108 protein-coding genes, 2 tRNA genes, 2 rRNA genes, 1 pseudogene, 2 riboswitches and 1 other annotated feature are annotated in these 115,343 nt (G+C 36.1%); of the genes and pseudogenes, 27 read left to right on the top strand and 86 right to left on the bottom strand.

The annotated features are described in order from the left end of the window. Positions 1–191 precede the first annotated feature (191 nt). The 12 genes from ACFPM4_RS05060 to ACFPM4_RS05005 form a co-directional block, all read right to left on the bottom strand. The gene (locus ACFPM4_RS05060; protein ID WP_382348501.1) at positions 192–2,057 is read right to left on the bottom strand and encodes a glycoside hydrolase family 66 protein; all 1,866 of its coding nucleotides are present in this window, start codon (positions 2,055–2,057) and stop codon (positions 192–194) included. A 194-nt stretch (positions 2,058–2,251) separates the two neighbouring features. After that, the gene (locus tag ACFPM4_RS05055; RefSeq protein WP_382348498.1) at positions 2,252–3,928 is read right to left on the bottom strand and encodes a glycoside hydrolase family 13 protein; all 1,677 of its coding nucleotides are present in this window, start codon (positions 3,926–3,928) and stop codon (positions 2,252–2,254) included. A 59-nt stretch (positions 3,929–3,987) separates the two neighbouring features. After that, positions 3,988–5,046 carry a Gfo/Idh/MocA family protein gene (locus ACFPM4_RS05050; RefSeq protein ID WP_382348495.1) on the bottom strand — a complete coding sequence of 353 codons (1,059 nt, stop codon included), beginning with the start codon at positions 5,044–5,046 and terminating at the stop codon, positions 3,988–3,990. Positions 5,047–5,224: 178 nt separating this feature from the next. Then, positions 5,225–5,956 (bottom strand): ThuA domain-containing protein, encoded by a 732-nt coding sequence (locus ACFPM4_RS05045; RefSeq protein WP_382348492.1) that lies wholly within the window; start codon positions 5,954–5,956, stop codon positions 5,225–5,227. Between the two features lie 49 nt (positions 5,957–6,005). Continuing rightward, positions 6,006–6,992 (bottom strand): carbohydrate ABC transporter permease, encoded by a 987-nt coding sequence (locus tag ACFPM4_RS05040; RefSeq protein ID WP_382348489.1) that lies wholly within the window; start codon positions 6,990–6,992, stop codon positions 6,006–6,008. Positions 6,993–6,995: 3 nt separating this feature from the next. Further along, positions 6,996–7,856, bottom strand: coding sequence for a carbohydrate ABC transporter permease (locus ACFPM4_RS05035; RefSeq protein ID WP_382348486.1), 861 nt, complete (start codon positions 7,854–7,856; stop codon positions 6,996–6,998). Beyond that, positions 7,853–10,123 (bottom strand): DUF5696 domain-containing protein, encoded by a 2,271-nt coding sequence (locus tag ACFPM4_RS05030; RefSeq protein WP_382348483.1) that lies wholly within the window; start codon positions 10,121–10,123, stop codon positions 7,853–7,855. The genes ACFPM4_RS05035 and ACFPM4_RS05030 overlap by 4 nt, the downstream gene beginning before the upstream one ends. Then, the gene (locus ACFPM4_RS05025; protein ID WP_382348480.1) at positions 10,117–12,078 is read right to left on the bottom strand and encodes a hypothetical protein; all 1,962 of its coding nucleotides are present in this window, start codon (positions 12,076–12,078) and stop codon (positions 10,117–10,119) included. Before ACFPM4_RS05025 ends, ACFPM4_RS05030 begins: the two co-directional genes overlap by 7 nt. 67 nt (positions 12,079–12,145) lie before the next feature. Then, entirely contained in the window at positions 12,146–13,027 is an 882-nt protein-coding gene (locus ACFPM4_RS05020; RefSeq protein WP_382348477.1) for a carbohydrate ABC transporter permease, read from the bottom strand. An 18-nt stretch (positions 13,028–13,045) separates the two neighbouring features. Further along, positions 13,046–14,005 carry a carbohydrate ABC transporter permease gene (locus ACFPM4_RS05015; protein WP_382348474.1) on the bottom strand — a complete coding sequence of 320 codons (960 nt, stop codon included), beginning with the start codon at positions 14,003–14,005 and terminating at the stop codon, positions 13,046–13,048. Further along, the gene (locus ACFPM4_RS05010) at positions 13,995–17,009 is read right to left on the bottom strand and encodes an extracellular solute-binding protein (protein ID WP_382348471.1); all 3,015 of its coding nucleotides are present in this window, start codon (positions 17,007–17,009) and stop codon (positions 13,995–13,997) included. The genes ACFPM4_RS05015 and ACFPM4_RS05010 overlap by 11 nt, the downstream gene beginning before the upstream one ends. A gap of 183 nt (positions 17,010–17,192) precedes the next feature. Next, on the bottom strand, positions 17,193–18,737 hold the full coding sequence (locus tag ACFPM4_RS05005; protein WP_382348468.1) for an ABC transporter substrate-binding protein: 1,545 nt from the start codon (positions 18,735–18,737) through the stop codon (positions 17,193–17,195). A gap of 356 nt (positions 18,738–19,093) precedes the next feature. Between ACFPM4_RS05005 and serC the strand changes: the two genes are divergently transcribed. Beyond that, positions 19,094–20,215, top strand: coding sequence for a 3-phosphoserine/phosphohydroxythreonine transaminase (gene serC / locus ACFPM4_RS05000; protein ID WP_382348466.1), 1,122 nt, complete (start codon positions 19,094–19,096; stop codon positions 20,213–20,215). Between the two features lie 807 nt (positions 20,216–21,022). Here serC and ACFPM4_RS04995 read toward each other — a convergent pair. Continuing rightward, the gene (locus ACFPM4_RS04995; protein ID WP_382348463.1) at positions 21,023–22,060 is read right to left on the bottom strand and encodes an AI-2E family transporter; all 1,038 of its coding nucleotides are present in this window, start codon (positions 22,058–22,060) and stop codon (positions 21,023–21,025) included. Positions 22,061–22,344: 284 nt separating this feature from the next. Here ACFPM4_RS04995 and ACFPM4_RS04990 point away from each other — a divergent pair, with 284 nt between their 5' ends. Then, positions 22,345–22,746 (top strand): hypothetical protein, encoded by a 402-nt coding sequence (locus ACFPM4_RS04990; protein ID WP_382348460.1) that lies wholly within the window; start codon positions 22,345–22,347, stop codon positions 22,744–22,746. 55 nt (positions 22,747–22,801) lie between these two features. On the opposite strand, the gene ACFPM4_RS04985 is transcribed toward ACFPM4_RS04990, so the two are convergent. The 10 genes from ACFPM4_RS04985 to ACFPM4_RS04940 form a co-directional block, all read right to left on the bottom strand. Then, a complete protein-coding gene (locus tag ACFPM4_RS04985) occupies positions 22,802–23,299 on the bottom strand; it encodes a flavin reductase family protein (RefSeq protein ID WP_382348457.1) in 498 nt (165 codons plus the stop codon). Beyond that, the gene (locus ACFPM4_RS04980) at positions 23,300–24,625 is read right to left on the bottom strand and encodes an LLM class flavin-dependent oxidoreductase (protein ID WP_382348926.1); all 1,326 of its coding nucleotides are present in this window, start codon (positions 24,623–24,625) and stop codon (positions 23,300–23,302) included. Between the two features lie 28 nt (positions 24,626–24,653). Beyond that, on the bottom strand, positions 24,654–25,433 hold the full coding sequence (ssuC, locus tag ACFPM4_RS04975) for an aliphatic sulfonate ABC transporter permease SsuC (protein WP_382348454.1): 780 nt from the start codon (positions 25,431–25,433) through the stop codon (positions 24,654–24,656). Positions 25,434–25,448: 15 nt separating this feature from the next. Next, on the bottom strand, positions 25,449–26,387 hold the full coding sequence (locus ACFPM4_RS04970; protein WP_382348451.1) for an aliphatic sulfonate ABC transporter substrate-binding protein: 939 nt from the start codon (positions 26,385–26,387) through the stop codon (positions 25,449–25,451). Between the two features lie 16 nt (positions 26,388–26,403). Next, positions 26,404–27,516 (bottom strand): LLM class flavin-dependent oxidoreductase, encoded by a 1,113-nt coding sequence (locus ACFPM4_RS04965; RefSeq protein WP_382348447.1) that lies wholly within the window; start codon positions 27,514–27,516, stop codon positions 26,404–26,406. A gap of 18 nt (positions 27,517–27,534) precedes the next feature. Beyond that, entirely contained in the window at positions 27,535–28,317 is a 783-nt protein-coding gene (locus ACFPM4_RS04960) for an ATP-binding cassette domain-containing protein (RefSeq protein WP_382348444.1), read from the bottom strand. Positions 28,318–28,335: 18 nt separating this feature from the next. Beyond that, a complete protein-coding gene (locus tag ACFPM4_RS04955) occupies positions 28,336–28,707 on the bottom strand; it encodes a hypothetical protein (protein ID WP_382348441.1) in 372 nt (123 codons plus the stop codon). Positions 28,708–28,838: 131 nt separating this feature from the next. Next, positions 28,839–29,711: a LysR family transcriptional regulator gene (locus ACFPM4_RS04950; RefSeq protein ID WP_382348438.1), complete on the bottom strand. Its 873-nt coding sequence runs from the start codon at positions 29,709–29,711 to the stop codon at positions 28,839–28,841. A 217-nt stretch (positions 29,712–29,928) separates the two neighbouring features. Next, positions 29,929–31,323: an L-cystine transporter gene (locus ACFPM4_RS04945; protein ID WP_382348435.1), complete on the bottom strand. Its 1,395-nt coding sequence runs from the start codon at positions 31,321–31,323 to the stop codon at positions 29,929–29,931. Between the two features lie 213 nt (positions 31,324–31,536). After that, the gene (locus ACFPM4_RS04940) at positions 31,537–32,553 is read right to left on the bottom strand and encodes an SDR family oxidoreductase (protein WP_382348432.1); all 1,017 of its coding nucleotides are present in this window, start codon (positions 32,551–32,553) and stop codon (positions 31,537–31,539) included. A gap of 232 nt (positions 32,554–32,785) precedes the next feature. On the opposite strand from ACFPM4_RS04940, the gene ACFPM4_RS04935 reads away from it, so the two are divergent. The 3 genes from ACFPM4_RS04935 to ACFPM4_RS04925 all read left to right on the top strand — a co-directional run bounded on the left by ACFPM4_RS04935 (position 32,786) and on the right by ACFPM4_RS04925 (position 34,856). Further along, on the top strand, positions 32,786–33,346 hold the full coding sequence (locus ACFPM4_RS04935) for an NADPH-dependent FMN reductase (protein WP_382348429.1): 561 nt from the start codon (positions 32,786–32,788) through the stop codon (positions 33,344–33,346). Positions 33,347–33,498: 152 nt separating this feature from the next. Further along, positions 33,499–34,323 carry an aldo/keto reductase gene (locus tag ACFPM4_RS04930; protein WP_382348426.1) on the top strand — a complete coding sequence of 275 codons (825 nt, stop codon included), beginning with the start codon at positions 33,499–33,501 and terminating at the stop codon, positions 34,321–34,323. Positions 34,324–34,400: 77 nt separating this feature from the next. Next, the gene (locus ACFPM4_RS04925) at positions 34,401–34,856 is read left to right on the top strand and encodes a GyrI-like domain-containing protein (protein ID WP_382348423.1); all 456 of its coding nucleotides are present in this window, start codon (positions 34,401–34,403) and stop codon (positions 34,854–34,856) included. Between the two features lie 495 nt (positions 34,857–35,351). On the opposite strand, the gene ACFPM4_RS04920 is transcribed toward ACFPM4_RS04925, so the two are convergent. The 3 genes from ACFPM4_RS04920 to ACFPM4_RS04910 all read right to left on the bottom strand — a co-directional run bounded on the left by ACFPM4_RS04920 (position 35,352) and on the right by ACFPM4_RS04910 (position 38,451). Next, entirely contained in the window at positions 35,352–36,554 is a 1,203-nt protein-coding gene (locus ACFPM4_RS04920) for a DUF4085 family protein (RefSeq protein WP_382348420.1), read from the bottom strand. An 84-nt stretch (positions 36,555–36,638) separates the two neighbouring features. After that, positions 36,639–37,598 carry an alpha/beta hydrolase gene (locus ACFPM4_RS04915; protein WP_382348417.1) on the bottom strand — a complete coding sequence of 320 codons (960 nt, stop codon included), beginning with the start codon at positions 37,596–37,598 and terminating at the stop codon, positions 36,639–36,641. A 391-nt stretch (positions 37,599–37,989) separates the two neighbouring features. After that, a complete protein-coding gene (locus ACFPM4_RS04910) occupies positions 37,990–38,451 on the bottom strand; it encodes a hypothetical protein (RefSeq protein ID WP_382348414.1) in 462 nt (153 codons plus the stop codon). 214 nt (positions 38,452–38,665) lie between these two features. On the opposite strand from ACFPM4_RS04910, the gene ric reads away from it, so the two are divergent. Then, positions 38,666–39,373, top strand: a complete 708-nt coding sequence (ric, locus tag ACFPM4_RS04905) for an iron-sulfur cluster repair di-iron protein (RefSeq protein WP_382348411.1) — start codon at positions 38,666–38,668, stop codon at positions 39,371–39,373. Between the two features lie 51 nt (positions 39,374–39,424). On the opposite strand, the gene ACFPM4_RS04900 is transcribed toward ric, so the two are convergent. Beyond that, complete coding sequence (locus ACFPM4_RS04900) at positions 39,425–39,892, bottom strand: hypothetical protein (protein ID WP_382348408.1); 468 nt, start codon at positions 39,890–39,892, stop codon at positions 39,425–39,427. After that, the gene (locus tag ACFPM4_RS04895; RefSeq protein ID WP_382348405.1) at positions 39,889–40,311 is read right to left on the bottom strand and encodes a type IV pilus modification PilV family protein; all 423 of its coding nucleotides are present in this window, start codon (positions 40,309–40,311) and stop codon (positions 39,889–39,891) included. The genes ACFPM4_RS04900 and ACFPM4_RS04895 overlap by 4 nt, the downstream gene beginning before the upstream one ends. Positions 40,312–40,373: 62 nt before the next feature. Between ACFPM4_RS04895 and ACFPM4_RS04890 the strand changes: the two genes are divergently transcribed. The 3 genes from ACFPM4_RS04890 (at position 40,374) to ACFPM4_RS04880 (ending at position 43,525) form a co-directional block, all read left to right on the top strand. After that, positions 40,374–41,864 (top strand): hypothetical protein, encoded by a 1,491-nt coding sequence (locus tag ACFPM4_RS04890; RefSeq protein ID WP_382348402.1) that lies wholly within the window; start codon positions 40,374–40,376, stop codon positions 41,862–41,864. 93 nt (positions 41,865–41,957) lie between these two features. Continuing rightward, entirely contained in the window at positions 41,958–42,656 is a 699-nt protein-coding gene (locus tag ACFPM4_RS04885) for an HAD family hydrolase (protein ID WP_382348399.1), read from the top strand. Between the two features lie 134 nt (positions 42,657–42,790). Further along, positions 42,791–43,525 (top strand): nuclease-related domain-containing protein, encoded by a 735-nt coding sequence (locus ACFPM4_RS04880; RefSeq protein WP_382348396.1) that lies wholly within the window; start codon positions 42,791–42,793, stop codon positions 43,523–43,525. Positions 43,526–43,575: 50 nt separating this feature from the next. On the opposite strand, the gene ACFPM4_RS04875 is transcribed toward ACFPM4_RS04880, so the two are convergent. Continuing rightward, entirely contained in the window at positions 43,576–44,475 is a 900-nt protein-coding gene (locus ACFPM4_RS04875) for an EamA family transporter (protein WP_382348393.1), read from the bottom strand. Positions 44,476–44,807: 332 nt separating this feature from the next. Here ACFPM4_RS04875 and ACFPM4_RS04870 point away from each other — a divergent pair, with 332 nt between their 5' ends. Continuing rightward, positions 44,808–46,103, top strand: coding sequence for an adenylosuccinate synthase (locus tag ACFPM4_RS04870; protein ID WP_382348390.1), 1,296 nt, complete (start codon positions 44,808–44,810; stop codon positions 46,101–46,103). Between the two features lie 65 nt (positions 46,104–46,168). Here ACFPM4_RS04870 and ACFPM4_RS04865 read toward each other — a convergent pair whose 3' ends face one another. The 4 genes from ACFPM4_RS04865 to ACFPM4_RS04850 all read right to left on the bottom strand — a co-directional run bounded on the left by ACFPM4_RS04865 (position 46,169) and on the right by ACFPM4_RS04850 (position 48,767). Then, positions 46,169–47,116: an acetylxylan esterase gene (locus tag ACFPM4_RS04865; protein ID WP_382348387.1), complete on the bottom strand. Its 948-nt coding sequence runs from the start codon at positions 47,114–47,116 to the stop codon at positions 46,169–46,171. Between the two features lie 81 nt (positions 47,117–47,197). Next, on the bottom strand, positions 47,198–47,422 hold the full coding sequence (locus ACFPM4_RS04860; RefSeq protein WP_144923755.1) for a hypothetical protein: 225 nt from the start codon (positions 47,420–47,422) through the stop codon (positions 47,198–47,200). A gap of 152 nt (positions 47,423–47,574) precedes the next feature. Further along, the gene (locus tag ACFPM4_RS04855) at positions 47,575–47,760 is read right to left on the bottom strand and encodes a hypothetical protein (RefSeq protein WP_382348384.1); all 186 of its coding nucleotides are present in this window, start codon (positions 47,758–47,760) and stop codon (positions 47,575–47,577) included. A gap of 137 nt (positions 47,761–47,897) precedes the next feature. Next, positions 47,898–48,767: a CAP domain-containing protein gene (locus ACFPM4_RS04850; protein WP_382348381.1), complete on the bottom strand. Its 870-nt coding sequence runs from the start codon at positions 48,765–48,767 to the stop codon at positions 47,898–47,900. Between the two features lie 349 nt (positions 48,768–49,116). Between ACFPM4_RS04850 and ACFPM4_RS04845 the strand changes: the two are divergent. Continuing rightward, a pseudogene (locus ACFPM4_RS04845) lies at positions 49,117–50,454 on the top strand (ABC transporter substrate-binding protein). Between the two features lie 163 nt (positions 50,455–50,617). Here ACFPM4_RS04845 and ACFPM4_RS04840 read toward each other — a convergent pair. From ACFPM4_RS04840 to ACFPM4_RS04805, 8 genes are all read right to left on the bottom strand, one after another. After that, positions 50,618–52,156 (bottom strand): AbgT family transporter, encoded by a 1,539-nt coding sequence (locus ACFPM4_RS04840; protein WP_382348378.1) that lies wholly within the window; start codon positions 52,154–52,156, stop codon positions 50,618–50,620. A gap of 273 nt (positions 52,157–52,429) precedes the next feature. Beyond that, the gene (locus ACFPM4_RS04835; RefSeq protein WP_382348375.1) at positions 52,430–53,032 is read right to left on the bottom strand and encodes an alpha/beta hydrolase; all 603 of its coding nucleotides are present in this window, start codon (positions 53,030–53,032) and stop codon (positions 52,430–52,432) included. Positions 53,033–53,058: 26 nt separating this feature from the next. Beyond that, entirely contained in the window at positions 53,059–54,045 is a 987-nt protein-coding gene (locus ACFPM4_RS04830) for a ring-cleaving dioxygenase (RefSeq protein WP_382348372.1), read from the bottom strand. A gap of 20 nt (positions 54,046–54,065) precedes the next feature. Further along, positions 54,066–54,983: a ring-cleaving dioxygenase gene (locus ACFPM4_RS04825; protein WP_382348369.1), complete on the bottom strand. Its 918-nt coding sequence runs from the start codon at positions 54,981–54,983 to the stop codon at positions 54,066–54,068. Positions 54,984–55,006: 23 nt separating this feature from the next. After that, positions 55,007–55,615, bottom strand: coding sequence for a flavin reductase family protein (locus tag ACFPM4_RS04820; protein WP_382348366.1), 609 nt, complete (start codon positions 55,613–55,615; stop codon positions 55,007–55,009). A gap of 11 nt (positions 55,616–55,626) precedes the next feature. Then, positions 55,627–56,562, bottom strand: a complete 936-nt coding sequence (locus ACFPM4_RS04815) for a ring-cleaving dioxygenase (protein WP_382348363.1) — start codon at positions 56,560–56,562, stop codon at positions 55,627–55,629. Positions 56,563–56,720: 158 nt separating this feature from the next. Further along, complete coding sequence (locus ACFPM4_RS04810; RefSeq protein ID WP_382348360.1) at positions 56,721–57,179, bottom strand: MarR family winged helix-turn-helix transcriptional regulator; 459 nt, start codon at positions 57,177–57,179, stop codon at positions 56,721–56,723. Positions 57,180–57,517: 338 nt separating this feature from the next. Continuing rightward, on the bottom strand, positions 57,518–58,099 hold the full coding sequence (locus tag ACFPM4_RS04805) for a TetR/AcrR family transcriptional regulator (RefSeq protein ID WP_382348356.1): 582 nt from the start codon (positions 58,097–58,099) through the stop codon (positions 57,518–57,520). A 181-nt stretch (positions 58,100–58,280) separates the two neighbouring features. Here ACFPM4_RS04805 and ACFPM4_RS04800 point away from each other — a divergent pair, with 181 nt between their 5' ends. After that, entirely contained in the window at positions 58,281–59,330 is a 1,050-nt protein-coding gene (locus ACFPM4_RS04800; protein WP_382348923.1) for a 2,3-butanediol dehydrogenase, read from the top strand. A 65-nt stretch (positions 59,331–59,395) separates the two neighbouring features. Here the strand turns inward: ACFPM4_RS04800 and ACFPM4_RS04795 are convergent, their stop codons facing one another. Beyond that, complete coding sequence (locus ACFPM4_RS04795; RefSeq protein ID WP_144922535.1) at positions 59,396–59,929, bottom strand: STM3941 family protein; 534 nt, start codon at positions 59,927–59,929, stop codon at positions 59,396–59,398. 265 nt (positions 59,930–60,194) lie between these two features. Here ACFPM4_RS04795 and ACFPM4_RS04790 point away from each other — a divergent pair, with 265 nt between their 5' ends. Beyond that, on the top strand, positions 60,195–60,632 hold the full coding sequence (locus ACFPM4_RS04790; RefSeq protein ID WP_382348920.1) for a carboxymuconolactone decarboxylase family protein: 438 nt from the start codon (positions 60,195–60,197) through the stop codon (positions 60,630–60,632). A gap of 357 nt (positions 60,633–60,989) precedes the next feature. Here ACFPM4_RS04790 and ACFPM4_RS04785 read toward each other — a convergent pair whose 3' ends face one another. From ACFPM4_RS04785 to ACFPM4_RS04775, 3 genes are read right to left on the bottom strand one after another with little or no spacing between them, the layout of a single operon-like run. Continuing rightward, entirely contained in the window at positions 60,990–62,501 is a 1,512-nt protein-coding gene (locus ACFPM4_RS04785; protein WP_382348352.1) for a tagaturonate reductase, read from the bottom strand. 33 nt (positions 62,502–62,534) lie between these two features. Beyond that, complete coding sequence (locus tag ACFPM4_RS04780) at positions 62,535–64,028, bottom strand: UxaA family hydrolase (protein ID WP_382348349.1); 1,494 nt, start codon at positions 64,026–64,028, stop codon at positions 62,535–62,537. A gap of 49 nt (positions 64,029–64,077) precedes the next feature. After that, complete coding sequence (locus ACFPM4_RS04775) at positions 64,078–65,091, bottom strand: zinc-binding alcohol dehydrogenase family protein (RefSeq protein WP_382348346.1); 1,014 nt, start codon at positions 65,089–65,091, stop codon at positions 64,078–64,080. A 126-nt stretch (positions 65,092–65,217) separates the two neighbouring features. On the opposite strand from ACFPM4_RS04775, the gene ACFPM4_RS04770 reads away from it, so the two are divergent. Next, entirely contained in the window at positions 65,218–66,060 is an 843-nt protein-coding gene (locus ACFPM4_RS04770) for a helix-turn-helix transcriptional regulator (protein WP_382348343.1), read from the top strand. A 74-nt stretch (positions 66,061–66,134) separates the two neighbouring features. Here the strand turns inward: ACFPM4_RS04770 and ACFPM4_RS04765 are convergent, their stop codons facing one another. After that, positions 66,135–66,899, bottom strand: a complete 765-nt coding sequence (locus ACFPM4_RS04765) for a helix-turn-helix domain-containing protein (RefSeq protein ID WP_382348340.1) — start codon at positions 66,897–66,899, stop codon at positions 66,135–66,137. A 256-nt stretch (positions 66,900–67,155) separates the two neighbouring features. Between ACFPM4_RS04765 and ACFPM4_RS04760 the strand changes: the two genes are divergently transcribed. Further along, positions 67,156–68,454, top strand: a complete 1,299-nt coding sequence (locus ACFPM4_RS04760; protein WP_144922553.1) for a hypothetical protein — start codon at positions 67,156–67,158, stop codon at positions 68,452–68,454. A 175-nt stretch (positions 68,455–68,629) separates the two neighbouring features. Then, positions 68,630–68,889 (top strand) — a binding site (T-box leader). 77 nt (positions 68,890–68,966) lie between these two features. Then, positions 68,967–70,052 (top strand): aspartate-semialdehyde dehydrogenase, encoded by a 1,086-nt coding sequence (gene asd, locus ACFPM4_RS04755; protein ID WP_382348336.1) that lies wholly within the window; start codon positions 68,967–68,969, stop codon positions 70,050–70,052. 73 nt (positions 70,053–70,125) lie between these two features. Here the strand turns inward: asd and ACFPM4_RS04750 are convergent, their stop codons facing one another. The 3 genes from ACFPM4_RS04750 to ACFPM4_RS04740 all read right to left on the bottom strand — a co-directional run bounded on the left by ACFPM4_RS04750 (position 70,126) and on the right by ACFPM4_RS04740 (position 72,745). Continuing rightward, positions 70,126–71,061, bottom strand: a complete 936-nt coding sequence (locus ACFPM4_RS04750) for a metallophosphoesterase (RefSeq protein ID WP_382348333.1) — start codon at positions 71,059–71,061, stop codon at positions 70,126–70,128. Positions 71,062–71,103: 42 nt separating this feature from the next. Beyond that, entirely contained in the window at positions 71,104–71,955 is an 852-nt protein-coding gene (locus tag ACFPM4_RS04745; protein WP_382348330.1) for an HAD-IIA family hydrolase, read from the bottom strand. A gap of 196 nt (positions 71,956–72,151) precedes the next feature. After that, positions 72,152–72,745 carry a glycerol-3-phosphate responsive antiterminator gene (locus tag ACFPM4_RS04740; RefSeq protein WP_382348327.1) on the bottom strand — a complete coding sequence of 198 codons (594 nt, stop codon included), beginning with the start codon at positions 72,743–72,745 and terminating at the stop codon, positions 72,152–72,154. Between the two features lie 414 nt (positions 72,746–73,159). On the opposite strand from ACFPM4_RS04740, the gene ACFPM4_RS04735 reads away from it, so the two are divergent. After that, positions 73,160–74,035 carry a malate synthase gene (locus tag ACFPM4_RS04735; protein WP_382348324.1) on the top strand — a complete coding sequence of 292 codons (876 nt, stop codon included), beginning with the start codon at positions 73,160–73,162 and terminating at the stop codon, positions 74,033–74,035. Positions 74,036–74,152: 117 nt separating this feature from the next. On the opposite strand, the gene ACFPM4_RS04730 is transcribed toward ACFPM4_RS04735, so the two are convergent. From ACFPM4_RS04730 to ACFPM4_RS04710, 5 genes are all read right to left on the bottom strand, one after another. Further along, positions 74,153–74,896: an SDR family NAD(P)-dependent oxidoreductase gene (locus tag ACFPM4_RS04730; RefSeq protein WP_382348321.1), complete on the bottom strand. Its 744-nt coding sequence runs from the start codon at positions 74,894–74,896 to the stop codon at positions 74,153–74,155. A 306-nt stretch (positions 74,897–75,202) separates the two neighbouring features. After that, positions 75,203–75,901: a dihydropteridine reductase gene (locus ACFPM4_RS04725; RefSeq protein WP_382348318.1), complete on the bottom strand. Its 699-nt coding sequence runs from the start codon at positions 75,899–75,901 to the stop codon at positions 75,203–75,205. 111 nt (positions 75,902–76,012) lie between these two features. Continuing rightward, a complete protein-coding gene (locus ACFPM4_RS04720) occupies positions 76,013–76,366 on the bottom strand; it encodes a hypothetical protein (protein ID WP_144922576.1) in 354 nt (117 codons plus the stop codon). A 381-nt stretch (positions 76,367–76,747) separates the two neighbouring features. Beyond that, complete coding sequence (locus tag ACFPM4_RS04715; RefSeq protein ID WP_382348315.1) at positions 76,748–77,131, bottom strand: VOC family protein; 384 nt, start codon at positions 77,129–77,131, stop codon at positions 76,748–76,750. Positions 77,132–77,293: 162 nt separating this feature from the next. Next, a complete protein-coding gene (locus tag ACFPM4_RS04710; RefSeq protein WP_382348312.1) occupies positions 77,294–77,569 on the bottom strand; it encodes an ArsR/SmtB family transcription factor in 276 nt (91 codons plus the stop codon). Positions 77,570–77,994: 425 nt separating this feature from the next. Between ACFPM4_RS04710 and ACFPM4_RS04705 the strand changes: the two genes are divergently transcribed. Beyond that, positions 77,995–78,795 (top strand): polysaccharide deacetylase family protein, encoded by an 801-nt coding sequence (locus tag ACFPM4_RS04705; protein WP_382348309.1) that lies wholly within the window; start codon positions 77,995–77,997, stop codon positions 78,793–78,795. 206 nt (positions 78,796–79,001) lie between these two features. On the opposite strand, the gene ACFPM4_RS04700 is transcribed toward ACFPM4_RS04705, so the two are convergent. The 5 genes from ACFPM4_RS04700 to ACFPM4_RS04680 all read right to left on the bottom strand — a co-directional run bounded on the left by ACFPM4_RS04700 (position 79,002) and on the right by ACFPM4_RS04680 (position 85,333). Next, on the bottom strand, positions 79,002–79,751 hold the full coding sequence (locus ACFPM4_RS04700) for a glucose 1-dehydrogenase (RefSeq protein ID WP_382348306.1): 750 nt from the start codon (positions 79,749–79,751) through the stop codon (positions 79,002–79,004). Between the two features lie 149 nt (positions 79,752–79,900). Beyond that, positions 79,901–80,092 (bottom strand): hypothetical protein, encoded by a 192-nt coding sequence (locus ACFPM4_RS04695; protein WP_382348303.1) that lies wholly within the window; start codon positions 80,090–80,092, stop codon positions 79,901–79,903. A 66-nt stretch (positions 80,093–80,158) separates the two neighbouring features. Further along, positions 80,159–80,833, bottom strand: coding sequence for a metal-dependent hydrolase (locus ACFPM4_RS04690; protein ID WP_382348300.1), 675 nt, complete (start codon positions 80,831–80,833; stop codon positions 80,159–80,161). Between the two features lie 132 nt (positions 80,834–80,965). Beyond that, positions 80,966–82,663, bottom strand: a complete 1,698-nt coding sequence (locus ACFPM4_RS04685) for a methyl-accepting chemotaxis protein (protein ID WP_382348297.1) — start codon at positions 82,661–82,663, stop codon at positions 80,966–80,968. A gap of 424 nt (positions 82,664–83,087) precedes the next feature. Then, positions 83,088–83,172, bottom strand: a riboswitch (cyclic di-GMP riboswitch). Positions 83,173–83,455: 283 nt separating this feature from the next. Continuing rightward, positions 83,456–85,333, bottom strand: coding sequence for a beta-L-arabinofuranosidase domain-containing protein (locus ACFPM4_RS04680; RefSeq protein WP_382348294.1), 1,878 nt, complete (start codon positions 85,331–85,333; stop codon positions 83,456–83,458). Positions 85,334–85,501: 168 nt separating this feature from the next. Here ACFPM4_RS04680 and ACFPM4_RS04675 point away from each other — a divergent pair, with 168 nt between their 5' ends. Further along, a complete protein-coding gene (locus ACFPM4_RS04675; RefSeq protein WP_144922600.1) occupies positions 85,502–86,353 on the top strand; it encodes a helix-turn-helix transcriptional regulator in 852 nt (283 codons plus the stop codon). Between the two features lie 190 nt (positions 86,354–86,543). On the opposite strand, the gene pgsA is transcribed toward ACFPM4_RS04675, so the two are convergent. From pgsA to ACFPM4_RS04660, 3 genes are all read right to left on the bottom strand, one after another. Further along, complete coding sequence (pgsA, locus tag ACFPM4_RS04670; RefSeq protein WP_382348290.1) at positions 86,544–87,122, bottom strand: CDP-diacylglycerol--glycerol-3-phosphate 3-phosphatidyltransferase; 579 nt, start codon at positions 87,120–87,122, stop codon at positions 86,544–86,546. A 22-nt stretch (positions 87,123–87,144) separates the two neighbouring features. Further along, entirely contained in the window at positions 87,145–87,606 is a 462-nt protein-coding gene (locus ACFPM4_RS04665) for a hypothetical protein (protein WP_382348287.1), read from the bottom strand. A 251-nt stretch (positions 87,607–87,857) separates the two neighbouring features. Beyond that, positions 87,858–88,397 carry a GrpB family protein gene (locus tag ACFPM4_RS04660; RefSeq protein WP_382348284.1) on the bottom strand — a complete coding sequence of 180 codons (540 nt, stop codon included), beginning with the start codon at positions 88,395–88,397 and terminating at the stop codon, positions 87,858–87,860. A gap of 149 nt (positions 88,398–88,546) precedes the next feature. Here ACFPM4_RS04660 and ACFPM4_RS04655 point away from each other — a divergent pair, with 149 nt between their 5' ends. The 3 genes from ACFPM4_RS04655 (at position 88,547) to ACFPM4_RS04645 (ending at position 90,099) form a co-directional block, all read left to right on the top strand. Next, positions 88,547–89,065 carry a hypothetical protein gene (locus tag ACFPM4_RS04655; RefSeq protein WP_382348281.1) on the top strand — a complete coding sequence of 173 codons (519 nt, stop codon included), beginning with the start codon at positions 88,547–88,549 and terminating at the stop codon, positions 89,063–89,065. Continuing rightward, positions 89,066–89,533: an NUDIX hydrolase gene (locus ACFPM4_RS04650; RefSeq protein ID WP_382348278.1), complete on the top strand. Its 468-nt coding sequence runs from the start codon at positions 89,066–89,068 to the stop codon at positions 89,531–89,533. 77 nt (positions 89,534–89,610) lie between these two features. Then, positions 89,611–90,099 (top strand): NUDIX domain-containing protein, encoded by a 489-nt coding sequence (locus ACFPM4_RS04645; RefSeq protein ID WP_382348275.1) that lies wholly within the window; start codon positions 89,611–89,613, stop codon positions 90,097–90,099. Between the two features lie 269 nt (positions 90,100–90,368). Here the strand turns inward: ACFPM4_RS04645 and ACFPM4_RS04640 are convergent, their stop codons facing one another. The 7 genes from ACFPM4_RS04640 to ACFPM4_RS04610 form a co-directional block, all read right to left on the bottom strand. Further along, positions 90,369–91,391 (bottom strand): matrixin family metalloprotease, encoded by a 1,023-nt coding sequence (locus ACFPM4_RS04640; protein WP_382348272.1) that lies wholly within the window; start codon positions 91,389–91,391, stop codon positions 90,369–90,371. Between the two features lie 180 nt (positions 91,392–91,571). Next, positions 91,572–91,940, bottom strand: coding sequence for a hypothetical protein (locus ACFPM4_RS04635; protein ID WP_382348269.1), 369 nt, complete (start codon positions 91,938–91,940; stop codon positions 91,572–91,574). Between the two features lie 153 nt (positions 91,941–92,093). Then, the gene (locus ACFPM4_RS04630; protein ID WP_382348266.1) at positions 92,094–92,870 is read right to left on the bottom strand and encodes a class I SAM-dependent methyltransferase; all 777 of its coding nucleotides are present in this window, start codon (positions 92,868–92,870) and stop codon (positions 92,094–92,096) included. Between the two features lie 543 nt (positions 92,871–93,413). Further along, positions 93,414–94,373, bottom strand: a complete 960-nt coding sequence (locus ACFPM4_RS04625) for an ABC transporter permease (RefSeq protein ID WP_382348263.1) — start codon at positions 94,371–94,373, stop codon at positions 93,414–93,416. Continuing rightward, positions 94,374–95,525, bottom strand: coding sequence for an ABC transporter permease (locus ACFPM4_RS04620; RefSeq protein WP_382348260.1), 1,152 nt, complete (start codon positions 95,523–95,525; stop codon positions 94,374–94,376). Beyond that, complete coding sequence (locus tag ACFPM4_RS04615; protein ID WP_382348257.1) at positions 95,518–97,050, bottom strand: ABC transporter ATP-binding protein; 1,533 nt, start codon at positions 97,048–97,050, stop codon at positions 95,518–95,520. The genes ACFPM4_RS04620 and ACFPM4_RS04615 overlap by 8 nt, the downstream gene beginning before the upstream one ends. 114 nt (positions 97,051–97,164) lie before the next feature. Continuing rightward, the gene (locus ACFPM4_RS04610; protein WP_382348254.1) at positions 97,165–98,307 is read right to left on the bottom strand and encodes a BMP family lipoprotein; all 1,143 of its coding nucleotides are present in this window, start codon (positions 98,305–98,307) and stop codon (positions 97,165–97,167) included. 131 nt (positions 98,308–98,438) lie between these two features. Continuing rightward, positions 98,439–98,540, bottom strand: a riboswitch (purine riboswitch). Positions 98,541–99,464: 924 nt separating this feature from the next. On the opposite strand from ACFPM4_RS04610, the gene ACFPM4_RS04605 reads away from it, so the two are divergent. Then, the gene (locus ACFPM4_RS04605; protein ID WP_382348251.1) at positions 99,465–99,599 is read left to right on the top strand and encodes a hypothetical protein; all 135 of its coding nucleotides are present in this window, start codon (positions 99,465–99,467) and stop codon (positions 99,597–99,599) included. 2 nt (positions 99,600–99,601) lie between these two features. On the opposite strand, the gene ACFPM4_RS04600 is transcribed toward ACFPM4_RS04605, so the two are convergent. The 3 genes from ACFPM4_RS04600 to ACFPM4_RS04590 are packed head-to-tail and all read right to left on the bottom strand — an operon-like array spanning position 99,602 to position 102,228. Next, positions 99,602–100,606, bottom strand: a complete 1,005-nt coding sequence (locus ACFPM4_RS04600; RefSeq protein ID WP_382348248.1) for a CBASS cGAMP-activated phospholipase — start codon at positions 100,604–100,606, stop codon at positions 99,602–99,604. After that, positions 100,584–101,081: a type II CBASS E2 protein gene (locus tag ACFPM4_RS04595; RefSeq protein ID WP_382348245.1), complete on the bottom strand. Its 498-nt coding sequence runs from the start codon at positions 101,079–101,081 to the stop codon at positions 100,584–100,586. The genes ACFPM4_RS04600 and ACFPM4_RS04595 overlap by 23 nt, the downstream gene beginning before the upstream one ends. After that, complete coding sequence (locus tag ACFPM4_RS04590) at positions 101,068–102,228, bottom strand: nucleotidyltransferase domain-containing protein (RefSeq protein ID WP_382348242.1); 1,161 nt, start codon at positions 102,226–102,228, stop codon at positions 101,068–101,070. The genes ACFPM4_RS04595 and ACFPM4_RS04590 overlap by 14 nt, the downstream gene beginning before the upstream one ends. A 540-nt stretch (positions 102,229–102,768) precedes the next feature. Here ACFPM4_RS04590 and ACFPM4_RS04585 point away from each other — a divergent pair. After that, positions 102,769–103,200, top strand: a complete 432-nt coding sequence (locus ACFPM4_RS04585; RefSeq protein WP_382348239.1) for an Arm DNA-binding domain-containing protein — start codon at positions 102,769–102,771, stop codon at positions 103,198–103,200. Between the two features lie 104 nt (positions 103,201–103,304). Here the strand turns inward: ACFPM4_RS04585 and groL are convergent, their stop codons facing one another. Together groL and groES are read right to left on the bottom strand one after the other, a co-directional pair. Beyond that, positions 103,305–104,936 carry a chaperonin GroEL gene (groL, locus tag ACFPM4_RS04580; protein ID WP_144922705.1) on the bottom strand — a complete coding sequence of 544 codons (1,632 nt, stop codon included), beginning with the start codon at positions 104,934–104,936 and terminating at the stop codon, positions 103,305–103,307. Between the two features lie 54 nt (positions 104,937–104,990). Then, the gene (groES, locus tag ACFPM4_RS04575) at positions 104,991–105,275 is read right to left on the bottom strand and encodes a co-chaperone GroES (RefSeq protein ID WP_144922708.1); all 285 of its coding nucleotides are present in this window, start codon (positions 105,273–105,275) and stop codon (positions 104,991–104,993) included. A 335-nt stretch (positions 105,276–105,610) separates the two neighbouring features. On the opposite strand from groES, the gene ACFPM4_RS04570 reads away from it, so the two are divergent. Together ACFPM4_RS04570 and ACFPM4_RS04565 are read left to right on the top strand one after the other, a co-directional pair. Next, positions 105,611–106,333 (top strand): CPBP family intramembrane glutamic endopeptidase, encoded by a 723-nt coding sequence (locus tag ACFPM4_RS04570; protein ID WP_144922711.1) that lies wholly within the window; start codon positions 105,611–105,613, stop codon positions 106,331–106,333. Next, positions 106,327–106,530, top strand: a complete 204-nt coding sequence (locus ACFPM4_RS04565) for a YdiK family protein (RefSeq protein ID WP_144922714.1) — start codon at positions 106,327–106,329, stop codon at positions 106,528–106,530. The genes ACFPM4_RS04570 and ACFPM4_RS04565 overlap by 7 nt, the downstream gene beginning before the upstream one ends. Positions 106,531–106,567: 37 nt before the next feature. On the opposite strand, the gene tatC is transcribed toward ACFPM4_RS04565, so the two are convergent. From tatC to moaC, 4 genes are all read right to left on the bottom strand, one after another. Continuing rightward, positions 106,568–107,320 carry a twin-arginine translocase subunit TatC gene (gene tatC, locus ACFPM4_RS04560; RefSeq protein WP_382348234.1) on the bottom strand — a complete coding sequence of 251 codons (753 nt, stop codon included), beginning with the start codon at positions 107,318–107,320 and terminating at the stop codon, positions 106,568–106,570. Positions 107,321–107,334: 14 nt separating this feature from the next. After that, on the bottom strand, positions 107,335–107,529 hold the full coding sequence (locus ACFPM4_RS04555; protein WP_382348231.1) for a twin-arginine translocase TatA/TatE family subunit: 195 nt from the start codon (positions 107,527–107,529) through the stop codon (positions 107,335–107,337). Positions 107,530–107,595: 66 nt separating this feature from the next. Then, positions 107,596–108,258, bottom strand: a complete 663-nt coding sequence (locus tag ACFPM4_RS04550; protein WP_382348228.1) for a redox-sensing transcriptional repressor Rex — start codon at positions 108,256–108,258, stop codon at positions 107,596–107,598. Between the two features lie 26 nt (positions 108,259–108,284). After that, the gene (gene moaC / locus ACFPM4_RS04545) at positions 108,285–108,785 is read right to left on the bottom strand and encodes a cyclic pyranopterin monophosphate synthase MoaC (protein ID WP_144922726.1); all 501 of its coding nucleotides are present in this window, start codon (positions 108,783–108,785) and stop codon (positions 108,285–108,287) included. Between the two features lie 124 nt (positions 108,786–108,909). On the opposite strand from moaC, the gene ACFPM4_RS04540 reads away from it, so the two are divergent. Beyond that, positions 108,910–110,829 carry an ABC-F family ATP-binding cassette domain-containing protein gene (locus ACFPM4_RS04540; RefSeq protein WP_382348225.1) on the top strand — a complete coding sequence of 640 codons (1,920 nt, stop codon included), beginning with the start codon at positions 108,910–108,912 and terminating at the stop codon, positions 110,827–110,829. A 274-nt stretch (positions 110,830–111,103) separates the two neighbouring features. Here the strand turns inward: ACFPM4_RS04540 and tsaD are convergent, their stop codons facing one another. The 8 genes from tsaD to ACFPM4_RS04500 all read right to left on the bottom strand — a co-directional run. Further along, a complete protein-coding gene (gene tsaD / locus ACFPM4_RS04535; RefSeq protein ID WP_382348222.1) occupies positions 111,104–112,120 on the bottom strand; it encodes a tRNA (adenosine(37)-N6)-threonylcarbamoyltransferase complex transferase subunit TsaD in 1,017 nt (338 codons plus the stop codon). Beyond that, entirely contained in the window at positions 112,117–112,578 is a 462-nt protein-coding gene (rimI, locus tag ACFPM4_RS04530; RefSeq protein ID WP_382348219.1) for a ribosomal protein S18-alanine N-acetyltransferase, read from the bottom strand. Before rimI ends, tsaD begins: the two co-directional genes overlap by 4 nt. Next, positions 112,575–113,273 (bottom strand): tRNA (adenosine(37)-N6)-threonylcarbamoyltransferase complex dimerization subunit type 1 TsaB, encoded by a 699-nt coding sequence (gene tsaB / locus ACFPM4_RS04525; protein ID WP_382348216.1) that lies wholly within the window; start codon positions 113,271–113,273, stop codon positions 112,575–112,577. The genes rimI and tsaB overlap by 4 nt, the downstream gene beginning before the upstream one ends. Next, positions 113,254–113,724 carry a tRNA (adenosine(37)-N6)-threonylcarbamoyltransferase complex ATPase subunit type 1 TsaE gene (tsaE, locus tag ACFPM4_RS04520; RefSeq protein WP_144922739.1) on the bottom strand — a complete coding sequence of 157 codons (471 nt, stop codon included), beginning with the start codon at positions 113,722–113,724 and terminating at the stop codon, positions 113,254–113,256. Before tsaE ends, tsaB begins: the two co-directional genes overlap by 20 nt. A 120-nt stretch (positions 113,725–113,844) precedes the next feature. Further along, positions 113,845–113,921 (bottom strand) — tRNA-Asp (locus tag ACFPM4_RS04515). Positions 113,922–113,935: 14 nt separating this feature from the next. After that, positions 113,936–114,009 (bottom strand) — tRNA-Met (locus ACFPM4_RS04510). Positions 114,010–115,055: 1,046 nt separating this feature from the next. Beyond that, a 5S ribosomal RNA gene (rrf, locus tag ACFPM4_RS04505) occupies positions 115,056–115,170 on the bottom strand. 69 nt (positions 115,171–115,239) lie between these two features. After that, positions 115,240–115,343, bottom strand: a 23S ribosomal RNA gene (locus tag ACFPM4_RS04500); the annotation flags it as partial.

The following is a 115,343-nucleotide window of genomic DNA, read 5'->3' as shown; positions in this document are numbered from 1 at the left end:
CCTTACGCATTTCCAAGCCCGCGGAAAGCGAGTGCCTGGCAGGCTAAGATTACCACGTCCTGTGGCAACGCCTGCACTAGTACAACGTGTCCGTCGTAGCGAAGATCAACAGTCAGAGTTAAAAGGTGATATAAAAGATAGGAACTTCCAACAAGTCAATAATTATGACTTATTGGAAGCTCCTTTACATGTTATTTCATATAAATCATATTCCAATATTCTAATGAAGGAACCGTGATTTGGATGTAATCCCCGTTCTCATCACTACCTTTTGTAAACGAAAGTTCCTGTGTACGGCCGTCGTTTCTATCTGGAGAAGCCAACCAAACTGAATTAATCTCATTTGTATAATAATATTTCACTTCGAAATCAGTAATTTTTTTCGGCGTTTCTTTCTTTCCTTCATTTGCACGCCAGTCGTCACTAGAAACCCCTAACAGATTAATCATTTGAATAATCTCATATTCACTATCTTGTTTTCCATATGCCCAAATTTTGTTTGGAACTGCTACACCGCTATTAGCATAATCTGGAAATTCAATTCTATTATCTGTATTTTCTTGCCCATCTCTGAGTAAGTTTTCATAAGCGACAATGAAATCATAATAAGTGGCAATCCGGTCTTTCAATTCCTGTTTCATAAACAGATTTTCAGCTGGGTAGTACTCGTTACTTAACATGGAGCCATTATCACCAAGCTCTAATCTAGAGCCACCTGCAGCATAAACGGCAGCATCTGCTAATAGTACAGCAGAAGTATTAAAGAACATGCCAGGATGCTGCTCCCCATAGTCGTAACTCATATACGCTTTAACAACTAAAGATTTGCCACCGCTTTCTTCGCGTGACTTATCAATCTCTTTTTTCAAAGAATAATAGCTATCATATTTTAACCCTTCACTATCAGAATCCCAAGGCCATATTTCAACATATAAAACATCTACATCACTTTTATTAGCGTTTTCAATTCCTTGGGCACCAACTGGATTAAATGATAAGTACTTATCACCTATTGCTTCTTTAGCCGCATTTAAGAATTCCGTATATGTATCTTTAACATATACTATCTCGCCGTCGTGAGTTTTCATTTTACCCCATTCTCCGACTGTATCTCCGTGCCAACCATCAAAATCAAATACTTCAAACACTTTATTTGTTTGTTCAAAAATATACTCTTGCCATTCTTTATTACTTGGATCAAAGAAGTACAAGTGAGTAATTCCTGTTGGAGTCGAATCAGACATTTGGAATTTAAAATGTTTACCAACGGAATCACCCTCCGCATGGTAAAGCGCCCACTCCTGCTTCACGCCATCCTCTTCATAACCGTTTGTTGCTGCGTAGATCATGTTATAGGCCATATTGACCATGTTAACATCTTTCGCATCTGCAATATAATTTCGAATGGTTTCACCATATATTGCTCTGCCGGACCAATCATCCCAAACCTCTGTGTTCTCACCAACAGGCATATGATGGCGATATTTCCAGTCGTAATATTCTAAAGCGTTGATATGATAATCCTTTAATTTCTCAATTCTGCTTGTAGTATCAACACCTTTTCTAAAGTCCCATACATACCCATAACGCGGGAACTTTGTCCAGGAAGAAGATACATCGACCCCAACAGTTGCGCTGTCCACGAGTTTCTTTTCATTGTTTTTTACATCTACTTCAATTAAATAGCCTTTAAAATCTGTATCGGGCATTTCTAATTGCTCTGTGACTACTGTTGTTTTATTACTATCTATTGAAATCTCTTTCTCAATGGTGGAACCTACCTGCTTTTCAAGATGTTTAATCTTGATTTCCATCTTCCCATTCTTTAAGTCTTGCTTTAATTGATTTTTAAAGCTTACCTTCAGCTCAATCTTATCTCCTGGATCATACATAGCTTTATCTGTAGTTACATCTAGAATAAGTTCTCCTTTATTGGTAGCAACAGCCACTTCACTGTTTACAGTTTCCGTTTTGTTTATAAATAAAAAATAGCTAAGGACTAACACACTGGCTAGTACTACTGCTCCAATCGTTAAAGTTATATTTCTTTTTTTCATGTTCTTATCACACTCCCTGTTGAATTTACTATGTAATGACTTTGTCAATATTATTTTATATCATTTCAACTAAATTTTTTGATAATTCCTACAATGTGGTGATATACAACACTTTATCGAATAAAAATTACACCTAGGATTACTATATTAGTATAAAAAAATCCGCCACAAGGCGGATTTTGCGGTTTTTTTTTCTATTTAAATAAATAAACTCTTGTCTCAAATGGTTTTAATTTTTCGTCATAAAGTGAAGTTGCATATGCTTCTTCATAATTTCCTATTAATAGCTCTGCTGTATGGAAATCTAAGTTAGCTGGTAATGGCAATATAACTTCTTCACTAGAAAAATTATTGATGACAAGTAATTTCTCGTCTTTCCATGTACGTGTATAAGCATAAATTTGCGGGTGGTCTTCTAATATAAGATCATATTTACCGTACACAATAATCTCATATTCCTTACGCAACTTAATTAGTTTTTGATAGTAATAGTAAATAGAATCTGAATCCGATAGTACCTGCTCTGCATTTATTTCTTTATAGTTAGGATTAACCTTTATCCATGGTGTCCCCGTTGTGAAGCCAGCATTTTCATCTGTACTCCATTGTATTGGTGTTCTGGCATTATCTCTGCCTTTTATATAGATGGATTCCATTACTTTATCATGGTCTTCACCATTTTCGATTACTTTTTCACGATACATATTTTGAATTTCAATATCTTTATAATCCTCTATGGAATCAAACTGAACATTTGTCATTCCAAGTTCTTCACCTTGATAAATATATGGTGTTCCCTGCATCATGTGTAAGAAGGTTGCTAGCATCTTAGCTGAAACAACACGGTATTCTTTATCATTGCCAAAGCGTGAAACCATTCGTGGCTGGTCATGATTATTTAAGTAAAGACTATTCCAAGCTTTATCATGCAAGTCATATTGCCATTTTGACATTACTTCCTTTAAATCAGACAATTCCCAAGCTTTTACATCCCATTTCCCACCTGGGCCAGAGTCAATATCCATATGTTCAAATGTGAAGATCATATTAAGTTCCGTACCGTCCAAGTTGGCATATTTTGCTGCATCCTCAGTTGAGGCACCTGGACTTTCCCCCACTGTCATCATGTCGTATTTTGACAAAACCTCCCTATTCATTTCTTGGAGGTACTGATGAACGCGAGGACCATTCATAAAGAATTCACCACCCCAGTCATACGCTGGACCTTTAGAAGTACTAGGTAGTCCATCTGCTTTAGAAATAAGATTAATAACATCCATTCTAAAACCATCGATACCCTTATCTAGCCACCATTTCATCATGTCGTATACTTCTTTTCGTAAGCGTGGGTTCTCCCAATTTAGATCTGGCTGTTTTTTACTAAAAAGGTGTAGATAATACTCGTCTGTCTCTTCATCATATTGCCATGCAGATCCACTAAAAAAAGAGGTCCAGTTATTAGGCTCATTTCCATCTTTACCTGGTTTCCAAATATAATAATCTCTATATGGATTATCCTTAGATTTTCTCGATTCCATAAACCAGTGATGTTCATCAGATGAATGGTTTACAACTAAATCCATCATAAGTTTCATACCACGACTATGCATTTCGGAAATTAACTCGTCCATGTCTTCCATCGTACCGAATTCATCCATAATGCTTTTATAGTCACTAATATCATATCCGTTATCATCGTTAGGTGATTTATAAACTGGTGATAGCCAAATGACATCTACACCCAGGTTCTTTATATAATCAAGTTTAGAGATGATTCCTTTAATATCCCCAATTCCATCCCCATTACTATCTTTAAAACTTCGTGGATAAATTTGATATACTACACTTTCTTTCCACCAATTTTTCTCCATTCCAAAAACCCTTTCTCTTTTGCAAGTATTTATTCCTGGTTGCTTAATATTACCGGTAATTAATCAATTGTTACTGTTTTTCCAGTTTGGGAAGACTGAATAATATATTCCAATACCTTTTGATTTTGGTAACCATCAAAGAAAGTTGGGATATCCGAAGACGAATTGTTTGTGAGTAATGCAACAAAGTCCTCCAATTGTTGTCTTTGGTATTTTTCAGAAACCGCTTTCGTTCTAAATATAAGTGCTTGGTCTGTTTCCTCTTTTATGCAAATATCAATCTCGGTAGGGCGTTCACAATTAACATGTATTGTACCTAAATCACCATATATTGTTACTTCATGTTGATTTCCTGACCCAACGGCATTCCTAGTAGAAATGAAGTTACCTATCACGCCATTTTCAAGAATTGCTTGAAAGCTAGCATAATCATCAACATCCACCTTTTTCATTTCGCCAGTTATCGGGTCTTTCCTTTCATGGACAAATGTCTCCATAAGTGATGCTACGCTTCGAAACTCACCAATTAAATATCTAGCACTATCAATCATATGTGCACCTAAATCACCCAAGACACCGGTTCCTGTAACTGACTTATTGAAACGCCATACATATGGAACTTCATATATAGGTGCACCGAAGGATTGTAGGTATCGAACCGCTATATGACGCACCTGTCCAATTGTGTTTTCTTTTATTAATTCTTTTGCATAGCGGAAAGATGGAATATAACGGTAAGAAAATCCTACCATACATAGAATGGGTTGTTTTTCATACAACTTTGCTAAGTATTCAGCCTCATCAAAATTCAGTGTAAATGGTTTTTCCGCCATAATTGGCTTTTGATGTTTAATACATAACTCTAGTACTTTGGCATGTAAGTGATTAGGAACAATTGATATTACAGCATCTACAGATGAATCAGCAATAAGAGCTTCCATGTCAGTATATTGCTTATCCTTATCTACATTTTCATCATTCGCAACTTTTCCTAACAGGTCTTTATTCACATCACAAAGAGCTATAATATTAAGTTGTTCTAACTCCTTAATCATTCGTCGATGAGCGTTAGCCATATCACCTAAACCAATAACTCCAACATTCAATACTTTTCCCATACCATTTTCACCTCTATAACTAACTTCAAAGTTTATTAGAATTTGTTATGGGTATGACAAAACGTCATACCCGAATGAATGAAACTTTCAAAACTAATCATATAAATGAATAATTTTCAACTTACTTTGCATGAACATTTATGATTGGGATTTAAATCCATTCAAAATTACTAGTCTGTTAAACAGTTTCTTTTGCTTTGATTTCTTCTAATGCTTTGGCATTTCCATATGCAGGTTTAGCGAATTTAGTAGGACTAGCCCATTTCACAGCATTTTTTATTACTGTTTGAATTTCCTTATTGTGATATGTAGCGTATGTCTCATGTCCTGGTCGGAAGTAGAATATTTTCCCCCTTCCTCTTTGATACGTGCAACCACTTCTAAATACCTCTCCACCTTCAAACCAACTTGTAAATACTAGTTCATCCGGTGCTGGTATATCAAAGTGTTCCCCATACATTTCCTCTTTTTCAAGTTCAATATATTCGCCTATTCCTTCGACAATCGGATGACTAGGATCAATCACCCAAAGTCTTTCCAGATCATCTGCTTCACGCCACTTTAAGTCGCAAGTAGTTCCCATTAAAGTTTTAAATATTTTTGAAAAGTGAGCAGAGTGCAGAACTATTAGACCCATACCGTCCAAAACACGTTGCTTTACCTTTTCTACAATCTCATCCTTTACTTCTCCATGTGCTAGATGTCCCCACCAAAGTAGAACCTCTGTATTTTCCAATACTTTATTAGAAAGACCATGATCTACTTCATCTAATGTTGCCGTATTTACTTTGTGCCCATCTTCGGCTAAAAATTTTGCAATCGTACCATGAATACCATTTGGATATATTTGACTTACTTTTGGATTATGCTTTTCATGACGATTTTCGTTCCAGACTGTAACATTTAACATTGTAGAAACACTTCCTCATATATATTTAATAATTGCTTAATAGAGTTTTTTACTCGCCTGTAATTCCAGATTTATCAATACTTTCTACAAACCAGCGCTGTACAATTAAATACATGAGTGCTAAAGGCAAAATAGATAGTAAGGTTCCTGCAAAAGCTTTACCTTCTGTAAAGTTAAGATTTGGGTTACCATCCATAGCTCCTTGTCCACTTGCTTGAACTGTCTGACTAAATGTATTCTGTAAATCTCCTAAAAGAATTGGCACCGTTTGGATTTTCCCTTCTAAATAAAACGATGTTAAAAAGGTTTCATTCCAATATAACGCAAATGCATAAACACCAACGATAATAAATGCCGGTCGAACCATTGGTAGAGCAATCTTCCAAAATGTTTTGAAAGCTCCTGCTCCATCAAGAAAGGCTGCTTCTTCCAGTGCTTTCGGTATCATCATAAAAAATTGATAAAAGATAAGTATGAAAAGCGCTGCCTGTTCACCTTGACCAGTTAGAGCTGGTGTCACTAATGCACCAATAGTACCTTTAATATTCAACTCTAAAAATATTTCAAATCGTGGTAAGAAGAATAGTGTTTTAGGAACAACATACGTAAATAATAGAACGAAGAACACTAGTTTCTTTCCCCAGAAATTAAAGCGGGCAAGTCCATATCCAATTAATGCGGACGATATCATAATCGATAATGTTGATACACCAGCAACTAAAGCTGTTGTTACATAGGCGTTTGGTAATTTTAATGCCCTCCAAGTCATTTCATAGTTGAAGGTATACCAAGTTGATGGCAGCCACTCTACTGTACTATCTACCAAGTCTAGATTTGACATTAAACTTACTGAAAACATGTAAAGTAAAGGAAATAGAAACACAAATCCGAAAACTAGTAATATTGCATAGGTAGACAGCTTATAGAGCAGACCATCATTAATTTTCATCCCAAATAAAAGTTTTTTAGCGGATGACAAGTTAGTTTTCGTCTTCAAGGAGTAGTGATTATTTTTTTCTTTTAAGTTAATAAACATGTATTAATTCCTCCTTGACTTTCTACTTCGGGTTGCAAGGAACAAAATTGAGATGAGCAACACCTGGATGAACGAGTATAAAATCGCCATTGCGGAAGAGTAACCATCTCGTCTTGACCCGTCATACTTTGATTCCAATATCATACTGTTGATAGGATTCGCATCAAAATTCCCTAAAAACACAACGATGAACACTACACATAAACTAACTAATGGATAGATCGTTGGTAACGTAATTTTCCAGAACGAAGTCCATGCTGAAGCTCCATCTATAGATGCAGCCTCATACATATCCTTATTGATTTTTTGAAGTGCGGCTAAGAAAATCAAAATTGGCACGGCACTGTACCATAATAACTGAACGATTAAATCAAAGATTGAAACAATTAATACAACAATATTTTCATAGGGGATAATCGTATAAATCATATCCAATATTACTTTATTGGCTGAGATTGACATCCCACCATACGTACTCATATTTTCCATTAGTTCACCATTTAAAATGATGATAGGTAAGAAAAACAACAACCTGAAAAATGCTGTACCTTTTATCTTTTGATTTAGAAGCATTGCGATAATAATGGAAAGGGCAATAATAACAGGAACATATAAGATGGTTGTAACGAAAAAGTCCTGGGCTTCTACGATAAAATCAACATCTTCAAACAAAATTCTCGTATAATTCTCTACTCCTGCCCAAGAATAAGACCATCCAGACTTATTACCATAGGACACATTGTGAAAGCTCATATATATAGTTTTATATAAAGGGTAGGCAACTAAAACGAAGAAACCAACTATCCAAGGACTAATAAAGAGAACGCCTGTCCAAGCCTGTTTCTGCTTCATATTAAATTTCATAATATCACGAACCCTTTTGCTTTAATTTGCACTTCACCATTAGAGTAGTCACGATTATTGTAGTTCATTAAAATTTCCCTTCCATTACTATATGTGACCTTAATAATTCCAGGTTCCACTATTTCATGATTCACCATTTCACTACCTGCCACTTGTTTCAATGCGTCATTAACGACGTTGTAGTATGTGTCCATACGATCGCTTAAGTATTCAAGTTCTGAAATATAAACATCTCCAGATGCAGTATCTTTTAACTTATACGTCGACTCACCTGTCAACACAAATGAAGGATAAATACCATACTCAATTAACTTCAAGATCGATTGGTCATCATCTGTAGCAAAATTCATGTAAGGAGAATACATATCCTTGTAGCCACTCAAAATAAGTGGTATTAAAGGGATGGTTGCATCTACAAAAATTAACTCGGATGAAGCCATTGGTGTTTGATAAAGTTTATCCATGTAACTATACAAGTAAGCATCTGGTGCATAGACGCTAGTGGATATGCCCTTATCTTGGAAAAATCCTAACAATTGTTTTGTATATTCCATTCCTTCGATACTACTTCCAATAACTCCATTATCATAGTGGGTAAATAAACTATTCTGAAGTCCACCTAAGGCTAATGCGCTAATATTACTGCTCTTCAATGAATCGATATCAGCTTCAGCAAGTACTTGATAATATTTTGGGTTATTCATATAGTTAAATAAGTTTTTACTAGAATGATAGACATCAAAATCACGTCTATTCATTTTACTTGCAGTATATTTAGTGCTTTCATAGAAGGACTGGGCATAATCTAAATAGTAACTAAAGGAAATATCTTTCGTAGCGAAAAAATCGAGTGTGTCTTCTAAATCATCCTTGCCACCTAGGTGACTCAATATATCAAAGTGATAACCAGATTTATTTTGAATGAATGTCTTGAATGTCACATCTAAGTTTTCATAACCACTATTTATGAGCTCATTCACTATTTCTTTAGCTTGTGTGTATGTTGTCGTTGCAACATCCTCAACACCAAGTGTCCCCATTGCAACTTCATTATTAATAAAGTCAATCTTCATCGGTATTTTCTCTTTTACTGCTGATACACTCTTCTCTAGTCCATCTTTCTTCTCCAGATAATCTCGATATTTCTTTGCAACACCTACATAATTCGCATCATTATCTTGTAAGAATACATATCGTTGTGTCAGATCAAACTCATTCGGCTCTTCTTGGAATCCTAAAATATGTTGTTCCTCATTTACCCGACTTTGGAACTGAGAATAATCTTTCCGATAGATATATGAAAAATAAGATTGATAGTAACTTGTTTGTAAATCACGAGAATTATAGTTATACATGGCATAACTACTTCCACTTTCGGAAATAACTAACATTCCCGCATTGTTTGCATCATGAATTACCCCAAAGATTGGCACGGAGATCCGCTCTAATGGCTTCAATGCTAACCCTTTATTATTAGGAATAATGGTATTTTCATATCCCATGTCCTTTCCGTAAATAGCAGCAGAGTAACCAGTAGTATATTTAGGCTTTTCACTAAGATTGACAATTGCTCCAGAACCATCAGGAATAACAATGTAACCATCTTCCTTATGGCTAGTAGCTCCAAAGAATGGATAGACAATCATTTCATTCATGGAAATATTATTATTGCCACTTTCCCATAATTTTGGATTGTACTCGTCTACACTTTCTCGTGGAATATGAACAAGTAAATCTCCACCTTGTAGAGTCACTATCAAATCAAACTTGATTTGTTGGGCCTTGAAATCAATTGATACCTTAAAACCGTTATCTAGCATTTCATAGTTTTTCTCTACATTGGAATCTAATATCGTCCTTCTATTAGGTGTAAATTTGTCATATGTTACAAGTGATACACCTGCTTGAATAAAATTAATGATTTCTGGACTATATCCAGCTTCCACCATATCTCTACTAACATCATAAGATGACCATGTGTAGCCATTACATTTATCTTTCACCATTAAAGCAACCGTATTTTCTTCCAAATACAACTCCAATTGCTCATTTTCAGCTACTTTTTTAAACTTAGCTGGTATTTCTGTTGTGCTCTCAGTTTCATTATTACAAGCAACAACTTGATCATTAACTACTACAGACTGATAGTTATCTTGTGTCACAGCTATTCCATATTTCACATTGTCCATATTCAAGAAATGGAAGCTAACACCTGAAATGATCAGCACTAGCACGATTGTTCCGTATATTAGCAACTTCTTTACCATCGTCTGCTCACCTCCGTCACCAGATCACCTAAGAAACCAATTAATTGATTTCCTAAGGAATATAGGACAAACAAGAATAAACCGATAATCAACATCGTAAAAATTCCTTTTAAAAATACGATAATTGTTTCTCCGACATTATAATTGTGGATATCCTTTATCGTGAAAAACATCAAAAATGCAATCCATAGATACATAGCTTGTATTGGTAAGTGATAAAAAACTGATTGTTCTAGCGTTAAGCCATTACTAATGATGATAGTGATTGGCATTACAATAAGAATAGGTGATAATGCATAAGCAGTAGCATTATAAACTTGAACAAAACTTCCTTCACCTTCACTTATCGAACAAATCAAATAGGTCGAAATCATCCATAAAACAAACAGAAAAACAATAATGGATAATTCATACAGAATAAATTGGTTTTTCGGGACAAATAAAACATTCGTAAACTGGTGATGCAAAATAAAAACGGCAATCATTAATAGATAGATTAGTGTTGAAGACCTTTTAGCAACTCTGTTCTCAACTTTTATTTCATAGATTCCATTTAAAGGTTGTTTTAAAAAGGTGAAAATATATAATAAATCATCGATAACTTTTATTTTCCTTACGACACCAATTCGCTCCGCAACAACCGTTCCGTATTGAAATTTCCTATTTAAAGCTTTGTTCCCATACCATAACGTTAGAAAGAGTAGGAGTACAGAGAAGACCATACCTAGATTATTTGTTAGCCAATTTTGTCGTATCTCCCAGTATGCCTCTGAAATCCCTTCGTTATATTCAGTTTCATAAAACTCCGCGAATGCTTTCTCCGCCTCTCCCTCACGAAGGTAGGCATTTCCTAACCCAATATGCGCATTATCGAAAATAGAGTTGTATTGAAGTGTGTATTCCCATAACTTCTTGCTTTCTTCATATTCTCCATCCTGATAGGCACTCATTGCCTGATGAACTGTATTTGCAAAATGAGTAGGTTCATACATTTGAATTAATTTGTTCCCCTGATCAATTACAATTAGTTCATCTCTTGAATTGGACGCAATACTGACAGGTCGATTCAGAAGTCCAAACCTGCTTGAGCTAAAGTCCTTACCTCCAAATAGGAACAAGAGATTTCCTTGCGCATCATATTCAAATATCCATCCGTCAGATGTGACGGAATATACATTATTATGTGCACCAACCCAGACGCTCTCCGTATTAAGAGTGGCCACAAGGTTATCAGGAAAGTAATTGGTTCCAGACACATTAAATTTCTTAATTGGATTTGTTTCAATGGATGATGTTGCTGTATAAATAAATCCTTTTTCATCAATAGCAATATTAGTAGGTACATCTGGGAAAACCTTTTCTAGTTTTTCCTCCTGTTTTTCTGTCAGAAATACAGATCTAATTTGGTCGAGTATTGGAACCTTCAAAGGATTAGCACCAAAGAAAGTGATAAACTCTCCATCTCGATTCAACATAATTAATCCATTTACAGAACCATTACTTCTAACGTAGATATTCCCTCTAATATCAACTGCAATATGGGTAGGACTAAATTGATAACCTTCATTAAAGATTGGAGAATCTGGTTGCCCTATTTCTCTTTCAAACTCCAATGTTTCTTTATCGAAAATGAAAATTTTACTTTCAAAAGTATCCACAACATAAATCGAGTCGTCCGTTACAAAGGTACTTTTGATAAAATTGAACTTTTCACTCGTAAGCACATGTTGAAAGTTATAATCATGATCCAATATATAGATTTTATTAAACGTACTATCGGTGATAAAAATCGAATCTTCGTTATCTACAAATACGTGCTCTGGCGTGTCCAATGGCTCTCCGTTAATCATACTTATTTGCTTGAATGGGGTATAAGCAGTCTGAGTCTGAACAGTATTACCTTCACTATCACCTGTATACGTGAAATATGGCGCTTCACCATAAACAGATGACATAGGACCTCCCATCAAGACAAGCATTGCTATAAATACTATGAATATAATTTTTCTATACCACTTCATATTATTTAATCCCCGTATGAGCCATTGAATTCATGACTTTATTTTGTAAGATAATAAATAAAATTAAATTTGGAACAAACATAATTAAACCAGCAACTGCAGACAGACCCGCTCCAGCAACGATATTTCCTGATTGGGAAACTAACGTATTTAAATAGAATGGTAGTGTTCTAATAGATTCCTTATCCATAAAAATATTGGAACTTTCTACATTTCCCCAACTAGCTTGGAAGGTTAGGATTGCTACAGTGACAAGTGCCGGCTTCACTAATGGTAGTATTACATTCCAATACACCCTCCAGTTGCTTGCTCCGTCCATCTTAGCAGCCTCCAATAGCTCGTTAGGTATTTGATCCATAAATTGTTTCAATAGAAAGATACCTATTGGCATTGCTAACATGGGAATGATATGAGCCAAATACGTATTAAAAATTCCTAAATTAACAATGATAAAGAATCTCGGAATTGCTACTGCAACCGGAACAAACATTAAGGCCAGCGTATTAATCTTGTTGAAAGTCTCTTTCCCTTTAAAATTTAGTTTCGATAAAGCAAATGCTGCCAAAGAACTTATTAATAAAGTTAGTAAGATGACTGTTACTGTCACAAATAAGCTATTAAATAAATATCTAGATAGAGGTATCCCTGATTCTGCAGAAAAGTTGAATAGCAATCTAAAGTTTTCTAAAGTAGGCTCCCTCACAAAAAATCTAGGTGGATAAGCAAATAGCTCTGTGAAAGGTTTAAACGCATGATTAAATATAAATATAATCGGAAGCGCCATAAATATGGATATAATGGTCAATACCAAATGAAATTTCCATTGATCTTTATGAAACTTCTTTGGATTGATTTTCATAGCATTCGCCAATTTTCTCACCACACAATTTCATATTAAAGTTTAGTCTTTTTCCCCAAATAATTTATAGCTAATTCGGTTAAATAGAATCACAATTACTAATAAAACAACTGTTACCGCCGAAGCGTAGCCCATTTCATAACGAATGAAACCAAAGTCATTTGCGTGGTCCACGATTAACCATCCTGCATATTGTGGTGGAGGATTACCACCACTAAGTGTCGAGGCAATATCTGCCGCATTAAATGTGCCAATAATAGCCATTACTGCACCAAATAACATCTGAGGTTTCATAGATGGAATAGTAATATAGAAGATTTCCTGCCATCTATTTCTAATTCCATCTATATATGCAGCCTCATACATTGTTCGATCGATATTTAGTAAGCCAGCTAACATGGCAAGAAATCCTACACCCATACTGCCCCACAGTCCTATGAAAATCATGATAATCACTAGCAAGTCTGGGGATTGCAAGAATTGCAAAGGCTCTTTAATAATATTCCATTCCATGAGCCAGTAATTTAAATAACCTTTCTCATCTCCACTAAACAAAATTCTCCAAACGACTGCCATCATAATTGGTCCCGTTACGGATGGTGAATAAATAATAACGGTGTAAATGGTCCTTATTTTATGTGGGACTTGGGATAACATCCATGCAAGGAAGAATGCAAGCATGTACCCAATTGGTCCGACTATCACTGAATATAAAATCGTATTCGTAATGGCATTCTGCAAGAATATTGAATCCCCAGTAAATAGGTCAATAAAATTTTTAAAGGCCACAAATTCAGGGAATTGTACAGTGTTGTAATAAGTAAACGATAGAGCAACCGCGACCACTACCGGTAATATAATTAGCAGAGTAAATAATGCTGCGTAAGGTAGCATAAACAGGTACGGAGAGTCACTAGACCTTTTTTTACTTTTTTGTGGCTTGTTCTTCTCTATATGAGGTTTTGCTTCAGTCGGACGTTGTACCTCTGCACTATTTTCCATCTTTCCTCACCCAATTCTCTACATTTTCTATAGTAGGGACCTTATATGGTTTAATTAGCTCATTCGTCTCTACATCAATATATCCAAACTCTTTTAATTTTCGATTCAGTTCCCGATTAATGGTTTTCACAGCGTAGTCAATCGCTACACGTGGATTTTCTCTTTCAAAAACTACTTTGTTCCATGCATTACTAATTTCACGCTCCACCATATAGTCACCAGGTACTTTCCCTACTGTTTGGATCCATTCCCATTGCTCTAAAATGACATGCTTTGAATCGGATGGCCATGCACTTTTTTCGAATCCTTCAATGTTAGCAGTCAGGTATAAGAATTGGTTTCCTAGTGTTGATTGAATGTTATACGAAAATTCACTTTGTGTATCAGCACTTGTCCACCATTTTATTAATTCCCAGGCTTTGTTTTTCTTTCCGCTTTCACTGAATATAATTGCAGTGCTTCCATAGGTTGGATCCCAGCGCTCTATGATTCCGTCTTCATTTTCAATTCCCGGAATAGGTAAAACACCCCATTGTCCAGCTAATTCTGGTGCAGCATATTTTAATTGTATATACGTATTTGCATCTCCTATACCGACAGGTGACTTACCATTTCTGAAATTTTGATAGAATTCAGATGTAGTGATTGGCATGTTATAAACAGTAAATAAACTTGTCATAAAATCGAAAGCTTCATAGGCACCATCGAGATTAATAACTGAATTACTACCTGTTTCATCGTAAAGTGTTCCTCCAAATTGATAAATAAATGGAGTCGTCGTATCAAAACCTTTAAAGGCACTGTCCGAGCCTAATGGTGTATAAAAGCTCATATCATATCGCTGTAACATTGGAATTAAGCTAACAACATCATTCCATGTTTCTGGCGGTTCTTCGTTTAGAAACTCGAAAATATCCTTCCGATAAAACAACAACTTTACATCCTGTGTTTCTGGGATTGCATAAACACCTTCATCATAAATAAAAGGAACAAAAGTATTAGGGTTATACTGCTCCGCTAATTCGTAAAAACCATCATATTCACTTAAATCCTCTATAATTCCACGAAGAGCTAGCTCAAATGGTCTGCCATGACTAATTCCTAACGCCGCATCAGGAGTACTGTCAGCAGCATTGGATAATATCACTTTATTCTCATCCGGTAATAATGATAGATTTACCTTAATTCCCGTACTTGGGGTAAATTCTTCATCAATCATCCGTTGCATAATTTCAACATACAAACGGGATTGATTTACCCAAATTTCAACCGTATCATCATCCACTTCAGCAACTTCGTTATATCTCGGATTAAAGAAAGAATAAACAAATGCCTTTGTACTCTCTATTGCTTTCGTAACAATTCCTGCATTAGGTTTTGGAAGCTTTTCATCCTTATGGAAGTAAAACTTATCTAAATGCATCGGATTGTATACTAGCATAGGCATGATAGATTTAACTCTCGCATAGGCAGATGACTCCCCTTCACTAAATCTGTTCATATAATGTGGTAAGTCTTCTGGGTCTTCAATAAATTCATTAATCATGTCATGAGCAATCTTTAGTTCAGATAGTACCGGTAAGTCTTCTCCACCAGTGAAGTTTTGTAATGCAGTCCTTTGAATATTAATTTTCGATGCAATTCCTTGTAAATAGTCTTTAATTTCAGGTATATACCTTTCTATCCGCCATTCTCTTTCTTTATCTACCATTCCGCCAGTTAAATTCTTCACTTCTCTGGAAATAGTATCGATGCCTTCTAGAATTTCCAGTAGCCCATGGTAGATATCCCTAGTACTTGAATTGTTAATGGAAAGAGTAATTACGTGCTTCCCTTCTTCCAAGTAGATCTCATAATTACGCCCATCAGAATCTTGTAATGTCTCATTCTTCCAACTACTAGAATAGTCAAATCGATAGTGTTCTAACTCTTGGAATGGTACAGCGCCATCAATCTCAATTCGGCGAAATGTTGGCATCCCATTATTTGTATCTTGCGAGTATTTAAAAGTTAGATTGTAATAGCCACTTTCTTCAACGGAGAAATCATATTGAACCCTATCCCCACTATCCCCAAATGAGTAGCCATCAAGAACATTCAGTACTCTGTTTTTATATTTATAAGGAGTAATTTGCGGATCTCGTACATATTTCGCTCTAATACTCTGTTTATTTTTCAATGCGATGTTTTCTGCTTCAACCGTGATTGTATCCAATATTTTATCTTCGTTATCATTTACTATCTTTCGGTATTCTTCATAATTAGGTACAGCATTTTTAGAATTTTTAACTGTCACGTCACCCAACAAGATAAAACCTTCATGTAAATTAATCGAAACAGTGTTCTTCCCTTGATTGAATTGAAACTTTAAGGGCTCCGTAAAAAAATGGTTAGGGTCTACTAAACTGCTATTACTCCATTTAGAAACTAATTCAGACTTCGGATATAATTCATCCCCATAGCGATCATATTTAAGGTCATCGTTCAATTGCTCTAGTTCCCAATCGACAGATAAACGTAGTTGATTCATTTCGTTGAATTGACTTTCGTCATTGACTCTCACTTCTAATTCAGGTGTTAAAAAAGTTTCTGGTAAAACATAATAATCTAACCAAATTTCATACAGACCTGCTTTTGAAATATCTATGTCAAAGGATATTTCACTATTGGGTTCTAAGTAGGTAACGTTCCCCCCATAGCCCTCACTCTTAGAACTATCTAACACTTTTCCGCCCTTGATTTGGGAATAAGAAATAATATGTTCATGATCGGGAACTGGTAGATTGTCTTCTAGCCAATTATTCATAATGCTGTAATAATTACTATCTGATTGAAACCCAGAAATATAAGCTTCTACCGCAGATATACTGTTATCATATTCAGCTTCTGAGAGTACAGCAGCATATCTATCATCCAATTTGTTTTTTCCGATAAGCATAATTACTACAAATGCAATGATCAATAAACCGATAACAGAGAATATTACCTTCTTTTTTGTAGCCATGTAATCCCAACCTAACAAATTTTATATAGAAATAATTTCTGAAAAAATGAGCATTGCATATTCAACACTTTTTACTTATTATTAACGATTACAATATCGAATCGTATCACTAGCGATATTTGGGTTAAATATAGGGAGTCTACCTTTTCTAAATAGATTGGCAGACTCCGATATCTTTATTTATTACTGGTTATTATATTGCCTTAAATATTCTTCAAGTTGCTCGTTTAGCATTTCATCCCACTCTGTTGCAATATCACTGTAGCGCACACCTTCATCTCTAATTTTGTGCATTAGTTCCCATGTGTTTAAATTACTATATACATTGGCAACCGCAGGTAGATGTCGCGGATACGGGATAGGATCTGAAAGTTGTTGTTGGAATGCTTCATTTTTAAATGCATCGAAATTATAAATAGCTAATTCACTGTCCTCAGGGAAACCTTTAACAAGTGGGTGTTCCTGAAGAATATCCGGATTATTTGTAATAGGCCATCCTTGAATAAAGTCTAGTAGACGATCCTCTGCTCTTAATGGTGCATCCTCAGGTAGTCCAGTATATTCATCAATTAATGCCCATTTCGCTTTCAAGCCTTCTTCACTATACGTAAGCCATTTCAATAATTGAAATGCTGCCTCTGCCTTAACTGGGTCATCTGCTAATGAGCTTGATAGACTTAAAGTATCGTAATAAGCATGGATTTTAGTTGAACCGCCTTCAGGTGCAATTGGCATCGGATATACATCAATTTCAATTCCACGTTTACCTTTTATTTCGTTCACATCACCTGAAAGGGCATATAACCAAATGTTACCAACTGCTTCTAAACCGTCTCCCCATGCCCAACCAAGGTTACCAACTTTCTTCACTCTTTCTTCTTCAGATAAATCGTAGAAATGCAATCCTTGTTTTGCTTCTCTGGCGAATCTTTCGAAATATGCACCGAAATTAGTACTATTTGCAAAATCAAACTTTCCTGTTTCGCTGTTATAGCCTTTCCAACCATTAGGAATACTGTCAAAATAATGTGGTCCTAATTGCGAGAAATCAATACTACCTGGGAAAATTGGATTATTAGGGGTTAATTTAGCAACTTCATTACGTAAATTTTCATAATCCTCAAATGTCCAATCGTAGCTTGGAATTGCAATATTGTTTTCTTTCAGTAATGTAAGGTTTACTGCAGGAAATTGACCAACAGACATCCATGGAACACCGTAAATTTCTTCCCCATCATAACTTTGCATTAAGCTTCTTGCGTTATCTGGAATCCACTCCGCGTCTGGGTCTGATTCAATATATGGCGTTAAATCTAAAGTGAACTCACGATCGTAAGCTTCAGCAGCTAGTGGTGAATAGAATATATCTGGTAATGACCCTTCAATAGATCTTGCTGTAAGCATTTCTAATTCAGAGAAGTCATCATTATCTCCAGTAAATTGGCGATCACGCACTACCGTGATGTTAGGGTATTCATCCATAAACTTCTCGATATTTAACACCATTGGGTTCGCTTCATCATTTTCCCCATAAAATCTATTTGCATATATGAGTTCAATTTCTCGTTCTTGCCAATCTGGAACACCATTTTCATCTTCATCAATTCCCACAAATTCATCATAATTACTATTTTCCTCGTTACCAGCCTCTTCGTCTTTTTTACATGCTGTTAATATCAGTAATAAACACATTACTGCTACGATTAAGATAGAAATTTTCTTCTTCATCATATCCTCCTAATATCAATTATTTTTTCCATATTTACTACAAAGCCTTTTTATTTATCCACCACCTTTTTGTCATTAATGCCTGACACTATCCATAAAGGAAGCTCTTTCATTGTTTACATTAGTTATTTTCTCCTATATTACTTAACACTGAAACCGCCTACATTCGTTAAATGGTGGATTATATTAATTTTTCCTATAAATCTAAAAAAGCAAGAAACAGGAAAGTGAAATATATTATTAAATAATCATATATAAGTACACCATTTATAAATTTCAGATAGTAAACCCTTTCATGTTGGTAATTACCTTAAAACTGTTCCCAATTCGAAAAAATAGCTGTATAATTTTAAAAAATGAGTATTTTTGGAGTGATACTTTTGGAACAACGTATTCAACGGACATATAACTTTAATGCAGGTCCTTCAGCATTACCTTTAGAAGTACTGGAAAAAGCGCAAAAAGAACTAGTAGATTTCCGTGGTAACGGGATGTCTGTAATGGAACTAAGTCACCGTAGTGCCACGTTTGAAGAAGTACATAATGAAGCTATCTCTCGTCTGAAAAATTTATTTTCCATTCCAGATAACTATGAGATTCTCTTCTTACAAGGTGGAGCAAGTCTTCAGTTTTCAATGATTCCGATGAATTTCTTACAATCTGGTCAACAAGCAGCATATATCATGACAGGATCATGGTCTGAAAAAGCAATTAAAGAAGCGAAACTTTTTGGAGAACCATATGAGGTTGCAAGTACAAAAGATGAGAACTATAATCGGATTCCTTCACTTAGTGAGCTAAACTTCCATGATAATGATGCATATGTCCATCTCACATCAAATAATACTATCTACGGTACGCAGTGGCAGGAGTTTCCTGATACTGGAGATGTACCGTTGATTGCGGATATGTCTAGTGACATTATGTCAAAACCAGTGGATGTAAGTAAATTTGGTATCATTTACGCTGGTGCACAGAAAAACCTTGGACCATCTGGTGTAACAGTTGTGATTATTCGCAAAGATTTAATTGAAAAGGGCAATCAACAAGTCCCTACCATGTTAAAATATAGTACACATTCAAAAAGTAATTCCTTATATAACACTCCACCAACTTTCGGTATTTATATGCTTGGCGAAGTGCTTCGTTGGGTAGAAGAAAATGGTGGATTAGAAGCAATTGAAAAGAAAAATACCGAAAAAGCAAAGCTGATCTATGATGTAATCGATGAAAGCAATGGCTTCTATAAAGGTCATGCGGAAAAAGATAGCCGCTCCCTTATGAACATCACATTCAATCTACAGAGCGAAGAACTAGAGAAAAAATTCTTAGCTGAAGCCAAGGCAAGAGGTTTCGTAGGTCTGAATGGTCACCGTTCTGTTGGAGGTTGCCGTGCTTCCACGTATAATGCTGTTCCGTATGAAGCATGTAAAGCATTAGCAGATCTAATGAAAGAATTTCAACAAGCGAATCAATAAAAGTCTTTAAATAATAGCTCTGTTAAACTCTGTAGTTGATTTTCGCTCCTGTACACTCGTTTTCCGCGGGCACGGCCTCAGCTAACTTGGCAAAGAAAACCACTTGCCAAGTGGATCTTCGGCTCGTGCTGTTCCCGCAGGAGTCTCGTGTACATCCGCTACAATCAACTAAGTTGTTAACAACAATGAACTTTAACAGAGCCTAAATAAAAAACAAGTGGAGATGATCGTTCGGTCTATCTCCACTTGTTTTTTCTATTACCTCTGAAGCTCGCTGCGAGGTTAGTTGGTTCTATGAGTCGTTTTGGATGGGGAGATGTAGTGAAATGGTGGATAGGTATTTTCTATAAGACATTTGGAACGGGGTTTTGGGATGAAACGTCCATTAGAACCGTTCTATTAGACATTTAAACTGAGGGTTTCATCCAAAATGTCCATTAGGAGGACTCTATTGGACATTTGGAACGAGATTCTGGAATGAAACGTCCATTAGAGCTATTCTATCAGACATTTAAACTGACGTTTTCATCCAAAGTGTCCATTAGGACGACTCTATTGGACATTTCGAAAGAGAATCTATGATAAAGTGTCCATTAGACTCCTTCTATTAAACATTTCGAAAGAGAATCTATGATAAAGTGTCCATTAGACTCCTTCTATTAAACATTTCGAACGAGATTTAGAGCCAAAACGTCCATTACCCCGCCTCTAATCAGGTCACCATATTGAACTTACCGCAATTCAACATTCAACATAAAAAGAGCCTCCCAACAAGTCCAGTGCTGATGACTTGTTGGAAGGCCGCTTTTAATGAAAAAGTCCTTTTTTCTTAACAGGTACGGTATTATCTTTGTTTGTTACATCTAACACATCAAGTAGGAAGACGAATATTGGAATACCAATGATTAAGCCCCATACTCCAAAGAAATGCTCGGAGAAGATTAACACGACAAATGTATAGAAAACAGGTAAATCTGTTTTGGATGACATTAATTTTGGATTTAAAATATAGGCTTCAATTGCATGAATGACACAAATGAAGATTAGTATATAAATTACGTTTATAAACCCACCGACTGTATAGGCGATAATGGTAAGTGGGATTAATGAGATGATAACCCCCGCAACCGGAATTAGGCCTAGGAAGAAAACCATAATAGATAACCCAAATATATGAGGGAATCCTAGAACAATTAACCCAATTGTCGTTAATAAACAGTTTACAATCGCAATAATAAATTGAGCTTCGATAACTTTACCGAATGTACGAGTGAATTTACTACCGAAAAATGCAATTTCGTTATAAAACGGTGCAATTTTACTATCTTTAAATTTTGCAGTAAATTCTTTTAAACGCGGCTTTTCTAGCAGGAAGAATAAGCTCAATAATAATGAAAGTAATACTTGAATACTCACATGACTAATGTCTGTAAATGTCTTAACGATAAATGAAAAGCCATTCTCTAAGTAAGAAGAAATTTGGAAATTGGAGATGAGATCCTCAATATAATTTAAGACAACATTATTTTCATGTGGTTGTGTATAAAAATTCGTTATCTGTCTAACTAGCTGGGTGATTTCATTGGTGATGATTGGGAAATACCTTACAATCCCGAACGTTAATAACCCGACTATCATTGTATACATGAGCAATGCCAATACTTTCCGATTAATCGGAACACGCTTAGCAGTAAACTCTACTAATCTATCCATCAAAAATGAAAAGATAAAAGTAAGTAAAATAAAGTTAATCATGCTTCTCATGCTATAGAGTATTAATACAATTAGCGCAAAGATGAGAACCCGCTTTACTCCCTTTTTTTGAAAAAATTTAGCTATCTCCACCTAAACATTTCTCCTTATTTGCTTTTCTTTAGAAAATGTTCACATTATCAACTCCACAAAGCATTGAAAAATAAGGTGTGATACAGTTTTGTGAGCACTCTCTATATGTTTAATAATACCTAACTATCGGTCCATTGTGAAATAAAAGTTTGTATTTTTTTATGATGTCATCATATTTTTTGACAATTTTCTTAAAATAGCTTCTTTACAAATCCCCAACTCTAATATGTAATAATAATAGGATATTAATTTCATATTTTTACTAACTGCTGGAGGTTATTCTATTGTTAGCTGGCTACTTATTTTTAACCGCTTCCATTATTGCGGTCACCCTTATATTAATTCTTTTTAAAAGGTCGATGGAAAATTTGAAACAATTCCCTGGAAATCGTGGAACGATGCAGATGTACTTTTTTCTAGGGGCAGCTTTAGCAGAAATAATCCCTATATTCATTATATTATTCGGATTAATGAAAATTAAACCTTCTCCATTAAGTACTTTTATTGTACCAGGAATCGGAATTTTATTAGCGATTATTTTTGCGATTATCCATGTTTTTTCACAAACAAAAAATGTGAATGAGGATATTAAGAAAGATGTTGTTTCTTTTGCTTTTATCGGAATTACGTTAACACTTGCCTTGCCAGTTGTTTCTCTATTAACGCTTTTACTGTTTATTGAATAGCTCAAAAAAGCTGGTTATTTCAAGACTTCTTTGTCTTTAAAATAACCAGCTTTTTCTACAATTCAATTCTTTCCGGAAGTGCAGAAAAACTTCCTTGATAGTAAAGTAGAGGTTCTTTATCATTTTTCTCGATTTCCACTACTTCCCCAATTAATATGGTGTGATCTCCAGCTTCCACTTGTTTGAATGTTTTGCATTGCAGAACCGCATATGAATCACTAATGATCGGCAGGCCGTATTCGGAAATGCGCCATTCACATGTAGAGAAGCGGTCGACTCCTTTTTTGGCAAATGTATATCCAACATCTTTTTGATTCGCTGCTAACACATGAACAGCAAAAGAGTCTGCACTTTTAAATACATCAATATTCGAAGAACGATGATCAATGGACCATAGTATTAATAATGGATCTAATGAAACGGATGCAAATGAGTTAACAGTTAGACCCACTGGATTTCCTTCCTTATCTGTAGCTGTAATAATCGTAACCCCAGTCGGATAATTTCGCATCACTTCTTTAAATTGCACTTTTTGCTCTTCACTTTGTGACATTTATATTCCTCCTGCTGTTGTTTTTTTATTTGAATATATAGACATTGGAGTAGGTAATCCTAAATGTCCTCTTAATGTTGATGCCTCATATTCTTTTCTAAATAGACCTCGTGATTGTAGTATTGGAATCACTTCGTCTACGAATTCAGTAAAACTCCCTGGCAAGTAAGGAAACATTAAATTATATCCATCTGCACCACCATGAATGAACCACTCTTCCAATTGGTCCGCTATTTGTTCCGGTGTACCAAAAATAAGTCGATGCCCTCTCGTACCAGCAATACGTTTATATAATTGGCGAATCGTTAAATTCTCTCTTCTGGCTAAATCAATAATAAGTTGTCTGCGGCTTTGGTTACCATTCGTTTCTGGTATTTGTTGAGGAAGTGGACCATCTAGTGGATAGTTAGATAGATCAATTCCTCCTAAATAATCGGAAAGAAAATCCAGTCCAATTTCTGGTACAATTAAGTCTTGAAGCAATTCATATTTCTCTCTTGCCTCTTGCTCCGTTCGACCGATAATTGGCGTCACGCCAGGTAACACTTTTATCGTATCTGGATTTCTTCCAAACTCCACTGCCTTCGCTTTCAATCGTTCATAGAAATGTTGTGCATCTTCTAACGTTTGTTGAGCTGTAAACACGACCTCTGCTGTTTCCGCTGCAAGTTTTACCCCTGCAGTAGAGGAACCTGCCTGGATAATGACCGGTTGCCCTTGCTTTGATCTCGAAGCATTCAATGGGCCTTTTACGCTAAAATACTTACCTTGATGGTGTAATGTATGAAGCCTCTCTGAGTCAAAATATACACCGGTTTCCTTATCCCTAATTAAAGCATCATCATCCCAACTATCCCATAAACCTTTCACAACTTCCACAAATTCAGCTGCTCTATCATAACGAACCGAATGCTCTAGATGATTTTCCCGACTAAAATTCTTCGCTTCCTCTTCATAATAAGAGGTTACAACATTCCATCCAGCTCTGCCATTGCTCAGATGATCAATCGATAAAAACTTGCGCGCAATATGAAATGGCTCATTGTACGTTGTCGAAGCAGTTGCGGCTAGACCAATCTTCGTCGTAACAGCTGCCAACGCTGATAGTAACGTAAGTGGCTCAAAACGAACTTGCTCCGCTGGATGGGATAAACGATTAAAGGTGAGACCGTCACTTAAAAATAGCATATCTAGTTTTCCTCGTTCTGCGATACTGGCAATCTCTTTAAAAAACTTTAAATCCAGAGCCGCATTTGCATCGACATCCGGGTGCCGCCAAGCTCCCATGTGATGTCCTGTTCCTAACACAAAAATTCCTAGGTGCATTGTTTTCTTACTCAAATGTTACCCTCCCTTACTTTTTTTGATAAACAGCATTCCATTTTAATAGACGTCTTTCTAATAATTTAGCTAGAGAATCCGCTACTTTTCCGAGCACCGCATATAATAAAATTGCCAATACAACGATATCGAGCTGCATGAACTCACGAGCATTCATTGCCATATACCCAATTCCAGAGGTTGCGGCAACGGTTTCTGCAACGATAAGCGTTAACCACATGACACCTAATGAATAACGAATTCCAACTAAGATGGATGGTAGTGCTCCTCGCATAATCACCTTTGAAAACATATGCCAACGTGATAATCGATACACATTTGCCATTTCAATCAAACCTTTATCAACAGATCGAATTCCATGATACGTATTAATATAAATTGGAAAGAAAACACCAATGGCAACTAAGAAAATCTTTGCTTCTTCCCCAACTCCAAACCATAAAATGACAATTGGTACTAATGCTAAATGGGGGATATTACGTAACATTTGTACGGTTGTATCTAGGTGCTTCTCAGCAATTGGATAGATCCCATTTAGTAATCCGAGAAATAAACCAATACCACCGCCAATTAAAAATCCAAGCAAAGCACGGATAAAACTAACCCCAATATTTTCCCAAAGTTCACCGCTTGCAGCTACGTCCATAAATGCTTTCAAGACATCTAAAGGAGCTGGTAATATGTTTCCTGAAATTTGCCCTGCACTTGATAATAATTGCCAACCTAGCAACAATCCAATTGGAATAATCCATGGGGCAATTTGATTATAAAAACTATTAGTATCCTTTTTCATTTCTAACGCCCCCTATTACTCTGGGTACCAAATCTTGCCCTCAAAATTAATTTTGTTTTCAATTAAACCAATATCGAGTAAGTCTTGTGCCTGTGTCTCTAAATCCTTTACTGCTTCCTCATCCATAAACTTGATATCTGTTCGCTTCCGCTTCAAAGAAATTTCCCATGTGTCGGCCGGAACTTTTGATAACTTTTCCATTAACCTCGTTGCATCTTTCGGATCTTCATCTATTTCACGACCAATTTCACCTAAATACTTTACAATGACTTCCACAAGCTCTGGATGTTCCGTTACCATTTTTTCAGAACTCAAGTAAAACGATCTAAGTGGCACGATGCCTGCTCCTGTTTGTAAAATTTTATGGCCATTACTTTCCGCCACCGTCATATACGGATCCCACACAACCCACGCATCGACCTCACCTTTTTCAAACGCAATACTTGCATCTGGAGGTGTCAAGATGACTGGTGTAATATCTTCTAGTGTTAAGTCGACAGTTGCTAATGCTTTTACTAATAAATACTGGGCAATGGAAGCATTATTGTAAGCTACTTTTTTTCCTTTTAAATCTGATAACGAAGTGATACCAGAATCTTTCCCAACAAGAATTCCTTCTGATTCAGGTGCAGAAGCTTCACTCGCAATAAATTGAAAATCGCTCCCCTTTGCCAACGCAAACAGGGAAGGCATATCGCCTGCATTCGCAAAATCGATACTACCGGAATTTAATGCTTCAATAATGGAGCTTCCGGTGCTAAATTCAGACCATGTAATTGTATATCCTAAATCCTTCAATTCCTTTTGCAGTTCTTCACTATTTTTCAATGTCAGCATAATGGCTTGTTTTTGGTAGCCAATTTTTATTTCTTTTTTATCTCCATCTGCGCCACAAGCAGATAAAAAGAATAGGATTACGACTAATCCGAGAATAGACAAACGCTGTTTTTTCATTATTTTTCCTCCACGATCACTTTATTGTTTGTCTTTGGGCTAGTTTTTCACGCACCTTTGGAATGACTAATTCTCCTACTTCTTTAATCGTTTCTAAATGTGGGAAGCCTCTAAGAAGCACTTTATCAAAGCCCAAATCAACGAATTCTATTATTCTCTCAGATACTTGATCTGGAGTTCCTACAAGTGCAATCGAATTTCCTGATAAGACTTGTGTTAACCCAGCCCAAATATTAGGTCCAATATGGAAATTTTTATCTTTGCTGTTCTCCATCAAATCATGTAGCTGCTTAACTCCTACTGATTCACCTTTATACGCTAAGTTATTTTTTTCTTCTAATGCTGCTTGCTGTGATCTGCTGACAATTGAATTAGCCTTCTCATATGCTTCTTTCTCTGTATCGCCTAACACTACTTGAAAGGAGATGCTATAACTTAACTGTCGGCCATTTACTGTAGCGCGTTTTTTTATTTCGGAAAGTCTTTCTGCCGATAATTCTAACGTCTCACCCCAAAGCATATACACATCTGCTTCTGCTGCAGCTACATCTAGCGCGATATCAGATGAACCACCGAAATAAATTGGCGGCTTGCTAGCTAATTTTGGATAGAGAGAGGCATTTTCCAATTGGAAATGCTCGCCATGATGGGTGATCACGTCCTCTGTGAAAAATTTATTCAGTACTTGAATGTACTCTCGTGTTCGTTCATATCTAGCACGATGATCAAAAAAATCACCTTGACTTGCTAATTCTGTAGGAGAGCCACCTGTTACTATGTTGACTAACGCTCTCCCACCTGACCAATAATGTACAGTTGCAAATTGCTTCGCAAAAGTCGCCGGTGCCATCGATCCTGGTCGTACTGCAAATAGAAAATTTAATGTTTCTGTATGGTTAATTAAATTGGCGGCAACCGCTAATGAATCTAAGCAGTTCGTACCTGTTGGCAATAGAAGGCTAGAAAACCCGCCTTGCTCTGCAGCTTGTGCGATCGCTTTAATATACTCTAAAGTTGGTTCCCGTTCTGCAGTCTCATCTACGACAGAACGTCCACCTATCGTTTTATTTTTTGCGCCGATAAACGCTCCATCTCCAGCAGTTGGAGCCATCGTAATAAATTCAACCAATCTTTTCGCCTCCATTATTTAAACAATATTTGCTGTTACTCTCCGCTTTTGACCGTGGGGATGTGATTTTGTTTTCCCAAGGATACTAGCTAAAAGTTCTTCCTCTAACTCTGCAAATCTTGGATTTGTTCGATTTCTTGGTCGTGCTAACGATACAGCTAAGTCTTTTTTCACCATACCTTCTTCAATTAAAACGACACGATCCGCAAGAGCAATTGCTTCGCTTACATCATGGGTGACCAATAATGTCGTAAATTTCTGCTGTTGCCAAAGCATATCAATTAACTCCTGCATCTCGTAACGTGTTAATGCATCCAATGCTCCAAGTGGTTCATCTAATAAGAGTAGCTTTGGTTCCGCTGCTAGTGCGCGAGCTAATGCAACACGCTGTTTTTGTCCACCAGAGAGAACTGCTGGCCATTCATCTGCTCTATCTTCTAGGCCTACTTGTTGTAAAGCCCAATTGGCACGTTCCTTCCAGCCCTTCGTTAAACTTAAGCCAACACCGACATTTTCTAGGACCGATAACCATGGTAATAAACGAGCCTCTTGAAACATCATGCGTGCCTGTAGGTTTGAGTTAGAAATGAGCTGATGATCCTGTCGTATTTCCCCAGCTGTAACTGCTTCCAGACCAGCAATACTTCTAAGTAACGTACTTTTCCCACAACCACTTTTTCCAACAATCGCCACAAATTCACCAGGTGCAATCTGCAAATTAATGTTACGTAACACTTCTAATTGGCCAAATGTTTTCTCTAACTGCTGTATGCTTAGTTCAACACCTTGATTACCGGACATTTTTTCACTCCCTATTCGTTAATGAACTATTTGACTTGGTGCAATTTCATCTCCAGACAATTTATCACCGATATTCAATTGACCACTTTCCAGCAAGCGTAATAATTCAGGAAAACTCAAACTTCTTTCTAATGAAATAAAATGAATCCCATCTTTAACTGCTTTCTCATAGGACAATTCACAAAAAGTTTGTGGAGGTGCAACAAATACAGTAGCACCTTTATCTTCAGCGAATGAAAGGGTAGCACCCCTTCTCCCTTCCTGTAAAAACTGTGCTGGATTTTCATAATCTTGAATTTGCTTTTTTACTGCATCATAAATACGTAAAACGGTACCTTCGACAATTGGTACGACTGTTTCATCTGCATTTAACACTAGAGCGATGATCATTTCCTTCCTCCTCTTACGTCATTTCTGAGTAATTCAATGTGATTAATATTATTTATACAGCACTCATCATCATTTGTACAATTGAAAAAAGTGAATTTTATATTCACTTTTTATGAAGGAAGGAATGTTATTCAGGAGTTGCTTTTAAGAATGGTAAGCAGTTGATGCACGAATTTACTTTGTTGATTGTTCACTTTTCGTAATGAACCTACTGTGAGTCCAGATGGGAAATCCATAATATGCTTCATTACGGTTCCGACAGGAGGGGGTTGAATGGTAATAAGCGGAACAATTGCCGCACCGAAGCCAGCTTGAACATAATATTTCAATGCCATTAAATTACTTACTTCCATTCCATAACTCGGTATAATCCCAGATTCCAGTAGCTTTCTTTCAAAGTTACCGCGAAACGGACAGGTTGAGTTTGTGATAAGTAATTTTTCATTATATAAATCTACTAATTTTACATGTTCGACCTTACTTAAGCGGTGAGTTTCTGGAATTAATAAGGCTACTTTTTCGGAAAAAATAGGATCAAATTCAGTGTCTCGATATATATCAGGAGCAGCACAAATAGCAATATCTATTTCTTCCTTTTCCACCATATCTGCTAACACACTACTCCCGTGTATTTGCAGGCTAATTTGTACTTTGGGGAATTGTTTAGAAAACATCGTCAACAGCACTGGCAACCTATAGCTTGCCATTGGTTCCATCACCCCAATTCGGAGAATCCCCGCTTCTCCTTCCACTAGTTCCGTCATCGACTGTTTTACATGATCAAATGATCTTAGTAATAACTCGCCTTTTTCATATAATAAGCGGCCCGCTTCCGTCAGCTGTAAGTGGTTGCCACGCTCTAGCAAGGTTACACCAAGGTCATTCTCGAGTTTCTTAATTTGGGTTGTAACAGTGGATTGGGCATAATTTAATTGTTCAGCCGCTTGTTGAAAGCTGCCACACTTTACTATCGTTTGAAATGTTTTTATTGTACGTAGATCCATTATGTCCTCCCCATCACTTATATGATAATTCTCATTTGTTTACTCGGTATTATATTGAAAAAAGCATACCATGATTTACTAAAATGTCAATTAGCTCAAAATGCCTATTTTTATGTAAGGATAACAGAAGCAATTTTTCTACAAACATTTTTGCTTTACCGAATAATTGAAATAAAAAAGTGGAGAAAAGCAACTTTGCTTTCCTCCACTTCAAATCTTATATCGAAATATCTTTCTCAATCGCTGTTTTATCATTAAATTTTTCTACATTTAACTTCTTCATAAATCGTGATGTGAGTGTTCCAGACATCATGGCACCATTCACATTTAACGCTGTACGTCCCATATCAATTAATGCTTCAATTGAAATTAACAATCCGGCTAACCCTACTGGCAATCCCATTGATGATAGTACGATTAATGCGGCAAATGTTGCTCCTCCACCTACACCGGCAACACCGAAGGAACTTATACCGATAATGAACACGAGCTTTATAATAAAGTCAAAGGATAGTGGGTCAATTCCCATTGTCGGTGCAATCATAACTGCAAGCATCGCTGGATAAATACCGGCACAGCCATTCTGACCAATCGTTGCTCCGAAAGACGCCGACATATTGGCGATTCCTTGATGAACACCAAGTGATTTTTCTTGAACTTGAATATTTAAAGGTATCGTTCCAGCACTGGAACGCGATGTAAATGCAAATGAAAGTACTGGCAACACTTTTTTCAAGTAAGTGAATGGATTTAATCCAAATACACCTATTAGAACAAGATGAATGATGAACATCACAATAAGCGCTACATAGGAAGCAATTACAAATTTCCCGAGTTCAAGAATTCCAGCCACATCTGTATTCGCTACTGTATTTGCCATTAATGCCAAAATACCAAATGGTGTTAGGCGTAGAATTAATGTAACAATACGCATAATAACCGAGTAAAAAGCATTGACAATTTTAGTGACAAACTCCGCTTGCTCTGGGTTTTTCCTTCGTAACCCTAGTACTGCAACTCCAACAATAATTGAAAATACTACTACAGCAATTACTGAAGTTGCTCTTTGTTGTGTCATATCTAAAAAGATATTCGAAGGAATGAAGCTAACGATTTGGTCTGGAATCGTCATATCTTCTACTGTTCCTAATCTATTTTCTAACGATTCCGCCCTTTCCATTTCTGCTTGCCCAGCTTCGATTTGATCTGCATTGAGATCAAATAATGTTGCACTTCCAATACCAATGACTGCCGCAATCATTGCTGTTACTACAAGAATACCGATAATCCATAACGACATTTTTCCGAGTTCTGACGACTTTTCCAGATTAATAATAGATTGAATAATAGATGCCATAACAAGTGGTATAACAATTAACATGAGCAAACGAATATACCCACTACCTGCTATCGAATACCAATTGGTTGTATCTGCAACTACTTCCGAATCCGCACCATACGCTATTTGTAAAAATGCACCTAACAAAATCCCTAATCCTAAACCAGTTAACACCCGTTTACTGAATGAGACATGTTTTCTTTGCATCCAAATCAATAAGAATGTAATAGCTAAAAAGATTGCAATATTCACTAGTAACCAAAATAGGTCCATCTTTCTCCCTCCCTTTCGTTTTGTTAAATTCCCCAAAAGTAATAAAAAAGTATAGCAAATTACTAATATTAAAATATACGAAACAATGAATTTTATACCTTGTATCCAAAAATATTTATAACTCACAGTGGGAAACTCAGGTTTTCTTTTCCTCAAAAAAAATCCTTTACAATGAACGAGGATTCTCGCTTTTGTAAAGGATAGAATTTCATACTATTGTTTTATTCTTACTAATGCTTCATCGAGTACAGCAATCACTCTGTCACACCACTCATCAAATTCCTTATCTTCGAATTGATATTCTGGATGATCCAAAATAAAGTTCACTGCTTGCCTAATACCTTGATCCAGTCTTGTAGTTGCTACAAATTCTGGTACAAGCCTTTTCAACTTCGAATTGTCAAATACTACAGAGTTTGACTTATCTCCTAATAAGCCACTGCCGAGATCCCAGTTACTTGCTTTAGCTAGGAAATCGGAGGAAACATATACAGCATTTAGTTTTACCCCGAGTGCATCTGCAATCATTTCATATATTTGATTCCATGTCACAGTTTCATCTGACGTAATATGTACAGACTCCCCTATTGCATGAATATTCCCCATTAATCCAATGAACCCTTTCGCAAAATCACTATTATGAGTCATTGTCCATAATGCTGTTCCATCTCCATGAATGATAACTGGTTTATTCTCCAACATCCGTTTAGCGACTTGCCAAGACCCTTTTGTTCCATGAACCCCAAGCGGTATCGATCGTTCATCATACGTATGACTTGGTCTCACAATCGTAATTGGGAATCCTTCTTCCCTGTACAGCTTCATTAAATAATCTTCACATGCTATCTTGTTTCTTGAGTATTCCCAGTATGGATTTGCTAAAGGTGTCCCTTCTGTCACTCGATAATCTGCTAATGGAGTTTGATAGGCTGAGGCAGAGCTAATGAATATAAATTGTTTTGTTTTCCCTTTAAACAATCGATAATCTCTTTCCAAATGGGAAGGAACAAAGGCAATAAAATCAGCAACAACATCAAAGTGTAAATCCTGAATCAATTCTGAAACCTTATCTTCATCATTAATATCAGCTGTTATTACTTTTACACCTTCAGGAAGTAGCTCATTTCTATTTCCACGATTTAATAGATATAGCTCCCAACCCTTTTCTACTAATTGTTTCGTAATAGCAGTACTAATTGTTCCTGTTCCACCAATAAAAAGCGCTTTCAATAGAATCCCTCCAGAAACATATTTTTCCTCTCATCTATTATCATACTGAATTCATACACTATTAACCACTAAACTTAGAAGAAATTAGAGAGATTATTCAACAATTTTTCATTTGTGTTGGATAAGCAACAAATCCAATCTTCTATTGGTGTTTTGTTGCTCAGATCCTCGGTATTATACAGTTATAAGTTAAATATCAAATAAAAAACATATATTTTTAGGAGGAATTACAATGGTTAAAATCGGTATTATTACAGGAAGCACAAGAGATTCAAGAGTAAATAATCAAGTTGCAGAATGGGTGAAATCAATTGCAGATCGCCGTGGAGATGCGGAATACGAATTAATCGATATCAAAGATTACAATCTACCAAAGTTTAATGAACCAATTCCTGCAATTATGTCACAAGATTATCAAGCTCCAGAGGCACATGTTTGGTCACAAAAAGTGATCGAATTAGATGGATTTGTTTTTGTTACACCTGAATATAACAAAGCAGTTACTTCTGGCTTAAAAGATGCCATTGATTACTTGTATGTAGAATGGAATAATAAGGCCGCAGGTATTGTAAGTTATGGTTCTACACTAGGAGTAACAGCTGCAAATAATTTAAGATTAATTTTAACTGTACCAGCTGTTGCTACAGTTCGGACACAACCTGCATTTAGTTTATTTACTGATTTTGAGAATATGAGCGTATTTAAACCAGCTTCACATCATCAAGAAACAGTGGACAAAATGTTAGATGAAGTAGTTTCCTGGTCCACTGCACTAAAGACAATTAGAGATTAATAGAGCAATGAGGAAGAGATTTGATTCTTTCCCTCTTTTTTTATGCATATAACCTCTTTGCTGTTCAATGATTAAAAGTCAAACGGATTAATTTAAATTTTCTAACTCCTATGATAGACTAATATGTAATATTAAGGAAAGGAAGCGATTACATGAATTATCTTACATTAAATAATGGTGTTCGCATCCCTCAATTAGGGTATGGTGTGTGGAAAGTTCGTAATGAAGAAGCAACGACTGCAGTTAGCCAAGCGCTGGATTCTGGATACCGCCTAATTGATACAGCTATGATATATCGAAATGAAGTCGGTGTTGGTGAAGCGATAGCAAACAGCAATATACCACGTGAAGATTTATTTATTACAACGAAGGTATGGAATAGTGACCAAGGCTATGAAAATACTTTACGAGCATTTGATGAAAGTCTTGAAAGACTAGGTCTTGATTATGTCGATCTCTATTTAATTCATTGGCCAACACCAAAGTTTGATACATATATTGATACGTATAAAGCACTCGAAAAATTGTATAAAGAAGGGCGCACAAAAGCAATTGGCGTTTGTAACTTTGAAATTGATCATTTGCAACGAATTTTTGACGAATGTGAAATTAAGCCTGCAGTTAACCAAATCGAATCTCACCCATACTTACAACAGAAAGAACTGAAACAGTTTTGTAAAGAACACGGAATATATGTAGAAGCGTATAGTCCGTTAATGAATGGAATAAAGGTGATCGAAGATTCAGTTATTCAGGATTTGGCCGAAAAATATGGAAAGACACCAGCTCAAGTAATTCTCCGTTGGCATATTCAAGAAGATGTCGTTGTCATTCCAAAAACAGTTACACCTTCTCGAATGGTAGAGAATTTAGATGTGTTTGATTTTGAGTTAAGTGCCGAAGATATGGCAAGAATTGCGGAATTAGACCGTGGCGAACGGCATAATGCTAATCCGAATGAGTTTCATAATCGATAAAAAAATATCTTTCTCAAGTTGATACTTGTTTCATTGTTTCTTCGTTAGAAATAAAATGAAGTGTGGGAGATGGCGAATTGAAACCTACTATAATGGAAAAAGATGAACTCATATTAATTGGTTTTAAAAGGAAGTATCTCGTAACAGATGATACTCACACATTAATTCCGCAACTATGGGACGAATATTTAGAGCGACAAAACGAAATTAACCATTGGATAAAGGAAGTTTCTGCTGGCATTTGCTTTGATGGAAATGAACAAGGTTTTTCTTATTTTGTTGGTGGATTCGTGACAGACATAGAAGATATCCCTAATGGAATGGAAGTGTTGAAACTGCCTCCGCAAAAATACGCCATTTTCACCTTTAAAGGCGGAGCAGATAAAATCGGCGACCATTGGGAATACATCAATGATGTTTGGGAGAAGCAAACGGATTGTGTTCGTACAGGAGTCGACTTCGAATACTACGATTCTAGGTTCCATCCTGATTCTGATGAATCCGAGTTAGATATTTATATTTCTATAAAATAATCATTGATTAAAGAGGTTGAGACATAACCATTTGACTTGAATGTAAATCAGAACAATGTAAGTGTAGCTATAACGCTCAGGAAATACACTTCGCTGGTAACTATAAATTTTTTGTAATTGAAAAAGTGACCGAACTATCTTGTTTTTAAATCAAGTATAGTTCGGTTTTTATTTGCATCCATATTCCTCTGTCCAGCCTTTTTCTTTCATAAAGGCTCTGTTAAAGTTCATTGTTGTTAACAACTTAGTTGATTGTAGCGGATGTACACGAGACTCCTGCGGGAACAGCACGAGCCGAAGATCCACTTGGCAAAGCGGTTTTCTTTGCCAAGTTAGCTAAGGCCGTGCCCGCGGAAAGCGAGTGTACAGGAGCGAAAATCAACAACAGAGTTTAACAGAGCTTTCATAAAAAAAATGAACTCAAGCTAAATCATCCATGTAGGCTTTGATTATTTATGCATTTTTTCCTTTTGCTCATGTGATCCCTCATGTATGTTATTCCTCAACAAACTGTTGATACTTATGCAGTGTTTCATCCGTTAATACACCACATTCCTTGAAATGGTTCACGAGTACACTAGCAATCATTTCATTCTCTTCTGAGAAACTCACTTTCATTAGAACCCTATTAATAATATCTGCAAATTCATGTGGATTCTCATACATCGTATTCCATGCACGTGTATGGAGCTCCATATCTTCTCCTAGTGCAGCTGACTCCAGTTCATCTGCTGGTAATGGCTCATGGAATTGTGCATAAGGATCCTCGTACACATTTGTGTAAATAAAGGAGATGCAGTCATCTAAACTAGGAGCGATGCTTATTTTTTCTCCAGAATAAAGTGCATATACTTCTCCATTTTCAATTCCCAGTTCACCATCCTCGAGCTCTAAATAAGGTACTTCCTTTGTGAATCCCTTAATAATGGATTTAAAGTTTGGAGTGATGAAAATGTAATTAAATTCAGGGTTCAATTGCTCTAGAAACGTATTAAATTTCACATCTTCCTCTTCAGCAACATCATGATACGCTTTAGGACGATACAAGTAATCGGCAGTTATTTCCTTTGCTTCGATTGTCCATTCCGTTTCAGGAGACTCAAAAATCACACGAAGGGCAAACCCATTTCTCGTTTTTATCATTTCATCGTATATGTACCACTGGCCAACTTCTATTGGTTCCTCTGAATGCTCAGCCAAAATCCCTGAAAAGGTTAGTTCAATAATAGCTTTATTCGTAAATCCACTAGCTGTATTTAATGTGATTTTTAGTAAGTCATCATCACGTTCTATACGCTCTATCACCGCATCATGTAAGCTTTGCTCGTAAACCTCTTGAACAGATGTTGGTAAAAAAGCGAGTGTCTTCTCTTTATTGCCATGTGCTGCTTCCAGAACTGCTTCAAATTTTCTTTCTTCCCCTTGCATCCAATTCAAATAATCTTCTCGAACATGCTTAGGTAATTGTGGTGTATTTAGTGTTCCATCATGCACATATGGATGAAATCTGGTAGGGAGTACTTGAAGTAATTGCTCTTTACATTCATTCAGTTCTGCTGCTAGTGAAGCCTGAAGGTCCATTCCCTCCTCTTTTGCGTCCTCCATATGTATGTCCCAATCCTCATCTGTTTCAGGTATAGGTAAGATATTCACTTTTTCAAAGGCATACTTGGCTTGTAACGATAAATTCCAATTCATCTAGAAACAATCCCCTTTATTTTTTTAAATAAATTATCATCTTAAATATAGGGAAACGCAAAGGAAATTCACATCCTTTGCGCCTTATTTTATATATTTTAAGAGAAAACTATTTAAGCGTTCTTTATATGCCTCTTTCTCTAAAACAAAGGATTCTCCATGATTAGCTCCATCCACTAGCATAAGCTCTGCTTCACTATTTGTATGTTCATACAATTCTTCTGCAAGATTCGTAGGGACAAATGTATCCTCTTTTCCGTGTATATAAAGAATCGGAACTTCTGTTTTTTCTACTTGTTTTAACGAGCTTGCCTCGCGAAATGAATACCCGGCAAGTGCCTTCGTGACTAGGCTTGTACTATCGAGAATTGGGAAAGGAGGTAATTTAAACATGCGTTTGATTTGATAGGAAAACAATTCATAAACCGATGAATATGGGCTGTCTGCAATGATAGCCGAAACATTTTCAGACATATCCTTTTCGCCACTTGCCATTAGAACTGTCGCCGCTCCCATTGATAAACCGTGGTAAACTATTTGTGTCTCATTACCAAGCTTATCCACAAGCAATTTTGTCCAGTCTATGAGGTCTAGTCGATCATGCCAGCCAAATCCGTAATAATCACCTTCACTACTTCCGTGCCCTCGTGCATCTGCCATGAAAAGGTTATATCCAAGATCTTCATAGTAATATTGTCCATAGATTCCCATTTGTTTCGCATGCCCTAAATATCCATGTGTAAAAATCACTAATTTATCTGTTTTCTCTTTTGCCGGTAAATAGTAACCTACTAGATTTAGGCCATCTCGTGACTCCATTTGTAATTCTTCAAATGGTTGTTTTGCTACCCACTCTCGCCACTCACCATCTAACATTTCATCCAATGATTCTGCAGAAACCTCGAGATCGGCATTATCCTCTAAAAAAGTTTTCTCCCCACGTGAAATCGCTAAGTGATAAAAGAAGAAACTCGCAGCAATATCCACGACTAATAAGACAGCTACTAAAGTTACTACTATTTTTTTCCAATGTTTTCGTAACATACCCCTTTTCCCCTTCTATACAAAATATATAACTATTATACTAGAAAAAAGTAAATTATTCGTTGGTAGAATTAGGGTAGTTCTATCAATCTCTACAAAAATTCACCAACCACCACAATCACGAAATCATTCTACTTGTTATTATTATTATTCTTATTATTATTGTTCTTGTTGTTGTTCTTTTTCTTATTCTTATTCTTATTCTTTTTATTGTCCACGTATCGTCGACGTATCGTAAAACTCCGATTTTCTTAAAAACTCCTCATATTTTATATAGAAAAAAGAGTGGAAACTAGACACCCTCGTTTCAAAAAAAAGTAGAGACAGGGTTTTTCATTAACCCCGTCCCTCGAAATAATGATGTCGCTATTACCTACTACATAGGCATTTTTTACACACAAGTAAACGATTCAATTTGTCTTAAGCTTATTCCAAAGTAAACCCAGTTAAATCCAGTCCAACGAAAACCAGCTACTGAATTACGACCAACAAAGATTGGATAAAACCAGAATTGCTGATTACGTCTTAACCATACATAGGTAAATCTAAACATACATCTTCTAATACCGCCTGGATCAACCGCAAATGTTTGCGCCTGAGTCGGAACAAAGCTTGGCGGCGGTGTGGTTGGCGCTCCTGCTCCTTGGCCAGGCCCCCCTGGCCCCGGTCCAATTCCAGGTCCTTGCCCTGGTGTTGGAAACATCGGTGGAAAAAATGGTGGGAAGAAAGGCGGAATTCCCCCTAATTGTCGTTCATCATACTCCGAATGGTATGAGTTATGCTCTTCGTATGGACTATTTTCTTCTACATGATATGGATATTCATAGTACATCGGTAAATAATTAGGATACATAAATAGCACTCCTTAACATGTTAATCTCACATCATCTTATTTATAGACAGATGACCATTCAACTTGTACCCACTAAAATGGGCACTTCCCCACATAAATCCTCTGTTTTATATAAAAATCTATTTATATTTTGGCAATGTGATATACGTCACAAAAACCAAAAGCTAAATCCATTATGATGAAATAAATGATAGGTAAAGGGAGTTGTATCAACATGACTCAATTCACGATAGATACTGAAGTGGCCGATATTGTCACTGCCTTACCACAAAGTGCGGAAGTCTTTCGCAAATTACGGATTGATTTTTGCTGTGGTGGAAAAGTTGCATTAAAAACAGCAGCAATGGAGCAAGGTTTTAACCCAGAGGAAATTTTGAAGGAAATAAAAGAACTGGAAAATACACAACCTAGCGAAGCTTTCGATCCTGCTTCATTTGGAGATCGTACACTCGTTACGTATATCCAAGAAACGTATCATGATCCATTACGTGAACAATTACCAGAGCTTTCTAAGTATGTATCCACTGTGGTAAATGTTCATGGAAGTTTACATCCGGAGCTTTATCGTGTTCAAGAACTCTTTGAAGAGTTATCTACAGAACTACTTGATCATACAAAAGATGAGGATATGAATGTTTTTCCTCTCCTCTTAACATTTTTACGTAATCCATCAAACGAGCTAGTAGAAAAAGTGACACCACATGTGCAGGAACTAGAGGAAGAACACGAGAATACTGGTAAACTTTTATTCGAACTACGAGATATTACAAATAATTTCACGTTACCTGAAGGAGCATGTGCCACATATTCGCTCGTATATCGTCAGTTAGAGGAACTGGAAAAGAAAACATTTCAGCATGTCCACTTAGAAAATAATATTTTATTTGAACGTGTAAAAAAGGTCTTACATTCACTGAATTGATAAGAAGCGAAAACGACTCTAAATGGGATTATTCCGTTAGAGTCGTTTTCTTTATGAGACTTTCCTAATTTTAATGATTTTTTCTTCCACTGACGAATTGGATTCCTCAAATATCCCGTTTAGCGTTGGGGTAACCCGATACGTAATTTTCAGATCATTCCCCTCTATTTCTACACTTTCAACTATTAATCGAAAAGCATGGGCATCTTCTTTCATTTCTTTCCTTAATCCTAGCTCTGGAACAAACTGATATAGTTTTGATTCTAGCTCCGTCTTATACTGTTCTAATCCAGTAGGCGGTTCAGAGTTATTTACTATATGTTGAAGACTATTTTCCATATAGTTAATACCCATTTCCCTCAGTTTTTCTAATTGTATATTCTCTTCTGATCGTTTGAATTGCTGGGTACTATTTATGATATTTGATATAATTGGAGGAGTAACAACACCAATTATTGCTATGATAAGTAATACCGTTATCAAGGCATAGCCGGATTGATTTTTTCTTAAGGAGTTCATGGCGATTCCTCCTTCTTATATCCGTATATTTCGGATGCAGGAGTAGCTCCTGGACTGTAATCTTCTTGCGCATAAATTTGAACATGTACGACCTTCAGATGTAAACTTTCCGGTGTTTCTGGAGTTAAACTTACATATGGAAAATACTGTTTTCCGTTTAGCTGAATTATCTCCATTTGATGATATATAGTACCATCAATAAGCTGATTAATTCCTGTATACACAGCAGAGTCATCACTTACTTCATTTAAAACCTTCTCAGCAATATTAATGGCAGTTAATCTATCTTCTGTTTTCGTAGAAAGTAACGTAGCTTGGCCAAAAAAACTTAAAAAATAAAGTAATACGAGAAATAAAATCGTAATAGATGCTAGTATTTCAATTAATGTTACTCCTTTATGATTTAGATATAGTTTCATGTTATCTCTCATATTCTCACCCTATATGAACAACATCATTTTTAAAGGCTCGGTGAATCATTATGTATAAAAGGTACATATCACAGCAAGAAGGAATAACACTCATAGAACTCCTAGCAGCATTGGCAATTACGAGTCTAATCATTATCCTTTCTTTCAGTGTACTCACTTCAACTTTTAAATTCAATGATAAGAGCCAAGCCCATATTAATTTAAGACAAGAAGCTAATATTCTTATCACTAATATTAGAAAGCATCATCAAAAACAAGAACCAGTTTGTTATGAACAATTGGAGCAATTGCTTAGTAATGCGCAAATATTAAACTCCACATTATGGCTTGATAAAAAAATATTTAGAGAAGGTAATTGCTGGGAACCAATTCCTAGCACTGGGGGGATTCCTGATTTACCAGTTACCTTTACTTTAACAGACCCATCACAAAGCTATCAGTTTGAAATAGACACAATCATTGATGGGTACAGTCGAAATGAAATAAGTATCGATATCCCAAATCAACCCCCTGTAGATGATAATTTTTATGAGCAAATAAAAAATAATAATGTGTTTATTTATGGTTCTGATTTCGGAATTTATGGTTCAACACCTGTAGATAATGCTGCAAATCAACACGGGACTATTTTTATAAGTAACTTGAATCAAGAAAATCTACTTTTTACCGGTAATAACAAAGTCTCCGTATCCAATATTTATATTAATAAAAAAGGACAAGAAATTATATTTCGGAGTAGTACTAAATTAGGGGCGAAAAATACTACCGATATCGTGCGAATCGAGGGTAATGTTCAACTCAATAATGGTGGCGCTCGAATCTATGCTAATACAGTTTACATTGATGGCAACGTTACATTTGGTAGTAGTGCTATCATCGACGCAAAGAAAGTAATTATTATTGGGGATGTACAACTAAATAACGGTGGAGCAAAAATTAATACTGAAAGTTTGTATGTTGACGGCAATGTTACATTTGGAGATAGTGCCAAAATAGAGGCAGATAAGGTTGCAATAACAGGGGATGTTACTTTTCATAATTGGGGTGCTTCATTGAAGGCAAACGAAATATACATAAATGGAGAAGTAGGAACGAGACAACCAGATAATATTATTGGTAATTACACGCATGGTTTAGTTCCACTCAATAAAGACGATATTCCGAAAGCATTAAAGCTATCTACACCTACATTTCACGATGATTCATGGTACGCTGCAAACGGTTATGAAGTACGTTCCTCTGGGAAATTATCGGATGGTAGCAAAATATATACTCATTCAAATTTTACTACCAATGATTCACACGAAAACACGAACAATGTAATCATTGTTAGTAAGGGAGATATTAATATTAGTCGTTTTGGTAGTAGTCATCTTACAGGTATTCTCTTTGCCCCCCAAGGGAAAGTAACCTTCAACGGAGGAGGGTTTAGAGGTGTAGTAATCGCTAGAGATGGTTTTTTCACCAAAGGGAACCCTTCCATTACTTTCACAAACGTGTCTGAATTCATCCACAATCCTGAACACGCACCATTCAAATAACTATAGCAATGATCCAGTGGCTAGGTATTTATCCATATGCGATAGTGCCTAGCTTTGTTTTTGATGGTATGATAGGTAACGGGGGTAGATGGAATGGATACAATTATATTTGATGTAGATGATACGCTATATGATCAAGTATTATCTTTCAAAAGAACATGTGAAAGAATGTTACCGGAATATATCACAAATATCGATTTAGATAAACTGTACATTACAAGTAGAAAATATAGCGATGAATTGTTTGATAAGCAAGTTGCTGGTGAATTAACGGTTAGAGAAATGCATATTAGAAGAATTAAAGATGCATGTGCTGAATACGGAATTGAAATTAGTGATCAAAAAGCAATTGAATTTCAAGAAGCGTATGTAGAAGAACAACAGAAAATAACGTTATTCGATGAAGTTGTTGAGTTACTGGAAACTCTTCAGCACACAAAACAGCTGGCAGTGCTAACAAATGGTTCTCATGGACATCAAGCCATGAAGATCAAACAATTGAATTTATCAAAATGGATTCCGGAAGAAAATATCTTTATATCAGAATCTTTAGGATATGCAAAACCTACAAAGGAAGCATTTCAAATTTTAGAGAAAAAATTAAACCTAGATAAGGAAAAAACGGTATATATTGGAGATTCATTCGCTAACGATATAATCGGTGCCAAGAATGCAGGTTGGAAGGCAATTTGGATGAATCACCGAAATCGGAAAATGCCAGAGGGGAATATTAAACCAGATAAGGTAGTCTATAGTGCGAGTGAATTATTTGAAACGGTAAGTAAATTATAATCTTCAGGGTCAGGGGAGAAACATCCTTTGTCCTTTTTTGTTTTTCATTTTGCTATTACATTTAGGAAATCTAGCAAGTCTATAAATAATAGGTTACTATTGTACTAGGATAACTATACTATCAGGAGGACATAATGGCTGTTTTATATCGTTCCAAAAACACAGAAGCACAAAATAAGCAAAGCTTTAATCGACAAAATTTAATAACACTTATCGTTTTGTTATTTGTATTTATCATCATTGGGTTAGGAGTTCAGGGAACACTCTTGTCATTCTCTGGAGTAATTGTGGTGGTGATTATTCTTGCAATCATTTACCGGATTGTTCGAATTGGCAGAACAAGTGTAGATCTTGAATTAGAAAAAAAGCGACTACGCTCATTTGCTGATCTTCCCGATTCATATCATGTGTTTCAAGGGGCTTATGTAGAATTTGAAGGACGTTCTTACAGCTGCGATTATTTTGTTATTTCTCCATCATGCTGTTTCGCCATAATGGAAGAGAGATCGCCTGGAAGGTTTGAGGGAAACACCGATTATGATATATGGACAATAATCAATGAGGAAAAAGGACGAGAAGTAAAAAAAGAAGTGTACTTTGCAACCTCCATATTACGTCAGCAAACATACCATGCAGCAGAAATGTTGAAATCAGAAGCGATGGCGATGTGGGTGCAAGGAATTGTTTACTTTTCCAACAAACATTCCTCTGCTAAAGGAACTGGTAAAAATACAAAAGTGATCGATGACAAGCAAAAGCTACATCAATACATAACCAGTTTTTCACCACCATTCAAACCAAATCCTGGATCCTTTGAGAAGGCTATTAAACTAATAAAGAAACGTTCTAAAGCAAAAAGGCTCCTATAAAAAACAGCCAGACACGGTTCAACTTTGAATTGATCCGTGTTCTGGCTGTTTTAATTATATTGCATCGGTATCGTATTTGTTTTTCTTTTTAATTTTACATTCCCAATCATAATACCACATAAGATGATGACTACTCCAAACCACTGGGAATAACTAACAAATTCATTTAAAATCAGTGCTGACATAATGACTGCTACTGGCAGCTCAGAAGCACTTAAAATTGTACCAAGTCCTGGACCAATCTTCGGCATCCCAATCGAGAATAACAGCGGTGGTAAAGCAACGCCAAGTAAACCGAGTAAGAATCCATAAGGTGCTACTCCCATTAAAACATGTATATCAAATAGAAAAATCGGTGGGTATACAATTAGCACTACAATGAGTGCACCCGTTGATAAAAGAGCACTTTTCAATATTGGTTGTATATCTTTTCCAACAGCACCACTTATAAAAATAGAACTTGTAAATGTTATAGCAGATAGAATTCCCCAAATGGTTCCTTCCATTGTAAGTGTTGTATCACCAGTTGATAACAATCCTGCTGCTAATATAGAACCGATAATTAGAACTCCTATAGCAAGTAGTTTAGTAGCAGTTGGTTTCTTTTTATAAAATAACCATTCAATCAATGTGCCAATCCAGACAAATTGGAATAAGAAAATAATTGCTAATGAAGCATCTAGTGTTTGTAATGCTTGATAGTAAAAAATTCCTGTCATGCCGAATGGAATTCCAAATAGCATTAGTTTCCAAGCTTTATTAAACCTTAACTTTTGCTTCTTCGTAAATAAGAAGAGTAACCAAATTAGTAATGCTCCAAGAATATATTGTGATCCCGTTACTTCCGTCACCGAATACCCAGTAGCATAAGCAAGTTTAACAAATGTCGATAATAATCCATAACAGCATCCGCCCAAAAATACAATGAGTGCATAATGCCACGTTTTCATTTAATCTTTCCCCTTTCCCCATCACAAAAAAACCACACAAATGCCAGAAGACAGTTGTGTGGCGAAAATAGAGCTAGCTCTAGAAAAGTCCACGTCCTAAAAATAGGTTTTTTTATTAATCCTATATGACAGTATAGGTTCAGTACGGTCAATTGTCAACAGTTCCTGATTCTACTTATAAACTATTAAATTTCGTAAATAACGTTCCACTTATACAAAAAATGTATATTTATATGAATAATCCCCTAATATACTAACATTGAACGAAAATTATTGATTATTGTTCGCTTTTTCTTTATTATGTAAATAGACTTTATAGATGGGGTGAGAAAATGTCATCAGTAGTGGTAGTAGGTACACAATGGGGCGATGAAGGTAAAGGGAAAATTACTGACTTCTTAAGTGAGAACGCAGAAGTTATTGCACGTTATCAAGGTGGCGATAATGCTGGTCACACGATAAAATTTAACGAAAAAACATTTAAGCTACATTTAATTCCATCCGGTATATTTAATCCTACAAAATTGGCAGTAATCGGCAATGGGGTTGTGATCAATCCGAAATCATTAATAGCCGAAATCCAATATCTACACGACCATCAAATTTCCACAGATAATTTACGTATTTCAGATCGAGCACATGTCATTTTGCCATATCATATCGTATTAGATCAATTACAAGAAGATGAAAAAGGCGACAAAAAAATAGGTACAACTATAAAGGGGATTGGGCCTGCTTATATGGATAAGGCATCACGTGTTGGAATCCGTATCGCTGATTTATTGGATAAAGATTTCTTTCACGAACGTTTAAACATGAACCTCGAGGAAAAGAATCGATTATTTACGAAAGTATATGACCATGAACCACTACAATTTGATGATATTTTCAGCGAGTATTATGAATATGGTCAGCAAATAAAACAATATATTTGCGATACTTCGGTTATTTTAAATGATGCTTTAGATAACGGGAAACGTGTCTTATTCGAAGGTGCTCAAGGGGTCATGCTGGATATTGATCAAGGGACATATCCATTTGTCACTTCTTCCAATCCTGTTGCTGGTGGTGTGACAATAGGATCAGGTGTAGGACCTTCTAAAATTGATAAAGTAGTAGGTGTATGTAAAGCCTATACGTCACGTGTAGGAGATGGGCCGTTTCCTACCGAGTTATTTGATGAGGTAGGAAATCAAATTCGAGAAGTAGGGAAAGAGTATGGGACAACAACTGGCCGCCCACGTCGAATTGGCTGGTTTGATTCTGTCGTTATGCGCCATTCTAAACGTGTTTCTGGAATTACGAATTTATGTGTCAACTCGATTGATGTTTTATCTGGTTTAGATACGGTTAAAATTTGTACAGCTTATCAAAAAGCAAACGGTGAAATAATTGAATATTACCCTGCCTCTTTAAGAGAATTAGCGGAATGTGTTCCTGTATATGAGGAATTACCTGGCTGGAAAGAAGATATAACGAGCTGTAAATCTCTTGAGGAATTACCAGAAGCTGCTCGCAATTACATTAGACGAATATCAGAGCTTGTTGGTGTGCGCATTTCTACTTTTTCAGTGGGTCCTGACCGCAATCAGACGAATGTTTTAGAAAGCGTTTGGGGTGCTTCTTAATCCATAAATGAAAAGCCACAGATGGTCATTATGATCATCATGTGGCTTTTTTCTGTAAAATTCATTTACAAGTTTTCATTTACATATTGAAGCATGTTATCTACATGTTCCACATGATGTACATGATGCTCAGAGAAAGGATATACAATCATTGATTTCTCCGACTTGATTTGATTATATACACCATATATTGATTTTGGTGGACAAATTGGATCTTTTAACCCTACTGAGACACGAACCTTGCATTTGATTTGCTCACATAAGTTCAGATTATCGAAATAAGAGAGCGTATTGAATACTCGCTCCACATGTTCTGGATGCCTATCTAGGAATCTATCAACAAATGTTAAGGAGCCTTCAAATTTCTCCCGGATGGCTAGCTCGATGTTACTCATATTAGGAACATCCGCTATTGCCAGTTTCGGGCGGTCATCAAGAGCAGCAACTGCTAATGTAATTCCCCCACCAAAACTCGCTCCAATAATAGCAATACGTTCCGAATCTACTTCTTCACGAGAACAAGCAAAGTCGATCGCTCTTACAGAGTCCATATATACTTTCCGATAATAATACTCTTCTTTATTTAAAATCCCCTTTGTCACCCAGCTACCCATTTCTTCTGTAGAATAGTTAGAATAATCCCCTGTCTCTCCATGTCCACGAGCATCTACAGCGATGACAGCATATCCTTGTATCGTCCATTTCATATAATCTGAAATCGACCCTTTATGGCCACCATACCCGTGGAAGAAAATGAGGCAAGGAATTTTTCCAACTATATTTTTTGGTAATATGTAATGTGCTTTAATAGGTGTTTCATCAAACCCATGGTAACTTAAATCGTATACGTCAATTTGCTTAATTGGATAATCTAGTTTTTGCAATTGTTCATTCAACGGTTTACTTCTTGCAAATTGAATTGTTTGTTCCCAGAAGTCCCAATGATCTGGTTGACGAGTAATATCTGCTTCATACGATTCTAAATCGCTTACTTTTTCATCCACAAATTTCATATATCCTTTCCTTTCTATGTCATTTACATTTTGTACCGTGCTTTGTAAAAAAGAAAGATTACTAGTCCAATAAACCATCCATTACTTTATTTTATATACATCTTCTTTGGAACTTTCTATTTGCATCCGTTCCAACTCTAGCTTCATTTTTTCCGTTTCTAACAAGTAGTTTTGCTGTTTAATCCGTTCTAGCTCCAATTGGTCTTGAATAAATTGCCCCTTTATTTGAGCACTTGAACGCATATGATCTGTTATAATAGCAATAATCGGAACGGAACATACCATTACACCAACAATCCACCACATAGAAATCACCTCTCATAGAGAATTTTAAACTTGTCTAAAATTTACATAACCTGGATAATATTAATTACGTATGCCAGTACATTAAGTTTCACATAAGCAGTGCTTTTTATAACGTACTAAGTGAAAACAGATTTCTCTAATTGTTAAACTCCTTACATGACAATAGCAGCTATGATAACTACGACAACAAAAACAGGAAACAATAAAACATAAATGATTGAAAGATTTGAAAAACTTTTTTCGTTACTATATTTATCCTCTAAAGATCTCCCAGCCTGTATTGTTAATAGAAGTGCAATAGCAGCGATAATTACCACTGCAATCAAAGCCAGCTTCAATACCCTCACCTATTTCATTGTATTTTAAAGATTATATACATATATTGTAATATATTCATAGTACATAAGATACAGTTCTTTTAAGAATCAAAGTGTCAGACATAGGTTTCTACTTTCCTCAAGTCTGACACTACTTTTTACTTTCTTAAGAACATTTGTGTTGCATAATGCCCGTCTTGCACATAACCAACGCCAATATGTGTGAACATTTCATTTAATATATTTGCTCTATGGCCAGGACTATTCATCCATCCATCTACTACACTTTTTGCCGTCGGGTATCCATAAGCTATATTTTCCCCTGCAGCAGTATAATGAATGCCAAAATCACTCATCATGTCAAAAGGAGATCCGTATGTTGGACTTGTGTGATCAAAATATCCGACAGTCTCCATATCTTTTGATTTATACCATGCTACTTTACTTAACTCGTTATCTATCTTCAGTTCTGGTAACCCATTTTTTACTCTTTCGATGTTTGTATATTTCACAACTTCTCGTTCATAAGCTACGATTCCTGAATAATTTGGTGTTTTCTTCTCAGGTTGCTTTGGCTGCTCGATCGTTTTTTCTTCTGTCTTTTGCTTACTTTCTTTTTTCGAGCTTTCTTGTGTTGCTATTTCCGTTTGTTTGCGTTTCTCTTCTTCCAAACGCAGCCTTTCTTCCTCTTTACGCTTCTCTTCTTCTAAACGTAATCTCTCTTCTTCTTTGCGCTTCTCTTCCTCTAGACGTAATCTTTCTTCCTCTTTCCGCTTTTCCTCTTCTAAGCGCAATCTTTCTTTTTCTTGTTCTATTCTTTCTTGTTCTTCCCTTATCTCTATGCGTTCGGAAATAAATTTAATATCATCTTGGATATCTATTGAAATATTATCTAAAGTCAACGTTTTACCACTAAAACTTACAACTTCCTTTTTATTAAAAGTAGATGACCTTTCTCCAATGAAAAATGCTCCTACGGCAGTAATAATAAAGAGCAAAGATATAACAATTCCCCATTTAAGTTTCAAAAAAACACACCTCTTTTAATTATGTTTCTATTTGGTTACTCTTCTATAAGATATCATCAAAATCGACATTATTCACCATATTTTTCACCGTTCATTGGAACTCACTATATATGACAATCCCCTTTGTATAACGATCAGAAATCACATATTAAGCAAAAGTAAAGATTGTAAAGATTTGGTTATTGTGGTTGTATGGTCAATTAAACTCGTAATATACTTAGCATTGTTAGCTTATCGAAACGTTTCGAAAAGGTGACTGAGTTATTCTGCAGAATCTCAACCTTGAAATCAACCCCAAATAGGAGTGATACTTTTGAAGAAATTATTGACGTATTTTGGTATTTTATCCATGATTTTTGTATTAGCAGCTTGTGGAAATGAATCAAGCGCAGAGAGTTCAGGGGATAACTCAAAAGGAAAAAAAGATGAAATTACATTAAGTTATGCAAACTGGAATCTTGGTACAGAAGAAGAGATGAACCAAGAACGCCGCATGATTGAAGCGTTTGAAGAAGAATATCCACATATCAACATTGAAATCGATGAGTCCATAACTGGTGACTGGAATACTGCTTTAGCAACGCAGGCAAGTGCAGGGGCTATGCCAGATGTGTTTATGTTAGCACAAGTTCCCCCGGCTGTTGCGAATGATTGGTTACTAGATTTGGATGAGTTAACAGCAAATGACGAAGATTATGCTGGAATATCTGAACCTGTTAGAGAGTCTGTTAGATTTGGTGGGAAAATCAAGGCGTTACCAGTTGCCCAATTAATGCTTGGATACTTTGTAAACAAAGATCTTTTTAACAATGCGAACTTGGACTATCCACAATACGGAATGACCATGGAAGAATTTTCGTCTGCTGTTAAAGAAATTACAAGTATTAATGATGGGGTCGTTGGGCTTAACAGTGCAAATTCTATCTTCGAATATTATGCTAGTGCTGTAAATGATGAGATGGGTTGGTTTACATATAATGATGGAACATAACAATTAGATAGTAAGGAATTTATTAATGGAATAAATTTTGCAAGTTCATTAGTAACAAACGGGAATGCTTATGAAAATTTAAGTGATGAGCAAAAAGCATATTTCTATGGGGAAAATGCTGGCGAGGTTTGGGCAAATGGTGGAATCGGTTTGAAATATGATGGTAGCTGGGCAATACCAGATATGCTACAAAATGCAAACTTTGAGTGGGACTTCATTGGTGTACCCGGTGAAAGACCTGTTGTTGGTAATGATTTTATGGGAATTTCAAAAACGACGAAACATCCAGAAGAAGCCTATACTTTCATCAAATGGATGTCATTTGGAAAAGAAGGATTTATGAAACGCATGGACATTGCCGAAGAAACTGGACAAGCAGTAAGTACACTACCTCTAACAAATAATACAGAAGTACTCGACAGATACTTCGAATTAGTTACAGTACCAGGATTACAAAAAGCATTTAAGGATATCGAAAATGCTGTCGTTACCATCACGAAATCTGTACCTGGATATACAGATGCCAGATGGAATGCACCGACTGGAGTGGCAATCGGTGATGAGCCAAATGCAAATGTTTCACTATTACTCACTAATGCATTAGAAGGTAATATTAAAATAGAAGATTATGCAAGCCAATTAGATAAATTGGCAGATGAGACATATATGGATCCAGCTGCAGATATTACTAACTAATTAGAATGTCCGTTATTCAGAAACTCTTCAAAAGAGAAAAGCCAAACTATCTTGAATCTAAATCAAGAAATAGTTTGGCTTTCATTTTCGATCTACAAGTTTTTAGAATCTTAGTTATCCACAATCCCAATTGGAATCATTTTTTCGTTTAATCCTTCAAAAGTTACAGTGAATAATGCAATGGGCCACCTGGTCCAAGTGGGAGACCAAGTAACATCCAAATTATAAGCATAATTGTCCAGGTGATAAGGAAGAACATAGAATATGGAACCATTGTAGAAATCAAGGTACCTATTCCCATTTTCTTATCGTATTTCTGTGCAAATGCGATAATAATCGCAAAATATGTCATCAATGGTGAAATAATATTAGTAGACGAATCAGCAATCCGATATGCCATTTGTGTTAGTTCTGGCGAATACCCAAGTCGCATCATGATTGGCACAAAGACTGGTGCCATCATCGCCCATTTCGCGGATGCACTTCCGATAAATAAGTTAATAAACGCTGTAATAAGAATAAACAAGATAATTAACGGAATACCCGTTAAGTTAACACTACCTAAAAATTCTGCTCCATACACACCTAGAACTAGGCCCATATTAGATTCATTAAAAAATGCCACAAACTGCCCGGCAGTGAATGCCAAAACAATAAATGTTCCCATCGAAGCCATCGTATCGGACATTTGTTTAGCAACATCTTTATCACTACGAATGGATTTCGTTACAATCCCATAAGCAAGACCAGGGATAAAGAATAAAATTGCGATAATTGGTACAAGTGACTTCATAAAAGGTGATTGAACGATTTGAGCCATTGTATCACCTTCCGTGCCGCGTAACGGTGCATCTGGAAGTATTACAAGTAATAATGCAAGTACTAATCCGACAACGGCTGAAATACCAGCCCATATAAGACCTTTCTTCTCAATTGCTTGGAGACCTTTTAATTCCTCTTTTTGATCTCCATTGTATGCACCAAGTCTAGGCTCTACAATTTTCTCCGTTACCCAAGCACCTACAAAAGTTAATACAAATACGGATACTGCGATAAATGCCCAGTTCATTGCGATGTTCATATTTTCTGCATATTGCGGGTCAATAATTGCAGCAGCTGCAATTGTCATCTCCCCTAACATCGCATCCGTACCAGATAATAATAGATTAGCACTAAATCCACCAGAAACTCCGGCAAACGCAGCAGCTAACCCAGCGAGTGGGTGTCTACCAAGTGCAGCAAAGATGAGTGCACCTAGTGGTGGTAATACAACATAGCCTGCATCTGAAGCAACACTAGACATAATACCAGCAAAAACTAAACCTAACGTAATAAATCTATTCGGAACGGAAAGTACAAATCCTCTTAACAAGGCACTAATTAGCCCTGTTCGTTCCGCTACACCTATACCTAACATCGTAATAAGCACAACACCTAATGGCGCAAAGCCTATGAAGTTAGTCGTCATGTTCGTAAAAATATACTGAATTCCTTCTGCACTTAGAAGGTTTTTGATTTCTACCATAGTCCCTTCTTGACCAGGGTGTTCTACACTAATACCAAGCGGTTGTAGCGCAGCTGAAAGTAGCAAAACCAAAAGTGCCAACATAGCAAATAACGTTGCTGGATGTGGCAGTTTATTCCCGACAACTTCTATCCGATCTAAGGACCTTAAAAATAGTCCTCTTTTTCTTTTTGCCATAAAATTATGAACCTCCTAAAATATTAATTATCACAATATCCATGCATACGGACTATACATACCTTTTGAAAAAGTTGGACAATTTCAAAAAGGAGATAATGAAATTATTCGACAATTTTCGGCAATAATTTTCGTGCCCGCCTCATGATAACAGGTTCTCCATGTCGTTTCAACCGTATATGAAATTATCATTATTAAAGAAATAATGAAAAAAATGAGCCAACTTAAGTAGTTTGGCTCATTTCCCAACAAAACTTTGGTTTATTTTTTAATTTATAGTTTCAAATACCATTCTCTTGCTGCTTCTACTTCCGTGAACGTTAATTGATGACCTCGATTTTCCCAATGAAGTTGGACATCTGCCCCCGCTCCTCTTAGCAATGAAGCAAGATCTTCTGATTCCTGCGCTGGACATATCGGATCGTTCGTACCAGCACCAATGAAGACTGCTCTACCAGATAGGTTCGGAAGTTCAATACCCCTTCTCGGTACCATCGGATGATGCAAAATAGCACCCTTTAAAGCATCCTCATAATGGAATAAAAGGCTAGCTGCAATATTAGCACCATTTGAATAACCGATCGAAATTATATTATTACGGTCAAATTCATACTTTTCAGCTGCCTCATCTAGAAAAGCATTTAGTTCTTTTGTACGAAAAACTAGGTCTTCTTCATCAAACACACCTTCAGCAAGGCGCTTGAAGAATCGTGGCATTCCATTTTCTAAAATATTTCCTCGTACACTTAGAACATTAGCTTTTGGATCAACTTTATCTGCTAAAGGTAGAAGGTCTTGTTCTGTACCTCCTGTACCATGCAATAATAATAGTGTTGGATTCGTTGCATCTTTTCCTTTTTTAAATATATGTTTCATCTTCCATTCATCCTCCTTTTGTCTAATTAATCTTCATATTCCTTCTCAAATTCTTTTGTACTTCTAACTGTATCTATTGGACGAACTAATCTTTCAATTTCATCTCTTTTTTCCTCAAAGTATGGTGGGAGTGATAATTTCTCACCTAGAGTTTCATACGGTTCATCTCCCATGAATCCAGGACCGTCTGTTGCTAGTTCAAATAGTACTCCTTGAGCAATCCTAGCATATAAAGAACCAAAGTAATAACGTTCTACAAATCCTGAATTTGGTAATCGGAATGATTGATAGCGTTCAACCCAGCTATCCAATTCAGCTCGATCTTCTACACGGAATGCCGCATGATGTATCGTTCCATATCCTTGGCGACCACTTGGAAGGACCGTATTATACTCGACAATAACACTAGCTCCATTTCCACCTTCACCTGTTTCAAATAAATGATTGGAACCTTCTTGATTCACTTCTCGGAACATGTAAACCTGTTCCAGCACCGCTTTAAAGTAATCAAAATTAGAAACACGTATAACGACAGGTCCAAGTCCAGTTATTGCAAATTCTAATGGGATAGGGCCTTTTTGCCATGGAATCCCTGAGGCAACTCCCTTATTAATTTCATCTGAAATCAATTGATATTGTTGGTCATCAAAATCAACAAATGGTAGTACCTTCTTACCAAATTGCTCTTGAATCCCTTTGTGCTTTACTTTCAGACGATCAAAACGTTTTACCCAATACTCTAACGCTTTATCATCTGGAACACGGAATGATGTTTTATAAATCTCATCTGTACCATGTACTCCCTTTGGAATACCAGGAAAATCAAAGAACGTCATATCTGTTCCCGGACCACCTACATCATCTGCAAAAAACAAATGGTATGTTTGGATATCATCTTGGTTAACTGTTTTCTTTACTAAACGTACCCCTAATACATACGTAAAAAAATCATAAACCTTTTCGGCACTACTTGTAATTGCTGTAATATGGTGTACACCTTTAAGTTGATTCATTTAATTGTCCTCCAGTATTTTTATAATTGTGGTAGTATTTTCTCGAATTCCTGTCGTTTTCCCTCTAGCCAACTAGGTAACATTAACCTTGTACCTAGTTCCTTTATATTCTCATCGACCGTAAACCCTGGCGAATCTGTTGCAATTTCAAAGAGGATCTCTCCATCTTCTTTAAAATACAATGCTTTAAAATAATTGCGATCCTTTATTTCTGTAGGCTCATATCCTTTTGCCTGAAGCAACTCTTTCCATTGCTGTAGCTCCACTTCATTCTTCGCTCGCCATGCGATATGATGAACAGTTCCAGCGCCGGCTAATCCTCTAACAGAGTGTGATAGTTTAATATCAATCGTGTTCCCTAATGAAGCAGAAGTTTTAAAACGAACATATTCACCATCTACACCTTCGAGATCCATCCCTAATACATGTTGTAGCACAACTTTCGTCTTATCAGGATGTATAGAATAAAGAACCGCTCCAGCAAATCCTCTTATTGCATATTCGGAAGGTATTTCTTCCGAGCGTGGGTTGCCATCATACTCCACATCACGCTCAACAAGTTCTATTTCCAATCCATCTGGATCTTTTAACTGGATATATGTTTCATTAAACCGATTAGCTTTTGTAGTTGGAATATTCTTAGCTTGTAACCGCCTCTCCCAAAAATCACTTGAATTTGGAGGAATAATATAGCTTGTAACACCAACCTGCTTTGTACCAATTCGTCCTTTTGCAAGGTTCTTCCATGGGAAGAAAGTAATGATTGTACCAGGGTCTGCCTGTTTATTTCCAAAGTATAAATGGTACACTTCTGGTCGATCAAAATTTACCGTTTTCTTCACAAGCTTTAGTCCTAAAACATTTGAATAAAACTCAACATTTATATGAGGATCATTTACGATTGCTGTAAGATGATGAATTCCTGATGTTTGTAACATCTTTATCTTCCCTTCATCACTAATTAATTTGGTCGATCCAAGGAAAATACATTTCCAATTTTGGCATAGTCGGCACCTGCTAGACGACTAACTGCTGCAAGTTCCTTTTGAATAATTCTGCCTTCATCATAGATTTGTTCATCTATATGAAATCTAACAATCTTGCCGATAATAAGATCCGCTCCGATTGCACCATCTTCTCCAAGTTCGATAGAATTCTCTAGTACACATTCCATCCGCACCTTCGATTCTGCAACACCTGGAACAGACACTACTTCACTCGGAATAATTTTTAACTTAGCCGCTTCTATTTCACTTTGCGTTGGAGGCAAAGATGCTGCTGTTTCATTTATCTTCTCTACATTATTCTCATCAACGATATGAACAACAAACTCTTTCTTCTCCAATATATTTCTCGCAGTATCTTTTAACTGACCATTCTTTCTCTGAATGGCAATCGAGAGCATAGGCGGGTTAGATGATACGATATTAAAATAACTATATGGCGCACCATTTACGGTTCCATCTGCTGCTTCACTTGTAACAAAAGCAATTGGTCTAGGAATGATACTTCCTATTAGTAATTTATAATTTTCTCGTTCTGTATTATCTTTCGGATTAAAGGATAACAATGGTATCCCTCCTACTCTAGTTCTCTAACGTTAATTGGAATTAACTTATGTTGAAGTCTTTCACGAAACTTTTCATACTGTGATGGTAATTTTAACTCAGTCCCCATTGTTTCATAAGACTCATCATGTGCAAATCCTGGGGGATCTGTAGCAATTTCAAATAGAATTTCTCCATGTTCACGGAAATATATCGCATTAAAGTAATTGCGGTCTCTTACCGTTGTTACACCATATCCGTTATTTCCAACGAATTGTTGCCAATCTAATTGATCTTCATCATCCTTTGCTCGCCATGCGATGTGATGAACGGTGCCAACGCCCATTTCTCCACGTTCTACTGGCGTTTGGATAACATCAATTATATTTCCAATATTTCCATAAGATTGGAAGCGGATGAGTTCACCCTCTGCCCCAACCTTTTCCAACCCCATAATATCTTGCAATGTTTGTATCGTTTCGGCTGGATTAACAGAGTATAGGATGGCACCACCAAATCCTTTAATTGCTACACTAGGGGTAACATCACCAAACGTCCAGTTATTCGTCTCCCCTTCTGCTCGTTCCACTAATTCCAACTGTAGCCCATGAAAATCTTCAAATTGAAGATATGCTTCTCCAAATCGTTCTGACCTTGTAAACTTAATATTAAATTTAGCTAATCTTTTTTCCCAAAAAGACATTGCACCAGTAGGAATAGCATACGTCGTAACCCCTACTTGCCCGCCACCAATCTTACCTTGATATGCGTTTGCCCAAGGGAAGAATGTAATAATCGTTCCTGGCTTCCCACCGTTATCTCCAAAATAAAGGTGATACGTACCAGGATCATCAAAGTTAACAGTTTTCTTTACTAATCGTAATCCTAAGATTCCAGCATAAAAATCAACATTTTCCTGTGGATGACCAACGATTGCGGTAATATGGTGTATTCCTTCTGTTTTCTTCATTTACATGCACTCCTTTTTCGGTAGTATTTGTTCATTTCGGCATTCTAAGCCCCATTACTATGAAGTGAAATATCTTTAATTAGAGATATTGGATATTTTTAAAACCAATTTTAATTAATTGGTTAGCGGTTCTTGTATTTTAGTTTTAAAGATATTCCTTAACGAATGTTATTACTTTCTGCGTAATAGCCTAGTTTTTTCAATTGCTGAATCATATTCTCTTTTTCTTTCGTGTTTAAACCAGCAAGGATTTCTTGTATAGCGATTTTATGTTTCGGGAACATCTCTTCCATTAATGCAATCCCTTTTTCAGTAATAGCTGCAAAAATAACTCGTCGATCATCTGGATTAGGTTTTCTCACTAATAGTTGTTTCTTCTCTAATTTATCTACTACATACGTAATGCTACTACTAGCGATTAAGACTTTTTCTCCTATTTTTTGAATCGGTTGTTCCCCTTTATGATAAATCAATTCTAGAACTGCAAACTCCGTAGGATTTAATCCTAAACATTTAATATCTTCTTCTGCACGCTTTTTTATAGATTGTAGCGTACGAGTTAACACTACAAATAACTTAAGGGATAGTTCCTCTTCTTGAGCGGTTGATTGGGTCATGTATATCCCCCTTATTTAATATCTCAGTTTCGAGATAATTATATAACGCATTTCTTTCTTTGTCAAATTGTTTTTGCTAAATGGTATTAAACAAATCAAAAGTGACTGGTATAAAATTTAAGCTCTGTTAAACTCTGTTGTTGATTTTCGCTCCTGTACACTCGCTTTCCGCGGGCACGGCCTCAGCTATTCCCGCAGGAGTCTCGTGTACATCCGCTACAATCAACTAAGTTGTTAACAACAATGAACTTTAACAGTAAAAACTTCATGCAAAAGATCTTATAGAAAGTAATAGTTTGGATATTAATATGATCTATATTCTTTTTTCCCAGAATCCTTTAACTTTTTAATTGTAAGCTTGTTATTTGTGTATTGGAGAGCAGTGTTAGTTGATCCATCATGTATTCTTTACTATACTTGGAATTTGAAATAATCCAATATTGGATAAGCCCTAGCGTTGCTTTTGTTTGATAATGGATAAAGATATCATAGTTTAAGTTGTCCTTAGGCGATTTTGTTTCTATATAGATCCTTTCGGTAAAGATATGATGAAACAATTGCTCAAATCTCTTCATAAAATCATCATGACTCTTAGATAAAGCCTGCAAAGCTTCCATATTCTCTTCTATATATTGAAAGATAACTTCAGTCGTTGGTGTGAGTTTATTTATGTTTATCGTACTGTGATGTTGAAAGGCAGTAATAATAGCATCTTCAAGACCAGTAAGAAGGTCATATAACATTTCTTCAATAAAATCTTCCTTATTTGTAAAGTGCATATAAAATGTAGCTCGATTAATATCCGCTTCATCCGTGATCATCGATACAGAAATTTCATCTTCTTGATACAACTTACATAACCTGAGGTAGGCAGCTTGCAATGCTTTTCTTGTTCTTCGTACTCTTCTATCCTGCTTCATCAAACATTCTCCTTTAGCAATACTCGACAATTCTATTATAACTGTTGTTTAAACATCAGTTACTATTTTTGTGTTTACTCGATTTTCAACACTTAGCGATATAATAAAGATGTAGTAAAACTTCTTTATTCATGTGAAATATTTCACAATATTGATAGGAGGAATTCATATGGCAGAAAAAATGAAAGCAGCTGTACTGTATGGAAATAAGGATGTGCGTGTAGAGGAGCGCGCTGTAAAAGCTGTCGGGGAAAATGATGTAAAGGTTAAAGTTAGTTGGACCGGCATATGTGGAACAGACTTACATGAATATGAAATTGGACCTTTACTTGTTCAAGTTGATCAGCCACACCCTTTAACAGGAGAAATGGCTCCGCTTGTATTAGGCCATGAATTTTCAGGAGTTGTAGAAGAAGTTGGTAGCAATGTACAGAAATTCAAAAAAGGCGATCGAGTTGTAGTGAATCCTGTTGTTACTTCAGGTAAGCATTCTCCAGAAATAGACCGTTATTATGAGTTTTACTCCGCAGGGCTTCATACAGATGGTTCATTTGCAGAATATTTCGTTGCGAATGAAGGTAATGTTGTTCCAATTCCTGATGACTTATCATTAGAAAAAGCAGCACTCGTTGAACCTCTTTCCGTAGCTGCTCAAGCTGTAAAGGATGCTGAAGTAAAAGAAGGCGATACTGTAGCTGTTTTTGGAGTGGGACCAATTGGCCTATTTGCAATAGTAGCAGCTAAAGCAGCAGGTGCAAAAAATATTCTTGCATTCGATTTGTCAGATGAGCGATTATCTAAGGCAAAAGAAGTAGGAGCAACAGAAGTGTTAAACACAAAAGACAACGATGCCGTTGCTTTTATTAAAGAAAAATATCCTACTGGTGTCGACGCTTCTCTCGAGGTTGCTGGTGTTAAAGCAACATTTGATGCTGCAATTAGTTCTACAAAACCGAAAGGCAATGTAGTAGTCGTAGCTATTCATGCGAAAGATTTTGAGTTCAACCCAATTACATTAATGACTTCTGGAGTGAAATTATCATCATCACTCGGATATGAACATGAAACATTTAAAAAATCAATTGACATTCTTCGAGATAAAAATACGAACGTAGAACCAATACTTACAAAGAAAATCAACTTACAAGACGTAGTAGAAGAAGGATTCCATGCTTTATCTAATGACCTTTCACAAGCAAAAATCCTCATTGAAATTGGTGGAGAAAAATAAGCTTCGTATACAAAGACAGCCGCATGAGTTCCTCTACTCAGCGGCTTTTTCTACTAGATTATTCATCATTGTCCGACAGTCGTATTATTCTGTATTGCTGCTTCCCACCGCTCACTAATCGCATTCATTAAATCATCCATGGAGCAGTTTAACAGTTTCACAGGAATGTTCACTTGTGATGGCAACAGCCCTGTATTCATTCGATTTAACATTTTCTTAAAACCACTTGAACGGTCAATTATTAGATCTGGGTCAAATGTGAAAATCCCTAAGTAATCTTGACCTGAAAAACTTATTAAATCAATTCCCTCAATCTCTTCCCATCTAACAAGACCTGCTCTTATATAACTAGATTGGTCTATAATTCCTTCCTTCGTCACAATTACAGCCGGCTCTGGTTTCATGAGCACTTTAATATAGTACAACATGCAAAGACCAAAAAAGATAACTGTTATTGCTCCAATTACTTTCGGTATAACCGTGTCTCCATCAAATTGAACGAACAGAAACACTAAGCCTATCAGGACAAAAACAAGACTTAAAAATGCCAACATCACCATTCTACCCATCTTCGGTTTTACAATAAAATCATTATCCATGTTATTTCCCCCTAAGTATAAAGAAAAAAATCCATGTTCACCTTACCAATTTTCACAGAAAAGATAAATCCACAAAAAGGCCTATGGAGTACTGTCTTCCATATTGGTAGCATTTATTATTAGTACAGATGTCACACATCAAAGATGAATAATCAATAACACCTCAAAATATACTCGGAATAATTATCGTTTTTAAATGAGAAGAGGGATGGATATGGCAGATCTTATTAGTAAGGGTAAGGTAAAAGCAGCAAGTATGATGAAAATGAATAATAGAATGAATTACTTCAAGGTTGCACCTAGTGCATTGGAAAAAGTAATGGAATTGGAAAAATACACGAATAGTACAGCGATAGATAAAAAGTTAATGGAACTTATTAAAATACGAGTTTCTCAGATTAATGGTTGTTCCTATTGCTTGAACATGCATACAAAAACAGCTAGAAAATTAAAAGTACCAGAGGAACAGATTGAGCAATTAGATAAATGGAAAGAAGCGGACATATTTACACCATCCGAAAGAGTGGCAATTGAATTGTCAGAAAGCGTTACGCTCATTGCAGACAATGGTGTAAATGATGATTTATATGAACGCGTAAGAAAACATTACGATGAAAAAGAATATGTAGACTTAATTATGATTATTAATCAAATTAACATTTGGAATAGAATCTCTATTTCGATGGGAAACCAAGGGACATGATAAATAATGAGTTGAAGAGGATGGGACATAACTAATTGGACTGAATATAAATACGAACTATGCTTTTTCTAGCGCTGCGGAAATACACTTCGCTTTCCGTGGGCGGTTCGGAAGCCTCCTCGGCGCTGAACGCACCTGCGGGGTCTTCCGGCTACCGTACATCCCACAGGAGTCTACGTGTATTTCCTCCGCTAATATCTTTAAATTCGTATAATAGGCAGTCCCATTTTGTTTGAACATTACATCTAAATGAAAATTATACCGAACTATCGTATTTTTAAAATGATGGCTCGGTTTATATCTCCTATATATTCATTTGTACAAGTCGTTTGGTTACTTGCATTCCTTTGATCTTCTTTATTTTAGATAATTTCTTACGGTCATTCTCATTCCGTTTGCCATTATTTCTTGTACATAAAAAGTGATTGTCTCTACAAGATCTTGAATCTTGTTTAAATCTTCTCCCCATATTTCTTCTTCTGCGAGGATTGTTACCACGAAATCTCTTACTGTTTTTTGATGATGAGCTACCTTCTCCCATTCTTGCAAGAATAGCTTTAATACTTTTTCATCTTCCTGAATTTTATATTCTTGACCATCTCGATTTCCGATTAAGTATTGTTCTTCTACACGAATTGGTCGATAGTAATGTAACAGTGCAGCAAATGAAAAACATATCCCGCTTGGAAGACTACCTTGTTGTTCTAAATAACGGTGAATAACAGGTAATAACCTTGTTTTAAATTTATTAATGGAATTTAATCCAATATCCGTTAAGTAATGTTTCGTAAATGGATTCAAAAATCGTTCTTTTACGTTTTTCGCAAATTCGTTTTTTTCTTCTTCTGACCCGTCCACAACAGGAAGGATTTCGGTAAAGCCACGTTCTACAAAAGCAAGTAATTCTTCGTCCTGCATTACCTCTTGTACTGTATCAACACCAGCTAAATAGCCTACTGCAAACATTAACGTATGAGGACCGTTTAAAAGTCTAACCTTAATTTCTCGATATGGTGTAATATCTCCCCATTTCACATTGATACCAGCCTTGTCCAAAGGTAACTTTTCGCGAACAATCTCATCCGCATCAATTGCAAACAAATGGTACGGTTCACCAATAGTAAGGAAATTATCCTTATATCCTAATAATTGATGAAAATATTCCAAATCGTCTTTTGGGAATCCAGTTACAATACGGTCTACTAGTGTGTGACAAAAATAATTATGTTTCTCCACCCATTCTGCGAATTCACTCGGCAACTTCCAATCGGCTATTTTTTGACGGACGATTTCCATCAACTTTTGCCCATTATCCTCCACTAATTCACATGGAACAATAATTAACCCTTTATTATCGCTCCCATTAAATGTAGAGAAACGGTGATATAAAAAAGCAGTTAGTTTACCAGGATACGAGCTTGGTGGTTCCCCGATGTTAAAATCTTCCTTTACATAGGCAATACCTGCTTCCGTTGTATTAGAAAAAACAAATTCTAGTTCCTCTGACTCTGCAACTTTTAGCACTTCATCCCATTCATTTATAGCATTTAATCCTCGTGAGATAGACGTAATAATTTCATGTTTATCAACCACACTATTTTGTTGAATCCCCCTTAAAATCAGGGTGTAAAGGCCGTCTTGTTCGTTTAATAATGGAATGGTTGGTCCTTGTGAACGTGGTTGAACGACAACAACTTTTCCATTAAACAATCCTTGTTTATTCATCTCGTCGATCATCCAGTCAATGTATCCACGCATGAAGTTACCTTGACCAAATTGAATTACCTTCTCAGGTAAATCCTTTACGACAGAATCATTCACTTCTTGAATAAGCTCATTATTTAGCAACGAATTATTAAGAATCTGCACAAGTTTCACTCCTAGAATTCTTCTACTATTCTCTTACAAAATAACACCATCTTTGAAAATAGAAATCTCCTTAAATCCGAATTTTTCATTATTCGTTTTGACTTCTCCTGATGCAAGCTTTAACAAATAATCAAAGAATTCCTTTGTTAATTCTGCTTTGTCCTGACCTTCTACTAATGAACCTGCATTAAAATCAATCCAATTTTTCTTTTTATGATATAGGTCTGAATTAGTCGATATTTTCACGGTAGGTACTGGACCGCCAAATGGTGTACCTCTTCCTGTAGTAAATAGAACGATTTGGGCACCTGCTGCAGCTAAGGCTGTGACAGAAATCAAATCATTTCCTGGACCTTGCAATAAACTTAAGCCAGATTTATTTATTCTCGATCCATACGGGAGGACATCTACTACCGGAGCATTTCCTCCTTTTTGCACATTCCCGAGCGACTTTTCCTCGAGTGTAGTGATACCGCCATCTTTGTTTCCTGGGGAAGGATTTTCATAGACGTTCTGTCCATGACGAATATAATATTCTTTAAAATCATTTATTAAATGGACGATTTTATGAAATGTTTCTTCATCCTGCGCCCTGTCCATTAGAATTTGTTCCGCACCAAATAATTCCGGCGTTTCCGTCAATATCGTCGATCCTCCATGGGCAATCAACATATCGGAAAAAGATCCTAACAATGGGTTCCCGGTAATTCCTGAATAACCGTCAGATCCACCACACTTTAAGCCAATTTTCAGCTTCGATACGGGAACTGGTTGACGCTTGAATGTTGTTGCATAATCTACTAACTCTTCAATTAGGACCATAGAGTCTTCAATTTCATCATCAACTGCTTGAACTTCTAAAAACTTTACTCGTTTTTCATTGTAATCCCCGATTACTTTTTTAAATTCTTCAATATAGTTATTTTCACAGCCTAGCCCTAATACTAATATCCCAGCTGCATTGGGATGATGCACTAAATTACTTAATATCTTTTGTGTATGATAGAGATCATCACCTAGCTGTGAGCATCCAAATAAGTGTGGATAGTGGTATACACCATCTAAATTTTCATCCTTAAATTGTTCATTTGCTAATTTTGCAATGATTTCACATGTTTTATTAATGCAACCTACTGTATTAATAATCCAAATTTCATTACGAATCCCCACGTCACCATTTTCACGTACATAACCGTTAAATGTTAGATTAGAAGAAACTTCCTCTATACTTTCTAAGCTTGGTTGATACGTATATTGTAATGTTCCCTCTAAATTAGTCTGCACATTATGGGTATGAACCCATTCTCCAACCTGAATAGACTTTTTTGCATGGCCAATCGGATATCCATACTTCACAACATGTTGGAGCTCTGGCATTGGTTGTATTGCAATTTTATGCCCTTTAGGTATATCCTCTATGATTTCAATTTCGTTATCTTGTAATGAGAGAATATCTCCCTTTCGAAAGTGCTTAAGAGCAATTGCTACATTATCGTTTTCATTTAAGATAAGATGTGTTGATTGCATTTCATTACCCCCTCTTTCTTACTTTGAAAAGCGTTATGTTTTTCCATACTTATAACTCCACCATCGCTTTTATTACATTCGCATCGGAATTTACCCAAGTTGGAAAGGCTTCCAACATATGTCGAAATGGTGCCCTATGAGTTATATATCGTTGTATACTCACCTTACTATTCTTTAACATATGATACACATTCAGAAAATCTTCTATTGTTGCATTTCTACTTCCCATTAAAGTAGTTTCTCGTTTATGAAAATCCGGGTTATGAAATTGGATCGTCTCTTTCGTTAGACCAACATATACTACTTTTCCACCGTACGATATAAAATCTAATGATTGTTCCATTGATTTCTTATTACCAGTAGCATCAAAAACAATATCTACCATATTCCCGTTTGTTATTTGCTGGATAGCTTCTACAGGATTTTGAATTGCATTTACACTATGCTTTATGTCAAGCCATTCATGACAAAACTTTAGTCTATTTTCATTAATATCAACAGCAATAATATTTGCTCCTACTTCTTTTGCAAATAACATGATCCCTAGTCCAATTGGTCCTGCACCGACAACTGCGATTGTTTGATTACAGTTCACTTCTCCTCTACGAACTGCATGTGCTCCAATTGCAAGGGGCTCTAACAATGCTGCTTCATCCAATGACAAGTCATTAACTTGTAACAAATGTGAAGTGGGAACAGAGATATACTCCTGCATGCCTCCATCCTCGTGAACTCCCATCACACTAATATTTGGACAACAATTTGTTTTTCCTTGTTTACATGTATTGCATTTACCACAATAACGATACGGTATGATCGCCACCTTATCTCCAGCTTTTAATGATTCCTCATCACTATCTATTTCATCAATCACTCCAGAAAGCTCATGACCTAATACTCTTGGATAGGTGAAAAACGGCTGTACACCATTGTAAGCATGGATATCTGTGCCACATATTCCAATCCGTTTTATTTTTATGATGGCATGTCCTTTTTCCAATGTTGGTTTTTCTACATCCAACATTTTAAATTCACCTATTTTTTCACATAATATTTGTTTCAATAATTCTCCCCACCTAAAAGTTAAAGACATATTGTTTTTCTCATCATATCAGTTAAAATAGGTTTCAATAATAGCTTTTTTTGATAGTTTTATACCCTATTTTGATGTAGGACAGAGGTGAGCATAATGAACATAATTCGTAAGGAAATAAACTCCAATCTAGAGCTTCCCATTTGGTTCATTGATAAAGATACAAAAAAGCCTGAACAGGAGCTTCCTTCCCACTTACATGATTGGCATGAAATCATATTTATTCATAAAGGGAAGGGAGACTTTTATATTGATAGTCAATTTTATCCAGTGATGTCTGGAGATATTGCCATCATTCCGCAAAATACAGTCCATTTTGCGATTCCCGATGCTAACCAGCTCATTACTTCATCTATTATTTATTTTCATCCACAGCTACTAAAATATATGTTTGGAATGAAAGAACCAAGATTCCATGAACTTCTTAACACGCAAGAACACTTTATTTATACGATTCCGCCAGAGCAAACCATTGTGTTGGAGGATATTTTGCATGAAATAAAGAGTGAATTATTGAATAAACTAGTAGACTTTGAAACTTCCATACTCTTATTACTGCAAAGATTTTTATTATGTGTGTATCGCCATTCCACACCTACGAATGTACATAAGAAAAGCTCTCAAATCCCCTGGTTAAAGGAAAGCATTGAATATATATCTAATCATTTTCAAACCTCTTTAACACTAGTAGGATTAGCCAAAAAAGCAGCTGTTTCTTCAGCTCATTATAGTAGAGTATTCAAATCCAAAATGGGGGTAAATGTAAACGAATTTATCATCACGAAAAGAATTTCTTATATAAAGAAGAAATTAAGGGAAAGCAATGAAACTGTTGAATCGATTGCCAAACAGGCTGGATTTTCAAGTATGCCTTACTTTTATCGTACCTTTAAAAAATACACTGGAGTTACACCTGATAGTTTTCGTAGCAAGCAATAAAAAAGGAAGCTTCCGAAAAGTATATGTTCACTTTTCAAAAGCTTCCTGATGTTAGTTCAAGTGGAAATGTACCATTATTGAGTTTTTATATTTGTAGGAGCAGTCCCCATCCATTTTTTAAAAATGCGACTAAAATGGGCTTGATCACTATAACCTAAGTATTCAGCAACTTCCCTAACCGTCATCTCTGTAGTAGTAAGTAAATTCAACGCCGCGTTCACACGAGTTTGATGGATGTACTGAATCGGTGTTATTCCGATTACCTCTTTAAAAAGTACGGTGACATAGTTTGGTGTAATGTCTCCTACTTCTGCCAACTCTTCGATTGTAATTGTTCTTCTATAATTATTTAATATATATTCCTGTATCTTCCTGGCTGTTCGCTCCTTTACTGGAGAAGTATGCCATTCTAATCTTTCTTGAGAAATTAATAATATTAATTCAAAAGTGATATTACAAGATAACTCTTCATATAAATTCCGTTTTCCTAACCACTGAATATTTAAGAATGCTAACCTTTGTTCATAGTAAGATGTATTTCGAGGCTTAAACTTAAAGATTGCCTCTTTATTAAAGAATGGTGGAATTTCTGTAAAGTCATTTTCCCAAGAAAAAATGACCGTGTATTTTTTATGAGGTCCTTCTGGATGATTCATCCAAGAGCGCTCGACCTGTGAAGGTATATACAAGAATTCCCCTTTTTCTACAGTTAACCTTTTATTATTAATAGTGTAGACTACTTTTCCATCCATAACGTAGACGATGGTGTTAAATCCGAAGCCTTTTTTAACACTCCACGACGGCTCGACATCATAGTATACACCCTCCACAACTACCACATCAGCACTTCCTTATAAAAATTTATTGATGAATTATACAAACAACGTGTTTTTATTCATTCCATAAAAATAAATCTTTCTTTATAATACTATATCATCGACCTTTGGAGATGCTATTTATTTAGCATATAAAATTTATTTTATTCTATCCAATAGTCATACAATGATTTCTTACTTATTTAAGATTTCATTTGATGAATTGTTCTAATTTATCATTACTACAACATAAGTGTTCAACGAAAGAAAGGGGATTAACATGTCCAATACAACTAAGCTTTATAACGAACTTCCTAAGAGAGTAAAGGATTTCTTTGATCGCCAGTATGAGGATTCATACAGAATATATGATGCCTCTCGAAACCCACGCACTGGTCTTTATGCAGATGGTTATAATACATTAGGAGAAAACCCTGATAATCGTAGTTCTATTGCTGCAACTGGAGTAGGGCTAATTAGTCTATGTGTTGCCGATCTAGAAGGATGGGATGATAACGCAGCGGAGAAAGCATTAGTTACATTACAAGCAGTTTCCGGGGAAATTGAAGGCTGTAACGTAACAAGAGATGAAGCAACTGGCTTCTTCTGTCACTTCGCTGATATGGAAACAGGAGAAAATATTCATTCTGAGATTTCAACAATTGATACATCTCTATTAGTTGCTGGTGCATTATTTGCTGGTTCTCATTTTAATGATAGAAATCCTAGAATTGCGGAACTTGCAGATAAACTCCTAAAAGAAATCGATTGGAGTGTCGTTGTTAACGATAAAGAAACTGGTGTTATTAATATGGTTGTAAAAGATGGAAAAGGTGGACTTCCTTTACCTGCATACAATGAATATGTATTAGTTTCTTATCTTGCACTTTTAGGACAGCCAGATAACAAAGATATTCAAGATCTATGGTATAACAACTTTGCGGAAGATCAAATTAAGAATCTACCACAAGCTGACTTCCGTGGTTTGAAAGTTCTAAATGATGATACTACACTTGATAAAACAGCATTTTTATCATCATTTGTGCAACAGTTTCCATTTTATCTTGTTCCGGATTATGCAAAGAGTCCAACATATAGAGAATTCTACGAAAATGCTTGTTTAGCAGACCGTTTGAAGTGGAAAGAACTATCTGATGTTCCTTCTTATATTTGGGGATATGGTGCAGGTCCAAATGACGGATTACATGGTGGATATCACGCTGATAAAATTAACGATGCACCACATGATATTGCATCCTCTTACATTATTGGTGGTTTCCTACCGGTATATCCTGCGGGTATTTATGACCTATATGCACAATATTCATTACACATTCCATATGATGTGTACACAAACCCAGAGGATAAAGAAGACGAAGAAAAATTCCGTGCAGCTTATAAATATGGATTGCACCGTATTTCTTGGTGGCACCTAGAACAACCTAACCGTTGGTACCCAACAAAAGTAACATTAATTGACTGGAGCTCCATGCTATACGGACTAACAGCGTTCAAACGCGGAATGGAATTCTTTACAGACCGACTACCATCAACAGACACAGTAAAAATAGGATCATAATATACGAGTAATAGCAAATACGCCAAGGCATTTATGCTCTTGTCGTATTTTATTAATGGATGAAATGTGATTATTACCCAAGGCTCAAAGATTTTTATCGAAATTAATAGAAATAAGTTTACCAAACTGAAATTGTTTGGTACTATATTGTCAATATTCAAAATGTCATCTATATTCACATGCAATGAAGAGACGAGTAAATAAAGTAAATCTTTTACAGAGAGCTCCGTATGGTGAAAAGGAGCAAAGCATTCTTTATTGAATAAAAACTCTGAGCAGCACATAGGAACCTGAATGATTGGGGGATGATGTGCCAGGAGCTCCTGTTACAGAGCTAAAGTATACTAATTGCTTTGCAATGGTGTACTTGAAGAGGCTGAGATGGCAACAGATCAGTAAAATTGGGTGGTACCGCGGGTAAATCTCGTCCCTTAGACAGGAAGTCTTTGGGATGTTTTTTTATTTCAAGGGATACTTTAAGTTTCAAAATTTATTAAAGGAGCAGATTTTTAATGACACAAAAATTAAAAGTTGGTATCGTCGGTGGAACAGGAATGGTAGGTCAACGGTTTGTTCAACTGTTAGATCAACATCCTTGGTTTGAGGTTACTGCTATTGCAGCGAGTGCTAGTTCAGCAGGAAAAACATATGAAGAAGCTGTGAAAAACAGATGGAAAATGGCAGATCCAATTCCAGAGCCTGTTAAAAATATAGTTGTTCAAGATGCTTCAAAAGTTGAAGAAGTAACGTCCGAAGTTGACTTCATCTTTTGTGCAGTAGATATGAAAAAAGATGATGTGAAGGCATTAGAAGAAGCTTATGCGAAAACTGGTACTCCAGTTGTTTCCAATAACTCCGCACATCGTTGGACACCAGATGTACCAATGGTGATACCAGAAATCAATCCAGATCATTTAAAGGTAATCGAGGCACAAAGAAAGCGTCTAGGAACTTCAACTGGATTTATCGCAGTAAAACCAAATTGTTCTATTCAGAGCTATGTACCAGCACTTCATGCTCTATTGGAATATCAACCAACTCAAGTAATAGCTTCCACTTATCAAGCAATATCTGGAGCTGGGAAAAACTTTGATGATTGGCCAGAAATCTTGGATAATGTCATCCCATATATCGGTGGTGAAGAGGAAAAAAGTGAGCAAGAACCACTGCGCATTTGGGGGAAAGTAGAAAATGGTGAAATCGTAAAGGCAAGTGAACCTGTCATTTCTACACAATGTATCCGTGTTCCAGTTACAGACGGTCATATGGCAACTGTATTTGTATCGTTTAAAGAAAAACCAAGCAAAGAAGAAATTCTTACACGTTGGTCACAATATAAAGGACGACCACAGGAACTTGGCTTACCAAGCGCACCTGAACAATTTATCACGTACTTCGAAGAGGAAAATCGTCCACAAACAAAACTAGACCGTGATGTTGAGAAAGGAATGGGAGTATCTGTTGGAAGATTACGAGAGGACTCCATCTATGATTTTAAATTTGTAGGTCTTTCTCATAATACACTGCGCGGGGCAGCTGGTGGAGCAGTATTAATCGCTGAACTACTAAAAGCAGAAGGATATATACAACCTAAGTAAATAAGGATAAAGATAAAACCGAACTATCAATGAGGTTGAAGATAGTTCGGTTTTTTATTATATCTAGCATTACTTATTTCATTGGATAAACAAGGTTTGCCTCTGACTTTATATTAAACGGCACTACAACCTGGAAGCCATCTGTGTTTTCATATTCCTGACGATGTGTATTAAAAACACTTAGAGTCATTTCATTTTTAGATGGACTAATGTTTAATATCCGAATTCTTCCCTCTCCACAGTTTTCTGCAGTTTGCCAGTTTTGGAATGATTGGAAAACTAGATTTCCATGGTCTCCTAAATCTGTTCGGTAGCTTACATTCTCTGTAATTTGGTGACCAGAAAATACAGCAAGTAAATTAGGATGTTTTTTAAAGGACTTTTGCCATAAATCTTCCCCATCATTTGCGCCAGTTGCACCTGGATAATCTTTCGGATTATGATTATCTCCTACCTTCGTTCTCTCTCCATACATATACATATAGCAGTGGGTAGTAATCATTACAGAGTGGTCGTGATATTTCGTCATAATTTCATCGGCCCATGCGAGCACTTCATCTCTCGCTCCGAATTCAAGTGATAAGAATAGAAACTTTCTACCTGCTATGTCCAACGTTGCATAACTATTTTCTATTTGCCCTTCCTCAAATGTGCCACCAAACCATGGACGATTTTCATATATATGTGGTCCGAAATATTGATTAAACATCGTCAAGCTACGATCTTCAGAAAGTAAATTATCATAGTCATGATTCCCTACCGCTAAAAGCATTGGTATATCAGCATCATAGATTTCATTCAATGCCTTTTCTGCTACTTTAAATTGTTCTTCATCCCTCGCACCGCTGTCGACTACATCTCCAACATGGAGAACCATTTGCAAATTCAACTGTTCCGCATTTTCTTTAATCCACTTTGTCATGTTGTATAAAATTGCTGGATCTTTCCATGTTAAAACTTGTGTATCCGGAATAATAATGATAGAAAAATCTTTTTCATTGTTAGACATAATCAGTTCCTCCTAATTTTCTCTATTAATGTTCTATCCTACTTATTTTGTCATCATGACAAACTCTTGAAAATTCACTAATAATTCATCTAGTTGATTAATAGTCACATCTGGTTTTTGTGTACGTTCCTCAAGGTCATCCAATGATTGACCCATCCCTGCTCCACGAATCCAAATAGTGTGCATTCCTGCTTGAATTCCACCTTTAATATCTGTTTCTAAATTGTCACCTACCATTACGCTTTTAGACGGTGCAGCTTCGAAAAGGTTCATTCCAAATTGGAATAGGTAAGGGTCTGGCTTTCCAACATATTCAACAGACTTCTGGATTATCGCTTCGATTGCAGCAATCAATGCTCCGGTTTCTGGTACTCTAACTCCACCTTTGCCCGGATGATACATATCAGGATTTGTCGATACGACTCTAGCACCTTTACCTTCTAATTCTGCTACTAGATGCAATTTATCAAAAGTAAATTCGGTATCTCTACCTACTACTACAGCATCTACCTTTTCCGCCTCTTCAAGAGCCAACACATGGTGACCCCAGCGTTCCAAAGATTGTCCAAGTGCTTCTGAACCAACAACCGTCACATTTAGCGAGCCGTATTTTTCCTTTAAATACGCCCCTGTCATTTCTGTAGCAGTCACAATCTGGCAAGGCGTTACAGATAACCCCATATTTTTTAGCTTTTTAGCTATTTCAACACCCGTTTCTCGGGAATTATTAGTTATAAATCCTACCTTTTTACCTGACTGGCGAAGCAATTCCAGTAATTCGTTAGCGCCTGATGCTAGTTGGTCCGTATGATAAATACAACCATCTAAATCAAAAAAGAACGCATCTACTGTACTTAGCACATCCTTGCAGCTCAAATTTGTATTATTTCGCATGAACTACCATCCCCTTTCTTTCCCTTGATACATCCTTTAACAAACAAAAAAAAGAGAAAGCTGATCAATAAAAGGGTACAAAAAAGTAACCCCTTATTGTTCAAGCTTTCTCTCATCCGCTGCTTATCACAAATAAGTTATGTATCAAGAACTATTTGATTTTCCAACTCTATTTTATTATAAAAGAATAATAAATTCAATTAGAAGGATGTATGTCTTTGAAACTCAAGGGCCACAAACTTGGATTGCTAATAGAAAGGGAAGTGGCACCAGCATGTAATATCGTTGAAACCTCTTCTACTGTTTCAATCAAACCGCTAGCAATGACTGGAATATCTGGTAATTCCTCTGTAAACCGTGATACTACCTTTTCAACAACACCTGGCATTAATTCAATACCATCTGGTTTGATTTTTGTCGCTAACTTCAAGGCGTTTTCAAGGGCAAGTGAATCCAAGATAAAAAAATGCAAAATGGCGTATAATCCAATCTTTTGAGCATCTTTTATTAAGTGGCTTTTTGGGGTAATAATACCATCTGCTCCCATATATTCTACGATAAATGGCAGTACCTCTTTATCAATACTCGATAAACCACGTATTAAATCTAAATGTATGAATGCATTCTTACCGGCATCAGAAGTTATCTTCACTGCATGAATCATTTCTTTTACGGAGCCGCCCATAAAAAACAGATTATCTACCCCGCTTTCTAGGGCTTTTTCTGTATCATTAGGGTTACGCACAGCAGCAATGACTGGTTTCTGACCAATTTTGTGTAACAACACCATCCATTATGCCCCCTTCCACTCTATTAAAACAGACACTTTCATACGAATACACACACATATTATATAACTATATCAAATCAAATATATCATTATAAAACAAACCTAAATATACTGTCAATCATAAAATTTGTATTTTCTCTAGAAATATGTTACAATTATTTTACACTTATGGAAAATCGTATTTCAAATTCTAATGTAGTATTTGCAGCTAGAATTTGGGTGCGTTTTTTTTTGTACTTATCTTAATAGAGGAAAAATAGTGAATGTATCGGAAGCAGTCATCTATTTTTGAACGTCACCTGTTAAGGAAACGAAACACGTAAGAGACACCCTCGACAATTAGATTTGTCGATGTGCCTAACAAGTGAATCAAATCGTTGAACCAAGTATTGAATTACAGGGAGGCAAAAAACATTGAATTTAATTAATAAGGAAGTTACTCACAAGCGTTTCGGAAAAGGTAGTATTGTGAAGCAAAATGACTCTGTCATCGAAATACATTTCGAAACAGAGAGAAAAAAATTCGTTTTTCCTGATGCCTTTGGTAAGTTCTTGAAAATGCACGATGAAAAAGCTGCTCATTCCCTTAAGAAGATTATTGAAGAAAAGGAATTAGAACTTGAGAAGATAGAGCAGAAAAAGGAAGAAGAGAAAATACGTCAACGCCAAGAACAACAACTTCGTATGGAACATGAAAAATTGATGAAAAACCACAAACTTCATCCTAAATCACAAATGGTGTTCTGGTGCGACGACGAAGAACAGAGTGCAGTTTTTACAGAATGGCAGGTCTTTACAGGTGAAATAAAAAGCGGTGCTCACAAAGGTAAACCACAAAAGCCAACTCGTTTGTATCCTAATAGTGTTTGCCTCCTAACAGCTAGAGATTCTAGTTTACCTGAAAAAGAAAGACGTATTATAGGTGCATATATGGTAAATGAAAATTTCATCGGAAAGTTCTGTGAAGATGGATACATCCCTTCTCATTCAGTATACCGACTAGAGCTTACAGAACAGGAATCGGAAAGCTTACAGTTTTGGAACTACTATGTCAATGAAACATCCCCTGAGAAGATGACATGGAATACAGGTAAATACCGTTATTTTGATAATGAATGGATGGCTCAAATCTTACGTGATATTGTTTCATTAAAAAGTGACGAACAAGAAAGAAAGCATGCACAGAGCTTCTTTGATCACTTTTGTAGAATGAACCAGATTTTAGCAGATAATCTAACAGAGCCTAATGGAACGTTGATGCGTATGAAGAGAACGGAACAACTAGCCTAAAGGTTTGTTGTTATGTGGACATATATAAAGCCCAATTCCCTATAAAAATGGAATTGGGCTTTAATTTTTATCATCACTGACTGTAGAGGATATCTACATTCAAAATATTTTTACATATTATAAGTCAGAAATCATGCCGCCATCTACTACAAATTGTGCTCCAGTTGAATAACTTGAATCATCGGAAGCAAGGTAAATAACTAAATTAGAAACTTCTTCAACTTCTGCTCTTCTTCTAAGTGGAATATCTTGTTCAAGTTGCTTCAGGTACTCTTCCACATCTGGTTGATCTGCCATAGGTGTTTTGATAATTCCTGGGTGAACAGAATTTACACGGATGTTATATTGCCCTAACTCAGTAGCTGCACCTTTTGTCATACCAGTTACAGCATGTTTCGAAGCACTATAAGCAATAGCCGTTGGCGCACTAACCAAACCATCTACAGATGAAATGTTAACAATAGAACCTACTCCAGCTTTTTTCATAGAAGGAAGTACTTTTTGCATTCCTAAGAATACACCAAGCTCGTCTACCTTAAATGTTAATTCGAAGTCTTTTACAGTAAGTTCTTCTAATGGTTTAAAAATACCAATTCCCGCGTTGTTTACTAATACATTAATCGGGCCAAATGCTTCTTCTGTTTTTGTAACAACTTCAATCCAATTTTCTTCATTAGCTACATCTAATTTTAGTGCAATTGCATTTTCCCCAAGCTCATTCGCTAGTGTTTGTGCACCTTCTAAGTTCAGGTCTGTAATTGCTACTTTCGCACCTTCTTCTATGAATTTACGAGCATGCATCGCCCCCATACCTTGTGCCGCTCCTGTTATAATCGCTACTTTACCATCTAGTTTTCCCATGCTGTCATTCCTCCATTTTTGTGAGTTCTGTAAGGAAAGATTAACTACTACTTTACCTCACACTATTATTTGTAAGCGGAATTATTTTATGATTAAATCAACCGATTTTCATAAAGAAATTCCAATAAATCTACTACAATAACTATCATTAATATATAAAGTATTATTTTGTAACCTAATATACTTTATAAACTAATATTACTCTTCACGTTCATGATAGTCAACTAAAACATCTTGATTTCGAGATATTATATTAAAAAAATCTCTCAGCGCTTTCATCAGTGAGAGATTCACATATATTCTACATTATAAAAAACTCGACCGTTGTTGTTCTCTTTTATCAAGCATAATTTGCTCTGGCCTGATACCTTGTTCACGCAGTACTTCAATGTTTTGCTCAAGGAATTCGTCACTGCCGACAACATAGAAGATTCCATCTTTGTCTGCAGCAAGTTTTTTCACTTCTTCATAATAGTTTTGACGGCTATCGACGAACTGTGCTGTGAATTTCTTGTCAGGTGCAGATGTGAAAATTTCAGGGAATAAGAAATCTTTAGATGAATCAATGTTCAAGGAATGAATTTGATTAACGTTGTCTGGTCGGTCGAAAAACTCAAGTACTAACGGTCTGAACGTTGCCAAGCCAACCCCAGAAGATAGCAGGTAAATATTTTTATCTTCTCTTTTAAGCGGTACATTTGAGTGAGTTTTAAAAATTGCTACTTTACTTCCCACTTCCAGATTTCTTAATGTTGCTTTATACTCAGAGCACTGCTCTCTAATTCGTGTAGTGATACCGATTGCATTTTCGTGCGGTAACGTACAGATAGACATATGGCGTACAAGACCGCGGTTTGGTTTATCACCCGCATTGAAACCTTCCAGTCCCATGTGGGTATGAGATCCTTCTTCCCAAGTAAAGCCTTCAGGACAGTCAAGCATGTATGTTTTAATTTCAGGCGTTTCCTCAATAATCTTATTTATTTTCGTCCAATATATTTGCATAAAAGTTTCCCCTCACTCCATTTTAATATCCTTATATTCACTATACAATAAATGATAATAATTCTCAATTAAAAAGATTTTCTTTGTCTTAAATACATAATTAAAAGCGCCTTACTCAGCGCTTAATAACTCATCAATATATTTTTTGATTTCTTCTATCTTTTGATCGGTAGTCTTTTTTATTTCCTCTGTTTTTTCATTGAGTGCATTCTGATAATCACTACCGATTCTCTCTTGTAAATATTCTCTTGTTTCTTTTTCCATTCTTTCAATTTCCTCTTGAGTAATAGAAGAAACATCGTTTTTAATTTTCATATCTTTTTCAGATTGATAAACCTCAATTTCTTGTTTATAGGTTTCTTTCAATGCTGCAGCTGCATCCTCAATGTGATAGACTAGTGCCGCTCCTACTCCTGCGCCAATGAGTAGTATGACCAATGTAATTGCAAGTACTCTCCATTTCATTCTGTCAGCCTCCCAACCTTATTAATATAGATTATGTTCATTTGCTACCGCATTTCTTCTTAAAATTTCAAACCCCTTACCTTATTCCATCTTATTTTTGCAGGATGAATATATTCTCATTAATTTTGGACTATAAAAATAATCAGAGGCTGGGATGAAAACATTCGAACTGGGTGTAAATCTGAAAAAAGTTAGAGTATCTATAACGCTGCGGAAATACGCTTAGCTGATACTTAAATTCATATAGAGGAAAAATCCTCCCTGTGAGAACTGTACTCCTAAAGATAAAATAAAAAAGAACTATCATGAGTTAGATTCAAATGATAGTTCTTTTTTTTATTTTATCTAAATTAATTTGTCCCATTCACTAACATAAGTTTATTAATAATCGATAATTTGAATAAGATTTCCACATGTATCATCGAAGACAGCAATTGTGTTATTGCCCATCTTTGTCGGCTCCATTGTAAACTTCACATCATGTTTTAATAATCTATCGTACTCTTTTTGAACATCTTCAACACCAAACATCGTTGCTGGAATACCTTGCTCCATTAATTTACTTTGATAATCGCTTGCAGCTGGATTGTCATTTGGTTCTAGTAGAAGCTCAGTCCCCTCTTGATTGTCTGGAGAAACAAGCGTTATCCATCTAAATTCACCAGCTGGAACATCATGTTTTTTTACAAAACCAAGCGTTTCTGTATAAAAATTTAGTGCCTTATCTTGATCATCTACAAATATACTAGTAACAATAATATTCATATTATTTTTATCCTCCTATAATGACTGTAGTGTATGGTGAACTATACAGGAAGCTAGGAAGTTTCCACCATACCTTCATTTTTTGAACGGTCTGAAACACTCGAAGTAACTTCTTACACTGTAGTTTCCCCTTTATGTCTTCAGGATATATATTATTGTCTACTACTCAATCCATCCTTCCAACAAGTTTCTAAGTGGTTCGTTGTTGAATATTAATACTCGAAATTTCCCTTTTCGAATTGATGTTAAAAGACCTGCCTCCTCCAATACTGTAATATGTTTAGCTATCCCTTGACGAGAAATGCTAAGGTTGTGTTTCATAATTAGACGTGATGTAAGTTCATACAACGTCATCTCATTCCGTTCAGATAGTTCGTCTAATATAAGCCGCCGAGTCGAGTCAGCGAGCGCTTTGAATATTAAGTCTTTATCCCACATTATAAATTGATTATACGCAACCTATGGGTTGCATGTCAATAATAAGCAACCAAAAAGTTGTATATTATCATCAAAATATATTATCAGAAATTCCTATGGGAAAATTTCCCGTTATAGGAGATTCATTTTTACCCATCCTAATATAGGAGGTGGTAATCATTAAGAATCAAAATCCTATTGAGTATACTGGGAAGGTTTTAGACCAACGTAATAATTTGACTGGACCTGATCAAGGCAAAGCGTCATATCCAAAGCGGCCAAATTCTGTGTCCATCCAGAATCCAAAACGGAAGTAAATGAAGATTGACCCCTAAAGCAATGGCAAATGGGGTCGGTTTACATAGAGACAGGACTTCCATATTGGGAAACAAAGTGCACATGAAAAATGGGGAAGTAAGTAATTATTTCAAAAAGGAGATGAATGAATGAACGATCGAATACTAAAATGGTTATTAGTTGCTGTATGTATATTTTGTTTTCATATTTTAGATGGCATACCTGTTCATGCGAATATTCCCGACCTTAAAGGGGGCCCGGAAAAGCTTGAACGGAATCGTCAACAGCCTGTCGACCTAAGAATTTTACAAAAAAGATATCCAGATATATTTTTCTTACAAGGTCCTACTGACCAAAAACGGATTGCTATAACTTTTGATGATGGTCCTGACCCTCGCTTTACAAATGGTGTATTGGATGTATTAAAGCAATACAATGTTCCAGCAACTTTCTTTTTGTTTGGTTCCAGAGCTGTCGCAAATCCTGAAATAGTGAAGCGAATTCATAACGAAGGACATGTAATTGGAAACCATACATATTCCCATATTAACCTTGTCAAAGATGCCACCCCTGAAATACTGGAAGAAGAGGTATCTAAAACAGAAGATGCATTAAACGGGATTATTGGTTATCGGACAAAGTTATTTAGACCACCATATGGTTTCTTATACAATGAACTTGTAGAAAAGCTTGGCGAAATGAACTATTACGTAATCGCCTGGTCGGTTGATTCGTTGGATTGGCAAGAAGATCCGCCGGAAGTTATAACCTCAAATGTAGTAGAGAAAATTCACCCTGGTGCAATCATTCTCATGCACGACGGCGCAGAATCGGATGGAGATCGAACTAATACAATCAAAGCACTCCAACAAATTATTCCAGCACTGCAACAACAAGGATACAAGTTTGTCACCGTTCCGGAATTGTTGAATATTCAATTTAAGAAATAGAATGTATCATTCCGTTCTAGACGAGTGGAGAGGAAAGAAGCAGCAATGAATTCAAATGGATGATATATCACAGTAAGAGATTCTTGCAAAAAAAACAAAAAAAATATCCGAACTAACTTGCATTTATACAAGTAATAGTTCGGATATTTATTTCTCTGTTTTTTTGTATCTAACAGGCTGTAGTACTTCATGAAATAGATTTTAGTCTATTCCTCATATATCATTTTCCTCGTCATTCCACCGTCTGCAACAAGGTTAATGCCTGTAACGAAATCATTTTCATTGGCTGTTAAATAAAGACAGGCTCGTGCAATATCATCTGGTTTTCCTACTCGCTTTGATAGATGCTGTTCATGATCAATTTGGCTTAATTTTGCATAATCTCCCGTTTCAATCCAACCTGGAGAAATCGCATTAACGGTAATCCTATCTGCACTTAATGATGCTGCAAGGGCATGTGTAATTGCCACAATTCCCCCTTTTGTGGCAGCATAAGATTCTGAATTTGGCTCCGACATGATGGCCCTTGTAGAGGCAATATTCACAATAGAACCACCTTCCTTGTTATGACGCATATATTTTGCTGCTTCACGTGAACATAAGAAAACACTTCTTAAATTTGTGTTTATCATATCGTCCCATTCTTCTATCGAGATATCATAAGGTGACTTGAATAACCCCTTTCCTGCATTGTTTATTAAAATATCTATTTGACCGTATGTTTGATTAGCTACTTCCATTAATCTAACAATATCTATTTCCAGCCTTACATCTGTTTGTACGAAAAGTGCTTCTTTTCCCTGTTCTTTTATCGCAGAAACTGTTTTAGCACCTGCCTTTTCGTCTATATCTGCTATAACAACATTGGCCCCTTTTTCCGCATAATGAAAAGCAATTCCTCTTCCAATTCCACTTCCAGCCCCTGTTATGATTACTGTTTTATTAGAAAAATTCATTTTACTTTACACTTCCCTTTTAAAAAACATATCATTATTATTTTTTAATATAACACACAAATAGTACCTATAGATGAAACATTCTTTTCCAAGAATCCTATCTATAGGTACTATATTAAAATGCATTCATTACTTAGGAACTCTACTAATTATCCTCGCTTCTTCTTAAACTTTCGCTCGCTTTGCGAATCATCCTTTGTCTTATGTTTTTTCTTTTCATCTTCCATCTCTAATTTCAAATCTTCTAAAGGAATGTCATCTACAAACTCTTGACCTTCTTCTAATTTACCAGGTTCCATAGACTCTTCGTCTTTCGGTAATTTATTATCTTTGCTACTCATATGTTTACCCACCTCAGTTTATGGCTTTGTATTCTATAACCAATACGAATGGTAAGTAAACACCGATTACCTACTAACTCGAAAAACTTTATTGGAAAGTGGAGAGAGTAATTTAATCCCTTTTGGCGTGAACATATCTCCTATTATATGAGATAGATAAGCAAACATGGATATAAGAGCCAAGCCATCAACAGTTGTTTGAACTTCCAACAGATAAGACATATACCCCCAATACATCGTCGCCCAAATAGTATGCGTAGGTCCTCTATGGGCAAACCATCCCGCTACTCCTATGTATAAGGCAAACATAACCATCCACCATGATTCATTCGAAACTGCATAGTAGAGTAGGAATAAGCTTAAGATCGTCATTAATATATTTTTCAACGTTTCTTGGCTCTTGAGGGAAAGACCTATAATAACGACTCCCCACCCAAAAAGCAGCAGTTTGTTTTGCTGATTAAACCATTTTTCATCTAGAAATGACAAGAAGTTAAAATCTATGAAAAAGGTTAGGAGTGAGAGGATCATTAAAATCCCACCGACAAATACTCCGCCCTTTTTAATCATTTTAGCTGTTTTCGTTACTCGATTATTTAATATATTTCTTCCGTCTAAATCCGGAGCAAGGGATGCCACACCTGATGCCACTAATATGACAGGCAACGCTTCAAGTGGCTGGTTAATGCATGCCACCGCTCCTATTCCTAGCCCGATTGTCAAATGTGTTCGACCTTTCATGCTGCCACCTCTCCTTAGTTGTACATTGTCTCTTAATATAAGTTTAGCTTATCAATTGAATAAACAACATAAGGAAAACTACCCCCTTGTCAATAGGAGGTAGTTTATAAATTTTTAAGAATATCGGTTATTTTAGTTCACTTTGAATCGTTGAATTAATGCGTCGAGCGTATTCGCATTTTCTTCTAGTGATTTTGCACTCTCGGAAACCTCTTCCATTGACGTACTTGCCTGTTGGGTGGTCGCAGAAACTTGTTCCACACCGGCAGCACTTTCTTCCGAAACAGATGCGATATTTTCGATTGCAGAGTTAATCGTTTTTGTGTTGTCTAAAACATCATAAAGTGAAGATGACATGGAACGAATTTGTACTCCGACAGTTTCAATTGCTTCTTTTAGATTTGTAAATGTATCTCCTGTTGTTTTAATCTGGTTCGTACCTTCATCCACCAGTTTGTAGCCCTCATCTAGTGATTCAACTACTTGCTTTGACTCGTCCTGAATATCCGTTACAATCGATGTAATATCTGTAACTGATTCACTTACTTGTTCAGCAAGTTTTTGAACCTCAGTAGCCACCACTGCAAATCCTCTTCCTTGTTCTCCTGCTCGTGCCGCCTCAATTGCAGCATTTAGTGCAAGTAAGTTGGTTTGTGCCGCGATATCCTTGATGACATTTACTAGGTTTGAAATGTTATCCGTCTTATTGTCTAATCCTTTGACCATTAATAGAGATTGTTTCATTTTTCCATTTATCGTAGCCATTTTTTGAACAGATTCCTCCATGTAATGACTACCATTTTCTGTTAATTGAAGCATCGTATCAGATTGTTCCTTAACTGACTCACCTTTTAAAGCAACGTCCATAATTTGTTGAGAGAAGTTCCCCATATTTTCATTTAGAGTTGCCGAAGAATGTGCTTGTTCTTCCGCTCCTGCTGATAACTCTTCCATTGTTGTTGCAATTTGCTGGCTACCTGCTAATAATTCATCAGAGTATTGTGTTAGTTGCTCGCCTCTGTTCTTTACACTACCGGAAACATTTATCATATCTTTTACAATAGTAAGTAGACTTTCATTTGTTGAATTAACAGAATGAACTAGTTGACCTATCTCATCAATTGATTTTGTTTTTAACGGTTCATGTCTCAAATCTCCGTTTGCTATTTGTTTCATCCGTTCTACTACCATTTTTATTGGCTTCGAAATAAAGTGCGATGTGACAATTCCTACAATAATACTTAAACCAATAATTAGAGCTGTAATGACAGATGTTACATTTAATGATCTATTACCATTTAAGATAGTGTCATTTCCTAATTCAGTTAACTTTTGTTCACTCTCAGAAGCTAATTTTTCATATCCAATCATTAATTCACGAGCTTCCGGCGTAAGCTTTTCCAGATTTTTAAGAGCTAGGTCTTTATTTCCCTTATCATATTCATTGAATACTTCACTAGCTATGCTTTTACGCCATTCTACCGTACGATTCATTAGTGTATCGAATTCCTCGGTAACCTCTATCTCTCTAATTATCTTTTCTGCTTGTATCCCTTGCTCTGTATACTCATTAAATCGATCCTTAAAGTCACCACCAAATAATACGTAGCCTCGTGCAGTTCCAATTCTATTCGCAATCGTTGATACTAATTTGTCATTTGCTATTAATAATTGAACTTCGTTGTTAAGCATACTCTCAATATTTTTATTAGATTCTTTCGTAACAAAAAAGTTGTACACTCCTAAAATGACAACTAACAAAATAACAATGGAAAATCCAGATAAGATCTTCATTCTAATACTTTTAAAATTTGTAATTCTACTCATCATTTTTCTACCCTCATTATTCCCATATTTTTAATGTTTTTTTCTGTAGAAACTTTAACATGGCCATATTCGCAAGCTTTTCTCTTACTTATGTATGTATAACTTTACAATTCCTTTTTTATTTCATATTGAATAAAAACAAAGTCCATTTTCCTAATTTTCTACTCCTTAACAAAATGCTCTGTTAAACTCTGTTGTTGATTTTTGCTCCTGTACACTCGCTTTCCGCGGGCACGGCCTCAGCTAAGTTGTTAACAACAATGCACTTTAACAGAGCCTAACAAAAAACATAGAATTAGGCGTTTTATCCTAATTCTTCTTTAACTTGGCCATATATGATACAGAAACATAAAGTGTGAAAAAGATAACAATCTCGAAGTAAAAAAAAAGACCGCACCGAAAAAAGGGAGTCTTCTATCTCCGCTATTTCGGCAACCCGACTACCATAGCAAATTCGCCTTAGGTTCGTGGCTTTGCGTCCTTACCTTTCAATAAGTTTGCCATTATCTTATAGCCTATTAAATTAAGTTTTCTACATTAATTCTATTTATAGTATGACAAAATTAGTGCAATTTCAACAAATTTCGACATGGTTATTTGGGAAATATGTGAATATTTATAGAGAAGTAGACTACTGCGTATAGATATAAAAGTAGTAATATAGACAGAGGTCACTAGGCTATTTTTTTTAATGCAAATCTTTATTCAATGCAAAAAGATGTTTCCTAGAGACATAACTTTTCTCTAGGAAACATCAAGTCAAAAAATATATACCGACCTTAACATCTATTCTTTCTAGTTTTCCACATACACTTTCGATTTCACTTTAAAGTATATTTGATATGGCTCATATCCAATATCTCGTATTCTTCTAAATTGAATGGCTGGGTCTTGGTTTTCTGTCTTAAAGAAATATCTCCAACTTCCCCACTCACGTTCGTTTTCCAATGTCAGCTCTGAAGTGATCTCATTGATATCAGCAAACAAGATTCTTTCTTCCTGACAAATACCTGCCAACACTTCCGGTCCATAACGGAATGCACCCATATTCTCATCATCTGGTAGAGGTATAAATTGGATTCCAACCGGTAAGATGATGCTAACCTTATCACCATCAGACCATTGCCTTTCCATCTTATAAAAAACATTACACTCATTTGTTTTTCCTTGTAGTTCATTGTTTACATAAATCTTCGCTTCCGAAGTAATCCATTCCGGAATCCGATAATGAATGGCGAACTTCATGCTTTTAGGAGTCTTTATTGTAAAATCATACTTTCGGTATGTTGGGATATTTTCATATGAAGCAGTAATATCATTCAGAGCCTGGGAGCCTACAATATCGGATGATGTCAAACTACTCCCCGACATATTGTCTTGATTCATGATTAGTCGAATATCTTCTTCATTAATGGACGTGTTCAACTCAGAACTAAAATATTGGCACACATATATATCGTTATTGTCCTGGTAATAAATATTACGGTTCAAGGCTGCATTTGCTTGAACCATCGTACCATGGCAACAGAAAAAGCTTTCCGTCTCCGTGCTCCAATCTTTACGCAAACCTGCTTTCATTGGAAGGAAATATGTCAGCAATCCTGTGTACGGGTAGTTATGCTTATTACCAGTTAATCCATATTCTCTATAATAAGCCTGTGCCATGATGCCGTTATATAAGTTGTACTCTATATATTGTGCATAATTAGGATCATTTGTATATCTGAACAGAAAATCTGCCAAGCGGATCATGTTATATACTGTACAGTGTTCCTGATTCTTGTCTCCCAATCTTGCTTTCATCTTCATTTTTGGCATCCAAACTTCGCCAGCGGTCTGACCTCCAGTTGCAAGATAGCCTCTTTCTGTAACAGCACACTTCCAATATGCTTTGACAATATCAAGCCACCTTTCTTCCCCAGTAATTTCATAGGCTCTTGCACAGCCAAGTACTTCCGGAATAGTAGTGTTAGCATGCATATTAGTAAGAGGATCTTTTCCTTCTAGTAGTGGTTCAAAGAGGCGACTACGATAATATCTTTCTAATAAAGTACGATATTTAGCATCCCCTGTGATTTCTAGTAGTTCCGCCCAAATTTCGAGCATCCCTCCTGTTTCTGCATCCAGAATATCATCAAATTTTTCTTTTGAAAATGTACTGCTCCATTGTACAAACCAATCTGCAAAACTATCAGCAACTTCTAGCGCTTTTTTATTTCCAGCAAAGAGGTACATATCCACTAAGCCCATAAAAGTTTTATGTAGATTATACTGAGGTGCCCAAATATCCTTTCCACTAGCTATCCAATGGAGATATTTCTCCGGGATAGAACCTACCCATTTCCCCCCATTATCTTTTTGACATTCTGCCAACTCATCCACAATCAAATCCGCTTTCACTTTTAGTTCCGGATCACCTGTCTGATCATAATGAATGGCAGCCGCAGATAGCCAGTGACCCAAAAAATGACCACGCATCTGACATACAGGCGTTTCCCATCCCCCATGGGCTCCTGGAGGTATACTCCTTCCTGAAAATCTCCCAGCCTCTAATTTAAAATTAAATAGCAGATTATCATTCGTCAGTTTCATCAAGTACGCTCTGTTTGCTGCTTCCCTACGTCTTAGCTCACCATCATAAAGAGTAACGTTCTTACCTCTCAGTTCTCTCATAGCAAATCCCCCAATAGTGTTAAATTTCCCGCTCATATAGTTGGACTACAATAATATATACAATTTGAACTTTCTTAAAATACAGATTATCATTTATACATAGTGATTTATATGAATAAACTAAACTCTTTTTTACAATATTTCACACAAGTAGGAGGACTGATTCTGATGAGTAATATTATCTTTGAGTTACCACCACTTCCTTATTATGTAACCATTGGTCAGACAACATATGAGGCTGGTAATCAACATCCGAATCGCAGAAATATTGGCATATTTGATTTGCTTATTGTAACAGATGGCTGCTTGTATATTGGAGAAGACGACAAACATTGGGAAGTTGGACCCGGACAGTCATTACTCCTACTGCCTGACCGATACCATTACAGTACGGGACCATGTCAAATGGAGACCGCCTTTTACTGGATCCATTTCGACTATTCCGGTACCTATCGTGAATCTAACGAAGAAGATTATTCACTTCCAATTCGGCATGCTTGGAGCAATCCTTACAAATTGAAATTGCCACAATATACAATACTATCGAATTTCCCTAGAATAGAGCGACTCCTGCTTCAACTACTTGAGTATTCCAATCAAAGTGGGTCGATCAGTTATTGGAAAACACAGCAACATTTCATGGAACTGATACGATGTGTGGTAGGGGAAGGAGCAACTACACCATCCACAAAATCTGTCCTGAACCTAGCGGAGCAAACAGAGGCATATCTACGTAGTCACTTTCAAGAAAACCTAAACAATGAGACGCTATCCCGAGCGTTGAATTATCATCCTAATTACATCGTTCGTTGCATGAAAGATATCTACAAGTGCACTCCTATGGAATACTTACTGCAATACCGAATAGAACAAGCAAAACTCCTCCTCATAAAGACAGAATGGTCGGTAGCCGACATAGGCGCACACGTAGGATTTCAGTACACCCCTTATTTCTCAAGTTGCTTTAAACGTCATACAGGATTGAATCCGCTCGCCTTCAGAAAACTACACGCGGATTAGGTGAAGATATCCAAATTGCAATGACTGGAACATAGGAAAGTAAGTGACAAACATGAATAATAAACACTTCCGTTTTAAAGAGGTTTTCATTTTAAATAGGAAAAAGAATGGCATGTCAAAGCTGTTTTCAGCTTGCACGCCATTCTTTTTTGTTATTCCTAAGTTTATGTACCGTTGATAAATTAGTATTCTACATACTACTAAGAATAATATGCTTATTTTTAACGAAATAATCCCAACCTGATAATAGCGTAATAAACATGGCTAGCCATAATGATAAAATATCAAATGGAACGCCAATATACGAAAAAGGTACATTGTGCAAGAGGAGGGCTGAAATAGAAATTATTTGAATACGTGTTTTCCATTTAGCAAAATTACTAGCAGCAATGACTATTCCTTCCTTTACTGCAATAAGCCTAAGTCCTGTCACAGCAAACTCCCTACATAATATAATAATAGCAATCCAAGATGGTACTATTTCCAATTGGACTAACGCTATCAACGCAGCAGCTACTAATAACTTATCCGCTAAAGGATCCAAAAACTTTCCTAAGTCCGTGATTAGATTATATTTTCTGGCATAGTATCCATCTAATCCATCTGTTGTTGATGCAATAATAAAAAGAATTGCAGCAATAAAATGTGCGTTAGGAATATCTATTCCTTTTATTTGAACCTCTCCTAAAGGAATTGGAGCTAACAGAAAAATTAAGAATACAGGAATAAATAATATCCTAGCTATCGTTATCTTATTTGGTAAATTCATATTTTCCCCCTTGGTATTACGTTTATCTACCTAGTCGTTCAAGTACATCTGAATAATTTTCGTTAATAATTAGCATTGGTTCCTTAATAGACTTTAAGATATCTTCTATGTTAACAAATTCATTATCTTTTTCTTCACTTATGATTCTAAAAACTTCAATTACAGCTTCCATTTTCTCTTTTTCTTCATCACTTATAGAATACGAATGATTTTCAAGAAACTTATTAGTCATACCATTTATAAATTCATCTACACGAAGTAAGCTAAATTGTAGTAAATCCCAATCAGATGCAGCGTCACCCATATATTTTGTTCTTATAGTAAATAAATAAGAATGAATGTTTTTACTTTCTCCGTTTACAATTCTCCAATTTTTGTCGAACTCACTTTTTACATCACTAAATTCTTCTTTTTCTACAGGCAATTGAATAAATTCTTCAAGCCTATTTGCTAGATTATTACCTTTAACTGAAATAAAATCCAAACTGTCATAATTCCTATCAATACTCTGTTTAATATAGTGTCTGTACTCTAAATGAATATAGATACTGTAAATAATATAAACTCCAATTGCTAAAAAAATAACTCTCTTTATATACTTTTTCAAATCTGCTTTAGACATATATTCCCCCTAATGGTGATATTACTTTTTTATGGACTTTGCTTCCCTCAGGTGAATCAGCAAATAATTCTTGAATTGTCACATTAACCCTCCATATATTATTCATCGAAGCATTAGTTACCTAATTTAGGAGAATTTCGTTGGCGGGCCCATTCATTTGCTTTTCCAACTAGTTTATTAACAAATTGCTGTTTTTCCTCTTGATACTTATGATGTACTTCCGGATACTGTTTTGCTAAGTTTATTTTTAATTCTCCATACTTTTTAGCTTCTATAGGATTTTGTAACAGATATTCTTTAAAATTCAAATGAGTTTTTATAAACTCGCTTCCCATTTGAAAGATATGTACGTGGTGTGTTCTATTATCCTTACCTTTTGTAAAATATCTTCTTCCAGCAATACCGTTCTCGCCTTTTGACTCATAACCTAATATCAACATTTTACTTTTGTATAAATCAACGTTCACAATATTCCTTACTACGATTAAGATATCAATTATAGGCTTAGCGTAACCTACTGTTGGTATTGAGGTGCTTCCAATGTGGAAAATATCAACTAATTCATCCTTAAGAACTTCTTTTAATTTACCCTCTTCATGGCAGTAAGATTTTTCCCACTCTTCGGACCAGGGATCAATTTTGGTTTTCCTCAAAAGAAAATCTCCTTCTTACAATATAGTTAAATTCAATTATACCAAATAATAAATCTCCTTTATTAATGAGTTATGTTTTAGATTGGATGCCCATCATAATTCTATTAATTAATTCAATATCATAATAACAGTTGGTAGCAGGACTAAAAATGTATTATGTCGAAGTGTATAAAATAATAGAAATTGTTGGAGGAAATAATACCATGTCCTTTGGTCCACAAAAGATTAGTTTGGAAGAGGCTCATTCCTCTGGTATAGATGTGAATTTTGAACAAATGATGAATGGAGAAAAACGATATAGATTAGTTGCTTCCGATGGCAGTTCATATTGTCGAACTGTAGGTTCAGAACAAGGAGCATGGCAGAATAGTCATTACCACAAATATGTTAGCGAGCTCTATCTTGTTCAATTTGGATGGATTGGTTATGCAGAAATAGACAAAAATGGAGATTTGAAAGTACATATTCTTCACGAAAATGAAATTGTAACAGTAAAACCTTATGTTCATCACAATATCTACATGCCTGCAAATTCCGTCACTCACACTATTAAATATGGTAGTTCAGGAGAAGAAATAGACTGGTTCCCTTCTAAAGAATTAGATATATTCACAAAAAACATTTCTGAAAAAGACTTACTTCAGTTAAGTAAGATAAAGGAGAAATAGATGGACTATATAAAACATTTAAGATCTATGGTTGGTAACGAAAAAGTAATAATGGTCGTTGCTGGTGCATTTGTCTTTGATAAAGAAAATCGGGTGCTTATGCAAAAGCGCTCTGACAATGGACAGTGGGGATTCCCAGGTGGATTTATGGAATTAGGAGAAAACGTACAGGATACTGCTAGAAGCGAAGTTTATGAAGAGACCGGACTTGTTTTAAATGAATTAGAGTTATTTGGAATTTACTCAGGACCACAATATGACAAAGTCTTTCCTAATGGGGACCAGGTATCATTAGTTCAAATCTCCTTTATCTGCAAAAGTTACACAGGTGAATTAGTTGAGAGTAATGAAGAATCACTTCAAAACAGCTTCTTTTCACTAGATAATTTACCAAGTAACATTTTTACGGAACATCAAGTTTTTATTGATGATTTCCTGTCAAAAAAGAAACTTCCTATCGTGAAGTGATATTGGATAGTGTTTTATCAATAATGCTTAATTACTAATACCTATTAATTTATCTTTTTATTGTGGAGGTAGGTAAGATGTCTATAGCTTGGGAAGATTCGTATTTAGGTAGGCTAAGAAAAAAAGTTGGTTCTCAAATGATAATTGCTCCTGCCGCAAGAGCAATTATTCAAAATGAAAAGGGAGAAATACTCTTTGTTAGAAGAAGAGATAACGATGCTTGGGTTATGCCTGCAGGTGGTCTTGAACTACATGAATCGATATTTGATTGTTTAAAACGTGAAGTGAAAGAAGAAACAGGACTAGACGTAATTTCAGCAAAGTCTATAGCAATGTATACAGGGCCTAAATATGAATATACCAATGGATATGGAGATGAGAATAAGATGTTTGCTGTTGTGTTTCTAGTAGAAGAATGGTCCGGTAAAATTCTTAAAGAAACCGATGAAACATATGATGCAAAATTTTTCTCATTACATAATCTTCCAGACATACCTAACCTTTATCGTGAATCTATTGAGGACTTGGAAAACTATAAATTAAATGGAAACGTAATATTAAAGTGAAAAACAAACTATATTGCTTTTAAAAGTAAAGAGGTTGAGACAAAACGGTTTGACCTGGATGTAAATCCGAACAATGTAAGTGTAGCTATAACGCTTCGGAAATACACTTCGCTGGTAACTATAAAATTTTTGTAATTGAAAAGATGACCGAACTATCTTGTCTTAAAATCAAGTTATAGTTCGGTTTTTATTTGCATCCATATTCCTCTGTCCCAGCCTCCTACTTGATAATTCAAATTGTTTTGCACAGACTTAAAAACATAAAAAAGCTACCTTGCCTTATACTCAAAAGATGAAAAACCTTCGTTATTTCTAATATTCACAAATTCTCCTTCATAATCTTTGTATAAATATATCCCGTCGTCCTCATTAATGGGTCTATAAGATCCATCTTCTGACTCTTTTAAGAAAACAATAATTTCATCATTTACTGTTAGCAATGTAGTATGTTCTCCAAATACATTTGTTACTCCATCACTACCACCCATTTGTGAAATCACTATTTTTTCTTCCTTTATATCCCCTTTTATTACATCTTGTATTTCTAGAATATGTTTTGTTGTATAAGGTTGTACTTTATTTTTATCCATATGGCTTCCCAAGTAATCAATTACTTTAGCTCTAACAACTAGATCGGCATCTTTTTCTAATGCAATTTCGTCCTCATAATACACAGACCAGGAAGGAGTTAAGTAGATTCCGTCTTCTTTACTAGTAGATAATATCGACCCTATACTTTTTTTATATAAATTATTTACAACTGTTATATCAGCAGAAGTTGGTGAAAGCGCACGTGCAGGACTTCCGTTACTTTTAAACGTATACGGATACATAATGGAGTTTGTTGGTATTTCTACAACAGAGACATGATTTAAACCTAATGAATGACCTATTTCATGTCCGGCTAGTCCAGCTTTAATCGAAGCTGTATAGTTACTCTTACTAGTGTGATAAGTATTAAAGTTGAGTACAGATTTTGTAATAACACCATTACCGTGAGTTGTTTTCGCTATTCCATCCCAATCGACATTAGAATCGTATACATCATAAGCGTAATAATTAGAACTATGTGATCCTACAATCGTTGATACTTTAAAATTTGTTGAATTCTTCCACTTTGTGGCCCCAGTAGACCAGGCAGAATAATTACTTGAATAACTCGAAACCAAAATTGTTTGTGTTGCACTTGCCCATCGAGCAAATGATGTTGGTGCAGCAGATGCAAAATTAGTTGATAGAAAAAGAGTTAAAACAGAGAATAATAAAGCGCTTACAAAAACCAACTTCTTCATACTTTACCTCCTCCAAATCATATATGAATCTCTTATTTTGATAACTACCTTAATTATAGTTAGAAGGTTATCATTATTCAATCTATAAAACACTTAATCAATTAATATAAGAATGTAAATCAAAAAATACAACAAAAATAACCCTTCCAAATAGGAAAAGGGTGTATTAGGAAATTCTATTTACCTATATTCAGTTGCGAAAAAGTATTCACCTTCATGAATCTCGTATATTATTTTATTTGCATGCTCAAGAGATCTATATAACTTAGTTCCAGTTTTTAAAGAATTCGTATCAAGATTCTCCACCTTAAATTTAGCATCTGTATCTCGATCCACTATATTTCTCCTAACCTCTCCAATAAACTCTCCGACTAATGTAGTATCTGCTTTTTCTTTTGTAATAATATATGATTTATTCTCAACCCTCACAAATTCATACGCCCAAGAAGTCTCTTCCACTGTTATAGATTCATCCATTGACTTGGGGTTTGGTGGTCCATCACAACCCATTAGTAATAAAGCAAGTATTAAACTCAATAAATACTTCATTAAAACCACCCCACTCCTTTTAACAGATTAGACGTAGAAGTTGTTTGGTTAGTTACAATTACCTTATTTAAAATTCATTGCCATATCAATACAACAGAAAGCCACTCACGAGACGTTAAATTCTCGGGTGGCCTTTTTGATAAAGCTGTATAATTATTTAACTGCCTTCCAAATTGTCCATCTATCTCTTTCCACGATATTTCCTTTAGTCGAGACAGCTTCATCTATATAATTAATTAATGATTGTAATTCATTATCGTTCAATTCATGTAAAATACTTCTTCCTGTTCTCTTACTAAGGTCTTCTAATAGTTGCTTTTTATTCATATACACTTTTCTTGTTTCCCATAGCTTAACTTCTTGAATTTCTCTAAATCCAACTTCCTTAAGTGTTTGTAATACATATTGACTGTTATATCTGCGCTTTGACTCTTTTTCAATTAAGCGTGGAAATAGTTCAAAGAAATATCCCCTTATATGACTATCAGTACCTTTTAATAAACAATCTTCAGGGGTACGGTCTTGAACGATATATACTCCCTCATCCTTCAATAGTCTATATGCCTCTTCAAAACATTTTTGCAAATCTTGTATATGATGTATTAAAGCTCTTTCAAGTAGTAGATTGTAGTTGTTGCTTTCTAAACCTGTTTGAAGAGCATTACCTTGTGTAAATGATATGTTTTGATAGTCTTTACAGTTTTCTCTTGCTCCCTTAAGTATCTCTTCAGAAAAATCGATACCCGTAACAGAAGACACTCCCATTTCAGATAGTGCCTTAGAATAAATTCCTCCACCACACCCTATATCCAGTGCCTGAGAGATATTGTCAAACTCAACCAGATCATTTATAGCCTGAACCCACGTTTCATCTACTTTTCGAGTTGAATACGTATTACGGTTTTTCTCATGATGAAAATCAATACCCATATAAGATTCCCCATTTCGACTTCAGGTTATGATAAGTGGAAGGCTTTAATTATTCGTATCTATCTCTTGTTGTTACCTTCTATCTCCAATTTTAAATCAATCAGTTCAAAAATAAAATATTTATTGGACTATCCTCTAATATAAAAGCTAGCTATTCACACACTGCAACCCAACATTCTTAAATAAGAGCATAAATCCTTTCCCCGAAATTCTGTCCCTTTAGCTAAAAATAACCAACTTCAATTTGCAATAAAAGTATGTAGCTTTTATTCTTCTAGATTCATAAAAACATAAAGAAGAGACCTTTCATTAAGTACACAAACTTAATGAAAGGCCTCTTAAAAAACCTTTCGGCATCTTAATGATACTAATGATGGTCTTCTGTCTAATATTACAGGGGCTTAACCCTAGATAACATCCTGCTGCCAGTAAGATGAGAGTTTGAATATTCTTTAACCACTGGTGTTAAGTGTACAGAATATCAAGGTATTGCGAAATCTGATCTGTAACATTCAATACGTAGGAAACCGCCTTTTAAGCGATTTATCTTTTTCCTTTATCATAAATTTCACCTAATGCTCTCGGAGCCCGGTTCGATTTAGAGAAAAAGATTAATAACAATAGCGTTAACACGTACGGCAAAATCATAAATAAATCAGTGAAACTGCTTGGCAATGCCATTGCTTGTGCAAGGAATGTTCCCCCTGATTTGGCAAAACCAAAAATAAGGCAGGCAGCTAAAGTAGGGAGGATTCTCCAGTTGCCAAAGATTAATGCAGCAATGGCCAAAAATCCGTACCCCATATAAATGTTTGACGAAAATTGAGCTGAAATGGAATAGGCAAAACACATGCCAGCTAGACCTGATAAAAGACCAGATATGAGAACAGCAGAAAACCTTATCTTTGATACATCTACACCTGCTGCATCAACCGAATGTGGATTTTCTCCACTCGCTCTTAGACGCAAACCAAATTTAGTCTTATATAATAGATACCAAGCAAAAATAGCAATTACAACGATGATCACTTCGAACGGATATACATCCGTAAAGACCGCACCAATCACTGGTATATTGGCTAAACCTTCAATTGTAAACCGCTCTGAAACACCTAATCGAAACTTGTCCGAAGCCGCTCCAAAAACGAGTGCATTGATTTGCGTTGTCAAGAAAGTCGTTAGTGCTAACGCAAGGATATTAATCACAACACCGCTGATGACTTGATTTGCCTTAAATTTAATACTTAACACAGCATGGATAATGGAAAAACCCATCCCACCAATCATGGCAAAAAATAAAGCCACGTAGAAGAGATTTTGAACATCCGTTCCATAGGCATTTGCGATTAACACAGCCGACAGTGCTCCAATGAATGCCCCAAAACCTTGAAATCCTTCAAGCGCTAAATTGGTAATTCCACTTTTTTCACTATATATACCGCCTATTGCCATGATAAAAAGGGGTAGAGCAAAGGATAATCCATCAATAATAATTGTATCCATTTATGATTCACTGTCCTTTCGATCCACTTCTTTATCTTTCAGGCGGCTGACTTTATACTTCAAGTACTCACCACATGCACAAAACAATAGGATTAATCCAATAATAACAGAAGTAATTTCTTGTCTGATTCCAGCCTGAGAACTCATATACGTACTCCCTTGATCAATAATTGATACTAAGAATGATGAAAAAATAATTCCTATTGGATGAGAGTTTCCTAATAGTGCCACCGCAATGGAATCAAAACCGATACTTGATAGCACTTTTGGCTGTATGGAAGAGAAATATCCTAAATAATACGTCACACCTGCAAGACCAGCCAAACCTCCTGAAATGATCATAGCTAATACAGTATTTCTTCCGACCTTTATTCCGGTATATTTTGATGCATTCCTATTAGATCCTACAGCTTTTATCTCAAAACCAACTACTGTTTTATCTAGGAGAAACTTTATAAAAATAGCGATTACGATAGCCAAAATAAAGCCCAATGGTATATCCATCTTCAAGTTAGCCATCTCGACATTTACTAAAGTCAACCTTGCAGCTTCCGAAATATATTTTGATTGTCTTGATATCGGATCAATGTAATACATATGAATAAAGAAGCTTATCACATATTGGGCAATGTAATTTAGCATAATCGTAGATACGACTTCATGAATGTTAAATTTATATTTTAGCCACCCAACTAGACCGCCCATCAAGCCGCCTGCAACAATTCCTACTAGCAACACAAGTGGTTTTGCAATGATGGCATCCAGCCCGCTATAGCCCACAATAATGGTCGCTAAAAAGCCAGAGGCGAGCATTTGTCCGGAAACCCCAATATTAAATAGGCCCGCTCTTAGAGCAACAGCTACTGCCAAACTAGCAAATATAAGTGGCGTCATGGCGTTTAGCAAACTCAAAAAATCAGTAAGCATGCTCTTGTAGCCCGCATAAGAAGCTTTAGGCAAGATTCCTGCTCCTTGGAACAAGTTGTAAAACGCTTGTATTGGATTTTTGCCGAGTAACAGTATGACAATAGCCGCAGCAATAAAACTGATTAGAATAGAAATTACCGGAATTGTGATTGGTTGCCATTTCTCATTCCGTATTGGCCAAAACAGACGATAACTTAAGCTTGTTTTCTTTTTATTCTTACTCATGCTTTGCCCCCATCATATATTCGCCGACTTCATTCGTCGTTAATGATTCACTGCTTGCAATTTTTTGGAGTTGGCCATTGTAAATCACGCCGATCGTATCCGCTACATTCATAATTTCGTCTAACTCCAATGAAATCAAAAGAATTGCTTTTCCTTGATCCCGTTGTTCGATTATCATCTTATGAATATTTTCAATCGCACCAATATCTACTCCTCGTGTTGGTTGAACGAAAATCATGAGCGGAGATTGTAGTTCGATTTCGCGAGCAATAATGGCTTTTTGTTGGTTACCGCCACTCATTGATCGAACTTGCGTCTTATTCCCTTGTCCACTTCGAATGTCATATTTATCAATCAGCTGACTGCCAAATTGCTCAAATTCCTCTTTATTCAGGATTCCTTTTTTAGAAAAGGGCTCCTTGTAGTACTGCTTTGATGCTAGATTTGTTGCTAAATCAAAATCCAAAAATAGCCCAAAGCTTTGGCGATCTTCGGGAATATATGAGATTCCAGTTTCAGTTCTGCTTCTTATACTGTCATGCGTAATGTCCTTGTCATTAAGGAGTATTTTTCCACCACTGACTTTGGTCAATCCAGCAATGGCATCCGCTATTTCAACTTGACCATTATCAGCAACACCCGCAATCGCAAATATTTCACCACTGTGTATCGTAAAGGAAACGTCTTTAACTACTTCAAATCCATCCTCATTTTTCACGCTTAGATGTTCTACTTTCAGAACTTCCTCTTTAAATTGAGCAGGTACTTTTTCAGATTCAAAACTAACTTCTCTACCTACCATTAATTGAGCCATAAGGTTGACCGATGTTGTCTTTACATCCAACACACTAACTAACTTACCTTTGTTTAATACTGCACATCGATCCGCCACTTTCTTTATTTCTTCTAACTTATGGGTAATCAAGATGATGGTTTTTCCATTGTTTCTTAAACCTTCGATTATATCGAGTAAGAAATCAATTTCTTGTGGAGTTAAGACTGCAGTTGGTTCATCAAAAATAAGGATTTCAGCTTCACGATAAAGCACTTTTAAAATTTCGACTCTTTGCTGCATAGATACAGTAAGTTCAGCTATTTTTTTGGTAGGATCTACTTCTAAGCCAAAGTTTTTAGAAAGTTCTTCAATTTTGCGATTTGCATTTCGAATATCTACATATGGAAAAAGACCAGCAAATTTTCTGATGGGCTCGACTCCTAATATAATATTCTCAGTAATCGAATAATCTTCGACTAACTTAAAGTGCTGATGGACCATTCCGATGTTCAAGTTAGCGGCATGATTTGGTGAGCTAATTTTCACTTTATCTCCCCGAATATAAATTTCTCCCACATCCGGCTCGTACATACCACCAAGAATACTCATCAAAGTTGATTTACCTGCACCATTTTCTCCAAGTAAAGCAAAGATTTCTCCCTTTTTAATGCCAATGGATACATCATCATTCGCTACTATTCCAGGAAATCGCTTTGTTATATGTTTCATTTCAACAATATAATCAGACATTGTTCTTTCTCCTTCCTCACAGTAATAGGAAAAATAATAGAAGTTCATCATTCCCTAATTATTCAATTATTAGGGATATGATAAACTTCTACTGTTATTGTGTTCTAATTAATCTTATAGTCCTGGAAAGTCTTCTGGAGAATGTTCATTAAAATTAGATGCAGGTACGATCGTGCCATCTTTTACTAACTCGTAAGCCTCATTCAATTTACTTAGCGTATCCTCAGATAATTGATGATGGCCTTCTTCTTTTATAAAACCAGTTGAATCCGTATCTGCATATAGAACTACATTTCCACCTTTAAAGGTACCATCAACAACAGAATTCAATGCTTTCTCAATGTTCATAGCCATGAATTTTACAGCAGATGTTAAAACGATATTTTCCGAACCATTTGCACCGTCTTCATATTGGTCAACATCCACACCAATTACTTTTACGTCGTCTTTAGCTTCCTTGACTGCTGTGAATACACCATTACCAGTACCTCCTGCAGCAACAAAGATGATATCTACCCCTTGATTAATCAATGCATTACCGATTACTTTACCAGTTTCTTCATCTGCAAAGGATCCTGCATAGTTACCACCAACATCAGCCCCCGTTACATCAGTCCCTGCATAACCAGATAATTCAACAATTTCAACATTTTTCCCATACATCTTATTAGCATAATTCACACCAGATTCAAAGCCAAATTGATAGTTTACGTTTGAAGGATAAGCAATCCCATTTACAACCGCTACTTTGTTTGTCTTAGTTTCAAGCGCTGCAGCAATTCCTGCAAAGAATCCACTTTCTTGTTCAGCGAAATTCATCGCATAGATATTATCAAATTCAGTTTGACCATCTACGGGAGCTGGCTCAGAGTCATTTATAATAAAGATCTTATCAGGATTATCTACAGCGATACTAGAAACCCCCGCAAATTGGAACCCAGGAGTAACAATAACATCATAATCTGCAACAATATCAGCAACTGCTTGTACCGCTGCTGCAGGATCACCTGTTGGCTCTTTAACATCTTTTACAGTTGCTGTTGGATTTTTTTCAATAAAACTCAAAATACCGTTATAGTTATCTTCATTAAAGTTGCCATCATCAACACCTGAAGGGCTTGTTACAATAGCAATTTTTAATCCTTCTCCAGACTTATCTCCATCTTTATTAGCTGAGTCCTTTCCGCATGCTGTCATTACCACAGCCATTAAAGCAATAAATAATATAAACACTATTTTCTTTGTACTTTTATTCATTGAAATTTTCCTCCTCTGTTAATCTTGTTGAATAATAGTCTTGTAAAAATTAAAAAGCACCGGGTTACACCGGTGCTTGACTTGAGGAAGGTAGATAATAGTATGAAACGAAAAATAAGTTTACATCTCCATATTTATGTACACAACCTCGTAGTCAAGCTATTTACGGTAGCTTGGTAGAAACGTTTGGGCCATATCCCCAATATTATACGAGAATAATATTTAATTTTTACTAAATCATAATAACATCAGAAGTCACAATCCGTCAACAAAAAATACGAACATTCTTTACTAAACATAGATCAATATTCGTAATACCAGCGATAAGAACTTCAAAACAATCACATAAAACGATTTTTTGGTAAAATAAACCAACATTATATAATGAAAATGGCTTATAAGAAATTTCAGGTAATTAAAAGAAAAAAGAAGCCTCCTAAAAGTCTTATTGGAAGCTCCCTTTATTATCTTTCTATTAGCATTTCTGTATTATATCCCTCAAGTGCAATAAATAAAAATGAAGAATCGCCCATTTACGATTCATGATATAGTGATGCCTTGATTATTTAAGTAACATTTCTGTACCTCATTATTATTTTGGTATAACTTTTCTAAATAACAACCAACTCTATCCTTCAATTTTTCTGGAAGATATAATACATAACACTCGTGACCCTTTTATTAAAAGTAAAGGGTCTTCAACAAAAACAAAAAGAAGCCTCTCACAAGTTTTCACAACTCATGAGAAGCTTCTATGTTAGTATTTCACTCTCATCTTACATAAAACCTAATAACAGCTTCTAGTTTATGATTTTCAATAATTTCTTTTCGAATTGTTTTTTGTGCTTTTTTTAGGAAAAAATATCCTAGACGTTTTATAGAGCTCGATAGTGACTCAGTTGTCACTCTGTTTATTAATAAATAGACGGAGACTTTTTTTTTGAAACTTTCTATATTGCTCGTTCAGCATCCATCAACTATAAGATGGTGGATTTATTTCCTCATCCTGGCTATCCGATCCTAACGAAGCTCGTCAGAACTAGAATGACTAGGTTATTAAAACTCTTAGGTATTGATCCGAAAAATTATAAGCCACATACCTCCGTCACACACATACATCCCTTCTTGCTGAAGCCGAAGTGGATATAGATGAGATTATGGATCGTTTAGGACATAGTGATGAGAACACCACTAGAAAAATATATCTTCATGTAACAAACCAAATGATTCAGAAGGAAAATTCTGAATTGGCTTTTAATCATATATATTGCTTTTCATTTTCCTATATTTAAGTCTATTTATGATAAGGAATGAAATCAGAGGCTTTTTTATCAAAGAAAACATCTCTTAATTCAGGTACTTCTATTCGAGCCCTTGCATACCCCATCCCTTTTAGCTCTTCTATGAATTCAATACTATCTAAGCCATATTTTCCGTTTGTAACTGTTTCATCTATTCGGAATATATTATTATTTTCCCGATGATTTGCTAATAAATATGAAGTCCCCATTGACTGCTTGGATTGAGCTAACATAAATATTTCTATTAACTTTAACTTTGTCGCCCAATCGATTGTTCCTTTATCCTGTTTACTTATATCAAAATCCATTGGGGCATTTGTACACCCCACACTTAAAACCTTAAAATCTTCTGGCTTCCAATTAAGTAAGGATATTGCTTCAACCACCGCTAAACCTGTTGGATTATTCGCATATACTCCTCCATCTACCAATGGGACATTATTTTCAGATAAATGAGTCTGAAAATAAGTAGGCGCAGCAGAAGTTGCAAGAGCCACATCGACTACTTTTGATCTATAATCCATTTGCAAACGAGGGTGATGACTTGTTTTATAAACATGTGGTTCCCCATTCCCAATATTAAAGGAGGGTATGACTAAACGAGTTTTACTTTCTCCTAATTGCCTTTCCCCAAACTTTAACTGAACTTGCCTTTTTAACACTTCTGCATCATATTTCGCTTGTCGTAAGTACGATATGTTATCTATCAATGCATCAGTTTTCTTACTAATGCCCTTAAATAAGGCTGTTTTCCTTTTAACACCATTTTCTCTTTTTACAAATACTTCTGGACCAAGTTCTTCATAAAACTTAAGTAGATCGTTTGCTGAAAAACCCAATCCCAAACCTAATGCAATAATTCCTCCAGTTGATGTTCCTACAATTAAATCAAAGTATTCACCAATTTTTCCACTTAAAGTGTCTTCAATGGAAGCTAAAAATGAAATTGGATAAACCCCTTTTATACCACCGCCATCAATCGACAAAATTTTGTACATCCTCTTCCTCCTCTATTTCTGTATGTTCTATACCTCCACCAAGCCATTCACCTGTAACTTGCCAAATTTCATAATATTTTAGCCATAGGCTTGTCCAAGGGATAATTGTTTTGGAAATCCACATAGTACGCTTCCATTCTTTCGCTTTTGGATAAAATAAACATAAGCGATCTTGTTCATACATGTGAGGAATCGGTTTAAACTTATATCTCTTAAGTTCCGGTGAGATAACCCATACTTTGGGAGCACCCTCTAACCCATATTCTATTTTTATTTTATAATTACAACTTAGGTGCGTAGGTTGAAGAGTACCAGTCATAACAATCTTATCCGAACTCGAAAAAATCAACGAAAACTGTGGAAAAATTGCTTTTACTGAGTATGCTTGTTCACTTAAAGAGAGATTCTTTTTTAGAATCTCTCTTTTTGGTACATTCCTTTTTTGTTTCCAATTACGCTCATTATTTATAGCCATAGAATGTATTCCTTGGCATTCGAGTTATTTCTTCTTTGGCTACAGCTGTAAGTGGAGCAGCGGAAACAACACCAGCCGTAGTAATGCCTAATATTCCTTTATTACGTAGTGCCTCATTAAAGCTAGCCTGTTTCACAAAGCTTTTATTAATTGGCTCATCGCCAAACATTTCTTTTAATTTAGCTGCTACTTCAGGTAATCCGAGTTCTTTTAATTCATTTACATGCGCCCAATCTCTTTGAAAGTCTTTTATAAACTGAACAAAAATTTTATAAAGCTTTGGTTCAGTATCCCAACGTTCACTCAATATTTCAAGTTCATTCATTGGGTTTCTGACGACTATTTTCTTCCCCTTAGCCGATAGATTAGATATCCCTTCAAGAATAGCCGTGATTGCTTCATTAACAGAGCCCTCACGATTATATAAACTTGCTGCAAGTGTTGTAAGCACGATACTTATTGGTGCTTGTTCAAGTGATTCCTTAAAATAAATATCCCGATGACGCTTAATTAATTGGATTGCACGTTTTAAAGGTGGTTTCAATTCAACTTGCTCCACATCAGGTAATGGTTCTATTTTTGCACTTTTTTCAAATAGCTCTGTAAGAATTAGTGGTTCATAGTCTTCAGCAATCCGTTCAAACCAATTGGCATATCCTTTTGGATTACTGTCCTTCCATTCTCTTTTTTTTCTGTCAGGAACCTTTACGCAACCTTTATCATCTTCTACCACCGGACAAGCAGGAAGGATGTCCATATGGAAATTTCGCTTGTAATTCAACCTTATGCATCGGTTTTTTCTCTCTACCATAGGCTTGTAGGTTTCATTTTCATTAAGTCTATCTTCTATCATGTCAAGAACCTCTACCGGATTATCATAATGCTCCCAGTCCAAATGGAGTTCACAAACTAAATCTAAATCAAACTCTTGTTTCCGAATAGGTTGAACAGTAGTACCTATTCTTAGTGATCCTTGTGAGTAAATATCTATCTCAACATCTTGAAATCGCTCTACATCATCAGAAAGCCATTTGGCTACTGCTTTGTATGATGTTTCTGCTTGCTCGTGTTGATTTGTACTAATTTGAATTTCTGAACAAATCCTCTGTAATAGTTCCTCCATTTGATTTCCTCTACCTAATTTCATCTAATCACTCCAACAAATAATGATTTATTTATATAAGTGAAAATGAATTGCAAAAACTGTTTCTATGTAACTCCCTTCTCACAGCAACACTAAACCCTATATAAACTACCCGATACAAACGCGAACACACCGAACACTTTGTTACAATTTTTCATCGCACTTGAAATCGACCTTAATCTTCAGTATTATAAATTTAGACGAAATTATAATATAAAGGTTAAGCATGGGAAAAGTGTATCTTTTTGCATGCTTTTTCACTTTTACCAAATTATATTATAACTTATCCATGATATTTCGTAAAGGAAAACACGAACATTACATATAAATTTTATCCATAATGTTCACTTTATTTGTTTTAACTGATATAAAAATCCCCTTTATCGTTTGCCTTTCATTTTTAAACGATCAAGGGGTTTTTGTGTTAATTGAAATGAACATTTAGCAACAATATTACTTTTAGAAAGTGAGGATGCCAATGAAAGGACATTTCTACAGGAGAGGCTGTATGTGTAAAAAGAAAAAATGCACTTGTGATTCAAAGTGGGCTTTCATATTGGAATTGATCCAATCACCGGAAAGAGAAAGCAAAAGTTAAAAAGCGGCTTTAATACTAAGCAAGAAGCTGAAGAGTCTGCTACCACACTAATTCATGAATTAAAAGAAGGAACATATTTAGAGGAAACATATAAAATCTTCAACGATTTTGCAATCGAGTGGCTTCCCATCTACAGTGAATCAAAAGACGTAAAGCGTGGAACCATTCGAGTCCGTCTTCATGAAATTGGAAGATTGTTACCTTACTTTGCTCGATTAAAATTGAAAGACATTACAAGAAAAATGTATCAGGATGCTCTCAATGATACTCGAGCAAATCATAGATCTTCTTGGTCATACAGACGATCAAATCACGAAAAATATATACCTCCATGTAACGCAAGAAATGAAAAAAGAAGCCTCTCAAAAGTTCAGTGAACTCATGAGAAGCCTCCGTTAAAAACCTCAATGTTAGCAAAATGTTAGCATTTCACTCTCATCTTACATCAAAACCCACTCATATCAAGGGTTGGAACGGCTTATTACATCATGCCGCCCATTCCACCCATGCCGCCCATGTCAGGCATTGCAGGAGCGCCAGCTGGTTCTGGTTTGTCAGCTACTACTGCTTCAGTAGTTAGAAGTAGAGCAGCTACAGATGCAGCATTTTGTAGTGCAGAACGAGTTACTTTAGTTGGGTCTACGATACCAGCGTCAATCATGTTAACCCACTCGTTTGTTGCAGCGTTGAAACCAACACCTACAGTTTCGTTTTTCAAGCGTTCTACAATTACAGATCCTTCTAGACCAGCATTGTGAGCGATTTGGCGTACAGGCTCTTCTAAAGAACGTAGAACAATCTTAATACCTGTTGCTACATCACCTTCTGCTTCTAGAGCAGCTACTTTTTTGTATACATTTACTAGTGCAGTACCACCACCAGAAACGATACCTTCTTCAACTGCAGCACGAGTTGCGTTTAATGCATCTTCAATGCGTAGTTTACGTTCTTTTAGTTCAGTTTCTGTTGCAGCACCAACTTTAACAACAGCTACTCCACCTGCTAGTTTAGCTAGGCGTTCTTGTAGTTTTTCTTTGTCAAAATCAGAAGTTGTTTCTTCCATTTGCGCACGGATTTGGTTTACTCTTGCACCGATTTGTGCAGAGTCTCCAGCACCTTCTACAATTGTAGTGTTTTCTTTTGTTACTACTACTTTTGCAGCGCGACCTAATGAATCAATTGTTGCAGATTTCAAGTCAAGTCCTAAGTCTTCCGTGATTACTTCACCACCAGTTAGGATAGCGATGTCTTCAAGCATTGCTTTACGACGGTCACCAAAGCCAGGAGCTTTAACTGCAACTGCATTGAATGTTCCGCGAAGCTTGTTCACAACAAGTGTTGCTAATGCTTCACCTTCTACATCTTCAGCAATCATTAGAAGTGGCTTTCCTTGTTGTACTACTTGCTCAAGCACAGGAAGTACTTCTTGGATATTGGAGATTTTCTTATCTGTAATTAGGATATATGGATTTTCAAGAACTGCTTCCATTTTGTCAGAATCAGTTACCATATATGGAGATGCATATCCACGATCGAATTGCATACCTTCCACAACGTCTAGTTCAGTTGTGAAACCTTTTGATTCTTCAATTGTAATAACACCGTCATTACCAACGCGTTCCATTGCTTCAGCGATCAATTGACCTACTTCTTCATCACCAGAAGAAATTGCAGCAACTTGTGCGATTGATTCTTTATCTTCAATTTGTTTAGAAATTGCATGTAGCTCTTCTACTGCAGTAGCAACTGCTGTTTCGATACCTTTACGGATACCTACAGGGTTAGCTCCAGCTGTAACGTTTTTCAATCCTTCACGAATCATAGATTGAGCAAGTACAGTAGCAGTAGTTGTACCGTCACCAGCTACATCATTTGTTTTGCTTGCAACTTCAGAAACTAATTTAGCACCCATGTTTTCGAATGCATCTTCGAATTCGATTTCTTTTGCAATTGTAACACCATCATTTGTAATGAGTGGTGAACCAAATTTTTTCTCTAGTACAACGTTACGTCCTTTTGGTCCTAACGTTACTTTAACAGCATCTGCTAATTGATCTACTCCGCGTAATAATGCGCGACGTGCGTCTTCAGCGAATTTAATGTCTTTTGCCATTAATGATACCCTCCTCAAAATTTCTAAAGTAATGAATTATAAGCAATCAAAAGATTAGCCAATAATTGCTAATATGTCAGATTCGCGTAAAATTAAATATTCAGTACCTTGGTATTTCACTTCTGTACCAGCGTATTTAGAGAAAATAATTTTATCTCCTTCAGAAACTTCAAGTGCTACACGCTCGCCATTATCAAGAACTCGACCAGTTCCAACGGCAACTACTTTACCTTCCTGTGGCTTTTCCTTTGCAGTATCCGGAAGGACAATCCCGCTAGCAGTTTTTTCCTCTGATTCAACTAGCTCAATAACGACGCGATCACCTAATGGTTTTAACAAGTGAAACGACCTCCTTAAATAAATATGTAGATTATTTATTTTTTATTAGCACTCTCACTCATTGAGTGCTAACACAATTATTATAATAATAAAATTGATTTTAAAATGCAAGTATGATGCATAAAATTTTTTCTTTACTTCACCAATTAAATAATAATTACAAGCGTTTCCATTATACCTTGTACCTTCCCTTTTTTTCCAGTAAACAGTACCTTCTTTATCATAACCAATTTCTATATAAAAAGTCTTCTTTATTGAATGCTGAATTAATAATTAGTAGAATGGAAATTAGGCTTGCAGATTAATGTAGAATTTTTGCCTGAAGGGATTCAAATATGAATAAAAAATACCTATATATATTAATTACGTATATTGCGATGCAAATGTCTGCATTTATTGGAATGCCCCTCCTATTTTTTATTGGAACTGGAGTTTTTAATGTATCCATAGAAAGAATGGAGATACTTGCAACCGGGCTCTGGCTTATCTTTAGTTTTATTACTGGATTAGTCGTTGTCTTACTTATATTAAAACGTTCGAAACCATATAATAGAGTAGATAGAGTCGAACCGATGCCTATTGGACAATCAATCCTATGGGCAATCGGCGGAATCTTCCTAGCATTTTTCACTCAATATGTTGCCATTGTACTCGAACTTCAATTGGGGATTGATCCAGGCTCTGAAAATACGGAACAGATTATGAATTTAATCAGATTGTTTCCTCTAGCAGTATTAGTAAGTTCGATTATTGGTCCAATATTAGAAGAAATTGTTTTTCGGAAAGTCATTTTTGGATCACTCTATAATCGCTTTCCATTTTGGCTATCTGCACTATTAAGCTCCCTTACATTTGCGGTTGCTCATATGGATTTCACTCATATTTTAATTTACACAGCAATGGGGTTCACTTTTGCATTTTTATATGTTCACACGAAACGAATCATTGTGCCGATTATCTCACATGCAATGATGAATACCCTTGTTACGGTCGCTCAATTCTCGACATTGGATAACGCTATACATGTACAAGGCTGGATAAGGGGGTTATTATGGTGAGATCACCACTATCATCTGGGATTATTAACATTATTCTTGGCGTTCTTTTTACATACTTCGCCATTCAACAAGTAAAAATGAACGATTGGAATTTCTTCGTTTATATTTTACTACTAATTGCTACATTTGACTTTGGAGCAGGATTCCGATTAATCGCGATACACTTTAAGTTGAAAAACATGAAGAAGAACCAATAAAAAAAGCAGGTAGATTCAAATGATGAATCTTCCTGCTTTATTTTTGTATATTATTTTCAACCTCTAACTCTGCCGCTCTCGCCTTTCTATAGCCGATCCGCGATATCCAAATACTAATTTCATATAGTAAACATAAAGGGACGGTGACCATTAAATGAGAAATAACATCTGGCGGAGTAATAATCGCTGCAATGACTAGCAATACAAAATAGGCATACTTTCTAATCTTAGCTAAAAACATCGGCGTAATAATCCCTAGTCTAGTTAGAAAGAGAATGACAACCGGCAACTGAAAGAGCAATCCAAATGGAATCGTAATTTGAAAGAGAAATTGAAAGTATTCGTTAATTCCTATAGTTGATTGAATGCTCATTTCATTCGAAAGATCGAGCATAAATTTAATCAAAAATGGAAAGAGAACAAAATAAGAAAATGCCAAGCCCCCGAGAAAAAGAAGAACAGAAACAGGAATATAAGATAAAGTCACTCTTCGTTCCTTTTCCAGTAGACCAGGGCTGACGAATGACCATAGTTGATATAATACAACAGGAGATGTAATAATTAGTGCGATCACAAATGTCATATTCATATAAACTTTAAAAGGGTCTGTAACACGAAACGCATTCATTGTAAGTTCCTCAGCTACGTCCGCATTTTGGATAAAGTTTATAATCGGTTCTACGACGAGGAAGCCTACAATAACTGCTAACACGAAGAAAACGACTATCGTCATTAGCCGTTTTCTTAATTCTTCTATATGGTCAAGAAAAGTCATTTCTTTCTGATTCATAACTGTTCATCCTATCATTTGTCGGCGTCTTTTTTATTATCCTTTACTGGATCTACGTCATCTGCCAGACCTGCTGTTGCATTTTTAAATTCACGTAACGTTTTACCGGCAGCCTTGCCTAATTCCGGTAATTTTTTTGGGCCAAAAATCAGTAATGCTACAATAGCAATAATAACGACACTACCTGGACCGATAGCTCCTAATACCATTTGCGCCCACCTCCTTAATAGTTATAGTTTAACGGATTACATGTAATTTTGCTATTGACAATTTGCTTATTCTTGTGAACTTTCCGTGTCAGGATTCGGATAATTTTTCAAGAAATAGATAAGAGATTGTAGTTCTACTGCTAAATCGATGTGATGAACACGAACAGAAGGTGGTACAGATAATCTTGCTGGTGTAAAGTTAAGGATGCCTTTCACCTCAGTATCCTTCAAACGATCAGTAATTTGTTGTGCTGCATTGACCGGAACCGTTAAGATAACCGCAGTAATTTCTTCTTCGTTTAAACGTTGCTCTAATTCCTTCATATCATATACTGGTACATCACCGATATTAGTACCAATTTTCGATGGATCTACTTCAAATGCCATCGCTATTTTCGTACTGTTATTTTTAAGGAAATTATAGTTCAAAAACGCAGTACCTAAATTACCTACACCAATTAGCGCTACTTTCGTTATTTCATCTTGATCCAATGTTTTACTAAAAAATGATAGTAGATAGTTTACATTATACCCATAACCTTTTTTTCCAAGCGCACCAAAATAAGAAAAGTCTCTCCTAATCGTTGCAGAATCTACTTTTACAGCTTCACTTAGCTCTGCGGACGAAACACGCTGTTTTCCAGAAGCGTGGAGATTCTTGATAAACCTATAATATAATGGCAGCCGTTTTGCTGTCGCTTGTGGTATTTTCATTGTTTCTTCGCTCATCTTTTTACCTCCGCACAAATGCTAAATTATATCTCAACATCATTTCGTTTAAAATCCTTCCCTTTAGTTCCACCTGATTTTTCCAGGAGAAAGGTTGGACCAATAATCATTCCTTTATCTATTGCTTTACACATATCGTATACCGTTAAAGCCGCCGTAGAAACAGCTGTTAATGCTTCCATTTCTACTCCCGTATTTCCAATTGTCTTAACGGTAGCGAATATTTCTAGTTTCCACTTATTATGTGGTTGTTCTTTCCAGTTAAAAGAAATATCGATCCCCTTTAATGGAATTGGATGACACATAGGTATAATATCCCATGTTTTTTTAGCTGCCATAATTCCCGCTACTTGAGCGACAGCAAGTACATCCCCTTTTTTTATTTGGTTTGATTGTATATGTTCATATATAAGTTCATTTACTTCAATACTAGATTGCGCTTTTGCAATTCTAACCGTTTCGGGCTTATCACTTACATCCACCATTTTCGCCCGACCCTCTTCATTAAAATGTGTCAAATTACTCACGGACAGCCCCCCTTGTAATATCATACACTATTTTTTCCGACATGTCTTATTGTTCTCACTTTCCATGATTGAAGTTTGCAGCATATATACGGTAAACTAACTATGAAACTAGAGGTGAAATAATATGATGTTGTTACAAATTCAACAACTAACAAAATACTTTGGAGCAGAATTAATATTATCCAATATAAAACTTGAAATACAAACAAATGACCGCATTGCCCTAGTTGGGCGTAATGGTGCTGGTAAATCTACTTTATTAAAAATAATCGCAGGCCACCTTTCCTATGACTCTGGTCAGATAGTCAAGCCGAAAGATGTAACAATTGATTATTTAGCACAAAACACTGGACTTGAATCAAAATTATCTATTTGGGATGAAATGCTATCTGTTTTTGCGAAAGTAAGAGAAATGGAAAAAGAAATTCGCCAAATAGAGCTTGATCTAGCAACCGTAAGTGAAAGCGAAGCAGCAAAATTGCTACATGAATACGATAGACTCCAAGTGAAATTTAAAGAAATTGGAGGATATCAATACGAATCCGATATTCGCTCTGTATTACATGGTTTGCGCTTTTATGAAAAAGATTGTTCTACACTCATTTCTACTTTAAGTGGTGGGCAAAAAACGAGATTAGCATTGGCGAAACTTTTACTAACGAAACCTGATTTGTTAATACTGGACGAACCGACGAACCATTTAGATATTGAGACCCTTTCCTGGTTAGAGCAATATTTAGCAAATTATTCTGGTGCCGTATTAATCGTTTCACATGATCGCTATTTTCTCGATAAAGTAGTTACACAAGTGTATGAACTATCTAGAACGGAAATAAAGAAATTTCATGGTAACTACAGCAAATACTTAGACCAAAAAGCCGAATTGTATGAACGAGAAATGAAGCAATTTGAGAAACAACAAGAAGAAGTTGCGAAATTACAAGACTTCATTCAGCGAAATCTAGCACGTGCTTCCACAACGAAACGAGCGCAAAGTAGAAGAAAGCAGCTAGATAGGATGCAATTAATGGATCGACCAAAGGGTGGAGAGAAATCTGCTTCATTTTCATTTGATATTGAAAGACAAAGTGGAAATGATGTATTAAAAGTGCGGGATGCTTCGATTGGATATGATCATCAAGCGCTTGCCCAGCATATTGATTTTTCGATTTTTCGGCAAGATAGTATCGCGCTTGTCGGTCCAAACGGCGTTGGTAAATCCACTCTGTTAAAAACGATCATTAAGAAAATACAATTACTAGCAGGAAACATTGACTACGGTACGAATGTCTCGATTGGTTACTATGACCAGGAACAAGCAGAGCTTTCCTCTAATAAAACCGTTTTGCAAGAACTATGGGACCATTACCCATTAAAAGACGAAAAAGAAATTCGAACTGTGCTAGGAAATTTCCTATTTAGTGGCGATGATGTTTTAAAAATAGTATCCACTTTAAGTGGTGGAGAAAAAGCTCGGCTTGCACTTGCAATTTTAATGCTGGAAAAGTCCAATTTCCTCATTCTCGATGAACCTACAAACCATTTGGATTTAGATAGTAAAGAGATACTGGAAAATGCATTAGTAGATTATCCGGGTACGATTCTTTTTGTTTCACATGACCGTTATTTTATTAATAGAATTGCTACAAAAGTAATTGAGTTAACACCTGATGGCGCTGTTGAGTACCTAGGTGATTATGACTACTATGTACAGAAAAAGGCTGAAACACTGGAATTAGCAGCAATGGAATCAACGGAAAATGATACAAAGAAACAAGTAGAATCCACAAAAACAAGTTATCAACAAGATAAAGAAATGAAAAAGTTAGAAAGACAACGGAAACGACGCATCGAAGAAATTGAAGAAAAAATGAATGATTTAGAAGGAAAAATAGAAGAGCAAGAACAATTACTATGTCTACCTGAAATTTTTGAGGACCACGAAAAAGTTATTAACATTAACGATTCGATTGAATCTTTAAAAGATGAGGTTAATGAACTTCTCGAGGAATGGACAGAACTTGCTGAACTTCTTGATGCATAAATGGACAAGCACCCTTTTCAACAGGGTGCTTTCGTTTTCCACAAGCTTATACACATTATCAACAGCAATATACCTAGTTTCAGCAGACTTTTCCACATTATCCACATTTTTATCCCCAGTTATCCACAAAATGTGTGTGATTTTCAAGCCTATTATATAGGACTTTGGAAACGGTTATAAAAATTATGCACATTATTATCCACAGCACCAATGATAGAATGACAAAAAAACGCATGGAGTTAGAGTTTTCTCTATTCTCCATGCAAGTTTAATGCTATTTTTCAATATCTAGCCCCGGATTGGCATTCATATCCATTGCCCCGAGTTTACCTTGTTGATAAAGTATCGTACCTGCAGCTGCGATCATGGCTGCATTATCAGTACAAAGATGAAGTGGCGGAATCACTAATTCTACATCAGCAATTTGTGAAAATGCTGATTCCAATGCTGTTCGCAACCCTCTATTAGCCGCTACTCCACCAGCTAATAACACTTGTTTCACCTTATATTCTTTTACTGCACGAATTGTTTTTTCCACCAACACATCCACAACGCTAGCTTGGAAACTTGCAGCTAAATCTTCTGGGGATATCTTTTCCCCTCTTTGTTCTGCATTGTGGAGGGTGTTAATAACTGCCGACTTTAATCCACTAAAACTAAAATCATAGGATCCCTCTTCTAGCCATGCTCTTGGCAAATCAATGACAGCTGTTCCTTCATGTGCAAGTCGATCAATATGTGGTCCACCTGGATAAGGCAGCTGTAACGTCCGTGCCACTTTATCATATGCCTCTCCTGCTGCATCATCTAACGTTTCACCAATAACCTCAAAAGAGCCGTGTTCCTTCATATACACCAATTCTGTATGGCCCCCAGATACAACAAGGGAAAGCAACGGGAATTTCAACTCTGTAATTAAACGGTTCGCATAAATATGACCGGCAATATGATGGACACCAACGATTGGGATTTGTTTAGCAAATGCAAGTGCCTTCGCTGCATTCACACCTACAAGTAAAGCCCCAACTAAACCTGGGCCTTCTGTAACTGCGATCGCATCAATATCTTCATACGTTACATCTGCTTCCTTTAACGCTTCTTCGATGACAATTGTAATCTGCTCCACATGATGACGTGATGCCAGCTCTGGAACTACCCCACCAAATCTTTTATGACTCTCAATTTGCGATGCAACAACATTGGAGAGTATTTCTTTTCCATTTTTTACGACAGATGCTGCTGTTTCATCACAGCTTGTTTCAATGCCTAATATAATGATATTCTCACTCATAATTTCACCCACATTACGATGGCATCTTCAAAATTATCGGTATAATAATTTTTTCGAATACCACCTTCTTGAAACCCTAGTTTTTTATATAAAGACCGTGCGGGATGATTGCTCACTCGCACTTCCAACGTCATTGTATTCGCTCCTGAGGCCATCGCAAACATCATCATTTTTGACAGCAATGCCTCTCCTAACTTTCGTCCCCGATACTGTGGAAGAATCGCAATGTTGGTAATATGTGCTTCATCGATGACAAGCCAAACTCCACAATAACCAGCTACCTTACCATTACACTCTATTATTAAATATCTGGCAAAACGATTTCCAACTATGTCATTATAAAATGCCTCTGCTGGCCAAGGCACAGAAAACGACTGTTGCTCAATTTCTACAAGTGCTTGAATATCTCTCTCGGTTGCAAATCGAAAAGTAAGATCACATGTCTCTTGATCAATCATTTAGTTCGCCCCTGTTTCTCCAACCATTTTGCTTCTGCTTCCACAAGACGTATATAATTAGGAGTAAACGTGTGGATATCCTCACCTGGAAGTTCCATCCCAAGTAATCCTAATTCCCCTGGGCGAGGATTGTGTTCCCCTATTTTTGAAAAAATAGCCCTATCCTCTAGCTTAGACTGGAACGTGCTTTCGTGAATCTTTACATCGTTGCCTATAAATAATACAGGCTCTTCTAATTCATGCAACTGCTCCGCCCATTCTGTAGCAAGAATATTACGATCTTCCTTCACCATTTCCAAAGCCCCATCTACAAATCGGTATAAACCAGTGTAAATTAACCCTCTACGCGCATCAAATAAAGGCGAAATATAGCCGTTAAAATACCTCGGTGTGGCTGCTAACACCGCAAGACTAGATACTCCCACTAAAGGGATCCCTAAGCTCATCGCCAATGTTTTTGCAATGGTAACACCAATGCGTACCCCAGTATAAGAACCTGGCCCTTTCGCTACTACAATCTTTTCCAAATCGGCTGGTTTCATCTCACAGTCCACCATTAAACGTTCAATCGCTGGCATTACTCTTACACTGTGATTCTTTTTTATATTTGTAATATACTCTCCAATTACCTTTTCCTCGTTTACAAGTGAAATTCCTAAAGTATCATTGGAAGTATCAATCGCTAAGATTTTCATTTAATAACTCCTTACATAAAACTTCATACCGATCTCCATGAGGTTCTAATACTAACTTACGTTGATCATCACCTTCATGGTACAAACGAATTTCTAAATATTCATCAGGCAGCTGCTCTTTTATTAAATGCGCCCATTCCACCACTGTGACCCCATTACCATAAAAATATTCATCTATTCCTAAATCTTCAGAAGAATCCTCCACTCGATACACATCCATATGATAAAGTGGAAGCCTGCCTTCATACTCTTTAATGATGGTAAAGGTGGGACTGTTCACATTCCTCGTTATATCCAAACCTACAGCGATTCCTTTTGTAAAAGTGGTTTTTCCTGCTCCCAAGTCACCTTCTAATAAAAGCACATCCCCTTGTTGCAAAAGGCTGCCTAGTTTATTAGCAATAGCATATGTATGTTCTCGACTTTTTGAATGCAATTCATAACTATTCATGGGAACTCTCTCCCTCAATTATAATATCTATTAGTTTACATGATTAAAAAAAATTGAGCAAAAAAACAATAAAAAAAAACGAAATCCGATTTCGTTTTTGAAGTTACATTTATTATATTATGGCGGTCCGGACGGGACTCGAACCCGCGACCTCCTGCGTGACAGGCAGGCATTCTAACCAACTGAACTACCGGACCAATATTAAAATAAATTGCGGGAGCAGGATTTGAACCTGCGACCTTCGGGTTATGAGCCCGACGAGCTACCGGACTGCTCCATCCCGCGCCGTTTACTGCAACAGTATTATTATATTATCATTCATTAGAAAATGCAACTGATTTATTAAAAAATAAATGAAAATGTTTTTGGGGTTGGGGAAGTGGGTTGGGGGTGGGGTGGGGATTGGTTGGGAATTGGGGCTTGCGCTTGGGACTGGGGCTGTGGGATTTGAGGCTTAGGGCTTTCGCTTGGGACTGGGGGCTCCTCTTGGGATTTATTGCACCTCTTTGATTCCCTCCTGAAGAGATTTTTCTCCTTCTGGGAATCATATAGCGACTTTGATTCCCTTACTGAAGTGATTTTTCTCCTTTTGGGAATCATACAGTGGTTTTGATTCCCTTAATGAAGGAATCTTTCTCCTTTTGGGAATCATACAGCGGTTTTGATTCCCTTACTGAAGAGATCTTTCTCCTTTTGGGAATCATAGCACCTCTTTGATTCCCTTCTCGAAGGTTTTACTCTCCTTATGGGAATCATACAGTGGTTTTGATTCCCTTAATGAAGGAATCTTTCTCCTTTTGGGAATCATACAGCGACTTTGATTCCCTTACTGAAGTGATTTCTCTCCTTTGGGAATCATACAGCGACTTTGATTCCCTTACTGAAGTGATTTCTCTCCTTTGGGAATCATACAGGGACTTTGATTCCCTTACTGAAGGAATCTTTCTCCTTTAGGGAATCATAGCACCTCTTTGATTCCATTCTGAAGAATTTTCTCTCCTCTCTTTACCTGAATAGCGACTGTAATTTAACATTCTCCTAATCATGGTATCTATTTGAAGTGAATAGTTACCTAATTTTCATATTCCTTTTCATTTGGGATTTAATCAATCTCAATAGTGACCTCTGCTACAGTTTTTCCTATTCTTGATCACTATTCGACCTCAATAGTGACCTCTTCCACTCTTTTTCTTTTTCGTGGGTTCTATCCCCTTTGAATAGCTACCTTAATTCATTTTTTTCATTTATTCGGGCTTTATTATAAGACTGTTTTTTTCATTCCTTGTTACAAACACAAAAAAGCCACCTTCCTCAGAAGATGACTTTCATTTGCCTGGCAACGTCCTACTCTCACAAGGGCGAACCCTCACTACCATCGGCGCTGAAGAGCTTAACTTCCGTGTTCGGGATGGGAACGGGTGTGACCTCTTCGCTATCGCCACCAGACATAAAAGAGAATTTCATTCTCTCAAAACCAGATAATATGGAGAAGATATAAACCTTGAAACAATCTTTTTGATTAAGTCCTCGATCGATTAGTATCCGTCAGCTCCATGTGTCGCCACACTTCCACACCGGACCTATCAACCTGATCATCTTTCAGGGATCTTACTAGCTTG

This window comes from Lederbergia graminis (assembly GCF_042655485.1).
In the GTDB taxonomy this organism is placed as follows: Bacteria; Bacillota; Bacilli; order Bacillales; family Bacillaceae_C; genus Lederbergia; species Lederbergia graminis.
This window is presented reverse-complemented; position numbering and strand designations above follow the sequence as displayed.

Coding starts and splice junctions, on each gene's coding strand:
- ACFPM4_RS04910 (WP_382348414.1), bottom strand. CDS start 38,451: ATGTATCCTAATTATTTACCGATGTACTATGAATATCCATATCATGTA.
- ACFPM4_RS04840 (WP_382348378.1), bottom strand. CDS start 52,156: ATGGCAAAAAGAAAAAGAGGACTATTTTTAAGGTCCTTAGATCGGATA.
- ACFPM4_RS04550 (WP_382348228.1), bottom strand. CDS start 108,258: ATGAGCGAAGAAACAATGAAAATACCACAAGCGACAGCAAAACGGCTG.
- ACFPM4_RS04770 (WP_382348343.1), top strand. CDS start 65,218: ATGAACATAATTCGTAAGGAAATAAACTCCAATCTAGAGCTTCCCATT.
- ACFPM4_RS04620 (WP_382348260.1), bottom strand. CDS start 95,525: ATGAGTAAGAATAAAAAGAAAACAAGCTTAAGTTATCGTCTGTTTTGG.
- ACFPM4_RS04715 (WP_382348315.1), bottom strand. CDS start 77,131: ATGAATATTATTGTTACTAGTATATTTGTAGATGATCAAGATAAGGCA.
- ACFPM4_RS04600 (WP_382348248.1), bottom strand. CDS start 100,606: ATGTACAAAATTTTGTCGATTGATGGCGGTGGTATAAAAGGGGTTTAT.
- ACFPM4_RS05030 (WP_382348483.1), bottom strand. CDS start 10,123: ATGGTAAAGAAGTTGCTAATATACGGAACAATCGTGCTAGTGCTGATC.
- ACFPM4_RS04830 (WP_382348372.1), bottom strand. CDS start 54,045: ATGAATCAACTTAAAGGTGTACACCATATTACAGCAATTACAAGTAGT.
- ACFPM4_RS04610 (WP_382348254.1), bottom strand. CDS start 98,307: ATGAATAAAAGTACAAAGAAAATAGTGTTTATATTATTTATTGCTTTA.
- ssuC (WP_382348454.1), bottom strand. CDS start 25,433: ATGAAAAAGGATACTAATAGTTTTTATAATCAAATTGCCCCATGGATT.
- ACFPM4_RS04750 (WP_382348333.1), bottom strand. CDS start 71,061: ATGTCTAACAATGAAAAAGATTTTTCTATCATTATTATTCCGGATACA.
- ACFPM4_RS04635 (WP_382348269.1), bottom strand. CDS start 91,940: ATGAAGTATTTATTGAGTTTAATACTTGCTTTATTACTAATGGGTTGT.
- ACFPM4_RS04685 (WP_382348297.1), bottom strand. CDS start 82,663: ATGATGAGTAGAATTACAAATTTTAAAAGTATTAGAATGAAGATCTTA.
- ACFPM4_RS04880 (WP_382348396.1), top strand. CDS start 42,791: ATGGCTGTTTTATATCGTTCCAAAAACACAGAAGCACAAAATAAGCAA.
- ric (WP_382348411.1), top strand. CDS start 38,666: ATGACTCAATTCACGATAGATACTGAAGTGGCCGATATTGTCACTGCC.
- ACFPM4_RS04675 (WP_144922600.1), top strand. CDS start 85,502: ATGAGTAATATTATCTTTGAGTTACCACCACTTCCTTATTATGTAACC.
- ACFPM4_RS04915 (WP_382348417.1), bottom strand. CDS start 37,598: ATGTTACGAAAACATTGGAAAAAAATAGTAGTAACTTTAGTAGCTGTC.
- ACFPM4_RS04745 (WP_382348330.1), bottom strand. CDS start 71,955: ATGCGAAATAATACAAATTTGAGCTGCAAGGATGTGCTAAGTACAGTA.
- ACFPM4_RS05055 (WP_382348498.1), bottom strand. CDS start 3,928: ATGGAGAAAAATTGGTGGAAAGAAAGTGTAGTATATCAAATTTATCCA.
- ACFPM4_RS04555 (WP_382348231.1), bottom strand. CDS start 107,529: ATGGTATTAGGAGCTATCGGTCCAGGTAGTGTCGTTATTATTGCTATT.
- ACFPM4_RS05015 (WP_382348474.1), bottom strand. CDS start 14,005: ATGGAAAATAGTGCAGAGGTACAACGTCCGACTGAAGCAAAACCTCAT.
- ACFPM4_RS04645 (WP_382348275.1), top strand. CDS start 89,611: ATGTCTATAGCTTGGGAAGATTCGTATTTAGGTAGGCTAAGAAAAAAA.
- ACFPM4_RS05025 (WP_382348480.1), bottom strand. CDS start 12,078: ATGTCATCTGTTTATGGTGAAGCGCCATATTTCACGTATACAGGTGAT.
- asd (WP_382348336.1), top strand. CDS start 68,967: ATGACACAAAAATTAAAAGTTGGTATCGTCGGTGGAACAGGAATGGTA.
- ACFPM4_RS04945 (WP_382348435.1), bottom strand. CDS start 31,323: ATGGACCTATTTTGGTTACTAGTGAATATTGCAATCTTTTTAGCTATT.
- ACFPM4_RS04980 (WP_382348926.1), bottom strand. CDS start 24,625: ATGCACCTAGGAATTTTTGTGTTAGGAACAGGACATCACATGGGAGCT.
- ACFPM4_RS04595 (WP_382348245.1), bottom strand. CDS start 101,081: ATGGCTATAAATAATGAGCGTAATTGGAAACAAAAAAGGAATGTACCA.
- ACFPM4_RS04725 (WP_382348318.1), bottom strand. CDS start 75,901: ATGCAAATATATTGGACGAAAATAAATAAGATTATTGAGGAAACGCCT.
- ACFPM4_RS04565 (WP_144922714.1), top strand. CDS start 106,327: ATGGTGAGATCACCACTATCATCTGGGATTATTAACATTATTCTTGGC.
- ACFPM4_RS04900 (WP_382348408.1), bottom strand. CDS start 39,892: ATGAACTCCTTAAGAAAAAATCAATCCGGCTATGCCTTGATAACGGTA.
- pgsA (WP_382348290.1), bottom strand. CDS start 87,122: ATGAATTTACCAAATAAGATAACGATAGCTAGGATATTATTTATTCCT.
- ACFPM4_RS04825 (WP_382348369.1), bottom strand. CDS start 54,983: ATGTTACAAACATCAGGAATTCATCATCTTACAGCAATCGTAAATGAT.
- ACFPM4_RS04720 (WP_144922576.1), bottom strand. CDS start 76,366: ATGAAATGGAGAGTACTTGCAATTACATTGGTCATACTACTCATTGGC.
- ACFPM4_RS04710 (WP_382348312.1), bottom strand. CDS start 77,569: ATGTGGGATAAAGACTTAATATTCAAAGCGCTCGCTGACTCGACTCGG.
- ACFPM4_RS04985 (WP_382348457.1), bottom strand. CDS start 23,299: ATGTCACAAAGTGAAGAGCAAAAAGTGCAATTTAAAGAAGTGATGCGA.
- serC (WP_382348466.1), top strand. CDS start 19,094: ATGAGTATTTTTGGAGTGATACTTTTGGAACAACGTATTCAACGGACA.
- ACFPM4_RS04815 (WP_382348363.1), bottom strand. CDS start 56,562: ATGAAGAAAACAGAAGGAATACACCATATTACCGCAATCGTTGGTCAT.
- ACFPM4_RS04700 (WP_382348306.1), bottom strand. CDS start 79,751: ATGAATTTTTCTAATAAAACAGTAATCATAACAGGGGCTGGAAGTGGA.
- ACFPM4_RS04540 (WP_382348225.1), top strand. CDS start 108,910: ATGATGTTGTTACAAATTCAACAACTAACAAAATACTTTGGAGCAGAA.
- ACFPM4_RS04970 (WP_382348451.1), bottom strand. CDS start 26,387: ATGAAAAAACAGCGTTTGTCTATTCTCGGATTAGTCGTAATCCTATTC.
- ACFPM4_RS04590 (WP_382348242.1), bottom strand. CDS start 102,228: ATGAAATTAGGTAGAGGAAATCAAATGGAGGAACTATTACAGAGGATT.
- ACFPM4_RS04695 (WP_382348303.1), bottom strand. CDS start 80,092: ATGAGTAGCAAAGATAATAAATTACCGAAAGACGAAGAGTCTATGGAA.
- ACFPM4_RS05050 (WP_382348495.1), bottom strand. CDS start 5,046: ATGGGAAAAGTATTGAATGTTGGAGTTATTGGTTTAGGTGATATGGCT.
- ACFPM4_RS04935 (WP_382348429.1), top strand. CDS start 32,786: ATGGTTAAAATCGGTATTATTACAGGAAGCACAAGAGATTCAAGAGTA.
- ACFPM4_RS04920 (WP_382348420.1), bottom strand. CDS start 36,554: ATGAATTGGAATTTATCGTTACAAGCCAAGTATGCCTTTGAAAAAGTG.
- ACFPM4_RS04790 (WP_382348920.1), top strand. CDS start 60,195: ATGAATAATAGAATGAATTACTTCAAGGTTGCACCTAGTGCATTGGAA.
- ACFPM4_RS04885 (WP_382348399.1), top strand. CDS start 41,958: ATGGATACAATTATATTTGATGTAGATGATACGCTATATGATCAAGTA.
- ACFPM4_RS04650 (WP_382348278.1), top strand. CDS start 89,066: ATGGACTATATAAAACATTTAAGATCTATGGTTGGTAACGAAAAAGTA.
- ACFPM4_RS04690 (WP_382348300.1), bottom strand. CDS start 80,833: ATGAAAGGTCGAACACATTTGACAATCGGGCTAGGAATAGGAGCGGTG.
- ACFPM4_RS05040 (WP_382348489.1), bottom strand. CDS start 6,992: ATGTTTATTAACTTAAAAGAAAAAAATAATCACTACTCCTTGAAGACG.
- ACFPM4_RS04870 (WP_382348390.1), top strand. CDS start 44,808: ATGTCATCAGTAGTGGTAGTAGGTACACAATGGGGCGATGAAGGTAAA.
- ACFPM4_RS04760 (WP_144922553.1), top strand. CDS start 67,156: ATGTCCAATACAACTAAGCTTTATAACGAACTTCCTAAGAGAGTAAAG.
- ACFPM4_RS04795 (WP_144922535.1), bottom strand. CDS start 59,929: ATGGATAATGATTTTATTGTAAAACCGAAGATGGGTAGAATGGTGATG.
- ACFPM4_RS04960 (WP_382348444.1), bottom strand. CDS start 28,317: ATGTCCGGTAATCAAGGTGTTGAACTAAGCATACAGCAGTTAGAGAAA.
- ACFPM4_RS04730 (WP_382348321.1), bottom strand. CDS start 74,896: ATGGGAAAACTAGATGGTAAAGTAGCGATTATAACAGGAGCGGCACAA.
- ACFPM4_RS04865 (WP_382348387.1), bottom strand. CDS start 47,116: ATGAAATTTGTGGATGAAAAAGTAAGCGATTTAGAATCGTATGAAGCA.
- ACFPM4_RS04780 (WP_382348349.1), bottom strand. CDS start 64,028: ATGCAATCAACACATCTTATCTTAAATGAAAACGATAATGTAGCAATT.
- ACFPM4_RS04930 (WP_382348426.1), top strand. CDS start 33,499: ATGAATTATCTTACATTAAATAATGGTGTTCGCATCCCTCAATTAGGG.
- tsaD (WP_382348222.1), bottom strand. CDS start 112,120: ATGAGTGAGAATATCATTATATTAGGCATTGAAACAAGCTGTGATGAA.
- ACFPM4_RS04680 (WP_382348294.1), bottom strand. CDS start 85,333: ATGAGAGAACTGAGAGGTAAGAACGTTACTCTTTATGATGGTGAGCTA.
- ACFPM4_RS04950 (WP_382348438.1), bottom strand. CDS start 29,711: ATGGATCTACGTACAATAAAAACATTTCAAACGATAGTAAAGTGTGGC.
- ACFPM4_RS04810 (WP_382348360.1), bottom strand. CDS start 57,179: ATGACCCAATCAACCGCTCAAGAAGAGGAACTATCCCTTAAGTTATTT.
- ACFPM4_RS04955 (WP_382348441.1), bottom strand. CDS start 28,707: ATGATCATCGCTCTAGTGTTAAATGCAGATGAAACAGTCGTACCAATT.
- ACFPM4_RS04640 (WP_382348272.1), bottom strand. CDS start 91,391: ATGAAGAAGTTGGTTTTTGTAAGCGCTTTATTATTCTCTGTTTTAACT.
- ACFPM4_RS05060 (WP_382348501.1), bottom strand. CDS start 2,057: ATGAAAAAAAGAAATATAACTTTAACGATTGGAGCAGTAGTACTAGCC.
- ACFPM4_RS04895 (WP_382348405.1), bottom strand. CDS start 40,311: ATGAAACTATATCTAAATCATAAAGGAGTAACATTAATTGAAATACTA.
- ACFPM4_RS05010 (WP_382348471.1), bottom strand. CDS start 17,009: ATGGCTACAAAAAAGAAGGTAATATTCTCTGTTATCGGTTTATTGATC.
- ACFPM4_RS05045 (WP_382348492.1), bottom strand. CDS start 5,956: ATGTTAAATGTTACAGTCTGGAACGAAAATCGTCATGAAAAGCATAAT.
- ACFPM4_RS04570 (WP_144922711.1), top strand. CDS start 105,611: ATGAATAAAAAATACCTATATATATTAATTACGTATATTGCGATGCAA.
- rimI (WP_382348219.1), bottom strand. CDS start 112,578: ATGATTGATCAAGAGACATGTGATCTTACTTTTCGATTTGCAACCGAG.
- ACFPM4_RS04835 (WP_382348375.1), bottom strand. CDS start 53,032: ATGAAACATATATTTAAAAAAGGAAAAGATGCAACGAATCCAACACTA.
- tatC (WP_382348234.1), bottom strand. CDS start 107,320: ATGAATCAGAAAGAAATGACTTTTCTTGACCATATAGAAGAATTAAGA.
- ACFPM4_RS05005 (WP_382348468.1), bottom strand. CDS start 18,737: ATGAAGAAGAAAATTTCTATCTTAATCGTAGCAGTAATGTGTTTATTA.
- ACFPM4_RS05035 (WP_382348486.1), bottom strand. CDS start 7,856: ATGAAATTTAATATGAAGCAGAAACAGGCTTGGACAGGCGTTCTCTTT.
- ACFPM4_RS04860 (WP_144923755.1), bottom strand. CDS start 47,422: ATGTGGTGGATTGTTGGTGTAATGGTATGTTCCGTTCCGATTATTGCT.
- groL (WP_144922705.1), bottom strand. CDS start 104,936: ATGGCAAAAGACATTAAATTCGCTGAAGACGCACGTCGCGCATTATTA.
- tsaB (WP_382348216.1), bottom strand. CDS start 113,273: ATGAAAATCTTAGCGATTGATACTTCCAATGATACTTTAGGAATTTCA.
- ACFPM4_RS04605 (WP_382348251.1), top strand. CDS start 99,465: ATGGATCGTTTAGGACATAGTGATGAGAACACCACTAGAAAAATATAT.
- ACFPM4_RS04655 (WP_382348281.1), top strand. CDS start 88,547: ATGTATTATGTCGAAGTGTATAAAATAATAGAAATTGTTGGAGGAAAT.
- ACFPM4_RS04800 (WP_382348923.1), top strand. CDS start 58,281: ATGAAAGCAGCTGTACTGTATGGAAATAAGGATGTGCGTGTAGAGGAG.
- ACFPM4_RS04805 (WP_382348356.1), bottom strand. CDS start 58,099: ATGAAGCAGGATAGAAGAGTACGAAGAACAAGAAAAGCATTGCAAGCT.
- ACFPM4_RS04615 (WP_382348257.1), bottom strand. CDS start 97,050: ATGTCTGATTATATTGTTGAAATGAAACATATAACAAAGCGATTTCCT.
- ACFPM4_RS04875 (WP_382348393.1), bottom strand. CDS start 44,475: ATGAAAACGTGGCATTATGCACTCATTGTATTTTTGGGCGGATGCTGT.
- ACFPM4_RS04705 (WP_382348309.1), top strand. CDS start 77,995: ATGAACGATCGAATACTAAAATGGTTATTAGTTGCTGTATGTATATTT.
- ACFPM4_RS04625 (WP_382348263.1), bottom strand. CDS start 94,373: ATGGATACAATTATTATTGATGGATTATCCTTTGCTCTACCCCTTTTT.
- ACFPM4_RS04890 (WP_382348402.1), top strand. CDS start 40,374: ATGTATAAAAGGTACATATCACAGCAAGAAGGAATAACACTCATAGAA.
- ACFPM4_RS04740 (WP_382348327.1), bottom strand. CDS start 72,745: ATGGTGTTGTTACACAAAATTGGTCAGAAACCAGTCATTGCTGCTGTG.
- tsaE (WP_144922739.1), bottom strand. CDS start 113,724: ATGAATAGTTATGAATTGCATTCAAAAAGTCGAGAACATACATATGCT.
- ACFPM4_RS04630 (WP_382348266.1), bottom strand. CDS start 92,870: ATGGGTATTGATTTTCATCATGAGAAAAACCGTAATACGTATTCAACT.